Here is a 111819-nt window from a genome sequence, read left to right as displayed (position 1 = left end):
GACTGGCGTCGTCCGGAGGATCTTCGACGCCCATGGGTTCAGCGGCGATCTGGTCGCGTCCTAAGACTGTACAGCCGGCCGACCGCCAGCGCTGGGCCTGCCGAGACACGACGCACCACGGCGAAAAGTCTTGGGACATCAGCCGCCACGGGCAGCGGCCTCTGGCCACATCGCACAGGCCGTTGAACACCGCGCGAATCGCGTGCGCGGGTCGACCGGCCTCCTCACGCAGCACGCCAGGTTAGGGCGCGGCCAGCGCCCGCTCCGCGTCGGAGATGTCGCGCCGATATGGCTTGCAGGCAGAACTCAACCCCGCCCATCCGAGCATCAGCCCGACCCAGCTCCATAACAGCCTTCGGCAGCACGGGACGTTCGTGCCCGGTTCTTAATCCGCGCGATCCGGGCGTCGACGAAAATTCTGCGGCCTGTGGCTTTGTTGATAGAAGACCGTGAACAATCGGTATTGATCGTCTTGGACATATTGGACTTGCAGCTTGACGGTCCACCCTGAGTCGGCGAGATCCTCCTTCCAGAGTGCCACGACGAAGGGCACGCGGCGCACTTGGTCGCCTGGAGAGGAAACGATGGTCTTCGCTGGTCGCACGGCTGCCGCCGTGCTCTTGTTCACGCTCGCAACGGCGCCGGCGCGCGCCGCAGACCCAATCAAGATCGGGCTGAGCGGCCCCTATACCGGGGGGTCGTCTTCGATGGGCGTCTCGATGCGCGACGGCGCCAAGCTCGCCGCCGCCGAGATCAACAAGGCCGGCGGCGTGCTCGGGCGCCCGATCCAGCTGATCGAGCGCGACGACGAGGCCAAGAACGAGGTCGGCGCGCAGGTCGCGCAGGAACTCATCAACAAGGAGAAGGTGGTCGCCACCGTCGGGTTCATCAACACCGGCGTCGCGCTCGCCGCCCAGCGCTTCTATCAGGAAGCCGAGATCCCGGTGTTCAACAACGTCGCCACCGGGACGATCATCACCAACCAGTTCAAGGAGCCGGATTACGACGCCAACTACGTCTTCCGGAACTCCGCCTACGACGTGCTCCAGGCCGGCTTGATGGTCGACGAGGCGCTCGCCCAGGGTCACAAGAAGATCGCGGTCCTCGCCGACTCGACCAATTACGGCCAGCTCGGCCGCGAGGACATCGAGAAGTACCTCGCGACCAAGAATGTGAAGCCCGTCGCGGTCGAGAAGTTCAACATCAAGGACGTCGACATGACGGCCCAGCTGTTGAAGGCGCAGCAGGCCGGCGCCGAGGTGATCCTCGCCTACGGGATCGGGCCGGAACTCGCCCAGATCGCCAGCGGCATGGCCAAGCTCGGCTGGAAGGTCCCGATGATCACCAGCTGGCCCTCCTCGATGCAGAGCTTCATCGACATCGCCGGCCAAAACGGCAACGGCGTGATCATGCCCCAGACCTTCATCGAGGATCAGACCCTGCCGAAGCGCAAGGCGTTCCTGGAGAATTACTACAAGACCTACGGCGTGACGAAGATCCCGACCCCGGTGGCCGGCGCCCAGGCCTACGACTCGATCTATCTCCTCGCGGCGGCGATCAAGCAGGCCGGCAGCACCGACGGGCCGAAGATCCGCACCGCGCTGGAGAACCTGAACGAGAAGGTCGAGGGCGTCGTCACCACCTATGACAAGCCCTTCACCGCCAAGGACCACAACGCGATCTCGCGCAACATGGTCGTGTTCGGGAAGGTGCAGGACGGCAAGATCGTCTACGCCAAGGACGAGGACGCCAAGAACGCGGGCGTGGTCCGCGTCAAGGAGAAGTCCTCGAACTGAGGTCGTCATGGCCGCGTCCGTCCGGGCGCGGCCACCCTCCCCGACCCGGCGGTGCCTCGGCCTGTCGGCGCTCCGCAGAGCGGTCCCGCGGCGCCCGCCGCGCGACCGGACGTCCCTCCGGTGACAGCGATCCCATGGAAATCCTGCTCCAGCTCATCGCCTCCGGCGTCGCGGTCGGCATGATCTACGCCGCCATCGCGTTCGGCTATCAGCTCACCTTCGCGACCTCGAAGACGCTCAATTTCGGCCAGGGGGAGGCGCTGGCGCTCGGGGCCCTGTTCGGCCTGACCCTGGTGCCGTTCGTCGGCTACTGGCTGATGATCCCGCTGGTCCTGGTCTTCGGCTTCGCCCTCGGTGCGGTGGTCGAGCGCCTCGGCGTGCGCCCGGCCGTGAAGATCAAGTCCGAGTACGGGTGGATCATGGCGACCATCGCGCTCGGTATCATCTTCAAGAACGTCGCCGAGAACGTCTGGGGCCGCGACGACCTGAAATTCCCCTCCCCGCTGCCCGAGACCGCGATTCAGGTCGGCGGCGTGCGCATCCTGCCGATGGAACTGCTGATCGTCGCGGGCGCGCTGCTGATGATGCTCGCCGTCGAGATCTTCAATCGCAAGTCGATCTGGGGGAAGGCGGTCGTCGCCACCTCCAACGACATCGACGCCGCCGGGCTGATGGGCATCAACACCCAGAAGGTGATCACCCTCTCCTACTCGATCAGTGCCATGACGGCGGCCTTCGCGGGCGTGCTGGTGGCGCCCGTGACGCTCACCGGCGCCACGATGGGCTCCGTCCTGGCCCTCAAGGCCTTCGCGGTGGCGATCATCGGCGGCCTCGAATCCGGCCTCGGCGTCATCGTCGGCGGCCTGATCCTCGGCGTCGCGGAGACGCTGACCGGCTTCTACATCTCGACCGGCTACAAGGATGTGCCGGGCCTGATCCTGCTCCTCGTCGTCCTCTCCATCCGCCCGGTCGGCCTGTTCGGCAAGGCCGTCATCAAGAAGGTCTGACCGTGACCGCCCGCACAACCCTCACGGCAGCCTGAGCCATGGCGCAGACCCTCGCCCCCGCCGACGCAGCCGCCCCGGCCACCGCCCCCAGCCTGTCGCGCCATATCGGCATCCTCGGCGCCGTGCTGCTGGTCGTCGGCCTCGCCGTGTTCCCGCACGTGGTCACGAGCTCGTACTACATCCACCTGATGGTGGTGATCGCCATCTACGCGATCCTGATCCTCGGGCTCGACATTGTGGTCGGCTATACCGGTCAGGTGAGCCTCGGCCATGCCGGCCTGTTCGGCGTCGGCGCCTACGCGGCGGCGGTGCTGTTCCTGCACTTCAAGCTCGGGATCTGGTGGGGCATCCTGGCCGGGATCGGCGTGACCTCGGCCTTCGGCGTGCTGCTGGCCGTGCCGGCCCTGCGGGTCACCGGCCCGTACCTCGCCATGGTGACGCTGGCCTTCGGCACGATCATCCAGATCTTCATCAACGAGCTCACGCCGCTGACCAACGGCCCGCTGGGCATCACCCTGCCGCCGGCCCGGGTCCTCGACTTCTCGCTCCTCGGCCTGCAGGCCCCCTGGGGCGCCGCCGGGCGCAAGCTCGAATTCTACTACCTCGTCTGCCTCGCGCTGCTGGCCACGATCCTCGTGGTCAACCGGGTGGTGCGCTCGCCCTACGGCCGCGCCTTCGAGGCGCTGCGCGACTCGCCGATCGCCTGCGACTGCATGGGCGTCAGCGTCTACCGCTACAAGGTCTACGCCTTCGTGATCTCGGCCGCGCTGGCGGGCCTCGCGGGCGCGCTGTTCGCGTGGTCGGAGCGCTACGTGGCGCCGAACTCCTACGGGTTCGAGCTCACCGTGCTGTTCCTGCTCGCCGTCACGATGGGCGGGCGCAAGTCGCGGGCGGGGCCGATCATCGGCTCGGCGATCATCGTGATGATGCCGAACGTGCTCGCCGATATCGGGCTGGTGCGGATCATGGCGGGGATCATCGCCGGCGCGGCGCTGGTGGTGGGCGCGCTCGCCTTCCTGCGCCGCCGGGAGAACCGGTACGCCCTGCTGGTGCCGGTCGGGCTCTGCCTCGCCTTCTTCCCGGCGACGCTCGCGCTCGAATCCGTGACCGACTTCCGGCTGACCGTGTTCGGCCTGATGATCCTGTTCGTGGTCTACTACCTGCCGGACGGGATCGTCGGCTTCCTCCGCGAGACGATCCCCGCCCTGCGCCCGGCCCACACCGCCGAGGGCAAGAACCTCCACGCCGAAGGCGCGGCGCTGAGCGCCCAGAGCGGCGACCGGGGCGCCGACCCGCTCCTCTCCGTCGATCAGGCCCTGATGCAGTTCGGCGGCCTCAAGGCGCTGGCCGGCGTCGACCTCACGGTGCGGCCGGGCACGATCCACGGCCTGATCGGGCCGAACGGCTCCGGCAAGAGCACGATGATGAACGTGCTCACCGGCATCTACCGGCCGACCGGCGGCAGCGTGACCCTGGCGCGCGGCCAGGGCACGAAGCGCCTCGACGGGCGCACGCCCTCCGAGATCGCCGCGGCCGGTGTGGCCCGCACCTTCCAGAACGTGCAGCTCTTCCGCGAGATGACGGCGCTGGAGAACGTGCTGGTCGGGCTGCACCACAGTTTCCGCGGCACCCTGTTCGACGCGATCCTCGGCACGCCGCGCCGGCGCCGGGAGGAGCGCGAGCAGCGCGCCCGCGCCATGGCGATCCTCGACTTCGTCGGCCTCGGCGCCCTGGCGCAGGTGGAGGCCCGCAACCTGCCCTACGGCAAGCAGCGCCTCCTCGAGATCGGGCGGGCTCTGGCCCTCGACCCGGTCCTGCTCCTCCTCGACGAGCCGGCCGCGGGCCTGACCGCCCCCGACATCGCCGAGCTGACGACGATCATCCGCAAGATCCGCGACGCCGGCATCACCGTCATCCTGATCGAGCACCACATGGACGTGGTCATGGGCCTGTGCGACCGCGTCAGCGTCCTCGATTTCGGCCATAAGATCGCCGAAGGCAGCGCCCGCGAGGTCCAGGCCGATCCGAAGGTGGTCGAGGCCTATCTCGGCAGTCCGGTCGCCGACGAGGAGTTGACCCATGCTTGAGGTCACGGGTCTGTCGGCCGGTTACGGCCAGGTCGAGGTCCTGCACGGCCTCGACTTCCAGGTTCCGAAGGGTCAGGTCGTGGCGCTGATCGGCTCCAACGGGGCCGGCAAGACCACCACGATGCGCGCCCTGTCGGGCATGATCCGCCCGCGGGCCGGCTCGATCCGCCTGAACGGGCGCGAGATCGGCGGGCTCGACAGCCACGACGTCGCCCGGTTCGGCCTGGCGCACTCGCCGGAGGGCCGGCGCGTGTTCCCGACCCTCTCGGTCGAGGACAACCTGACGCTCGGCGCCTTCCCGCGGCTGACCGGTTCGCGCCCGAAGGGCGACGTCGCGGCCGACCGCGAGCGGGCCTTCGAGATGTTCCCGCGGCTGAAGGAGCGGCGCACCCAGCTCGCCGGCACGCTCTCGGGCGGCGAGCAGCAGATGCTCGCCATGGGCCGGGCCCTGATGCTGCGGCCCGAGATCCTCCTGCTCGACGAGCCCTCGATGGGGCTCGCCCCCAAGCTCGTGGAGGAGGTCTTCCGGATCATCCGGCTGCTCAAGGCCGAGCAGGTGACGATGCTGCTCGTCGAGCAGTTCGCCATGGCGGCGCTCGGCGTCGCCGACCACGCCTACGTGCTGGAGAACGGCCGGATCCGCTTCCAGGGCCCGGCCCAGCAGATGCGCAACGATCCGGCCGTGCGGGCGGCGTATCTCGGCGGCAGCCATTAGACGGCCGGTTCCCGGCCTTGCGTGAGGCGGGCCGACGCCGAGCCGGTCTCAGGTGCCGCCCCCAGGCCCGACAGGGCGTGACCCTGGACGCGTTCGACCGGTACGGCCGGTCCCGGGGGCACCCCATCCGCGCGCTATCGGCCGAGGATCATCGATGGCGCTTCCGGCATCAGGCGGCCAGGAACGCGATCAGATCCGCGTTCACCTGTTGCTTGTGCGTCGAGCACATCCCGTGGGGCGCGCCCTGGTAGACCTTGAACGTCGCGCCCTTGATCAGCTTCGCTTGCAGCTCGCCCGCGCCCGCGATCGGCACGATCTGGTCGTCATCGCCGTGAAGGATCAGGGTCGGGATCGTCACGCTTCTCAGGTCGTCGGTCTGGTCGGTCTCCGAGAAGGCCTTGACGCAGTCGTACTCGGCCTTCAGCCCGCCCATCATGCCCTGGAGCCAGAAGGAGTCGCGCAGGCCCTGGCTGACCGTCGCACCGTCCCGGTTCGCGCCGTAGAACGGACCGGAGAGGTCCTTGAAGAATTGCGAGCGGTCGCCGGCGACGCCTGCGCGGATGTCGTCGAACACCGTCATCGGCAATCCGCCGGGATTGGCGGGCGACTGCACCATGATCGGCGGCACGGCGCTGATCAGCACGAGCTTGGCGGCGCGGCCATGCGCGTGCTGAGTGACGTAGCGCAACGCTTCGCCACCGCCGGTCGAATGGCCGACATGGACCGCGTTCGTCACGCCGAGGGCCCCGACGACGGCCGCGAGGTCGGCCGCGTAGGTATCCATGTCGTGGCCGGACCACGTCTGGCTCGAGCGGCCATGCCCGCGCCGGTCATGGGCGATGCAGCGAAAGCCCTCGTCCGCAAGGGCCATCATCTGGTCTTCGAAGGCATCCGAGGACAGCGGCCAGCCGTGGCTGAACACCACCGGCCGGCCCATCCGCGGCCCCCAATCCTTGTAGAAGATCTGCGTTCCGTCGCCCGTGGTCACAAAGCTCATCGTTGTTCCTTCTCGCGTCCGTGCCGTCGTACTCTCAGCCACAGGCCGCTGTCATGGGGCCATCGGCCCGGGCATCCGGACCGCGCGTTCCGTCTGCGCGTCTGAACGCGCGTGATGCTGAAGGGGCCTGCCGTTGGCACCAGGCAGCGTTCATGCCGCCGTCCGGCGCCGCAGCCGCGCGGTGCCGGGAAGGTGCGGGTCTGGAAGACGCTGTCGAGTTTCCTTGGACAGCCCCGGGCCCCCGGCCTGCTGCACGGCGATCGTGCCGTCCGGGTCGTCGGTCCGGAACAAGAGGTCGCCCTTGATCCCTTGCCGAGACACGCCGTCCTCAGCCACCCTCGGTTCGGTTCAGGGCCGCAGTGTGAAGCCGAGGTCCACCGCACCGGTCTTGGCGAGACGGAGCTGGCCGGCACCCGGACCGGATCCCAAACAAGAAACACCCCAGGAGCGGGTGCTCCCAGGGTGTCGCCGACCTCGCGGCCAGTTTGATCGGGCTGGGGATGCGAAGGTCAACCGGATGGCTGCTCTTCGACGGCGGAGAGCCAAGAGGAGGACCAGCTACCCCTCGCCCGCCGCCGCAACTCCCGGGACAGATACCGGGAGCAGCGCGACAGGCTCTTAGTACGAGCCGAACTTGTAGTTCAGGCCGGCGCGGACGACGGCGAACTCGTCGTCGCGGCGACCGATCGGGCTGTAATAGGCCGGGACCAGGTTGGCGGCGTTGACGACCAGGGCGCCCTGGTTGCGGTTGCCGCGCTCCAGGTTCACGTACAGACCTTCGATCTTGAACGTCACGGCGGACGAGCGGAAGAAGTTCAGGAACGACTCGGTGGGCAGGGCGAACTCGACGCCGCCGCCGACCGCGTAGCCGGTGCGGAAGCTGTCGTTGCCGGCGTAGCCGCCGAACGAGCGGTCAGCGCTGCCCGAGCCGTAGGCGAAGCCGCCGGTGCCGTACACGAGGGTGCGGTCGAAGGCGTAGCCGAGGCGGCCGCGCACGGTGCCGAAGTAGTCGAGGCTCGACAGGCCGCGCGGGTCGGTCACGTAGTAGCCCGGGGCGACGGCGCCGGAGATGAAGGCGTTGTTCCGGTTGCGGCCGAAGTCGAGGTACTGAGCGTCGGCCTCGATGCCGACGACCACGCCCGAGCCCGGGGTGAACTGGTAGTTGTAGCCGACCTGCGCGCCGCCCGAGAAGCCGTCCTGGCTGCGGTCACGGAAGGTGGCGGTGGTGCCGAGGGCGGCGTAGGGGGCGGGGACGCCGAACACCGAGCTGTTGGAGCGGCTGCTGGCGTCGAAGGCGTAGCCGGCGTTGATACCGAAGTAGGCGCCGGTCCAGGTGAACACCGGGACGGGGGTGAACACCGGCGGCGGAGCAGCGCGGCGCGGCAGGTCGGCGGCCGAGGCGGCAGCGGTCAGCGCGGTGAAGGCGGCCAGGGAGGCGATGAGCTTGGTCATTGGGTCAGGTCCAGATTTCAGTCTGGATGTATGACTACCGATCCGTGGCCGAATTGGCTGTAGTTTTACGGACACACTCGTCGACGATGGGGCGGGCCGGCATAGTAAATCGAATATGAACATGCCTGAAGTCGGCAGAATACTTCACGATCGACACGGCCGAGCGCCATAACATCTCAGCTGCGCTTTGGTTGCGTCTGGCCGATGCGTTGCCGTGAGCATGTGGCAGATGCGCGACAGGCTGGATCAGCGGGCGTGCTGCAAAGGGGAGCATCCGACGGTGGGTGCGCCCTGCCCTGCCGATCCGGCCGGAGCAGCGCTTCGACGATCCGGACCCACGTCGTTCCGGCCGCGGCTCAATGAGATCGCGACACCTCTGACAAGGCGGACGTCAACCAACACGCCTTCCGCCAGCGATGCCCCCTGATCGACGGCAGGAGCATGCGTGGCGACGCCCGCGGAGGCTGTTGCGTCGGCTCTGCCGCTCTGCCGGGAACGACGCAGCCGCGCCGTGCGCAGGTCGCTCTGCCCGTCCAGGACGCGTGCTGCGGTCCGCACGAAGCCGAGAGGATCGGGCGCGCCTACGGTCCGGCAGGCGCTGATCGCGAGGTCGTACGCGCGCTGTCCGTCGATGCGGCCCTGCAGACATCGCCCAGCGCTCCCGTCTGGAAGCGCAGGACCTACGCAGAAAACCACATTGTTGCCGCACTGTTGCTCAAGCTTGGCCATATGCGTGACCGTGCGTGAACGCATGGCCGCCGCGATCGCCTAACCCAGGAGAGCAAATGCTGGTCAACCACGAGCGCCGTCTTCTGAATAAAGCCGCCGAGGCCCGCGACTACCGGATCTCGATTTATCGGAAACCCGACGACTCCTGGCCCAGCGATCACAGCCGCCTCACCGCACTGGAAAGTCGCGGGCATCTGGAACAGGTCGGTGGCCACGACGCCGGCGGTGAGCTTGCCACCTGGCAGATCACGGCCACCGGGCTGAGCCAGCTCCAGGCTCTCACGGTTGGAGGCGCGTGATGGCCTCGATCAAGATCCGCGCGACCGACGACGGCACTTTCGTGGTCTACCGCAACGGTACGGCCGTCGCGTCTGGCCTGACCCGCGACCAAGCTGAGCGTTGCGCAACCGTGCTCGGCTGGATCGCCTAGATGACCCGATAGCGTCCGCGCCGTAGCCAGAGCATCGAGGCCGTCATCGAGCGGCGGCAGAATGTGCCAGCGGACGGCGACGATCACCCTGCGTCAGGGGTCAAGCCATATCGATGCGTGAGATACGAGATGATGCGGTCACGGTCGCCGACTGCGTCATCGCCGTCGATGAAGTCGGGACGCTGCGCACGGGGCGCGGACGAAGCGTCCGAGATGTGCGTGTGCCTGAAGGGCAGCCCGGCAGATTTCAAACAGGCGAAAACCTTCAGGCCATAACCATTGTTGCCGGTCACGCCGAACAGAGCGGGATCGGAGTATGGGGTGAGCCCCGCGTCCTCCTGCACGATCGCCGTGATGCGCTGCACGCCGCCCCGAGCCAGCGAGCCCACTCGCGACGCCGGACGCTGGCTCTAACGGCCCGGATCGAGGCCACGTCCATGGTCGATCGTCCATGAGCCAGGATTGATAATACGCCGCCAGGGTACCTCAGGCCCTCCGAGACCGGCGCCATGTTTCGAAGCCGGCTTTGCTATGCCATGCTCCCTCGCCCGGGCGTGCGGATTCGAAGCTCGACCGGGCTGCCCAGCCCCGAGCTGGAGGCGGGTCGGAGCGAGGCCAGCATGTCGGACGATCGCTACCACAAGAAGGCGCTTGGCAACCGCCCGCTCCATCCCGAAACGCTCATGCTCGGCTATGGCTACGATCCAGCCCTGTCCGAAGGCGCGGTGAAGCCGCCGGTCTTCCTCACCTCGACCTTCGTCTTCACCTCGGCCGAGCACGGCAAAGCCTTCTTCGACTACGTCTCCGGGCGGCGCGAGCCGCCGGCTGGCGAGGCGGCGGGGCTTGTGTACTCGCGCTTCAATCATCCCAACAGCGAGATCGTCGAGGATCGCCTGGCGGTGTTCGAGGGAGCTGAGAGCGGGCTGGTCTTCTCCTCCGGCATGTCGGCGATCGCGACCACGATCCTGGCCTTCGCACGGCCCGGCGACACGATCCTGCACTCGCAGCCGCTCTACGGCGGCACCGAAACGCTGATTGCCAAGACCCTGGCAGCCTTCGGCATTGCGCCGTTCGGATTCGCCAACGGGGTGGATCCGGCGAGCGTGCGCTCCGCGGCCGACCAAGCGGCCACGGCTGGACGGATCAGCGTCATCATGGTCGAGACACCCTCGAACCCGCTCAATACCCTGGTCGATCTCAGTCTGATCCGCGCAATCGCCGACGAAATAGGTGCCCGACAGGGCGGTGATGCTCCGGTCGTAATCTGCGACAACACCCTGCTCGGTCCCCTCTTCCAGCAACCGCTGCGCCACGGCGCCGACATCTCGGTCTACTCGCTGACGAAGTACGTCGGCGGCCACTCCGACCTGATCGCCGGCGCCGCTCTCGGCTCGACCGCGCGGATGAAGCCGGTGCGGCAGCTGCGCTCGGCGATCGGGACCGGTCTCGATCCGCATTCCTGCTGGATGCTTGGGCGCTCGCTCGAAACCCTGTCGCTGCGGATGGGTGCGGCCAACCGCAACGGCGAGATTGTCGGCCGCATGCTCGCCGCGCATCCGACGGTGTCGCGCCTCCACCATCTCGCGCATCTGGACCCCGGATCGCAGCAGGCTCATGTCTATGCGCAGCAATGCGCAGCGCCCGGCTCGACATTCTCGTTCGACATCGTCGGCGGCGAGGCGGAGGCGTTCCAGGTCCTCAACGCTCTTCAATTGTTCAAGCTCGCCGTCAGCTTGGGCGGCACGGAATCGCTCGCCAGCCACCCGGCCTCCACGACACATTCGGGTGTGCCAAAGGCCGTGCGTGACCGCCTCGGCATCACGGACGCGACGATCAGGGTATCGATCGGCATCGAGCATCCGGACGACTTGGTCGCCGACCTGCACGCGGCTCTCGCGACGCTCGGCTAAGCGGCCATCGAGTCCAACCCGTCCTCGATGGCCACGGGCCTCCGGCGGTTGCGGTCGGTCGTCCGTACCTCAGGGGCTGCCAAGGAAGCGGCCAAGAAAGTCCCGAATCATCGGCGCCATGACGTCGAGCTTGTCTTCGAGGGCGAAGTGCCCGGTATCAAGCAGATGCAGCTCGGCATCGGGCAGGTCTCGCAGATACGGGTGCGCGCCGTCAGCCGGAAAGATGGTGTCGTTCCGGCCCCAGACGATCAGCGTCGGCGGCCTGTGCGCGCGGAAGAAGGCTTGGAATTGCGGGTAGAGCGGAACGTTGGTGCCGTAGTCGCGGAACAGGTCGAGCTGAATATCCTTGTTGCCCGGCCGATCGAGCAGCACTTGGTCGTGCAGCCAGGTGTCGGGATCGATCCGGGTCACGTCGGCCACGCCGTCGACGTACTGAAACTTCGTCGTTTCCGGCGCGACGAGGAAGGCGAGAGCCTCGCGCCGCTCCGGGGTATCCTCCCGCCAGTAGGCCTTGATGGGATCCCAGAACGCCTTCAGCCCCTCCTCGTACGCGTTGCCGTTCTGGACGACCAGCGCGCTGACGCGTTCGGGATGCTTGAGGGCCAGCCGATAGCCAACCGGAGCACCGTAATCCATCACGTACATCGCGTAACGGTCCGCCCCCAATTGGGAGAGCAGGCCGTCGACGAGATCGGCGTAGTGCGCGAACGTGTAGGCGAACGTCCGGTGGTCGGGCGCGTCGCTGCCGCCGAAACCCGGATAGTCGGGTGCGATGACGCGGTAGCGGTCCGCGAGGAGCGGGATCAGGTTGCGGAACATGTGCGATGAGGTCGGGAAGCCGTGCAACAGCAACACGACCGGTGCGCCCGCCGGGCCGGCTTCCCGGTAGAAGACGGTCACGTCCTCGACCTTGGCGGTGCGGTAATAGGTGACCGGAATGCTCGCGGGATCAGTCACGTCGCCCTCTTCACATCGAACAAGTTGATTGAAGCTAACGTATTGTGATCGAAGCCAGAATGCCTAAGCTGCGGAATCCTTGATTTCGCAGGGCGCAACAATGATCGACCGTCTCGATGCGATGCGGGTGTTCGTCACCGCCCTCGACGAAGGCAGCCTCGCATCCGCTGGCCGACGCCTCAATCGCTCACCCGCCGCCGTGACGCGGGCCATCGCCGCCCTTGAGAGCCATGTCGGCGTTCAGCTCCTGCACCGGACGACGCGACGGCTGCAGTTGACCGAGGCTGGCGAGCCGTACGCCGCCGTCTGCCGTCGGGTGCTGACGGATCTGGAAGAAGCCGACCTCGCCGTTGCCGGGACCCGGGCTGCACCGCGTGGCGTCCTGACCGTCACCGCCCCGGTGATGTTCGGGACTCGGGTCCTGCGCCCGATCGTGGGTGAATTCCTGAACGCCTATCCTGCGATGCAGGTCCGCTACCTGCTGCTCAATCGCATGACGAACCTCCTCGATGAGGGCATCGACGTCGCGCTCCGGATCGCCCCGCTGCAAGAGTCCAACCTTGTGGCCATGCGCATCGGCGCAGTGCGCCGCGTGCTGTGTGCGTCGCCCAAGTATCTGGCCGGCCGGCCGCCCATCGCGTCCCTGTCCGATCTGGCGCAGCACGATGCCATCGGGATCGAGCCCACGAGCCCGGACGATATCTGGAGCTTCCCGCCCGTCGCCGGAGGCAGAATCCCCCGCACGGTCCGGGTCAAGCCCCGCCTGATGGTCAACACCGACGAGGCCGCCGTCAGCGCGGCGGTCGACGGCGAAGGCATCGCCCGGATCTTCTCCTATAAGATCCAGCACGAAGTCTCGGCCGGCAGCTTGGTCGTTCTGCTTCCCGAGGACGAGCCGCCTCCGGTGCCCGTCCATCTGGTCACGTCACTGGATCGAATGTCCCTCGCTAAAGTGCGAACCTTCATGGACTTCGCTGCCGTCCGCCTCAGGGCCGACTTCGACCGCGTGTCGCAACACCTCGCGGACCAACGGTCCTGCCGGGAACCGGTCGACGCCAAGATCTTGCGCCGACGCGTGTTGCCGAACCAGGATGCCGCCGCCCCTTCGTCGGGATCGCCCTGACCGATCGCCGTGTGGAGCGCGCGGCGTTTCCGCCCGTCACCGCCCCAACCGGGGATCGCCCTGCGTGACGCCGCGTCCAGGCTGGACCGGGCAAGGCGGCGGCCGCTCTGCCAGTCGGACAGCCCGGGTTCGAGCCGGTTCAGGGCGTCATGCCCGTCGACCCGCCGTCCAGTCAGCCTCGGGGCAACAACTTGGCGCTGCCGTGCAAGCTGGGCCGCTCAGGTCTGCAGCGAACCGGCGCCTCACCGATCGGCGCCGGGTCTTGAGACGCCCTCTCACGCGCCGCCGGGGTGGGAACCGCGGTGCAGCCGCGCGATTGGCGTAGGCGCACGTGCCGAGCTCCGCGCCCGTCCGGGCACGGGCTGCGCGACCCTCCACGGCCCCGCCCACGATCCCCTTGGTTCGGCCGCCCTGGCGCGAGGCCGGATACCGGTCCAACGCGTCGCGCATGGAACAGAGTGTGACGACAGCGGTCCTTTGTATCGTCGGCGGCGGCATCGCCGCCCAGGTCCTCGCAGCCCGGCTGCGCATCCCCGCGATCGTCCTCCTGCTCGCGCTCGGCTTTCTGGTCGGGCCCTTGCTCGGTTGGCTGCACCCGTCCCGCGACTTCGGGCCGAACCTGCGTCCGCTGATTGGCCTGGCGGTGGCCATCGTGGTGTTCGAGGGTGGCCTCGCCCTCGACTTTCGTGAATTGCGGGCGGCGGGCGAGGGCGTGCTCCGGCTCACCGCCTTCGCCCTGCCGATCAACTTTCTCCTCGGCACGCTGGCCGCCCACCTGATCGGCGGGATGATGTGGGGACCGGCCTGCGTGTTCGGCGCCATCCTCGTCGTCACCGGGCCGACCGTGATCCTGCCGCTCTTGCGCAACGCCCGCCTGGAACGGCGTTCTGCCGCCTTCCTGAAGTGGGAGGCCATCATCAATGATCCCGTCGGGGCCATCCTCACGGCCGTCGTCATCGAGATCCTGGTGGGTGTGCCCCACCCAGTCGGCGAGGATCCGGCGGCCGCCCTGATGCTGCACCTCGCCGAGGGTGTGGTGGTGGCGGGCGTCCTCGGCGTCGGCTCAGCCCTGCTGGTGGCCTGGGCCTTCCGACGCGATCTCATCCCGGAGACGTTGAAGACCCCGGTGCTGCTCGCGCTTGCGCTCGTTGCCTACGTTGTGCCGAACCTTCTCATGCACGAGGCCGGGCTGATCGGCGCGACAGTGTTCGGCATCGCGCTCGCGAACCGGCACGTGCCGGGATTGACCGAACTGCGCCGCTTCAAAGAGGCGCTGGTCGTCCTGCTCGTGTCATGCCTGTTCGTCGTGCTGACCGCCGACCTCGACCTTGCGGTCCTCGGCAAGCTGTCCGTGCCGATTCTCGGGCTGACGGCGGCCATTCTGTTCGTGGTTCGCCCGGCGGCGATCTGGATGGCCACCCTGCGCAGCGACCTGTCGCTGCGGGAGCGCCTGTTCGTCGGATGGATCGGGCCGCGCGGCATCGTCGCGGCGGCGGTCGCGGGCTTGGCAGGTCCCCGCCTCAGTGAGGCGGGCTATGCCGGCGGCGACCTGATCCAGCCCACCGTGTTCGCCGTCATCGTCGCGACCGTGATCGCCCACGGCTTCTCCCTCGGACCGCTCGCCCGCCGGCTTCGCCTGTCGACCGCGGCCGACACGCAGCGTCTCGCCGTGATCGGAGCATCCCCGTGGGCGAGCGATCTGGTCATTGCCCTGTATCGGGCGGGCGTGCCGGTCGTGCTGGTCGACACCTATCCCGGTGCGCTGCTCACCGCGCGGAATGCGGGTGTGCCGACGCTGCAGGCCGAACTCCTGTCCCGACACGCCGAGGAAGGCTTGTCGGACCATCCGCCGGATTACCTGCTCGCCGCAACCCGGGACGATCTCTACAACGCCCTCGTGTGCACGCGGCTGGCCCCGGAGATCGGTCGCGAGCGCGTCTACCAGCTTGCCCCGTCCGAGACCCACCTGCTGCACGAGGACACCGGCGTCAGCCGGGATGCCCGCGGAAAGGTATTCGGGGACGCCGACGCCACCTTCGATGCCTTGGCCGGGCGGCACGAGGCCGGTTGGCGCTTCCAGGTCGCTGCGTCGGAAGCCGCCGAGCAGACGGACGCGATCCGTCTGCTGACCATCAGGGCCGACGGCAGTCTCGACTTTGTCTCCGTTGATCACCCGGCGAACGACGTGGCCGCGGGCGACCGTCTGCTCATCCTGACGTCCGTGCGTGCGGCGACAGCCAAGCCGGCAGCCCACAGGGCCACCGTCCCTGCCTGAGGTCGACGGTCGGGATTGCGCCCGTCCCGGCCTTGCGGCGGCCGTCGCCGCCTTCTCCGAAGCGGAGAGCGGCCCTCGGCGGCCGACCCGCGCATCCCCCTGACATCGTGAGCTGGGCGACGGCCTCAAGCGCGGATGGCGGTCAATCACTGAGGCGGGCGCACAACGGCGCCTGTACCTGTCTCGGACGCGAACGTAGCTCATCGCGAGCGGCCGCTCAGAGATCCAGCGTAACCGTTCCGCGGGCCCGGGAGACGCAGGGCATCATCCGGTCCTGCCGCTTGGCGACCGGTAGCACGATGTCGCGATGGATCACGGTGCCGCCGTGGTAGCCGCACTCGCAGGAGCCGCACACGCCGATCTCGCAGGAGGAGGGCATCGCGACGCCGTGTCGTCGCAGCATGTCGAGAAGCGAGACATCCGCAGGGACGTGAACGACCGCCCCCGTCGAGGCGATCAGCGCGTCGAAGGGTTCGGGTTTGTAGTTCTCGTCCGCCATCGGCACGAAGTGCTCGACATGCACGCGCCCCTCCGGCCATCCCGCAGCCGTCAGCCCGGCCTGCACGGCGTCCGTGAGCCCGTGCGGCCCGCAGGCATAGGCGTGGATCCCGTCGCCCGGCGCCCCCAGGGCCGCGGGATCGAAGCGCGCGCCTTCCGAAGAGAACCAGCAACGCAGCCGATCGCCGCAGACCGCCCGCAACTCGGGCAGCAGAGGCGCCTGTTCGGCCGAACGCGCGCACACGTGCAGCGCGAAGTCGGCGCCGGTCGCGGCGAGGCGCCGGGCCATGGCGGCGAGCGGCGTCACGCCGATCCCGCCGCCGATCAGCAGATGGCGCCGCGCGTCGGGGGCGAGACCGAAATTGTTGCGCGGATGCGAGACGTGCGCGATGGCGTCCACGGTCAGGTTGGCATGCGTCCACAGGGAGCCGCCGCGACCCGCATCCTCACGCTTGATCGCCAGGACGTACCGGCCCCGGTCGGCCGGATCGCCGCAGAGCGAATATTGGCGCGTGCGGCCATCCGGGAGGCGCAAGTCGACATGCGCGCCGGGCTCCCAGGACGGAAGCTCGGGGCGCTGCGGGTGAACGAGCGTCAGGCGCAGCACCTCCGGGGTGGTGGCGACGGCCTCCACCACCGTCAGCTTCATGACGATGCGGGCGGACACCGGCTCAATCCACCAGCGCGATCGCGTCACCCGGGCGGATGATCCCGCCGCGCTCGATCTCGCAATTCAGGCCCGAGCGGTTGTAGAGCGGCAGGTAGACCGGCGATCCGAGCAGCTCCTCCAGATACTTGCACGGGAAGTTGAGGCGCCCGCCGCGCAGGATCACCGCACCCACGCGGAAGCGGCGCCCGACAAGGTGGTTGAGCGGCACGCCGCGCACCGTGAGATTCCTGCGGTGATCGATGGGCGCGAGATGGATGGGGCCGCCCTGGAGCGGCGGATCGTTGCGCGCGAGGGCGTCGAGCGCCTCCTGCTCGATGAGCGTCACCTCGCGGGTATCCGGCTTGGGCGAGTAGGTCCCCGTCCCGAGGAAGTAGCGGTCACCTTGGATGCCGCGGCCGGCGACGCACTGGGCCTCGGCCAACTCCTCCATCTCGTAGCCGGCCGCCGGCGCGATATGGATGTTGAGCAACGTGCCCTGCCAGCCGGTCGCGCCGCCCGGCACGCCCGTCGCGACCGATCCGGCCGCGTGGGCGAAAGCCCCGACATGGCGGGGCACGGACGTCTCGCTCATCGTGCCGGCCCCGTCGCGAGCGCGATCGCCTCGACCTCGACCAGCGCATCGCGGGGCAGGCGTGCGACCTCGACGGTCGAGCGCGCCGGTGCGGCGCCGGGGAAGTGCTCGGCGTAGACGGCGTTCATGGCGGCGAAGTCGTTCATGTCCTTCAGGAACACGGTGGTCTTGGCCACGCTCGCGAGGCTGGCGCCTCCAGCCTCCAGGACTGCGGCGAGATTGGACAGCGAGCGGCGTGTCTGCGCTTCGATGCCCTCCGGGAACGCCCCCGTCGCCGGATCGATCGGCAATTGGCCCGAGGCGAACACGAGATCGCCGACGCGGGTCGCCTGGGCGTAGGGGCCGACGGCCGGGGCTGCGGCCTCCGTGGCGATGATGGTCCTGTCCAACTGCGTCTCCCGGTCTCGCGATGGCTTCCAGCTGTATTCCATTCCAGTGGACATACGTCCACTGTCTGAGGCGCGCTTCAAGCGCCGCGAAGCCCTTCAGTCGATCGGCCGTCGCGCCGTCTCGGGCGCCGCGAACGTCGCCACGAGCGTGATGCAGGCGAGCGCGATGAGGTAGGCCGAGATCGGCCACGTTGCGCCGCCGCTCCAGGCGAGCAGGGCCGCGGCGATCAGCGGCGTGAAGCCGCCGCTCAGCGCCGCGCCGACTTGGAAGCCGAGCGAGGCGCCGCTGTAGCGCAGGCGGGCGTCGAACAGTTCGGACATCCACGCCGCCCCGGTCCCGAACATGATGCCCTGCCCGAAGCTCAAGGCCACCGCGACGGTCAGCGTGATGATCGTCGGGTCGCGGGTGTCGAGGAGCGTGAACATCGGGAAGGCGAAGGCGATCGAGAACAGGCAGGCGGCGACGAACAGCGTCTTGCGCCCGTAGCGGTCGGACAGCCAGCCGAAGACGGGAATCGTGAAAAGCTCGATGATGGCAGCGATCAGGATGCCGTTCAGGATCACGCCGCGCGACAGGCCCAGCTGGCCGGTGACGTAGGAGATCGAGAACACGGTCACGACGCTGACGTAGGCGATCTCGGAGACCTTCAGGCCGACGGCCTTCAAGAACATGCCGGGATGCTCGGTGAGGATCTCCATGACCGGCAGCCGCGCCGTCACCGCCCGCTCCTTGATCCGCCGGAACGCCGGGGTCTCGTGAAGCCGCAGGCGGATGAACAGGCCGACGCCGACGAGGAGCGCGCTCGCCAGGAACGGGACGCGCCAGCCCCATGACAGGAACGCCGCCTCCGGCATCAGGCCGGTCAGCGCGAAGGCGCCGATCGAGAGGATCACGCCGATCGGGTATCCGAGCTGGACGATGCTCCCGAAGAAGCCGCGCCGTTCCGCCGGCACGCTCTCCACCACCATCAGCACGGCCCCGCCCCACTCGCCGCCGATGCCGATGCCCTGGACGAGGCGCAGGGCCACGAGGAGGATCGGCGCGAGGATGCCGATCTGCCCGTAGGTCGGCAGGCACCCGATCAGGAAGGTGCCGAGGCCCATGATCATCAGGGTCAGCGACAGCATCGCCTTGCGCCCGATCCTGTCGCCGAAATGGCCGAAGACCGCCCCGCCCAGCGGTCGGGCCAGGAACCCGACGGCGTAAGAGCCGAACGCCGCGATCGTGCCGACCACGGGGTCGATGCTGGGGAAGAACAGCTTGTTGAAGACGAGGGCGCTGGCCGTTCCGTAGATCAGGAAATCGTACCATTCGACGGTGGTGCCGATGACGCTCGACCAGACGATCTGGCGCCGTTCCGCGGTCGTGACCGCGCCGGACCCGGCGATCCGGATCGCCTCCGATGGCAGGACAGCGTCGAGCATGAGCGGGCATCCACTTTGAGAGATGAATTTCCACTCAGCCGGATACAAGCGGCGTGCCAACCGTCCTGGTCGGCCGTCCGGGCGCACCCCCATCGCCTGTGCTAAGCACCGACCGATCAGCCTCCAGCGCTCACCAACGAGGACATGGCCGGGGGATCGGGACGAGACGCGAATGACGATCACGGCAGAGGGGCGGCGGGTCCAGATCGAGGCTGAGACGCGCTCTCAGATCCAGGTGCTTGCCGAGGAGATCCGGCGCAGACGGAAGGAGCAGGATCTCTCCCTCGAAGCCTTGGCCTCCCTGTCCGGGGTGAGCCGCTCGATGATCTCGAAGATCGAGCGCGGCGAGGCCGTGCCGTCGACGGCGATCCTCTCACGCCTCGCCGAGGCGCTGGGCGTGACCTTCTCCAGGCTGATGGCGCCCACCACCGAAGTGGAGGTGCTTCTGATCCCGGCCTCCCGCCAGCCGGTGCTGCGCGATGAGGCTTCGGGCTTCCTGCGCCGGTGCCTCTCTCCGGTGCTGCCTGGCCGTGGGATCGATTGGGTGCTCAATACGCTCCCGCCGGGCGCAACCACGGGAGAGTTCGTCGCCCACCGCCGCGGCGTGTCGGAGTACATCTTCGTCCTGAAGGGACGCCTGCGCGCCACGATCGGCGATCGTGCGGTCGTGGTCGAAGAGGGCGACAGCTTGTATTTCGAGGCTGATGCCGGGCACGCCTTCACCAATCTCGGGGCGGAGGCGTGCCAGTATTTCCTGGTGATCGACGCCACGCGGCTGCGCTGAGGCTTCGCCGTCGAAAGTGCGCCGCGCTCGGCTGAAGCGTGCCGATGTGGCCGTCGACCGACGGACGGCGATCGTCGGGACCCGCACATCTTGAGGATGGCAGACCACCGGGTAGGCCAACGCGCTATCGCGAGCGAGGCGGAGGGGCGTGCGGGCCGCCCGTCCTCCAGATAGTTCTCGATCGGCGCCGTACGGCCCAGAGCCAAACCGTGACCCGCCAGAGCCACGCGATAGGCCACCGCGGAACCGTCCCTGGCCGCCCCAGAACCACGTGGGTCGCCGAGCCGCCGCCATGCACGGCAGCGATCAGGACCGCGAGACCGTGCTGTCGGAGGTGGCGGCGGGGCCGCAACGGGTGGCCGTCGTCTTGTCCTTGCCAGCCCGCGCCAACAGCATTGCGGGGGCCGGCGTGCTGCGCGTCGACGTGGTCGGGCGGCGTGAGCCTCTGCAGCCGACGATCCCGCACTTCACACGTTCAAGTCTGCACCGCTGCCGCGAGCACCCAGGCATCGCGCGGCGCCCCGAGGTCGGTGGCGACAAGCCGCGACGGGCCAAGTTCAAGCGCTAATCCGATCCGCTACGTCCACAGCGATCTTGCGGAGGTGCACACCGAGCCGGGATGGACGCGCCCTCCCGGTTCACGCAGAACCCGAACCACCAAATCCCGGGACCGAAGATCTAACTGCGGATATCCTTCTTCGTCACGAAGTTGAAGTTCTCAACCATAACGTCCTTGACGATCTCGGAGCCCAGCCGCTCATTGACCCGGTGCTTGATCTCGTCCAGGCGCTTGTTGATGTCGTATTTCTTGAGGTTGCGAAAGTCGAGGTCGCCATCGGCATAGATCTGACGGAACGCTTCATCCAGGACGAACGGCGCGGGGGTCACCCCCGCCCCTTTGATCAGATGCGCCTCGGCCGTGAAGATGATCGTGGCGAGGATGTAGCCCTGAACGCTTCCTTCGGCGATGATCGGAATGTTGAGCGGCCGCAGCTTCTGATAGCTCAGTCCCTCCAGGTACTCCTCGGCTTTCGGCTTCGGCAGGTCCGGCATCCAGGTGATCACCGCGTAGCTGGACAGCGCCGTGATCGTGCAGATCCAGAGACCGGTGAGGACGATTCGGGTCACGCGCGGTCACTCCTGATAGCGTAGGGCGGCCGAGTAGGTGCCGTCGGATTCCGCGCTCTGGATCATGGTCGAGACGATATCCGAGACCTCCTGCAAGGCGCGCAGGTGGATGCCCAGAAGCTCGTGATTGCGCCGGAGCTTGGCGCGGACCCGTTCCAGGCCGTCGATCTCCGCGGGATTGAGAGCTGTCGCGTCCATGGCCCGGCCGAGACGCGCGAGCTCCACCAGGCTCTGGCTCTTGCGGAGGTTGAACTCATCCTGATCCCGCAGGTCGTGCACCGTCAGCGCGGCGGTCTCGGCTTCGATTGTGGCCTCGAGGCGATTGAGGGTCGACAGCAGCATGATCCTTGTCCGTTGAACGCGGCAGGCGAGACCGGCCTAGACCGTCGGCGTCCGGGTGGCGTGAGGCGCATCTGCGGCCTCGGGATGCGCGGCATCGATCATCTTGGCGATGCCGATGCCGCCGGCCTTGGCGAGCTGAGCGCCGAGCTGCTCGGCCAGCATCGACTTCCAGATCGAGCCGGCATTGCCCTTGCCGAAGACGGCCGAGGCCCCTTGAGGAAGCATGGATTCGACAAAGGTCTGCAGGACGAAGGCCTCGAACTGCTGGGCCGGGCTCCCCTTCGCCCGCGGAGCCGGAAGCGTTGCGGCCGTCCGGAAACGGGTCAGCACGGCGTCGGCGCTCGGCTGCGGCGCGACCGGGACGCCGGTCCGAAGGCTCGAGGCTGTGCCCAGCGCGGCCGCGAAATCTCCGGAGGAGGCCTGCGTGAGCTTGGTCACGGCCGCCTGATAGCGGGTCGGATCGGCGGCACGCGCCACGTCGAGGACGATATCGGAAGGCGGTTGGACGCTCACAGCGCGCTCGTATCCAGAGGGGCGTGACCGCGACAGGTCTGGTCCACAGTATCGGCCGAATCCGTCGCGGTTGCGGACAAGCTCAGTCCACCCGCGAAGCTAACCGGCCTGGCTGACCGGAGGCTTGCCGCGCGGGATCGGTGAGGCGGTCGAGCCGCTCGGCCCAATCGCGCTTTTCCAGGTGGTGCCGGTGCTCGTCTTCGAGGCGGCCGGCCCATAACTCGGTGCGCTTGTGCCGGCTGGCCCGGTCGCGGAGCTGCTGCGCGGAGACGTCCCGCTCCGCGCGCAGATCCTGCGCCGCGACCGCGAGGGCCTTGAGCCGGCCGACCGACGTGGCGCGGATCGGCTCGTGGAAGGCCGAGGCCTCGTTGAGCACGCGAATCAGATCTTCCTGGGCCCTGTCGGCTGCCCGGACCTGCTGCTCCAAGGCGGCCAGTTCCCGTTCCGCGAGCCGGTGCAGGCGTTCCTGCAGGCGAAGGAGCCGCCGCGTGCGGTGCAGCCGTGTCTGCATGTCAGCCCCTTCTGAGCCAGTGCTCGTATTCGAGGATGAACTGACCGAGCATGTCGCTCGACAGGACCATCAGCAGGAGAAGGCCACCGAAGAGGATGAACGGCGTCGCGATGAAGAACACCGGGATCTGAGGCGTGAGCTTGTTGGCGAGACCCAGGGCGAGGTTCACGATCACCGAATAGACGATGAACGGGCTCGTCAGGCGCAGGGCCACGATGAAGGCCGCGGTGGTTCGATCGACGAGACCACTCAACATCGGCCGGGCGCCGAACGGATTGCCGGCCGGGATGCGGTCGTAGGAGGCGACGAGGCCGCGGAACAGCTCCCAATGCAGGTCCAGGGTGAAGATCAGGACCGTCGCCGTCATCATGATCAGCGAGCCGGTCAGCGAGGCCGCCTCGTTGTCGGCGACCGGGTTCCCGGGGATACCCCCGAGGCCGATCATCGTCGCCAGGCCGTTCACCATCGTCTCGAGTGCAAAATAGAAGGACCGGCCGAAGAAGCCGATGGCGAGGCCGGTGAGCGTCTCGCATCCGATCCACCAGAAGGTGTCGGCCGGCGCGGCGTTCCGCAGGCCCGCGCTGAATTTCGGAAGCAGCAGGGGCGCGACCGCCAGGGTCACCGTCAGGGCGATGAGCAGGCGGATGTGCGACGCCACCCGTGTGCTGGACAAGCCCGGGGTGACCAGAAGGCAGCCGCCGATGCGGCAGAAGATCACGAAGACCCCCAGGATCGTCTCAGGAATCATCGGCGGTCAGGAGATCGTGCCGAGCGACTTGATCTCGACCCCGCGGGCGATCTCAACATGCGACAGCACCGCGACCGTCGGGAACAGCCGCTCGATGATCATCCGCACGTAGCTTCGGACCTCCGGTGCGGTGACCAGGGCGAATTTGTGGGCGGTCTTCATGTGAGCCCGGATCGCTTCCGAGGCCTCGACGCCGAACTGCTCGATCAGCCGCGGGTCGATGTCGACCTCGACCACGTCGCCCTTGCTGTCGCGCTTGAGACCCTGATGGAAGGTCAGGTCCCAGCGGCTGCCGAGCCGCAGCACACTGAGGACCCCGTTCTCCGCGAGATCGCCGCAGATCTGCTGCGCGATCCGAAGCCGGACATGCTCCGCGATCTGCTCCGCCCGGCGCGCGTGCGGGACGATCTCGGCGATGGCCTCGATGACCAAGTGCAGGTTCCGGATCGAGACCCGCTCGGCCAGCAGCAGCTTGAGGACGGCCTGAAGACCTGAATACGAGATCTGCGACGGGCAGATCTCGTCGACCAGGCGCTTGTACTCACCATCCAGGCGATCGATGAGCATCCGCAGATCCTTGTAGGAGAGGAGCTGCGGCAGGTTGTTGCGGATGACCTCGCTGACATGCGTCAGCATGACCGAGTGCCAGTCGATCGGGCTAAAGCCCTCGCGCCGCGCCTCCTGGGCGTAGGTGTCCGGCACCCACACGGCGCGCATGCCGAAGGCCGGCTCGCGCACCTCCTCGCCCGTGAGGGCGGGCATCGGGCCGTCGCCCACGACGATCATCATCTCGCCGGGGCGGACCTGCTGCGCCGCGATGACGGTCCCGTGGATTGCGATCTCGTAGCTCTTGCTCGGCACGGAGGCCGATTCGATCAGCTTGATGTCCGGGACCACGAACCCGTATTGCTGCGCGAATTTCCGGCGCATCCGACCGACCCGATGGGCCAGCTCCTGCTGTGCGGGCTGCATCTGCACGGCGAGGTGCTTGCCAAGCCGCAGCTCGATCTCTGCCGTCTTCAGCGATTCTTTCACGGCCTCGCTGTCCTGGCGTTCGAGAAGCAGCTGCCGCTCCCTGGCCTGCGTTGCGGCCTCGACCTTCGATTGCGCCTCTGCGAGCCGCCGCGGGATCAGGTAGGCCACGGTGCCCATCAGGACACTCAGGATTGCGAAGGGCACGAACGGCATCCCGGGCATGATCGCGAAGACCGCCATCAATCCGGCTGCGACGAACAATGCCCGTGGATAGGCGCCGAGCTGGCCGAGGATCGCCTGCTCCGCAGTCCCGCGGGTCCCGCCTTTGGAGACCAGGAGGCCTGCGGCCAGCGACACGATCAGCGCCGGGATCTGCGAGACCAGGCCGTCGCCCACCGAGAGCTTGGTGAAGACGTCGGCGGCCTTCGCCAGCGGCAGGCTGTGGCGGGTGACGCCGATGATGATCCCGCCAAAGATGTTGACCACGATGACGATCAGGCTGGCGACCGCCTCGCCGCGCACGAATTTCGAGGCGCCGTCCATGGACCCGAAGAACGCGCTCTCCTCCTCGAGTTCGCGCCGCCGCCGCTGCGCCTCCTTATCGTCGATGAGGCCCGCCGAGAGATCGGCGTCGATCGCCATCTGCTTGCCCGGGATCGCGTCGAGGGTGAAGCGGGCCCCGACCTCGGCAATGCGGGTCGCGCCCTTGGTGATCACTAGGAAGTTCACCGTGATCAGGATGGCGAACACGACCAGGCCGATCACGAAGTCGCCGCTCATGACGAACTGCGAGAAGCCCTGGATGACGTGGCCCGCCGCATCGACGCCCGCGTCTCCGTTGGAGAGGATTAACCGCGTCGTCGCGATCCCGAGGGCGAGGCGCAGGAGCGTGGCGATCAGCAGAATCGTCGGGAAGGACGAGAATTCGAGCGGCTTCTGGATCCAGAGCGCCACCATCAGGATCAGTACGGACAGCGCGATGGACAGCGCCAGCCCGATGTCGATCAGCACCGCCGGAACGGGCAGAAACAGCACCGCAAGGATCGCGATGATCCCGACGGCGAACCAGACATCCCGCCGAACGCGACCGTCCGGCGCGAGGGCTTCTAGGGCCGCTGCCACGCTCTCAACCCTCTCAATCTCGCTCGTGCATCTGCATCATCAAGCTTGCGCCTGGATTGCTCCGGCCGCCCTCACGCTCCGACAAGACGACCCGGAGGCCGCGCTCGCAGTCCCGGGACGGCTCAGAAGCCGGAGATGATCCGGCCGTAGACCATCTCGGTGAAGGCGTAGATCTGGCCACCCATGAAGGAGCCTGTGACGATCATCACGATCAGGACCACCACGATCTTCGGGACGAAGGTCAGGGTGACTTCCTGAATTTGGGTGAGCGCCTGGAATAGAGCGATCAGGACGCCCACGACCATCGCTGCACCGACCGCGGGCCCGGACGCGAGGATGATGGTCCAGATGGCGGACCGGACGAGCTCGAGAGCGTCAACCTCGTTCATGAGATCAGCCGAGGACGGTCGGAGGAGCCGACGTTACAATCTTGGCTCGGCGGAACTGAATGTTCCGGAACCAGCGTACGCGCGAACAGGGGCACGTCAGGCTCTCATGTCCACGAAAAATAGCCTGTCTCGCACCGCCACTGCACCGCACGTCGTTCTTCCTCACGACGTGGTCTCGGAAGCACGGGGTTGCAGGACGGCTCGAGGCTCGGGCTCCGCCATTCCGAAACGGACCAGCCTTTGCCGTCGGCGTTCCTCAGCTCGCGGAGGATCCCGTTCTACGAGACGGTCATGCCGGGTTCGTACGGAACGTCCTTGCCGTTATCGAGATGAGCGAGCAACCCGTTATTGGCCACCTGGACAGAGACGACCGTGCCGGTGACCGACTTGTCGGCAGAGGTCACCGTGTGACCAACCAGATTTCCAGCTTGCGACAACGTCGAGGATGTCAGGAGCGCGTCGAGCTTGCTGTTGATGTTCACGCTCTGCTCGACCTGCGAGAATGTCGCGAGCTGCCCCATATATTCTGTCGATTTCATCGGATCGGTCGGGTTCTGGTTCTTCATCTGAGCCAGAAGGAGCTTGAGGAAATTGTCGTAGTTCAGCGTCGTCTGCTTCGCGGCAGCAGCGGTGCGGTCCGGCGTCTTGGTCGACAGGGACTGAGGGGCGATATTCGTAGCGGATACAGGCATGGTTCGATCTCCATCCGATTTGGATGCTTGTGCCTCGCGACGCCTCAGGCAACCTGATGGGTCAGCGCGTTCATGGGCTGAGGCGATGGCGGGCTTTCCGGCTCGAAGAGTCCCCGCAGGATTCGCAGCGCTTCGAACGGCCGGCCGGAATCAAGGAAGGATCGGGCCGTACCGAGGGAAGACACGGCATTGGAGCCAGGATTCTGGGCGATGATCGCGCTGTCGACCTCGTCGTAGGCCTGCCGGACCTGATCCGCATTGCTCGGGTCGATCAGCATGGCCTGCGCGATGAAGTAAAGCTGACGTATCGGCGTGGTCGCTTGTTCGGCCTGCAGAACGTGTGCCTCCAAGAGGAAGGTCGCGTCGTTGAGCAGCTCGATCGTCACCTTGCGGTCGACACGGAGAACAGCCCCGTTGATGAAGATCCGCTCGTGGCCGCGCAGGCTGAGATTGATGGAGCGGCTCATTGGAGGCCGTCGCGAATCAGCGTGTTGACGTAGATCAGCGGCTCAAACCCGGTCGCGTCGCCGCGGAGGATCTGGTCGGTCCGGCTCATGTTCCACAAGCCGATCGAGATCAGGTCAGCCCGCAGCTCCTTGGGCAGGCCGTTCTCGGGATTCGCGAGATCGTCGATCAGAAGGCTCCAGAGACGCTGCAGGAAGCTGGTCGCTTCCCGGCGCAGCTCCTCGGGCGCATCGGCCGCCTCTGCCCGCTTCATCAGGCTGATGGCGCGGTCGAAAGCCGCGCGTTCGCGCTCCCGGGCAAGGGCGGGCGAGTCGTCCATCATCTCCGCGTAGGACGCGCCATACATTGCAAGTATGCCTCTTTGACGGTGATCAGATTGGTTTTCGAGTAATATTATTTGGCAAATGTCGGATAAATTTGCCTGTTTTTAGATTCTTCCGATCAGATGTAATCCAGCAGGCTCAGCTTGCTGACTTGACCGGTCAGAGAATAGGCAACTTTGAGCTGCGCCTCCAGATTCTGGGTTCGGGTGGCCACCTCTTCCCAGTCGACGGCTTCGAGTTTCCCGAACCCCTCTGTCATGATGTTCTTCTGCGCGTCGATCTGTTTGCCGACGGTGCCGATCCGCGCTTGGACGACGCCGATATCCGCCTGGATGTCTTTGACCCCCAAGGTCCCAGCGTTCGCCAAGCTGCGCAATTTGTCATAGACGACATTCTGCGTAGCGGGACCCAGGCTGGCCAACCCGATATCGGACGCCAAGGTGTACATCATCGCGAGTTGCCGCAGCGGCTGAGCATTGGCGTTGACGGAACTCTCAACCGTCTCATTGCGGGTGATATCGCTCTTGATATTGACGTCTGATGCCGAAGACCAGTTTTGTTTCCATTGATTGTCTTCAAAAAGCTGCGCAAAGCGGCCGCCATCCTGAAGGAAATGCTCCATCTGGGCGGGGGTGATGTTGCTTGTGTCCGGCTGCGTGCCGGGCGGGAAGTGGAACTCATTCGTGAAGGCTTGCTGAAAGGCTGTTTTGGCGGCCGATTGCGGCGACGCTTCGTAATCGGCAATCGGACGCTGTCCCGTGTTGATGCCACCGAACAGGTACTGGCCGCCGGTCGACGTGTTCAGGTCGCCAATCAAGGCCGTGAGCTTGGTGGCCGCCATCTGCGCGACGACGGTCCCGCTGGTATCGGTCAGCTTGCCGGGCGTCGTCAGCGCGAGAAACGCTTCACCGTCCGTGCGGACGCGGTCGAGCGCGTGGTAGGAACTGTCAAGCCGCACACCCGTCAGCCCGTTGCGCCTGCTCTGGGCATCGAGATTGTCGACCTCCTGCCGCAGGTTGAGGCTGAGCCCCGTCCTGTAGCCCAGCTCGAGGCCGACATCGGCGTAGCGGCCCTTCGAACTCTCGGCGACAGCCTTGTCGAGGTCGGCCTGAATCCGGGACACATTGGATCGCGGCGTCTTGAGGAACGTCGCTGTGGAGATGAAGCTCGCTTTCATGAGGCTACCTCACCGCGTCGAGGAGTGTTTGGAGCATCGCGTTGACCGTCGCGATGAGCTTCGCCGAGGCGGCGTAGGACTTCTCGAGCTGGAGCATCGTGGCGACCTCGTCGTCGCGGTTCACGTCCGTGGCGTTCGAGAGCGCGGTCGATGCGCTGTCCAGGAAGGCGGATTCGTTGTCGACCTGGACCGAGGCGGCTTTGCGGGCTGCCTCCAGCCAGCTCGCCGAGGCCCCAGCCGCCGTCTGCAGGGACGTCGACAGCGGCAGCTCCGAGTCGGACGGGAAGGCGCGATCCGCGCCCAGCGCCGACCGAAGGGCGACCAAGTGAGCCGTGAACGAGGCCGCGTTCGTGCTGTTGTACAGGTACTGCGCGCCCGCGTTCATCCCGCCGTCGCGCAGCGTGAACGGATTGCCGCTCTGCTCGGGATCGGCGGCCGGGTTCACGCGGATCGTGCTCGCCAGGCCGACGGCTCCCGCCGCCGGCAAGGCCGGATGCCCGCCATCGGTGAGCAGACCCGCCAGGGCGGTCCCGCTCGCGACGTTGTTGTCCGTCTCGGCAAAGGCGTTGATCAGCCCGCCGGCGATCGCGTCGAGCTGCTTCTGATACGTGATCGCGATCTCGTCGCGCACGGCGACCTCCCCGACGATCCGCCCGGCCTGGAGCGGCATGACGGCGCCGTTACCGGTGACCTGGACTCCGTCGATGAGCACGGCCTTGCCGATCGTTCCTGCCGCGAAGACTGCGGTCGGGTCGAACGTCACGCGTCGCGGCCCGTGTTCGTAGAGCGGCGATCCATTGTCGGCGTAGATCGCCATGTCGTTGTCGGCGCGGACAGCCGTGCTGATGCCGATCTCCTTGGACAACTGCGCGAGGATCTTGTCCCGCCTGTCGAGGGCATCGCTGATATCGACCTTGCGCGCCGTGCCGAGCACCACCTCCTTGTTGGCCTTGTCGAACTGCGCGAGCAGGTCGTTGATCGTCTTGACCGAGTTGTCGATCTCCTCATCGGCACGCGCCCGCGTGGACTGGACCGTGCTGCTGGCCTGGTTCAGGGATCGGGCGAGATCCTTCGCGGCGGCAACGGCCGCCTTCGCCAGGTTGATGTCGTCGGGCTTGTTGGCGGCGTCGCCGAGAGCCACGTTCAACGCGCTGATCTTGGCGGAGATCGAGCGGCCGGCCTCGGTATCGCCCACCGTGTCTTCCAGGCTCGTAAGCCCGTCCAGGACCGCTTGACGGCTGGCCAGTTCCGACGTGCTGCCGACCATCCGATCGAACAGGAACGTGTTGCTGGCGCGCGTGATCACGACCCGGACCGGGCCGTCGGTCGTGACAAGCGACGTGATCTTCCGCGAGTACGACGGATCGTTCACGCCCGCGATATTGCGGGACACGACGTCCGTCTGGACCGCATTGGCCTGGAGAGACCCACGGGCGGCATTCAGTGCGACGGAGAGGCCCATCTCGAAAGTCCCCTAGCCCGCCGTCAGCGCTTGAGATTCACGAGGAGCTCGAGCATTTCCGAGCCAGTTTGGAAGACCTTCGAATTCGCCCCATAGCTGGTCTGCGCCTCGATCATCGTCGCGAGCTCGTTGCCGAGATCGACGTTCGAGTTCTCGAGCATGTTCGACTCGATCGCCCCGCGACCGCCGATGCTGGCGAAGCCGAGCTGCGGCTCGCCGGAGGTCGGACTGGTCTCGAACACGTTCCCCGACCGCGGAGTCAGCTGATCCGGGCTGGCCACCGTCGCCAGGGGAATGCGGTAGGCCGCGGCCTTCGTCTTGTCGGCGTAGATGGCGTAGACCGTCCCGTCGGACCCGATCTCCGAGTCGACCACGTCCTTCGCCGCGCTGCCATTGGCGCTGCCCTGGAACTGGAAGTCGGAGGCGAGCTGCGTCAGGTTCTTGAAATCGAAGGTGAAATTCTTGCCGTTGGGGATGGTGAAATTCAGATTGGGAGACCCCTGCAATTGGCCATTCACAAATGTAAGGGGGCTGGTGGCCAGCGGTGTTCCCGGGAAGTTGCCGGGCACGCTGTGGTCGTAAGCTGAAACCTGCCACGTATTGGCCGCCGTCTTCCAGAAATACAGGTCGACCTGGACGGGATTTCCGAGATTGTCGAAGGTGGTGAAGTTCGTCGCCTTCGAGTAATTGGGCCCGACCGTGGTGATCGGCGCGTTGCTGTCCAGATTGGCCTTGCTGATGCCGCCCAGGGTGGACGGACGCGCCTGCATCGACATGGTGCCCAGATTAACGGGCACCAGGCCGTTGTAGCTGTTCATGGACGGGCTCGGATCGCCCGCGGCCAAGCTGTAGCCCATCAGGTGCATGCCGGCCGTGTTGACCAGGTCACCGCTCGGTTGCACGACTTGGAAATTCCCGGCGCGCGTCAGGGCGTATCGGCCGCCCTCGTCCTTCACGACGAAGAACCCGTTCCCCTTGATCGCGAGATCGGTCGCCGACGTCGTCGCCGTGCTCGTGCCCTCGCTGGTGATCATGTGGCGGACCACGGTGTCGACGGAGCCGGAATTGTACGATCCGGGGCTCGAGTCGATCAGGAGCGACGAGAACTCTGTCGCGGATCTCTTGTAGCCGGTCGTATTCTGATTCTGGATGTTGTCCGCAACCGTTCCCAGGCGGTTTGTCTGGGCGTTCATCCCGGACACACCGCTGTTCAGCACCCCATACAGACCCATGACGAGATTCCCCGTTGTCTGATACCGTTGCGTTACTCAGATCAGCACTCGCTTGCGCGAAGCTTTCGGCGCTGCGTTCCTGGGCCGGGCGGCTGGGCCGGCGCGCCGACCCAGCTCAGCCGCGGAGCGCGTTCGCGAGTTCGAGGAAGGCGTCCAGACTCTGCGGCTCCGTCGGATCCTGCCGCAGGGCGCCGTAGATCTTCGGCACCAGGGCGACCGCCTGATCGAGTTCGGGGTCGGCGCCCATCGTGTAGCTGCCCATCAGGCGCAGGTCCCGCGAATCCTCAAAGCGTGCGATCAGGCTCTTGAGGGTGCGCACGAGCTCGCGCTGCTGCGGCGTCCAGACCAGGTCGGCCAAGCGGGAGATCGAGCCCAGCAGGTCGATCGCCGGATAGCGGCCCTGGTCGGCGATGGCCCGGTCGAGCACGATGTGTCCGTCGAGGGTGCCGCGGATGCTGTCGGCCACGGGATCGTTGTGGTCGTCCCCGTCGATCAGGACCGAGAAGATGCCGGTGATCGTGCCCTCGCCTTCGCGTCCCGGCCCGGCCCGCTCCAGCAGGCGCGGCAGATCGCCGAAGACGCTCGGCGGGTAACCACGCGCCACGGGCGGCTCGCCGGCCGCGAGCGCCACCTCCCGAGCCGCGTGGGCGAAGCGCGTCACCGAATCGAGCACGAGCAGGACGGATTGGCCCTGGTCCCGGAAATATTCAGCGACCGCGAAGGCGAGCTTCGGCGCCTGTCGGCGCATCATCGGACTCTCGTCGCCTGTGGCGACCACGACGACCGAGCGCGATCGGCTGTCCTGGATCGGACCCTCCAGGAACTCCCGGACCTCGCGCCCACGCTCACCCACCAGCGCGACCACGACGGCGTCGAAACCGGAGCAGCGGGCGAGCATCGACAGCAGCGTCGTCTTGCCGACCCCCGAGCCCGCGAAGATACCGATGCGTTGGGCCGCGCAGAGCGGCGTGAACAGATCCAGGGCCCGGACGCCGGTCCGGAGCGGGCTCTCCACCCGGGAGCGGAGCATCGCGGGCGGCGGATCGGCGTCCAGCGGCATGGCTCGGCTGCCTCTGGGAAGCTCACCCTTCCCGTCGATCGGTTGCCCGAAGGCATTGACGACGCGGTCCTTCCAGCCCTCGCAGGGCCGGGGGCTGGCAGCCGGCACCCGGTACGCCGGCGCGCCCAGACCGACCTCGATCCGGCCCTCGAACGGCTTGAGGATCACGCCCGCTTCGTCGATCCGCACCACCTCGCTCTCGATCGGCCGGTCCCGGCCCTCGATGCGCATGCGGTCGCCGAGCCGCAGCAGCGGCAGGTCGATGCGGACGCGGCAATGGCCGAAGCCGATTTCCCGCACGGATCCGCCGATCCGCACGAGAGGATGGGCGTCGCGGTCTTCCAGCGCGTCCGCGAGGCGGTCGAGCGCGTTCATGCTGAAATCCGCATTGCCGGGTCCCGAGGCATCCGGCGGCCTACGCGGATGGGCCGAGGCCGCGGATCGCGTCCTGCAGCGACGATTCCGACTCCGCCACGGCCGCCGCTGCACTCTGGAAGGTGCGCGTGATCTCGATGAGCCGTGACATCTCCATGATCGGGTTGACGTTGGCCCCTTCCTGGAAGCCCTGCTGAACCCGAACGGTGGTCTCGTCGCGCTGGTTGAAGTCGAGGATCGGCCGACCCGGGATGTCCGACGTCACCGCGCCGCCGGCGACGCGCGTGAGCTTGGCGGCCGGATCGAGGCGGAACACGCCGAGCGCGCCGACCTGGTTGGTGCCCTGGGATATGATCCCGTCCTGACCGATCGTGAGCGGCGCCCCTTCCGGATCGACCGTCAGGGGCGACCCGCCGGGATCCAGGATCGCGCGCCCGTTGAGATCTTGGAGGTCGCCCGCCGCCGTGACCTGCATGCGGCCGTCCCGGGTATAGACGGGACCCCGCGGTCCCCGCACGGCCAGCCAGCCGTCGCCCTGAAGGCCGACATCGAGGGGCGAGTCCGTCTTGGTCAGCGGACCGGCCTTGCGCGACAGAAACGTCTCGCCCGGCGTCGAGAAGGCCACCTCGCGGTGCCCGGCCTGGGACAGGATCGTCTCGAACTTCACTTCCTCCGCGCGGTAGCCGGCCGTCCCCAGATTGGCGACGTTGGTCGCCACCGTGTTCAGGCGCTGTTCCAGTGCGACCTGGGCGGACAGGGTGACGTAGAGTGACGATTGCATGTCAGCGGCCTCCCTGCCGGATGCCCTGCAGCTTGAGAATGACGTCCGGGTCGAGGCCAGAACCGGAGCCGTTCAGCAGCGACAGCGCCGGTGTCGACGCCGTGTCGTTCTTCGCGTCCCACAGGATGGTGAAGCGCTTGATGAACTGATCGAGCTTGGCCGGATCCTTGAGGCTCGCGATATTGAACTTGCGGTTGATCAGGCTCGCCTGCCCGTCGATGCTGCTCTTTGCCGCTTCAGGCGGAAGGCCGAGCGTGGTCCGAACGACTTCGGCCAAGGCCGGGTCGGCCAGGAAGCCGTACGCGGATGTCACGGTCGGTGCCTTGCGCCGGAAATACAGGGCGAGCCTCACGCCCTCGTTCTCGTTGCCGGCCTCCGTCTCGAGCGTCTTCTGGACATAGGCATCGACCGTAGCCGTGCGGCTTGCATGCCGCGCATCCTTGAACCGATCGAGCAGCTGGCTGAGCTTCTTGGGATCCTGCAGGCTCGCGACATCGAGTTTCTTGTCGATCAGCTTGGCCTGCTCATCGGGCCGCCTCGCGCTGGTGTCAGCGGGGAGGCCGAGCGCGGCCACGACCACGTCCGTCAGCGCCGGATCTGCGACGATGTCCTTAGCTGCGTGGACAGCGCTGGCCTTGTCTCGGAAATACTGCGACTGTTTCTCGAGCTCGGCATCCGAGTCGGCGTAGGTTCCGGTCGGCCGGAAGTACGGATCGACAACGGAGTTTCTGCCCTCATAGCGAATTTCTATGAATTTGCTGATGAATGTGCTCAGCTTGTACGGGTCCTTGAATGTGTCAGGGTCCAATTTGCTCTGGATCTGCTCCTTTTTTGTCCACGCGTCGTCGTATTCGGACGCCGGCGGTAGGCCGACCGTCGTTCGGACAATCTCTGAGAGCTTGGAATCCTTCACAACGTCGTTCAGATCGACGCCGGCTTCCGACATGTCCTGAATGTATTTAACAGAACTTTGAGTCTGTGTGTCGTAGGCGGCTCTTTTTTCCGCCAGGCTCTGCTTCGGAGCCATCTTGTCGAGAATGTCTTGAATTTCGGGGTCGTCGGAATGCTCTATTCTGCTCGGATCGTCACCGAGAGTCCTGAAGTTGAAGGCGGCGGCGAAATCCCTGTAGCGCTCGTCCTGCAACCGGGTGACCAGGACACGGCCGTTCGCATCCGCCTCACCCAGGAGGACCTTCCTCATGAAGCCCTTGGCGTAGATCATGTCGTCGAGGCCGAACGCCTTCATGGCGAAGGTGTAGAGCCGGTTGTTTCCGAGAAAATCGTCAACCGTCTTGATCTGACCGATATGATCCTGAAAATACTTGATCTCGTTCTTCGATGCCGGCTCCGAGGCGGTCCGGCTCAGAGATTTCTGCAGATTTGCTGTGATCGATCGATAATCAGTGAAGGTCGAAAGCATGAGGCGGGTCCTTCATCTGCGGTTTCTCCCGATTCTAGGTTCGTGAGCTTGCCTGGACCTTGCTCGCCTCGGTTCTGTACACGCGGTGCTTGGGTGCGAGGTCGCCGCTCCAGCCCTGCGCAAGCATAGCGCTCTAGCCCGGGACCGATCGGAACGGGTTTGGGGGCGCGGCGCGTGGGTGTTGTCATCGGCTTGCTGATTGCGGTCGCCTGCGTCGGGGGCGGCTTCTCGGCGATGGGCGGCCACCTGATGGTGATCTGGCAGCCCTTCGAGTTCATCATTATCGGGGGGGCGGCCGCCGGTGCATACGCGGTGGCCAATTCCTCCAAGGTCGTCGTGGATACCGGCCGGGCCCTTCTGGAGGCGGCCCTCGGGCGGGTGCCGAAACGAGACGATTACCTGGCGCTGCTGGGCCTGCTGTTCGCGCTGACGCGGGAGCTGCGCTCCAAACCGCGCAACGAGGTGGAAAGCCACCTGGAGAAACCCGATCAGTCCGAGATTTTCCGGGCCTATCCCCGGGTGACGCGGGACGAGGAGCTGACCCAGTTCATCTGCGATTACATCCGCCTCGTCCTGATCGGCAACGCGCGACCTTACGAGATCGAGGCGCTGATGGAGGAGGAGATCGCCACCCATCGCGGCGACAAGCTGAAGGTCTACAACGCGCTGATGAGCATGGCCGACGGGCTGCCGGCCCTGGGCATCGTGGCGGCGATCCTCGGCATCGTGAAGGCGATGGGCGCCCTCGACCAGTCGCCCGCTCTCCTGGGAAGCCTGATCGGCTCCGCGCTGGTGGGCACCTTCACGGGCATCTTCGCCTCCTACACGGTGGTGGCGCCGCTGGCCAACAAGGTGAAGGCCACCCGCGATGCGCAGGCGCGGGTCTACGTGATCGTGAAGCAGACCCTGCTGGCCTACATGAACGGCGCCCTCCCGCAAATTGCCGTCGAGCACGGCCGCAAGGCGATCACGGCGGCCTACCGGCCGACCATCGACGAGGTCGAGAACGCGACGATCACGGGCTTGCCGCGCGGCGAAACCGTCCTGCGTGAGGCGGCCTGATCATGGACCGTCAGCAAGTCGTCAACGACATCCGGGATCGGCTGCTGGACGCGGCCGGCCTCTCCCTCGAACGCCTGCCGATGCTGCACGTGATCCTCGACAGGGTCGCGACCTTCTGTGCGGATCAGCTTCGGCATTTCGCGGCCTCTCCGGTCTATTTCTCGCTGAGCAACGTGGAGAGCCAGCGCTTCGGGGACATCCTCGAGCCCTACGAGTCGAACGCGATCGCCGGCATCTTCCAGGCGCCGGAATGGGACAGCCATATCCTGGTCGGCTTCGACCGCGACTTCATCTTCACGATGGTCGAGGTCCTGTTCGGCTCCGACGGCTCCGAGCCGCCCCTCGACGAGGAGCGGTCGTTCTCGAATATCGAGATGCGGATCGCCCAGCGCCTGTTCGAGCAGATCGGCAAGGCGATGCAATCTGCCTTCGCACTCGTGGCGGACACGCCGTTCAAGCTCGAGCGGACCGAGCTGCGGATGGATTTCGCGGTGATCGGCCGCCGGAACAACCAGGCGGTCGCGGCGAAATTCCTCCTGCAGGCGCTCAACCGCGGCGGCGAGATGTTCATCGTCATCCCGCAATCGGTCCTCAACCCGATGCGCCAGAGCCTGGCGCGCATCCTGGTCGGCGAGAGTTCGGCCCGGGATTCCCGGTGGACCCGGCAGATCGCCGGCGAGGTGCAGAAGACCCCGGTGACGCTGAAGGCGATCCTGGAGGAGAAGCACCTGACACTGGGCGCCATCGCCGCTCTGGAGGTCGGTCAGGTTCTGGAACTCCGGGCGACCCCCCGCAGCCGGGTCAAGCTCGTCGGCAACGACCGGGAGCTGTTCTGGTGCGATGTCGGGCAGGAGGATGGTGCGATCGTCCTGCGTGTGGACCGCTTCATCGATCAGGACCAGGAGTTTATCGATGATGTTCTCGCTCGCTGAGGCCCTGCTCTTCGCCGCGTTGGTCGCGACGACCGCCTGCCTCGTGCCGATGTACATGCGGCTGAAGCGGCTGGACCGCTATCATGCGCAGTATCGGGATATGGTGGATTGGAGCGCCTCCGCCCTGGTCGGCGCGAGCAATGCCGTCCAGTCCTTCGCTCAGGACGGGCGAGTCGTCCTCGAGGATCTCAGCCGGGAGATCGAATCCGCCAAGGCGGCGCTGGCCGAATTGCGGGCCGAGCGGGCTCGGCTGATGAGCTCCGCGCAATCCGCCGCCAGCCACGAGACCACGGTCGGAGGCAGCCTGACCAGCGCCTGACGCCGGTTGCCGGCACCAGAACCTCGCCGCTCGATGGGTGCCGGTTTCGGCGACCCGCAGTGCGGACCTTCCCTTCGTTGAGGAGCACGTGATGTCCCCCCCTCGGACCAGCCGAACGCCGAATCTGGGCATGAGAGCAGTCACAGCGAGAGCTTGTTCGCGAAGATCGAGGCGCAGGCCGAAGATCAGCGCGCGCAGGATGAGCGCCTGGGCAGCGGCCGAAACCTCGATTCCATCCTGCGGATCCCGGTCCTGATGCAGGTGGTCCTCGGCTCGGCCACGATGCCGGTCTCCAACCTGATGAAGCTGGGGCGGGGCGCGATCGTGCCCCTGGACCATCGCGTCGGCGAGCCTGTCGACGTGGTCGTGAACGGCCGGGTCATTGCCCGGGGCGAGGTGGTCGTGGTCGAGGACGACAACTCGCGTTTCGGCGTCTCGCTCACTGAGATCGTCGGCCCCGCCTCGGCCGATTCCAACGGCTGACAGGAAGCATCGCCATGGCCGCAGGCACCGTGACCACGGTTGGTCGAAGAGTCCTGACGCCCGCCGAGGAGGTTGCGGCCGTCCTCATCGCGATGAGCAAGGACACGGCCAGCCGCCTCGTCAAGTATTTCGACAGTGCCGAGCTGAAGCAGATCACCCGCGCGGTCTCGCAGCTCGGGCCGGTTCCGCGGACGCAGCTCGAAGCCATCGTCGAGCAGCTCGCCGCCTTCTTCGCCGACGGCGCCAACCTGATCGGGACGGCCCGCCAGATGGAGAAGCTGCTGGAGGGTGTCCTGCCGCCCGATCAGATCGCCGACATCATGTCGGACGTGCTCGGCGCCGGCGAACGCTCGATCTGGGACCGGATCTCCAACGGCTCCGAGGCCGCCTTGGCGGGCTACCTGATCAAGGAGCACCCGCAGACGGCGGCCCTCATCCTGTCGAAGGTCAAGCCGGCCTGCGCCGCCAAGGTGATGGCGCAGCTGCCGGCCCCGATCCGCAACGGCATCATGCGGCGGATGCTGACGTTCAAGCCGATCGTCGATGCGACCATGAAGATGATCGAGCAGACGATCCATGAGGACTTCATGATCAATCTGGCGCGCAACGCCGCGGCGGATACCCATTCGCGGATGGCGGACATCATCAACAAGATGGAGCGCCAGAGCATGGAGGAGGTTCTGGATAACCTCACCCAGTCGCGTCCGAAATCGGCCGAGATCCTGAAGAGCCTGCTCTTCACCTTCGACGACATCATCCATATGACGCCGCGGGCGCGCACGACGCTGTTCGACCAGATCCCGCACGAGAAGGTCATTCTCGCGCTGAAGGGCACCAGCGGCCAGCTGCGGAACGTCGTGCTGAGCGCCCTGACCGCCCGCGCCCGGCGCCTCGTCGAGCACGAGCTGGAGGGCGGCGAGCCCGCCTCGCAGCGGGACGTGCTGGAGGCCCGTCGCGCCATCACCGATCAGGCCCTCGAAATGGCGGCGCGCGGCGAGATCGAGCTCAGTCCGAGCGATTCGGACGAGACGTACTTCCGCTAGCGCCGTTCCGGCTCGGGGATGGCCCTGAGCTTCCCTTCTGACGCGTCCTCTCCGCCGAAGCGGTCGCCGGCCCGGCGGGGAGCACTGGAAACCGGTCCGCCGCAATGTCCGACGACAAGGAGAGCAAAACCGAGCCCGCGAGCGACAAGAAGGTGGGCGAAGCGATCACACAGGGGAACATTCCGTTCTCGCGGGAGGCGCCGGTCTTCGCCTCCATCCTGGGCTTGATGATCTTTCTGGTCTTCGTGGCGCGGGACCAGGGCGTTCCTTTCGTGTGCCGGCTCGCGCTGATCATGGAGCAGCCGCGGAGTTTCAGCGTGGAGACCAGCCGCGACGCGACGCGCCTCGTCCACGCCCTGGCTCTGGAGATGGGCCGGTTCCTGCTGCCGATCCTGGTGATCCTCCTCGTCTCCGGAATTGTCGCCTCGATCTTTCAGAATGCGCCCCGCATCGTGTTCGATCGGATCCGGCCGCAATGGTCCCGGCTTTCGCCCGTCAGCGGCTGGAACAGGCTCTTCAGCTTACAAGGATCCATCGAGTTCGGGAAAAGTCTCTTCAAGTTCCTCGCGATTGGCAGCATGTCCTACATGGTCCTGCGGGCTGACCGGCACGAGATCATCAATATCATGTTCGTGGATCCGATCGGATTGCCCGAGTTCCTGCTGACCCTGTCGGTCCGGCTCGTCTCCGCCGTCAGCGTGGCGACGATCGCGCTGGTCGCCGGTGACTTGGTCTGGACCCGGCTACGCTGGCAGCGTGACTTGCGGATGTCGCGGCAGGAGCTCAAGGACGAGTTCAAGCAGACGGAGGGCGATCCGCTCGTCAAGGCGAAGATGCGGTCGCTTGCGCAGGATCGCCTGCGCAAGCAGATGATGGCGGCGGTCCCCCGCGCCACGATGATCCTGGCCAATCCCACGCATTATGCCATCGCGCTGCGCTACGACCAGGGCGAGAACGATGCCCCGATGGTGCTGGCCAAGGGCAAGGATCTCATCGCCCTGCGCATCCGGGAGATCGCCGAGAAGCACCGGATCGAGGTCGTGATCGACAAGGCTCTCACCCGGGCGATGTACGACCATGTTGAGGTCGACCGCGCGATCCCGGCGGAGTTCTACCGGGCGGTGGCGAACCTCCTCGTCTACGTCATGACGCGCAAGGGACGCTGAGACGAGGGCGGGCGCTCCCGCCCCCGTCTGGCCGGCGCCGGAGCGACCGTGTCCGATCGACTGGCGCCGAGGCGGCGCGCCTCACGCGGCCCGGCGCTTCGCCTCGCGGCGGAACCGGTGCAGCACGAACTCGGTGTAGCCGTTCGGCTGCTGTGCTCCCTCGAACACCAGGGCTTCCGCCGCCCGGAAGGCCGGCCCGTCGAAGCCCGGGGCCATCGGCCGATAAGCCGGATCGCCGGCGTTCTGGCGGTCGACCACGCCCGCCATCCGCCGCAGGGCCGCCTCGACCTGCGCGCGGTCGACGATCCCGTGGCGCAGCCAGTTGGCGATGTGCTGGCTGGAGATCCGCAGGGTGGCGCGATCCTCCATCAGGCCGACCTCGTGGATGTCGGGCACCTTCGAGCAGCCGACGCCCTGGTCGATCCAGCGGACCACGTAGCCCAGGATCCCTTGGCAATTGTTGTCGAGCTCCTCCCGCACTGCCTCCGGCGCGAAGGGGCCCTCGGCGAGCGGCAGGGTCAGCATGGCGGCCCGGGTCGCGGGCGCCCGGCCGGCGAGGTCCGCCTGGCGTGCGCGCACGTCGGTCTGATGATAGTGAAGCGCGTGCAGCGTCGCGGCGGTCGGGGACGGGACCCAGGCGGTGTTGGCCCCGGCCTCGGGATGGCCGCCCTTGGCCTCCAGCATCGCCGCCATCCGGTCTGGAGCGGCCCACATGCCCTTGCCGATCTGCGCGTGGCCCGGCAGCCCGCAGGCGAGGCCGGCATCGACGTTGCCGTCCTCGTAGGCCTTGATCCAGGCGGTCGCCTTCATGGAATCCTTGCGGACCACGGGGCCGGCCTCCAGCGAGGTGTGGATCTCGTCGCCGGTCCGGTCGAGGAAGCCGGTGTTGATGAAGAACAACCGGTCGGAGGCGGCCGCGATCGCAGCCTTGAGGTTGAGCGTCGTGCGCCGCTCCTCGTCCATCACGCCGATCTTGAGCGTCCGCGGCGCGAGGCCGACCAGCGCCTCGACCCGGCCGAACAGCTCGACCGCGAAGGCGACCTCCTCGGGGCCGTGCAGCTTGGGCTTGACCATGTAGACCGAGCCGGTCCGGCTGTTGCGGAGCGGACCGGTGCCCTTCAGGTCGTGCAGGGCGATCAGCGCGGTGACGGCCGCGTCGAGGATCGTCTCGGGGATCTCGGCGCCGTCGAGGGTCACGGCATCCGTGTACATGTGATGGCCGACATGCCGGACCAGCATCAGCGACCGCCCCGGCAGGGTCAGGCTGCCGCCGCCGGGGGCCGTGTAGGTCCGGTCCGCGGCGAGCCGCCGCTCGACGGTGCGGCCGCCCTTGGACAGGCTGGCGGTGAGGTCGCCGCGCATCAGGCCGAGCCAGCTGCGATAGACCGCGACCTTGTCGGCCGAGTCCACGGCGGCGACCGAATCCTCCATGTCCATGATGGTCGAGAGGGCCGCCTCCAGCACCACGTCGGCGATGCCGGCCGGGTCGGTGCGGCCGATCGGGCTCGTCCGGTCGATCACGATCTCGACGTGCAGGCCGTTGTGGCGCAGCAGGAGTGCGGTCGGCGCCTCGGGGGTGCCGGTGAAGCCCGCGAAGTCCGCCGGGCCGGTCAGGCCGGCATTACGGCCGGCGCCGAGGTCGATCGCGAGGCGGCCGCCCGTCACGGCAAAACCCACGGCATCGGCCCAGGAGCCGACGCTGAGCGGCGCGGCCGCGTCGAGGAACGCCTTGGTCCTGGCCACCACCGCGGCGCCCCGGGCCGGGTTGAAGCCGGTGCCAGGCGCGAGGTCGCCGTCCTGCGGGATCGCGTCGGTGCCGTAGAGGGCATCGTAGAGGCTGCCCCAGCGGGCATTGGCGGCGTTCAGCGCGTAGCGGGCATTGGAGATCGGCACGACGAGCTGCGGCCCGGCGACGGCGGCGATCTCCGCGTCCACGTTCTCGGTGGTCACCTGCACGGCCTCGGGCTCCGGCTGCAGGTAGCCGATCCGCGTCAGGTAGACCGCGTAGGCCGCCGGGTCGTGCGGCTGGCCGCGGTGGTCGCGGTGCCAGGAATCGATGTCGGCCTGCAGGCCGTCGCGCCGGTCGAGCAGCGCCCGATTGCGCGGTGCGAGATCGCGGACGAGCGCCGCGAAGCCCGACCAGAACTGGTCGGCCGAGAGGCCTGTTCCGGGCAGCGCCTCCTCGGACAGGAAGGTGCGGAGGTCCTCGGCGACGACGAGGCTCGACATGGCGATCTCCTGGGATGCGGCGGGCGCCGAACGTCAGAAAAAGTCGAACGGCCCATGAAAATTTTTTGAGTTCACCCTCGATAGACCCCTTGGCATCCGCGAAAAAGGCGGCAAAAGGGATTTGATTCTTTCCGCAGCGTTGAGAATGCACGATCAGAGCGACCTGGAGATCTTCGCCCGGGTTGTCCGGACCGGCAGCCTGACCCAGGCCGGGTCGGAACTCGGCCTGTCGGTGGCGGTAGTCTCGAAGCGGCTGAAGCGGCTGGAGGAACGGCTCGCCGTGCGCCTGCTGCACCGCACCACCCGGCGCGTGGCCCCGACCGATATCGGGGCGGCCTTCTTCGAGCGGATCGCCCCGATCGTCGACGCCATCGCGGAGGCCGAGAGCCTCGTGTCGCAGAATGCGACGCGGGCCCGCGGCACGCTGCGGGTGACGGCGCCGAGCTCTTTCGGGCGGCTGCACATCGTCCCGCACCTGCGGGCCTTCTTCGCCCTCCACCCCGACCTCGTGCTCAATCTGGAGCTGAGCGACGATTTCGAGTCGATCGTCGAGCGCGGCTACGATCTCGCGATCCGGGTCGGCGCGCTGGAGAGTTCCGGGCTGACCGCGGTGCGTCTCGCGCCGGTGCGGCGGGTTCTCTGCGCGCGGCCGGGCTACCTCGACGCGGCGGGGGCGGCCGCAGAGCCTCGACGACCTGCGCGGCCATGTCTGCCTCGCCACCGAGAACCAGAATCCCTGGCGGCTCGTCGGGCCGGAGGGGCCGTGCACGGTGAGCGCGTCCGGTCCCCTGCGCACCCATTCCAACGAGGTGGTGCGCGAGGCGGTGATCGGCGGCCTCGGGATCGCGCTCCGCTCCACCTGGGACGTGCATGCGGAGCTGCGCGACGGGCTTCTGGAGGTGGTGTTGCCCGCCTACACGGCCGCGGCCTCGGCGGGCATCTTCGCGGTCTATCCAAGCCGGGCCTTCGTGCCGGCCAAGACCCGGGCGTTCATCGCGTTCCTGAAGCAGACCTACCGGTCGAGCAGCGCCTGGACTGAGGGGTGAGGCGCGTGCCGCGGTCTCCCTCCCCCGCAGGGAAGGAGACGCCCGATTGACGCTTCATACTGTCTCCGGTCGGTGATTGCGGCACCGCCGTCCTTGCGAGCGGAGCGAAGCAACCCAGGGACGCGCACCGTCCTGGGACGTCCCGCTGCTCTGGGGCGCTTCGCTGCGCTCGCGGTGACGGAGAGGCGCGCCTCGACCGAGCTGGTCAGCCGGCGCCCGTCCCGCCCTCACCCATGTGCGAAGAAATCCGGATCCGTCCGCGCCAGCATCCGCTTGAACGCCTCCCACTCATTGTCGGGCGCCCCCTGGACCACGACGCGGTCGTAGCCGGCGGCGTATTGCCCGGCGGTCTTGGTGGCGATGGCGGAGGAGGGCCGGATCACCGGCGCGCCGGCCGCCTGGATCGCCAGCTGCGCCCGGCACGAGCGCTCCATGTTGTGCATCAGCCGGAACGCCTCGCCGACTGTGCGGCCGCAGGTCAGCAGGCCGTGGTTGCGCAGCACCATCACGGGCTTGTCGCCGAGATCGGCCACGAGGCGCTGGCGCTCGTCGAGGTCGAGGGCGATGCCCTCATAGGCGTGGTAGGCGACGCGCCCCGTGAACTGCATCGACCACTGGTTCAGGGGCAGGAGCCCCTCCTCCTGGCAGGAGACCGCCACGCCCGCCACCGTGTGGGTGTGCAGCACGCAGATCGCGTCGTGGCGGGCGGCGTGGATGGCGCTGTGGATCGTGAACCCCGCCGGGTTGATGCCGAGTCCCATCGGATCCTCGAGCACCCGCCCGTCGATGTCGACGGTGACGAGGTTCTCCGGCGTCACCTCCTCGAAGCGCATCCCGTAGGGGTTGATTAGGAACCGGTGCCCGCCCCCCGGAAGCCGCGCCGAGATGTGGGTGTAGATGCTGTCGTCGAGGCCCAGCCGATGGATCAGCCGGTAGGCGGCCGCGAGGTCGACGCGCATCGCCTGGATTTCGGCCTGGTCGGCGGGACCCGCGTCCCGGTCCGCAACGATCGACTGCGTGGCTGCGCTCATGCGACGGTTCCCTGCCGGTCGGCCCAATCGGCTCTCCGGGATCGCCGCCCGGCGCAGGCGGTCCCGCGATCCGGGCGCTACGGGGCGAGGCCCGGGCCCGGAATCGCCCGCAGGGTGCACCACGGGGGAAGGCCGGGCAATGCGCCGCGCGCAGGTCGGTGCGCGCCGGCCGACGATGCGGCGGGGCGATGACGGCCTCAGCCCGCCAGCGCGGCCTCGATCCCGGCCCCGATCGCCAGCAGCCGGCGGTCCTGGCCGTGCCGGGCGAGCAGCATCAGCCCCGCCGGCCGGGACAGGCCCAGCATCGGCAGGGACAGGCCGGTGAGGTCGAAGAAATTGCCGAAGGCCGTGTTGCGCAGCATCAGGCGATTGGCCGCCAGGAAGACGGCATCGTCCGCCTCCAGCGGCGCGATCAGCGGCGCCGTGGTGGCCGTCGCCGGGAGCACCAGCACGTCGAGCGGGGCGAGCCGCCGGTCGAAGGCGGCGATCAGCTCGGCCCGCCGGCGCATCGTCCGGATGTAGCCCGCGGCCGTGGCGATCCGGCCGGCCACGATCCGGCGGTGGACCCGCCTGTCGTAGCGGGAGGCTTCGCTGTCCAGCCAGTCGGCGTGGATCGCCGCGGCCTCGATCGCCGCGATGGAGCCGTCCGGCAGCGCCGCGTCCATGGCGGCGAGAAGGTCGTCGACCGGGTGGTCGACGATCCGGGCGCCGCTCCGGGACAAGAGGGCCAGCACCCGCTCGAACGCCTCGGCGACGAGCGGCTCCGTCTCGGTGAACAGCAGGCCCCGCGGCACGCCGATGCGCAGGCCGGCCACGGCGAACGCCTCCACCGGCACGGGCTCCTCGCCCGCCATCACGGCATCCGCGGCCGCGCAATCCGCCACCGTCCGGGCGAGGGGACCGAGGGAATCGAGGGAGAACGACAGCGGGAAGGCGCCGTCCAGCGGCACGCGGCGGGCGGTCGGCTTGAAGCCCACGACGCCGTTCAGCGAGGCCGGGATCCGCACGGAGCCGCCGGTGTCCGACCCGATCGCGATGTCGCTCGTGCCCTGCCCCACCGAGACGCCGGCGCCCGAGGACGATCCGCCCGGGATGCGCGCCGGATCGGCCGCGTTGCCGGGGGTGCCGAAATGCGGGTTGAGGCCGAGCCCCGAGAAGGCGAACTCGGACATGTTGGTCTTGGCCAGGATCACCGCCCCGGCCCGGCGCAGGCGCGCCACCACCGGAGCATCGGCCCGTGCCGGGGCGGCGTCCGCCAGCAGGATCGAGCCGGCGCGCGTGGTCTCGCCCGCCACGTCGAACAGGTCCTTGATCGAGACCATCGCGCCGTCGAGGGGCCCGAGGGAGATCCCGTCCCGGCACCGCGCATCCGCGGCATCCGCCGCCGCGCGGGCCTCGGCCGGGTAGAGCCGGGTGAAGACCGCCGGGTCCCCCTCCCCGATCCGGGCCAGACGCTCCTCGACGGTCTCGCGTACGCTCATGATCTTCACCGAATGACAGACCTGCAGGGCCATGCAAGCGGGAGGCCCGCCTCAGAACGTGCCGGGATAGGCGCCGCCATCCATCAGCAGGTTCTGCCCGGTGATGAAGCCGGCCTGCTGGCTGCACAGGAACGCGCAGGCGGCGCCGAACTCGTCCGGGTGGCCGAAGCGGCCGGCGGGGTTGTCGCGCGCCCGGGCCTCCAGGAACGCCTCCACGGTGGTCCCCGCCTTGGCGGCGCCCGCCTCGGCGTTGCTGCGGATCCGGTCGGTGTCGAAGGGGCCGGGCAGCAGGTTGTTGATCGTCACGTTGTGCCGCACGGTCTTCCGGGCGAGGCCGGCCACGAAGCCGGTCAGCCCCGAGCGGGCGCCGTTCGACAGCCCGAGATGCTCGATCGGCGCCTTCACGGCGCCGGAGGTGATGTTGACGATCCGGCCGAACTTCCGCTCGATCATCCCGTCGACCGTCGCCTTGATGAGCGCGATCGGCGCCAGCATGTTGGCGTCGAGCGCCCGGATCCAGGCATCCCGGTCCCAGTCGCGGAAGTCGCCCGGCGGCGGGCCGCCGGCATTGTTGATCAGGATGTCGGGCTCGGGGCAGGCGGCCAGCGCCGCGGCCCGGCCGGCCTCGGTGGCGATGTCACCCGGCACGATGGTGACGGCGGCACCCGTCGCGCTGCGGATCTCCGCGGCGGTGCGCTCCAGAATTTCCGCGTTGCGGGCCGTGATCGTCACCGCGACGCCCTCGCGGGCCAGCGCCAGGGCACAGCCCTTGCCCAGCCCCTTGCTCGCCGCGCAGACGAGCGCCCGGCGCCCGCTCAAGCCGAGATCCATGGGAAGCCTCCGTGAACCGGCCCTCGCCGCGAGGGCACCGACCGCGTCATAGCGCGCCCGCGCCGGCCGTCGAAGACCGTGCGGCGCCGTTCAGGCGCACTCGCTGTAGCCGGACCGCTCGGCCTCCTGGCGCGCCAGGCTCAGGACGCGCCGGCGCGCCTGGCTGTCGCCGATCGCCAGCCAGTGCCGCACCAGGGCGAAGAGCTCGCCGGCATCCCCGTCCGGCGGCTCGTCCAGGAACGCCTCGGCCGGGACGTTCAACTCGCGCGCGAGCTGTTCCAGCAAGGCTCCCTGGCGGCCGACGGGGCGGTCCCGCACGGGCCTGCCGGGCTGCGGCGGAGCCGAAGGCACGATCGTGAACACGGTCATCCCCTAGCAATGACGGCGGCGCCGAAGGGTTCTCGCCCCCTCGGCGCACGGTGAAAACATCCTTGCAGCGCCCCGCGAAACGCCCGGTCACCCGGGACCTTCTCCGACCCCGCAGGTGCGGCGGGCAGCTCGGCGCGGCGCTCGGCGCCTACCACGTACGCAAGTCGCGGATGCTGGGCGCGTCGACGAACTCATCCATCTCCGGAGCGACGAAGCCGGCCCACAGCAGGGCCGCTGCCCCGGTGACGAGCGCGAGCGCGGTGCTGAGGACGAGGCTGAGTGTCACGGCCATCCTGCCGGGCAGACGGCGTCGAACTGACGCGAGGCAACCTCAGTGTGTCAGGTGATGCGTTGTCGCGAGCTTAAATAGGTTGGTCGCATTGCGGTTGCCGCCGGGTCGTCGTCGACGATCGCTCCGGCCGGGCGGCTCCCTTCATCGGGCTGTTACAGGGCGGGCCTACGCGCAGCCGGCGCGGACGCTTCCGCGGGGGATCGCCCGATGCCGGCCCAGTATTGCAGTAACCCGCTCGATCCGGGCACGGAGGAGGCGGTGCTCGTGACCTACGAGGACGACCGCCCGCTCGCCGCGATCCGATCCGTCATCGACGCTGCCGGGCACGACCTGCTGCCGACGCTGTCCGACGCCTGCATCCGGATCCTGCAGCTCGAGATCGCGGTGTATCACGGCCGCATCGAGCCCTATGCCTGGACGCAGCACGCGGTCGACGTCGCGGCACCGCCGGTGGCCGCGTAGCCGAGCCGCGTCACGCCGCCGGGGGCGTCCGCTGCCTGAGCCCGCGCCGAGATCCGCTCACGGTTCGGGGACGTCCTGGGTCAACGCGCCGAACTCGCTGACCATGCATTCGTGCATGCGGCGCAGCCAGGCGCGGGCCTCCGTGGTCTGCGCCTCCGCCCGGTCGGCCCGTTCGCCCGCCGTGCGGGCCTGCTCCTCGGCGCGCTCCGCCCGTCCGACCGCCTCGCGCAGCAATCCCTCGGCGTGCCGGGCCCGGTCCTCGGCCGCGCGTGCCGCCGTCTCGGACTCGCGCATCGCGCGCTGGGCCTCGCGGACCGAATCCTGAGCGCTCTTCTGCAGAGCGCGCACCCGGGTCGCGACACCCCGCACGGCGGCCAGGGAGGCCGACCAGTCCTCGCCTTCGGCGGGCGCGGCGGGCGCGGGACCGGAGAACAGCGCCACGACCCGATCGATCGGGTCGGGTGTGCCGCCGCGCAGCCCGAGAGGGCCGGCCGGTGACTCGATCGCAGCTCTCGCCAGGCTGCTCATGCGGCGGCCTGATTGGCCAGGTCCGAGAACTCGGCCACGATCGCGTCCTGAACCCGCCCGAGCCACGCCTCCGCGTTCCGGGCCCGCTCCTCGGCGACGAGGGCGCGCGCCTCGGCCGCCTTGGCGCGCTCCTCGGCTGCAATGACCTGCGCCTCGGCGCGCACCTGAGCGTCACGGGCCTGCATCTCGGCGATGCGGGCGCGCTCGTTGGAGGCGTTGATGTCCTCCCGAACCCGCTCCAGCACGTGCTCGATGCGCTCCTCCCGCTCCCGGGCCTGCGCCTCAATCTCGCGCGCCTGGCGGGCTGCGGCCTGCACGCGGTGGATCAGCGCGTCCCAATCCTGCGGCGGCGATTGCGGCGTCGGGATCCCGGTCTGCGCATGCATCGAGGTGACGACGCGCAGGACGTTGCCGAGATTGGCTTCGGACGCGGCGCTCGGTTCACGCACGGTCTTGTCGACGGGCCGGAACCGAGGATCGCTCAGAAGCTTCTGCAGCTCACTCACGGAACCCGTACTCCATTCCCCCAAAAATCTAAGCTGACTAAACCGTTTAAAATGGTTAACAAATCATTAATAGAAGGATCGTGTGGTCCCGGACGCTTAACGAAGGCAATTTTCGGTTCGTCCGAGGCCCGCTTCGTTGGTCGCGCGGCGCGGCCCATGGCCGGCACAGGCCCCGGGGGCGTCGACCCGGTGGCGGACGTGCTTCTCGGAGCGGCCCGCACGTCGCGGCCTCACGCGGCGTCATGATGTCGGAACGCGCTGCCCCCTCCCCGCCCCTCCGGTCCTGCGGCTGCGATGCGGGGCGTGTTCGCCCGCACGCGGTTGCGGCCTCGGCAGCCATACGTGTTTGGCCTGGCCCAAAAACGCCCGGCGAGGTCCGCTATGACCGCTCCACAAGTCGTCGCAACGATCTTCTTCATCATCTCGATCGGATCGGTCTCTGCGCTGGTCCTGATGGCGGCTGCCGCGGCGATGCTGGACGCGTTGGACGCGGCCTGCGGCCCCCGTCAATCGGGCGGCCGAAGCGTCGGTCTCGGGTCGCCTTCGCATTGGGCCTGTCGGATGCGCCAAAGGGCGCTCGCTCGTATCGACCTGCGGTAGCGGAGCGCCCCGCGGCCGTGCGCGCCTCCGGGCCGCTGTCTCTGCTGATCCTGCTCCAGAGCCGGTCGATCCGGAACGCTTGGGCAGACCTTAGGGGCAGCCGTGAGCAGCGATCGGCGCGACAGCGGCGATGATTGGCCGCCGCGTCCCCGTTCCGCGCCTCCGACCCTCGTCGCAGCACGGTCCGAACCGTTTGCCGTCCAGCACGGTTCGCCCCCTAGGAGGCATGACCATGGCCGATGACCCGAAGGGAACGAAACCCGAAGACCTCACGCCTGACCGCCCGCGTCTGACCCCGCAGGGTCATGGCAGCGGCTCGGTGTCAGGCGAGGACAGCACGGACCCGAATGGCGGGGCCAAACAGGGCCAGGGCGACAAGGCGGAGGGTTGAGAGCCTGCCGAGGCCGATCCGGGCGGATTCGTCGAATTGGCGGGATCCACCGAACGCTCTGGTCAGGGATCGCATGCTCAGGATCTGGTCGGGGAGGTTCGAGTCATGACGATATCCACCTCGATCAACACGGTCGGCGTCGTCCGTGCGACGGAGATGATCCAGTCCGCGCGCCGCGACGCGGCGCTCGCGCGTGATCCGCGTCCGCATACCGTTTCGGTCGAGATCCCACGCCTCTCCGACACCCTTGCGCTGGAGCGGGATGCCGGGCGACCACAGCCAGGTTCGCAGCGGCGCGTGGTGGATATCACGGTTTAGATGAGCAGGTTGATCGTCGGTATTTGTTTTCAATTAAGCGTAGTGTGAGAGATTCAATCGATCGATATCTGATCCTAACGGGTTCCGAGGAGAGGATCTATTTTGATACCCTCGGCCACGTCAGGAGTCAGGATGTCGAGCGAAAAACGCCTTTCGGGCAGAACAGAGTGCTTCAGCGCCGGACACATCGTCGCCGAAGGTCACGGCAGGCGGCTGCGGTGCCTTGTCTGGAACATGTCCGATACCGGCGCGCTGGTCGAGGCCGGCGAGGATGATGCCGTGCCGGAGACATTCACCCTGGTGACGGCGATCGACCAGGGATCGCGGCGCTGTGCCGTCGTCAGGCGTACCGGCGCACGGTTCGGCGTGGTGTTCACGGATGCCGAGGCTGCATCGTGATCCACCCCCGGTTCGGGTGAGGCCGCCCCGTCCCGTGAGGCGCTCGCGGTGACGCGCCTGGCACAGGCTGAAGCATGAGCGGGCTGCCCTCATCCGTGCCGGGCGGGTTCGCCCCATCTCCCGCCACGCGCCGCGGCGCGGGCAGGCGGGATCCACATGCACGACACTCTTCGTGCCCCGGTTTGGACAGGTCAGCGACGGCCTCGTGCGGCGCGCGGACGGCGTCGCCGGCGCGGCGGCGGGAGTGGCTGCGGAGCGCCTTTCGTCCTGTTCCCCGCAGCGTCGGAGTGCGGCCGGGGCGGATGGTTGCCGGGACAGGTCGGGATGTTTGAGGCGGTCTCGAACGTCTACTTCCTGCAGCTTCGTGCCGCCCGCGTCGGCGAGGCGACACGCAAAGGAGCGGCTTCGATACGCATGGCGGTGTTCCCGATGTCGCGCGACACGCTCGTATCCCTCGTCCTGGCGGCAGCCTTCACGCTGGGCTGCGTCGGCATCCATGGTGCGCGCAAACATCCGGACGCCGTGACCTTGGCCTTGGTCCTGCTGCTGGGCTTCCTCGCGACCGTGTATGTCGGCCAGCACGTGACGCTGGATGCGCGTCATCCCACCTGGCAGCACGAGGCCTCGCACCCGTGGATACCACCGGCCTCGCATCCGACGATGTGAACGACCCCGCATGGTCCAGCCGGTCCGGTCGGTCGCCCCAGGACCCGCCACGGGGACAGCGTGTCGCGAGGCGCGACCGTTCGGGATGCACGACCGAGTAACCCGGTGGCCGCTACGATGACCGTCAGAGTGCGGGCGGCCCCGTGGCGTGACGGCGAGCGTTCCATGAGCGAGCGGGCCCTGCTCCGGTCCGATGGGCCCCCGTCGCGGCGCCGCATCCTGCTGGCCGGCCTTCTCGGGCACTGCGCCGCCGCCTGCAGCTTCTGTGCGACGACGATCTTGGCCGGGTTCGTAGACGACTTTCGCACGCAGGGCTTGTCGTTGTTCGCGGGAGCGAGTTGGGACCGTGCGGTCGAGATCGCTTGGACAGCGCCCGTGGTGACCGGCCTGCTCGGGCTCTGGGGCGCGGTCCTGATCAGCCCGACGCTCCTGCTCACCCTGCCCGTCACGGCCTGGGCCGCCCGGAAGCTGGACACGGCAGCGCTGCCGGCGGCGGCGATCGGGACCGTGCCGGGGCTTCTGGCGGGGCTGGTCCTATGCGGCGCCGCGCCACGGATCGAACCCGTCGTCCTCGTATCCTCCGCGATCGGCGGCGCCGCCTTCGCGTGGATCGTCTGGATCCTCTGCATCCGCCCCCGCAGGGCCTAGGGAGCCGGCAGGGCTTGGACGGATGGTGCCCGGCTTGGACCCCGCCGGGCTGAATGCCGGGCCCGGCGGGCTGCTCCGCAATGGGGTGGGCGGCCCTGGGTGTTCCGCAGATCAAGGCGGTTCATTCGGCAGATCGCAACGGCGAACACGTCGAGCGGCGCAGATTTCAGCTGCAACAGACAGGACATTGCCCTGTAAGTCGGAGCCCTTACGCCTCCGTCCGAGCCCGCAATACAGCGGCAGGACGGAGGGCATCATGCTCAGGGATCAAACCACGACGACCCGGACCGCAGCACGCCCTGTGCTGGCTCATGAACGCGCGGTCCGACGTCCCTCCCGACGCACAAAAGCCTTCGATTGTGCGTGCCTCGGGCTCGCGTTCTTCGGAACAGCAAGCACGGTGGCGGCGTGGCAGGCCCCTCCCCCGCCCGTAGGGATCGCCGTCGGCGGGCCCGTCGAAGACAGAGCTGATATCGGACCACCGTCGTCCGACACTCTCGATCTCGGTGCGTTTCTCCAGATCGCTGGCCGCTGAGGGAGCCGGCCGATGAACGCGATGCTGACGGGTCTTTTCCCGCTCCTCATTGTCGCGACGTGGGGCGCCGGTTCTGTCTTGGTCGAGCGCGCTTGGCATCAGCGCGCGCCGGCCGGCCAGATCGTGGCAGCGCTGCTCTGCGTCGGCTTTTGCTTCACCGCCATCGCGGCGCTGGCTTGGGCGATGCCGCAGCCGGATCAGAACTGGTCCGATGCTCCGATGGGCCGCATCGTGCGGCAGGGCCCGTCTGCCCTGGAAGCGCCGATCCCGGGCCATTGAAGCGCGTTCACGCCGTCCCGCCCTCGCCACTGGCAGCGCGAGGTCGGTATGACGCGCAATCGTCGACGCAATCACCGAGACATCGAGCTTGAGCATACCTTCCCCCAGTGCAGCCGAGCAGCGGCCGCTGAACCGAGGGGACACCGGATGGCCAGGAGCGCGATGACCAAGGGCATGACCGCGACCGATCTTGAAGTCGGTTGGACAATGGTGGGCAGCTTGGCGTTCGCCTTGGTTCAGTATGCGCAGTTCATGGCGCTGCCCGCACACTTCGTCTGAGGCCGGCCCGGCATGCCGCCGCCGCGCATCGGAACCGTCCGCGCGCCGCGCCCGGCATGCGCGCGGGCCGCTCGGTGCCGGCCATGCGCAGCGTCCTCCTCCTGTGGGCCAGCGCCGGGCGGGCGCGTCAGCTCAACACGACGTTGCCGACCTGGCCCGTGATCTCCGCGCGCACCGAGGCGGACATCTCCGCCATGTCCTGCGCCGCCCGGGGCAGGTCCTGCGCCAGCCGCATGGCCCGCCGGTCGAGCGCGTCGCAGACTTCGGCGATGTCCGAGGACGCAAGAGCCTGCCGCTCCACGAGGGCGCGAATCAGTTCCGTCGCGAAGAAGATCGTCGCCATCTTGAGGTGCAGCGCGGCCCGCCCTCCGGCGACGTCGGCCAAATCCTGGATCGTGTTGCTGAGCGTCTTGGCCTCGTCCGGCGTCATCGCACACTCCATCGGTGCTGCTCGCCAACCGATGGTCGCGGAAACGGCCGGGCTTCACAAGAGCCCGTCCGATTTCGGTCAGTTGTCGAACGCGCCGGCGGGTGAATGCCAAGGTATGCTGATCGCGACTATTACATTCGGCGCTTCATCCTGCCATGGCTGCCGGCTCTCTCGCCGCACCTCCTTTCCGATCTGCCCCTTCTCCGGCGCGCGCGGCACTCAGGACTTCGATGGCGGTGTCGGAGCGCTCGTCTCCGCAGGCGGCGGGAGCGACAATGTCCCACTCGCAGTTCGTGCTGGCGGCGCGCTTTCGACCGGCGCCGGAGGCGGGCTTGCGAGCGGCTCGCCGTGGCCTGGAACGCGCATGACATCGTCAGGCCGGCGTAACGCCCGTGTCGGAACCTGTGACAGTCCGTAACTTACCACGCCTCGAATTTCGGCAAGATTGACTTTAATCAAGATGCGGCCGGCACAAACGGGATCGAAACGCTATGACTGGATAGCGATGGCGGCAACGATGAGACCCGATCAGGTTCAACTTGCTCAAGACGCGTATGTCACGGCCGCAGATTTCATCGACAATTACATAGACAAGCTCTCGGTGGCCCCGCGGCATCTGTTGCGGAATCATGTGGCTTTCGAGATCGCATATCGTATCAAGCAAGGTGTCGATCGAAAGCAGGAACTGATTGCGCTCGCAGTCCAAGCAGCTCTCACAGAGGCGGCTCTAAAATCCCTGTGCTCTGCCGAGCCAGAGGCCGTGAGCTGCTATCGCTGATTTAGCTGTCTTTATGATTGTCCATGCCACCGGGATGTCTTGCATTCCCGCGCGGCCGGACTCCGTCACGACCTGCACCGTGACGTGATCTTGGGGTGAGGGCTGTCGGCCGCGGATCACGCACGTCAGTGTCCGAGGACGGGCGGGTGATCCTCTCCGCCTCTGGGGTGTCCGGCGGCCACCGCCGGTCCGGTGCCTGTCGCGCAGACACCGCGTCGCGTGCGGGAGACAGGACGCGGTTTTTCGTGGTCCGAAGGCGCAGGCGCAGCCGGCACGCCCGGCGGCGACCGTTCCAGAGACGATCGCGGGAACGACCTTTTCACCATCTCAGCCGGATGAAATGGGCCGAACGTGGCCTGTGTCCGTTCAGAGCGCATGGCTATACCCGCGCAGACGCTACCGGGCTGCTCGACGTCCAGCGCGGGTGCGGTGGCCGATCTGCCGACGGCCGTCTTCGTCGAACGCTGGCGCCTGATCACGGGCGAGCCGCCAGCCATCCTGCTCAACTCACGCACCGCGATGCTGGCGCTGCTCGTCGAAAGCACGCCTATCGCGCCCCTCGAACCGCCGGTCCCCACCTGGGACGGGTGCGGGCGGGGCGGTGACACGCCGCGCTGACCCGCCAACCTGTCACCGAGCCGCCCATCGGGCGCGACGGGTTCGGCAAACCCGCTCTCGGTTCAGTCAACCTGCAATGATGTCTCTTGGGACGCCGCTCTGGAAAAACCTAATGCCATCAGAGCGTTGAGTGGTGGAGACGACAGGGATCGAACCTGTGACCTTTCCCATGTCAAGGGAATGCACTACCGCTGTGCTACGTCTCCTCATCGACCGCACTCAGGTTCGTCGAACCTGGAAGCCATCGAAATAGTCCATGTTTCTCAGCGACTGATGAGGAGTATCGACTACCCTGTCAAGGTAGCGCCCTCCCGCTGAGCTACGCGCCCGGGCCGGAGCCGTTCGTGCTCCGGTGGGCGGGGCCTATAGCGGCTGCCCGGCGCGCGCGCAAGCGGTTCCTGGGCGCGGGGAGCCGCAATCGCCGATCCCGCCGGCCGGCGCCGTCATGGTGCACGCCGACGGAAAAATGCGCTATGGGCCTGCCGCTCGGCATCCGGCCGCGCCACCACACAGGGCGTCGGCGCGCCGCCGCCTCACGCTACGGGACATGCGCTACTTCATCGACCATGATCAGGGTGACTCGATCCGCGGCTGGATCGTGCCGGACAATCCCCTCGCCATCAGCCGGGTCGTGGTCTCGGTCGACGGGCGACGCGTGGCCGAGATCCCGGCCCGCTTCACGGACGAGGTCTTCAAGCGCAATGGCTGGCACGCGACCGGCCAATGCACCTTCATGGTCTCCCCCGACGAGGTGCCGGGGCTGCCCGAGATTCCGCGGCTGGAACTCTACGACGCCGATACCAACGTCCTGGTCTACCGGCGCGTGCCGCCCGAGGGGCGGGTGCGGCTGCGCACGATGCTGATCAACACCGGCATCGAGCCGGAGGCCGTCCTCCAGGCCGCGCTCTTCCCGCATTTCCAGCACTGCTACTTCGGCGTCCACAAGCTGCCGGACGAGATCCTGACCTGCGTGCTGACCGGCCCGGCCGCCCCGTCGGCCTTCCTGTCCGGAGCCGTGACGATCCCGCGCTACGAGAACTTCCTGACGCCGGACCTGATGATCACCGCGATCCTGCTGCAGGAGCCGCAGATCGAGATGGCGACCCGCATGCTCTGGCTGAAGGCGCGGGCCGGCGACGCCGCCGATCCCGCGCGCAGCTGGCGCCTGGGCCCCCTCGCCGAGGCCGCGGCCTTCGCGGACGAGTACGACTTCACCGACGTGAAAAGCCTCAAACGGTTCTTCCGCATGCTGCCGGAATCCGCCTACCGGCTGCTCTACAACCCCCTGACGCGCCAGCTCGGAACCCGCATGCCGGAGGACCGGCTGCATCCGGGCAATTCCATCGCGGCGATCGAGATCCTCGCCCGGGTCGGCATCGTCGGGCACAAGACCCGGTTTCCCGCCTTCGCGTCGACCCTGTTTGACCGACTCGGCATCGCCGCGCCGATCCCGGTCCTGCCCGCAATACCCGCCGAGACCCAGGCGCTGGCCGAGCGCCTCAGGTCCGTCAAGGCGGTCGAGGAGATGATCGTGTTCGATGTGGCCATGTCGGACGCCGTGAAGGCCTCGGTCGACAAGAGCTGGAGTTGAGGGTGCGCTCCACCGGGCCGGAGGCGCCCGATCTTCGCCTCCCGCCGGCGCACCTGACCGGGCTCTGGCGCGCCCGCCGCACCCTGCCGGCCCGGGCCGCGCCGGACGGGCTGCGCGTCGCGCTGCCGGACCTCGCGGATCGCTGGGTCGAGATCACGCTGTCCAACGACCCGGCCGAGGGCCGCGATACGGTCCCGGATATCAGCTTCGTCGGGCCGGACGGGCGTCCGGGATCGCTGCTGCCGCAGGAGGCGCGGGGCGGTGGCGCTTTCGCATGGATCGGCCGCCTGCCCGGCAACATCGTCGAGCTGCGCGTGGCCGATCCGGCCGGACGGGTTCCGGCCCGGCTGCGCCGGATCTCGGTGCGCCGCCTCGCCCGACCGGTCCTGGCCCTGCGCGGCCTGATGCGCGAGCCCGGCCTGACCGCACAGGCGCTCACGTGGCGCGTCCTCGGCAAGAAGGTGCGCGCGCGGGGCTTCCTCGGGCGGGCCCTGCGCCACCGGCGGGTGACCGGCTACGAGGCCTGGCTCGGGACCCATGCGCTGCGCCGTGCGGAGCGGGACGGGATCACCGCCGAGATCGCCGACTGGGCCGACCCGCCGCTGATCTCCGTGCTGATGCCGGTGCACAACCCCGACCCGAAGGTGCTGCGGGCCGCCCTGGCGTCGCTGCGCGCGCAGCTCTACCCGCATTGGGAGCTCTGCGTCGTCGACGATGCCTCCACGCGCCCGGCGGTCCCGCGGATCCTCGCCAAGGCGGCTGAGGCCGACCCGCGCATCCGCATCCTCACCCGCCCCGAGAACGGCCACATCGCCCGCGCGACCAACGACGCGCTGAGCCTGGCCCGCGGCGTGGTCTGCGCCTTCATGGACCATGACGACGCCCTGACCGAGGACGCCCTCTACGAGGTCGCCCGGGCGCTCCGCCGCGATCCGGATCTCGTGCTGATCTACAGCGACGAGGACAAGATCGACGGGCGCGGCCGCCGGTTCGACCCGCATTTCAAATCGGGCTTCGACCGCGAGCTGCTCTACGCGCAGAATTACATCAACCACCTCACGGTGGTGCGGACCGACGCCCTGCGGGCGGTCGGCGGTCTGCGTCCGGGCTTCGAGGGCAGCCAGGATCACGACCTGCTGCTGCGGCTGACCGACGGGCTCGACCCCGGCCGCATCCGCCACATCCCACGGGTGCTCTATCACTGGCGCGCCGCACAGGGCTCCGGCACCTTCTCGGACCGGTCGCTCGCCCGAGCCGAGGCGGCGCGCCTGCAAGCCCTGGAGGAGGTCGTGGCCCCCTGGGGCGGCCGGGCGGAACGCGGCCCCGGCGGCTTCAACCGCCTGATCCGGCCGCTGCCGACACCGCCGCCGCGGGTCTCCGCGATCATCCCGACCCGGGACCGGGCCGAGATCCTGTCGGTGACCCTCGACGGGCTCCTCGGCGCGACCGACTATCCCGACATCGAGGTGGTGATCGTCGACAACGACAGCCGCGAGCCCGAGACCGCCGCCCTGTTCGCCCGCTACCGGGACGATCCGCGGGTGCGCATCGTCCCGGTGCCGGGCGCGTTCAACTTCTCGGATCTGTCGAACCGGGGCGCCGCCGCGGCGACCGGCGCGGTGCTCCTGTTCCTCAACAACGACATCGAGGTGCTCGAGCCCGGCTGGCTCGCCGAGCTGGTCCGCCACGCGGTCCGCCCGGAGATCGGTGCCGTCGGGGCGAAGCTGCTCTATCCGGACCACACGATCCAGCACGGCGGCATCGTCCTCGGGATCGGGGGCGTCGCCGGCCACAGCCATCTCGGCGTCGCGGACGCGGATCCGGGCTATTTCTGCCGGATGGTCATCGCCCACGAGGTCTCGGCGGTCACCGGCGCGTGCCTGGCCATGCGGGCCGAGGTCTTCACCGAGGTCGGCGGTTTCGACGCGGTCGACCTGAAGGTCGCCTTCAACGACGTCGATCTCTGCCTGAAGGTCCGCCGGGCCGGCTACCGGATCGTCTGGACGCCCTTCGCCAAGCTGATCCACCACGAGTCGAAGAGCCGCGGCGCCGAGGACACGCCCGAGAAGCAGAAGCGCTTCGAGGGCGAGGTGCTGACCATGCTGGATCGCTGGGGCCCCGAGTTGCGCGCGGACCCCTACTACAACATCAACCTGTCACGGAACTCGGCGCATTACCGGGTCTGAGCCGCGCCGGTCCCGCGGATGCTGTCGGCGGCCCGCGACGACATGGTGCTATGCGTGCGTCAGTGGGTGAACTTGCGTCCGGAGCCGGTTGCGATACCTCTGGACATGCCGCATGAGGCGGTTCCGGCCAAGGCGTCCCGGCGGACGCGCGGCGAGGGCAGCAACCAGAGATGAGTGCGAACACCCCTACGGTCACAGGCCTTGAGCGCGACGCCCAGCAGGCGATGGGAGACCACAAGGTCCATCCCAACGAGATCGCCATCGGCGTGGTGATCGGACGCGCGTCCGAATACTTCGACTTCTTCGTGTTCGGCATCGCCTGTGTGCTGGTCTTCCCGAAGGTGTTCTTCCCCTTCGTCGATCCGCTGAAGGGCACGCTTTACGCCTTCTCGATCTTCGCCCTCGCCTTCATCGCCCGGCCGCTCGGCACCGTGCTGTTCATGGCGATCGACCGGCGCCACGGCCGCAGCGTCAAGCTGACCACGGCCCTGTTCCTGCTCGGCGGCTCGACGGCGGCGGTGAGCTTCCTGCCGCGCTACGACAGCATCGGCATCTCGGCGGTCTACATCCTGGCCGGCCTGCGGGTGCTGCAGGGCCTTGCGCTGGGCGGCGCCTGGGACGGCCTCGCCTCGCTGCTCGCCATGAACGCCCCACGCGAGCGCCGCGGCTGGTACGCGATGATCCCGCAGCTCGGCGCGCCCCTGGGCTTCATGGTGGCGAGCGCGCTGTTCGCGTTCTTCCTGGTCAACATCGACGAGGCCGACTTCATCGACTGGGGCTGGCGCTTCCCGTTCTACTGCGCCTTCACCATCAACGTGGTCGCCCTGTTCGCCCGGCTGCGCCTCGTCGCCACCGACGAGTTCGCCCGGATGATGGACCTCGACCGGCTGCGCCCGGTCCCGGCCCTGGAGCTGTTCCGCCACCACGCCGGCGACGTAGCCCGCGGCGCCTTCGTGCCGCTCGCCGCCTTCGCGCTGTTCCATCTCGTGACGATCTTCCCGATCGCGTGGCTGGCGCTGAACAACACCAGCCGCTCGCCGGGCGAGTTCCTGATCGTGCAGTTCTCGGGCGCTATCGTCTGCGCCGGCGCGGTCGCGGCCTCCGGCCTGATCGCCGACCAGATCGGCCGCCGCAACTGCCTGATCATGAGCTCTTCGCTGATCGCCTTCTTCGCCCTCGGCAGCATCATCGCGCCGCTCCTGTTCGGCGAGAGCGCCATCGGCCAGACGATCTACGTCACGATCGGCTTCATGCTGCTCGGCCTCGCCTACGGCCAGACGGCCGGTGCGGTGAGCGCCCGCCTCGGCAACCACTACCGCTACACCGGCGCCGCGCTCACCTCCGACTTCGCGTGGCTGCTCGGGGCCGGTTTCGCGCCGCTCGTCGCGCTGTTCCTCTCGCAGCGCTACGGGCTCGCGATGATCGGGGTGTACCTCCTGTCCGGCGCGGTCTGCAGCTTGGTGGCCCTGTTCACCGACCGCTCGGAACTGCGTCAGATGTAGCCGGTCGGGCCCGCGGCGCAGGCCGCCGGCCACCCGTTGACTGACAGGAACGCCGCCTCGCGCGGCACGGCAGAAGCGCCGCGGCAGCGGCATGGGATAACGAGACGCGTGCTGTGACCTCTTTGACCCATCGACCGGACAGGACCGACACCGCGACGCGCCGAGGCGGCCGCGGGCGGCGCCTCCTGCCGTTCCTCGCCCTGCCGCTCCTGACCCTGCTGGGCGGCTGCAACTTCGTGGTCCTGCACCCGGCCGGCTACGTGGCCGAGCAGCAGCGCAATCTCGTGCTGGCGGCGACCGGGCTGATGCTCCTGATCATCGTCCCGGTGATCGCCTTCACGCTGATCTTCGCGTGGCGCTATCGCGCCACCAACGAGGACGCGGTCTACGATCCGGAATGGCATCACTCGACGCAGCTCGAGGTGCTGATCTGGACGGCGCCGTTGATGATCATCATCGCTCTCGGCGCCCTGACCTGGATCGGGACCCACACCCTCGATCCGTTCCGGCCGCTCAGCAAGATCGACCCGAAGCGCGACGTCCCGGCCGGCACGCAGCCGCTCGAGGTCGAGGCGATCGCGATGGATTGGAAGTGGCTGTTCCTCTACCCGCAATACGGGATCGCCACGGTCAACGAGGTGGCCGCGCCCGTGGACCGGCCGATCCGTTTCAAGATCACCGCCACCGACGTGATGAACACGTTCTACGTGCCCACGCTCGCCGGCATGGTCTACGCGATGCCGGGCATGCAGACCCAGCTCCATGCGGTGATCAACCGCGAGGGCGCCTACGAGGGCCGCTCGGCGCATTACAGCGGCGCCGGCTTCTCCAACATGTTCTTCAAGTTCCACGGGCTGACCAACGAGAGCTTCGACCAGTGGATCGCCAAGGCCAAGGCCCAGGGCGGCGAGCTGAGCCAGGAGGCCTATCTCGAGCTGGAGAAGCCGAGCGAGGCCGAGCCGGCCCGGTTCTACAAGTCCTACATGAAGGGCCTGTACGACCGCATCATCGGCATGTGTCCGCGGCCGGAGCAGATGTGCGTCGGCGAGATGGTGAAGATCGACGCTCAGGGCGGCGCGTCCGGGGCGGAGGCGGAGGCCAACTACGCCCGGCTTCAGTACGACAACCGCATGGCCGATCGCGGCAACGAGGCCCCCGGCGCGACCGGGCCGGCCTCCGGCACCGGCCCGCACGGGCAGACGCAGCCGCAGGGCATGAAGCCCCGGCCCGACATGGGCAACCCGGACTCACGGGGCCAGGGCGAGACCGCGCTGCCGGGGCAGAACAAGGGCCCGGAGGTCAAGGATTCCGACAGCAAGGGCCAGAGCGAGGGCGGGCAGATCGCGCCCAAGCAGCTCAACGAATGAGACCGCTCGCCGCCAGCGCGAGCCCCACACCGTAAGACCGGCGGTCGCCGTCGAACCCATTGAACGGGCCGATCCCAATGTTCGCAAACATGGACCTACAGCAGTTGCTCTTCGGTCGATTTACGATTGAGCAGATCCCCTACCACGAGCCGATCCTGCAGGCGACGTTCGCCGGCGTGGCGGTGGTCGGCCTCACCGTGCTCGGTGTCATCACCTACTACCGCTTCTGGGGGCCGATGTGGCGTGACTGGATCACGTCGATCGACCACAAGAAGATCGGCATCATGTACTGCATCTTCGCGGCCATCATGCTGCTGCGCGGCTTCGCCGACGCGATCCTGATGCGCTCGCAGCAGGCCGTGGCGTTCGGCCAGGAGCAGGGCTTCCTGCCGCCGCACCACTACGACCAGATCTTCACCGCCCACGGCATGATCATGATCTTCTTCGTGGCGATGCCGTTCGTCACGGGGCTTATGAACTTCGCGGTGCCGCTGCAGATCGGCGCCCGCGACGTAGCCTTCCCGTTCCTGAACAATTTCAGCTTCTGGATGACGGTGGCCGGCGGCATGCTGGTGATGGTCTCGCTGTTCGTCGGCGAGTTCTCCCGCGCCACCTGGCTCGCCTACCCGCCGCTCTCCGGGGCGGCGATGAGCCCCGGCGTCGGCGTCGACTACTACATCTGGGCGCTGCAGATCGCCGGCATCGGGACGCTGCTCTCGGGCATCAACCTGATCGCCACCATCGTGAAGATGCGGGCGCCCGGCATGACCATGATGAAGCTGCCGATCTTCGTCTGGTCGTCGCTGTGCACCAACATCCTGATCGTGGCCGCCTTCCCGATCCTCACGGCCGTTCTCGCGATGCTGTCGCTCGACCGCTACGTCGGCACGCACTTCTTCACGAACGACCTCGGCGGCAACGCCATGCTGTACTTCAACCTGATCTGGATCTGGGGTCACCCGGAGGTCTACATCCTGATCCTGCCGGCCTTCGGGGTGTTCTCGGAGATCACCTCGACCTTCTGCGGCAAGCGCCTGTTCGGCTACACCTCGATGGTCTACGCGCTGGTGGTCATCACCATCCTCGCCTACCTCGTGTGGCTGCACCACTTCTTCACGATGGGCTCGGGCGCGGACGTGAACTCGTTCTTCGGGATCACGACCATGATCATCTCGATCCCGACGGGCGCGAAGATCTTCAACTGGATGTTCACCATGTACCGCGGCCGGATCCGGTTCGAGGTGCCGATGATGTGGGTGGTGGCGTTCATCGTCACCTTCGTGATCGGCGGCATGACCGGCGTCCTCTTGGCAGTGCCCCCGGCCGACTTCGTGCTGCACAACTCGCTGTTCCTGATTGCGCACTTCCACAACGTGATCATCGGCGGCGTGCTGTTCGGCATGTTCGCCGGCGTGACCTTCTGGTTTCCCAAGGCCTTCGGGTTCAAGCTCGACGAGTTCTGGGGGAAGGTGGCCCTCGGGTTCTGGGTGACCGGGTTCTACGTCGCCTTCATGCCGCTCTACGTGCTCGGCCTGATGGGCGTGACCCGGCGCATGCAGCACTTCGATGACCCGTCGCTGCAGATCTGGTTCGTGATCGCGGCCATCGGCGCGGCGTTGATCGCCTGCGGCATCGCCTCGCAGATCGTGATGTTCGTGGTCTCGATCCGCAACCGCGACAAGCTGCGTGACCTCACCGGCGACCCGTGGGGTGGTCGGACGCTGGAGTGGTCCACCTCCTCGCCGCCGCCGGACTACAACTTCGCGTTCACGCCGGTCGTCCACGATTCCGACGCGTGGTGGGACATGAAGAACCGCGGCTTCGCCCGCCCGATGACGGGCTACAAGCCGATCCACATGCCCAAGAACACCGCGGCCGGCGCGATCCTGGCGGGGCTGAACTTCACCTTCGGCCTGGCCATGGTCTGGTACGTCTGGTGGCTGGCGGCGCTCACCTTCGTGGCGATCTTCGTCGTCGCGATCGCTCACACCTTTAATTACAATCGCGACTACTACATTCCCGCCGACGTCGTCAGTCGGACGGAAGGTCAGCGGACGCGCGAACTGGAGATGGCGTGATCCGATGATGCACGCGGAGACTGCACCCCCCGGCGCCGCGGCGCCGGTCTTCTACCAGACCGACGAGGAGGGCCATCATTCCGAGGGCTCGACCATGCTCGGGTTCTGGCTCTACCTGATGAGCGACTGCCTCATCTTCGCGACCCTGTTCGCGACCTACGGGGTGCTCGGGCGCAGCTACGCGGCAGGCCCCACCCCGAAGGAGCTATTCGACCTGCCGGGCATCGCGGTGAACACCGCCATGCTGCTGTTCTCGTCCATCACCTACGGCTTCGCCATGCTGGAGATGGACCGGGACCGGGTGAAGCAGACGCAGATCTGGCTGGCGGTGACCGGCCTGTTCGGCGCGGCCTTCGTGACGCTGGAGATCCGGGAGTTCGTCCACCTGTTCCACGAGGGCGCGCCGCCCTGGCGCAGCGCGTTCCTGTCCTCGTTCTACACGCTGGTGTCGACCCACGGCCTGCACGTCTCCATGGGCATCCTGTGGCTGATCGTGCTGATGGTGCAGGTGCGCAAGCACGGGCTCATCGTCGAGAACAAGCGCCGCCTGATGTGCCTGTCCCTGTTCTGGCACTTCCTCGACCTGATCTGGATCGGGGTCTTCACCGTCGTCTACCTGATGGGAGTGCTCGAATGAGCGCCGACGCGCACCACGTGGCCGCCGCGGGGCACGACCACCACGACGCTCACAGCGAGGGCGGCCACGGCACGTTCCAGAGCTACATGACGGGCTTCGTCCTGTCGGTGATCCTGACGGTGATCCCGTTCTGGCTGGTGATGGGCAACGTGCTCGACAACAGCCTGGTCACCACCCTGGTCATCCTGGCGCTCGGCGGCGTCCAGATGGTCGTGCACGTCATCTACTTCCTGCACATGAGCACGAAGTCGGAGGGCGGCTGGACCTTCATGGCGCTGATCTTCACCATCACGGTGGTGGTGATCATGCTCGCCGGCTCGGTGTGGGTGATGTACCACCTCAACCACAACATGATGCCGATGGATGCCCACGACGTCATGAACAACGCCCGCTGAGCGCGCGTCCGGAGATGAGGCCCGCGGGGTCGGGAGGGGGGGCTGATCCGCGCTCGGCCCCCTCCCCGGCCCCGCTCTCGTTCCTGCGGCGCGTCGTGTTCGGCGTCGGCGCGGGCGTCGTCTTCCTGGTCCTGCTCGGGCTCGGGACGTGGCAGGTGGAGCGGCGGGCCTGGAAGCTCGACCTGATCGCCCGGGTCGATGCCCGGGTTCACGCGCCGGCCGTGTCGGCCCCGGGCCCTGCCGAATGGCCGCGCGTCGGACCCGACGACGCCTACCGGCACGTGACCCTCTCCGGCACCCTCCTCAACGATCGCGAGACCCTGGTTCAGGCCGTCACGGAGCGCGGCGGCGGATTCTGGGTGCTGACGCCGCTGCGCCGGCCCGACGGCAGCCTCGTGCTGGTCAATCGCGGCTTCGTGCCCGGCGACCGGCGCGATCCGGCGACCCGGGAGCCCGGCCAGGTCGCGGGCGAGACCACGGTGACCGGCCTCCTGCGGCTGACCGAGCCCAAAGGCGCCTTCCTGCGCTCGAACGATCCCACGAACGACCGCTGGTATTCCCGCGACGTGGCGGCGATCGCGGCGGCCCGGGGCCTGACCGAGGTCGCCCCCTACTTCGTGGATGCGGACGCGACCCCCAATCCCGGCGGCCTGCCGGTGGGTGGTCTCACGGTGATCGCCTTCCCCAACAGCCACCTCGTCTACGCGATCACGTGGTACGGGATGGCGCTGATGCTGGCTGGGGCGATGATCTACGTCCTGCGGGGCCGCGGCAGAGACCGGCTGCCCGGAGCGCCGGACTCCTGAGGGCGGGTGGTTCCGGCGGTGCTCCGATGCGGCTGCGCGCGCGTCCACATCGTCCTTCCGGGGCCGCGAAGCGGAGCCCGGAATCCAGGCACGCTGGTGGCTCTCGATCTGCACCGACGGCGGTTCTGGGTTGCCCGCCTGCGGCGTGCCCCTTCGGGTCCGGGCCCCCCTGCGGCGCCCCGGAGCGACGGGGCTGATTCCCGAGGCCGAAGTCTGCGGGGTCAGCGAGCGCGGACGCTCAGCCAGGGCTGTTCGAGGTCAGGATCCCGTGCGGCCGACTCGACCGATAGGGGAGTAGCCCGCTCCGAGCCGGTCCCTATAATGGCATGACAAACGCCACAACGAGTCAACGCCATGACCTCCCGCATCCCGAACTTCGCCGAAATCCCGCTCGCCGGCGAATCACTCGCGATCGCGGCTCCGGCGCTCGGCGAGCCCTGGATGACGCCGGAGGGGATCCCGGTGAAGGGCCGATACGGGCCGGAGGACCGGGAGGGCATCGAGTTCCTCGACACCTATCCGGGCATCGCGCCGTTCCTGCGCGGCCCCTACCCGACCATGTACGTCACCCAGCCCTGGACGATCCGGCAGTACGCCGGCTTCTCCACGGCCGAGGATTCGAACGCCTTCTACCGCCGCAACCTCGCGGCCGGGCAGAAGGGCCTGTCGGTAGCGTTCGACCTCGCCACCCACCGCGGCTACGATTCCGACCATCCCCGCGTCTCGGGCGATGTCGGCATGGCGGGCGTGGCGATCGACTCGATCTACGACATGCGCACGCTGTTCTCCGGCATCCCGCTGGACGAGATGACCGTGTCGATGACGATGAACGGCGCGGTGCTGCCGATCCTCGCCCTCTACATCGTCGCCGCCGAGGAGCAGGGCGTGCCGCCGCAGAAGCTCGCGGGCACCATTCAGAATGATATTCTAAAAGAATTTATGGTCCGAAACACCTACATCTATCCCCCAAAGGGATCGATGCGGATCATTTCCGATATCTTCGCATATACTTCCAAAAACATGCCGAAGTTCAACTCGATCTCGATCTCCGGCTACCACATGCAGGAGGCTGGGGCGACGAACGACCTGGAGCTCGCCTACACGCTTGCCGACGGCGTCGAGTACATCAAGGCGGGGCTGGCCGCCGGTCTGACCATCGACCAGTTCGCCCCGCGCCTGTCGTTCTTCTGGGCGATCTCGACCAACTTCTTCATGGAGGTCGCCAAGATGCGGGCCGCGCGCCTGATCTGGGCGAAGCTCGTGAAGGGGTTCGATCCGAAGTCGGAGAAGTCGCTGGCCCTGCGCACCCACTCGCAGACGAGCGGCTGGTCGCTCACTGCCCAGGACGTGTTCAACAACGTCACCCGCACCAACATCGAGGCGATGGCGGCGACGCAGGGCGGCACGCAGTCGCTCCACACCAACGCGCTCGACGAGGCGCTGGCCCTGCCCACCGACTTCTCGGCCCGGATCGCCCGCAACACCCAGCTGTTCCTGCAGCAGGAGAGCGGCACCACCCGGATCGTCGACCCGTGGGGCGGCTCCTACTACGTGGAGAAGCTCACCGCCGACATGGTCGCCCGGGCCTGGGAGCACATCCGCGAGGTCGACGGGCTCGGCGGCATGGCCAAGGCGATCGAGGCCGGCATCCCGAAGCTGCGCATCGAGGAGGCCGCCGCCCGGGCCCAGGCGCGGATCGATTCCGGCCGCCAGACCATCGTGGGCATCAACAAGTTCCGGGCCGACGACGACATGGCCATCGACCTGCTGCGGGTCGACAACGGCAACGTCCGCCGGCTCCAGATCGACAAGCTCAAGCGCCTGCGCGCCGAGCGCGACGAGGCCGCGGTCACGGCCCGGCTCGAGGCGCTCACCCGGGCCGCCGACGGCGCGGGCAACCTGCTGGAACTCGCCGTCGAGGCGGCCCGCGCCAAGGCGACCGTGGGCGAGATTTCCGAGGCCCTGGAGAAGGCCTGGGGCCGGCACCGCGCCGAGATCCGCTCGATCTCCGGCGTCTACAAGCGCGAGGTGGGGGGCATGTCGCCTGTGGTCGAGGAAGTCCGGGCGCTGGTCGAGGCGTTCGAGGAGAATGACGGCCGCCGGCCGCGCATCCTGGTCGCCAAGATGGGCCAGGACGGGCACGACCGCGGCCAGAAGGTGATCGCCTCGGCCTTCGCCGATCTCGGCTTCGACGTCGATATCGGGCCGCTCTTCGCCACGCCGGCGGAGGCCGCCCGGCAGGCGGTGGAGAACGACGTGCACATCGTCGGAGTCTCCTCGCTGGCGGCCGGCCACCTGACCCTGGTGCCGGAGCTGAAGGCGGCGCTGACCGAACAGGGCCGGGACGACGTGATGATCGCCATCGGCGGCGTCATCCCGCCGGGCGATTACGACGCGCTGACGGCGGCGGGCGCGGCGGCGATCTTCCCGCCCGGCACGGTGATCGCCGAGGCGGCCGTCAAGCTGATCCGCGCTCTGAACGAGCGGCTGGGCTACGCGGCGCGGCAGGCGGCGGAGTAGGGCGACCTTCCCGAGGCGGCTGGACGGGCCGCCTCGATCCCTCCCACCCCCGCGTCCCATCCTGAGGTGCCGGAGCGCAGCGGAGGCCTCGAAGGAGCTCTCCAGCCCGCCGCGCGATCCCTGGAGCCCTCCTTCGAGGCCCGCTGGCGCGGGCACCTCAGGATGAGGGGTTTGGGTTGAATTCCGCCGGTGCGACCGGGATCGGCCCGCTCAGTTCAGCGCCTGTGGATCCGCCTCCGTGAGGAAGGCCCCGACCTCGTGGAGGAACTGCATGCGGTTCTTCTCCATCATCACCGTGTGGGTGCCCTCCCCCAGCTCGATGAAGCGCTTGTAGGGGGCGTGCGTGAGCTTGGTGAAGTACTCCTGCGCCTGGTAGCTCGGCAGGTCCGCGTCCCACTCGGCGTGGATGATCAGCACGGGCACGCGGATCTCGCCCGGGTCGTAGAGCGGCTTGCCCGCCTGCCAGAACTCCTTCGAGTCGGCCACTACGCCGTTCGGGGCACGCAGGACCGGCGGCGTCTGCTTGGCGCCGGCCTGGTCCGTTGCGAAGGTCGCGTCGGCCCATTGGTCGAACCAGCCCGGCGGGATCAGCTCGGCCTTCTTGTCCTCGGGCACGCCGGTCAGCCAGCGCGTCTTGGCATTGTCCCGGCTGACGCTGCGATAGGCGCCGAGCGGCCCGTTGCCGCCGATCAGGGCCGGCGTGCGCGCCAGCCATTGCGGCGCGTAGAGGATGAGCCGGTTGACCGCGTCGTTGTGGGTGCTGGTGTAGAGCCCCATCGTCGAGGTTCCCCAGGACCAGCCCATCAGGTTGATCTTCTCGACCCCGCGGCGCCGGGTGATGAGGTCCACCACCTGCCCCACGACCTTGGCGGCGTCGGGCGTGCGCATGAAGGGCGGGTTGTCGGCCGCCGGCGCGTTCATGACCGCCGGACGTCCGGACAGGCCGTAGCCCGGCAGATCCACGAGGTAGACGTCGAAGCCCAGGCCCGCGAGGTGATCCATCGCCGACATCCCGCCGAGGGGCAGGTCGAGGGCGGTGGAGGCCGGGTAGGTCGCCCCGTGCACGTAGAGCAGGATCCGGTCGCCCGGGAACCGCTCCGTTCCGGCGGGACGCTTGTTGCGGACGTAGATCTCGACGCCCGGCTCGGTCCAGGGCAGGCGGAACTCCTCCGTCGCCAGCCGGGCCGCCGGGGCGGCCGCCGCAGCCGGCGCGGCCGCCAGTGTCACGCCCGCCGCGAGCGCCCCGACCAGCTCGCGCCGGGCCAAGCCCCGGCCCGGCCGCGCCGCGTTCGGATCTGTGCGCATCGGTCTGTCCGCCATGGTTTCCTCCGGCCCGCCTTGCGTGGCGGCTCGGGCGATTCAACCGACGGGTGTCGGCCGGCGCAACGCTTCGCGGCACGGCCTGTTGGACAGGCGGCGGATTCCGTCGCCCGATCCGGCAAGACCGCGTGAAAAAAAGCCCGCCCCCGGCGCCGGGGCTGGTGACGCCAAGCTCCCGGACGGGCATTGAGGCGGGAGATCCCGGGAGACGCCCGCTTATGACGACTCCGACAACCGTCGCCACGACGCCCTTCCCCGACCAGAAGCCCGGCACCTCCGGCCTGCGCAAGAAGGTGCCGGTGTTCCGGCAGCCGAACTACGTCGAGAACTTCGTCCAGGCGATCTTCGACACCCTGCCCGACAAGGCGGGCGCGACCCTGGTGCTGGGCGGCGACGGCCGGTTCCTCAACCGCGAGGTGGTGCAGAAGACGCTGCGTCTCGCCGCCGGCAACGGGTTCGGCCGGGTCCTGGTCGGGCGCGGCGGCCTGCTCTCGACGCCCGCGGCCTCCTGCGTGATCCGGAAAGCCAAGGCGCTCGGCGGGATCATCCTCTCGGCGAGCCACAACCCGGGCGGGCCGGACGGCGATTTCGGCATCAAGTTCAACGCCGCCAATGGCGGCCCGGCGCCGGAATCCGTCACCGACGCGATCTTCGCGCGGGCGAAGGGGCTGACGGCGTACCGCCTCGTCGAGGCGCCGGACCTCGACCTCGACACGCTCGGCGACACCCGCCTCGGGGCCATGACGGTCACGGTGATCGACCCGGTGGCCGACTACGCCGAGCTGATGCGCACGCTCATCGACTTCGACGCGGTGTCGCGCCTGTTCGCCTCCGGGTTCCGCATGCGCTTCGACGCCATGAGCGCTGTGACCGGCCCCTACGCGACGGCGATCCTCGAAGGGAGGCTCGGCGCCCCCGCCGGCACGGTGGTCAACGCCGTCCCGAAGGAGGATTTCGGCGGCCATCATCCGGATCCCAACCCGGTCCACTGCCACGACCTGTTCGACCTGATGCAGGGCCCGGACGCGCCGGATTTCGGCGCCGCCTCCGACGGCGACGGCGACCGCAACATGATCGTGGCCCCGGGCCTGTTCGTGACGCCGAGCGACAGCCTCGCGCTGCTCGCCGCCCATGCCCACCGGGCGCCGGGCTACGCCGGTGGGCTGTCGGGCGTCGCCCGGTCGATGCCCACGAGCCGCGCCGCCGACCGGGTCGCGGCCGCTCTCGGCATCAAGGCCTACGAGACGCCCACCGGCTGGAAGTTCTTCGGGAATCTCCTCGATGCGGGGCTGATCACCCTGTGCGGCGAGGAGAGCGCCGGCACCGGCTCGAACCACGTGCGCGAGAAGGACGGGCTCTGGGCGGTGCTGCTCTGGCTCAACATCCTGGCGGCCACCGGCGAGCGCGCCGACGCGCTGGTGCGGGCGCATTGGCGGACCTACGGGCGCGACTACTACGCCCGCCACGATTACGAGGAGGTCGATTCCGACGCCGCCAACGGCTTGATGGACGCGTTGCGCGGGAAGCTCGCCGGGCTGCCGGGCTCGCGGATCGGCGACCTCACAGTGTCGACGGCCGACGAATTCGCCTACCGCGATCCCGTGGACGGCTCGCTCACCGAGCGCCAGGGCATCCGGATCGGCTTCGCCGAGGATGCGCGGGCGGTGCTCCGGCTCTCGGGCACCGGCACCGCCGGGGCGACGCTGCGGGTCTACCTGGAGCGCTACGAGAACGCGCCGGACCGGCTGGACCTTCCAGTGGCCGAGGTGCTGGCCCCGGTCGCGGCCGCGGCCCGCGCGATCGCCGAGATCGAGCCGCGCACCGGAAGGCCTGAGCCGAGCGTGGTGACCTGAGGGGAGCCGGGAGACGCCCCGTCTTTGCGAGCGCAGCGAAGCAATCCAGAGGCGCCACGCTCTACGGCGGCGCGCCACCCTGGGTCGCTTCGCTGCGCTCGCGATGACGGTAGGGCCGGCGCCGATGCCTCAAACCAAGTCCTTCACCATGTACACGGTGACGTCGTCGTCGCGGGTCCGGCCCGGTCCGTCATAGAGTTCTTCCCGCTCCACCCGGTAGCCGAGGGACCCGTAAAGGCGCAGGTTCGCGACGTACTTCTTGTTGGTGTAGAGGCGCAGCCGCGCGGACCCCGCCCCGGCCGCGACGGCATCCGCGAGCCCCATCAGCCGGCTGCCGAAGCCCCGGCCCTGGAAGGCCGGGTCCACCGCCACGTTGACGACCAGCAGGTGGTCGGCCTCCGCCTTCGTCTCGATCAGCCCGGCGAGATCCGGGCCGGCCAGCAGCAGGTCGAAGCGGTGGTCCCGCAAAGCCTGCGCGTAATCCGCCCGCATGGGGATCGGCAGGCGGCCGATCACCGGGATCCACTTGGTATAGGCCGCCGCGACCAGCGCCCGGATCGCCTCCACGTCCGCGGATTCCCCGCGGCGGACCGCGACTGACTCGTCCATCTGACCTCTCACGGTTGACCGCGCCGGCTCCGTCCCCTAAAGACCCGCCCGTCGATGGGGCTCCGCACGGAGCCCCGTCGCGTTTTCACGCGCACCCGTGGGCGGGATCCTCCCGCCCTGTCGTCCCGGACCTGACGTCCGGGAAAAGGAGGGCGCGTTCCTCATTCTCGTCACGAGAGGACGCGAAACATGTCGAAGCGGATTCAGGCCAAGCACAAGCTCGACCGCCGCATGGGCCAGAACATCTGGGGCCGCCCGAAGAGCCCCGTCAACCGCCGCGAGTACGGCCCCGGCCAGCACGGCCAGCGCCGCAAGGGCAAGATGAGCGACTTCGGCACGCAGCTGCGCGCCAAGCAGAAGCTCAAGGGCTATTACGGCAACATCACCGAGAAGCAGTTCCGCCGCTACTACGCCGAGGCGATCCGCCTGCGCGGCGATTCCGGCGAGAACCTCGTCGGCCTGCTCGAGCGCCGCCTCGACGCCGTGGTCTACCGGGCGAAGTTCGTCGCGACCCCGTTCGCCGCCCGCCAGTTCGTCAACCACGGCCACGTCAAGGTCAACGGCGTCCGCGTCAACATCCCGAGCTACCAGGTGAAGGCCGGCGACCTGATCGAGGTCAAGGAGTCGTCCCGCCAGCTCGAGATCGTCATCGTGGCGACGCAGCTCTCCGAGCGCGACGTGCCGGACTACATCGAGGCCGACCACGCCAAGATGACTGCCCGCGTCACCCGTATCCCCAGCCTGTCCGAGGTGCCCTACCCGGTGCAGATGGAGCCGAACCTCGTCATCGAGTTCTACTCCCGCTAAGGCTGTCGCGACAGCGATGTCGGTGGAGGGGCCGCCCGCCTGGGCGGCCCCTTCGCGTTTCCGGGGTCAGCACCCGTGGCAGATCGAGCCCATAGTGTGGCGCATCTTGGCGTCCCAGGCCTTCGAGCGCGCTTCCGCGGCCTTCTGCGCCTTGATCATCTCGGCCTCGTTGATCGGCCGCGGCAGACCGGCGGCGGCCGCACCGGGCGGCTTCGTCTGGCCCGTGGCGGCAATCCGGCGTCCGCCCGGCGCGGTGAGTGCCGGATCCCGAGCCGGCACCGTGCTTGGTGCACCACCCGGAGCCCGGTCCGGGAGCGGGCTCTGGGCCAGCGCCGGCGTTATCCCGAGCAGGACGCCCAGGATCACCGCGTGACGGATCGTTGCCATGAACCTGATCTCCCCGGCGCAGGATCGAATGCCTGCCCCGCCCTATTCGGCGCCGATCGTAGCCGATCCGAGCCGTAAAATCATGCGTTCGGGATGGCTCCGATGAGCGGCGTGGCGCCACCCCGGAATCGCCGCGAGGCGGTGGCCGCGGCGCTGGCCCGCCTCGCGCCCCGCCTGCCGGGCTTCGAGGCCGAGGCCGTCCTCGATCGCGCGCTGGCGAGCGCGGGTCTGCGCCGGGCCGCGCCCGAGACGGCCGCCCGCCTCGCCCTCGTCACCTATGCCCGCCACGTCTTCACCGACTACGACGCGCTCCTGGCCGACGGCTATGACCGGGACAGCGCTCGGCACTTCGTCCTCGACGACCTCAACGCGGCGCTCGTCGCCTGGGGCGCGGCCGCCATCCCGGAGACCGAGGCCGGAGAGGCCGGCGTGCCGGAGGACGAACCCCGCTGAGGTTATCGCGCGCGGCCCCGCCATGCTGTAGGAGACGCGCCGGAGCCGCCCCGGGCGGCGAGCGGAGTCTGCACACATGAAGATCAGCGCACGCAACGTCCTCAAGGGCACCGTCGTCTCGGTCGACAAGGGCGCGACTACGTCCCACGTCAAGATCGAGATCAGCCCCGGCCAGGTGGTCATGGCCTCGATCACCAACGAGGCGGTCGAGTCCCTCAAGCTTGTCGCCGGCGGTCCCGCCTACGCGGTGGTCAAGGCCTCCGACGTCATGGTTGCCGTCGACTGAGGGCGGCCCGGGTCGCGCACCCGCCGGGTTGCGGCGGGTCGGCGATCCATCTCCCGCCCGCGTCCGCATCCGTGGTTGCCGAAGCGCAGCGGAGGCCTCGAAGGACGAGGTTGCGGATGAGATCGACGGCGGAGACCAGGCTCTGCCTTCGCGCCGCGGCCGCCGGCGGATAGAGTGTGATCCGGACAAGGAGTTCCGCGCGTGCAGAAGACCGTCCTCGGCATCGAGACCACCTGCGACGAGACCGCGGCCGCAATCGTGTCCGTCGACGAGGACGGCCTCGGCCAGATCCGCGCCAACGAGGTGCTGAGCCAGATCGCCGAGCACGCGGCCTATGGCGGCGTCGTGCCCGAGATCGCCGCCCGCGCGCACGTGGAGGTGCTCGACCGGCTGATCGCCCGCGCCCTCGACCGGGCCGGGATCGGCTTTCCCGATCTCGACGGGATCGCGGTGGCGGCCGGGCCCGGGCTGATCGGCGGCGTGCTGGTCGGCCTCGTCACGGCCAAGACCCTGGCCCTCGTGACCCGCAAGCCGCTTCTGGCCGTCAACCACCTGGAGGCGCACGCGCTCACGGCGCGGCTGACCGATGGCATCGCCTTCCCGTACCTGCTGCTGCTGGTCTCGGGCGGCCACACCCAGCTCGTCGCCGTGCGGGGCGTCGGCGACTACGTGCGGCTCGGCTCCACCGTCGACGACGCCATCGGCGAGGCCTTCGACAAGGTCGCCAAGCTCCTCGGCCTCGGCTATCCGGGCGGCCCCGAGGTCGAGCGCATGGCCGAGACCGGGGATCCCGAGCGCTTTGCCCTGCCCCGGCCCATGCTCGGCCGGCGCGAGGCCGACTTCTCCCTGTCGGGCCTCAAGACCGCCCTGCGGATCGAGGCCGAGCGGATCGCGCCGCTGGCCGAGCGCGACGTCGCCGACCTGTGCGCGAGCTTCCAGGCCGCCGTGGTCGACGTCGTGGTGGACCGCGCCCGGGTCGCCCTGCGCGCCTTCTCGGACGTGGCCGGCCGGCCCACCGCCCTCGTGGCGGCGGGCGGCGTGGCGGCCAACGGTGCCGTCCGGCGGGCGCTGGCCGCCCTGGCCGGCGAGGCGGGTCTCGGTTTCGTGGCCCCGCCCCTGCCGCTCTGCGGCGACAACGGCGCGATGATCGCCTGGGCCGGCCTGGAACGCCTGCGCCTCGGGCTCGTGGACGACCTCACCGCCCCGGCCCGGCCCCGCTGGCCGCTGGCGGCCGCTCCGGCGCGCGCGGCGGTCCCGGCCGGATGAGCGAGGCGGCGCGGCGCGCCTATTGGCGCGATCTGGTCGAACGCCGCCTGCCCGAGGCCGCGCGGCCGGGCTGGCCGGTCCGCCTCGACCATTGCTTCGCCCGCATCCTCCTGGACCACGCCTGCGGCGGCCCCTGGCGCGACCATGTGCGCCCGCCCGCCTATGCCACCCTGCCCCTTGATCAGCTCGAGGCGGCGATCGCGCTCGGCGAGGCCGTGCTCGCCGGCCACGCGGACCTCGCCCTCCTGAACCGCCGCTCGCTCGCGTGGCGCGGCAAGGTCGCCGCCGCTGCGGTGCCCGAATTCCTCGAGGACGGGGACCTGATCCTGCGCCGCTGGCATCCGGAGGACACGGCGCCCTTCGCTGCGCTCAACGCCGACGCGGCGGTGATGGCCCATTTCCCCCGGCCCCGGACGGAGGCCGAGAGCGTCGCCGAGGCCGGCCGCTTCGACCGGCGCTTCGTGGCGGACGGGTTCGGCCCCTGGGCGCTGGCGCAGGGCGGCCGGTTCATCGGCTGCGCCGGCGCGATGCGGATCCTGCAGCCCCTGCCCTTCCCGGGCGGCGACCGGCCCGGGACGACGGTCGAGCTGACTTGGCGCCTGGCGCGGGAGGCCTGGGGCCGGGGCTTCGCCACGCGGGCCGCGCGGCTGGCCCTGGCCGATCTCGCCGGACGCTGCGAAATCCGCGCCGTGGTGGCCTACACGGCGGCCGGCAACGCCCGCTCCCGGGCCGTGATGGAGCGTCTCGGCATGGCGCCGGCCGGGACGTTCCCGCATCCGGCGGTCCCGGAGGGGCCGCTGCGCGATCACGTCCTCTACCGGCTGGACTGCGCGGACAGGGAGGATGCGGCATGAGCGCGGGACGCGCGATCAACGTCGTCGGCGGCGGCGCCTGGGGCACGGCGCTCGCCAACGCCGCCGCGGCGGCCGGGCATCCCGTGACCCTCTGGCTGCGCGACGCGGAGGCGGCCGCCGCCCTTGAGGCGCGGCGGGAGAACCCGCGCTACCTGCCGGGCGTGCCGCTCCACGCCGGCATCCGGGCGACCGCGCAGCCGGAGGACCTCGCCGGCGCCCGCGCGACCCTGCTGGTCGTGCCGGCCCAGACCGTCCGCGGCGTTCTGAAGACCCTACGCGCACCCCTGGCCTCGGCCGGTCCTGTGATCCTCTGCGCCAAGGGCATCGAGCGCGGCAGCGACAGCTTCATGAGCGCGGTGGCCGAGCAGATCCTGCCGCCGGGAACGCCCGTGGCGGTGCTGTCGGGGCCGAGCTTCGCAGCCGACGTCGCCCGCGGCCTGCCCACCGCCGTCACCCTGGCGGCGTCCGATCCCGGCCTCGCCGCGTCTCTGAGCGCGCTGCTGTCGGGGCCGAGCTTCCGGCTCTACCACACCGACGACGTGCGTGGCGTCGAGATCGGCGGGGCCGGCAAGAACGTGCTGGCCATCGCGTGCGGGATCGTGGCCGGCCGGGGTCTCGGCGAGAGCGCCCGGGCGGCGCTGATCGCCCGCGCCTTCGCCGAGCTGATGCGCTTCGCCCGCACCTTCGGGGGCCGGGCCGAGACGCTGATGGGACTTTCGGGGCTCGGCGACCTCGTGCTCACCGCCTCCTCGCCGCAATCGCGCAACTTCGCCTTCGGCCAGCGGCTCGGCGCCGGGGCGAGCCCGGCCGAGGCCGCGGGCGGCAAGCTCGCCGAGGGGGCGTTCACGGCCGCGGCGCTCGCCGGGCTCGCCACCGCGAAGGGCATCGAGATGCCGGTGGCGGTGGCCGTCGCCGCCATCGTGGCGGGTACGGCCGGGGTCGACGACGTGATCGCGGGGCTGCTGGCCCGTCCCCTGCGCGGCGAGACGGATTAGCGCGCCTGCGTCGGGTCCGCCCGGTCGATGGTTCGGCGGTCGCCTTTGTGGCCGCCTTCGCCCGCCTTCGCGCCCGGTTCTGCGGCCGCCCTGGCGCGCAGCGAAGCGATCCAGGCGCCGAGTCTACGCCACGGAGGCCGCCGCCTCCGGCGCGGTGCCGTGGGTGTGGGTGGAGAAGCGCTCGATCGGCGCGGGCCGGCCCAGCAGGTAGCCCTGGGCCAGGGTGCAGTGCTCCGCGGCCAGGAACGACAGCTCCTCGTCCGTCTCCACGCCCTCGGCCACCACCGCCAGCCCGAGGCCGCGCCCGAGCCCGAGGACGGAGCGCACGATCGCGGCCCCCTGCGGGTTGCTGTGGACCGCCTTGATGAACGAGCCGTCGATCTTGATCCGGTCGAACGGGAAAGTGCGCAGGTTCGAGAGTGAGGAATAGCCGGTCCCGAAATCGTCCATGGCGATCCGGATGCCCAGGGCCTTGAGCTGGCGCAGGGTGAGCAGCGCCCGGGCCGGATCGCGGATCAGCGCCGTCTCGGTGATCTCGATCTCCAGGCGCTCGGCCTTCAGGCCGGTCTCGAACAGGGTCCCGTGGACGAACTGCACGAAGTGCGGGTTGTGGAGCTGCACCGCCGAGACGTTCACGGCGATCCCGAGCGGCCGCGGCCAGCCGGCCGCCGTCCGGCAGGCCGCGCGCAGCACCCAGGCGCCGATCTCCAGGATGGCCCCGGTCTCCTCGGCGATCGGCACGAACAGGGCCGGCGAGACGGTCCCGCGCTTCGGGTGGCGCCAGCGCAGCAGCGCCTCGAAGCCCGTGACCCCGCCGGACTCGATCTGCGTCTGCGGCTGGTAGACGAGTTCGAGCTCGTTGCGGGACACCGCGTGGCGCAGGTCGTGTTCCAGCTGCCGCCGGTCGCGGATCTGCGCGCCCATGCTGGCGTCGTAGCGGCGGCAGGTGCCGCGGCCCTCGTTCTTGGCCCTGTAGAGCGCGGCATCGGCGTGGCTCAGGAGCGCCCTCTGGTCCAGCGCGTCGTCGGGATAGACCGCGATGCCGATGCTCGTGGCGATCACCGGGCCGGAGGCGGCCGGCACCGCCGCCAGGGCATCCAGGATCCGCTCGGCCAGCCGCTCGGCGGCGCCGTCGGTCTGCGGCGTCAGGATCGCGAACTCGTCGCCGCCGAGGCGGGCCATCAGCTGCGTGGCGTCCAGCAGGCCGCCGACCCGGAGCGCGAGGTCGCGCAGCATCGCGTCGCCGGCCGCGTGGCCGAACAGGTCGTTGACCTCCTTGAAGCGGTCGAGGTCGAGGCACAGGACGGCGAGCCGGGTGCCCTGGACATCCGCGGCGCGCATCTCCCGCTCGAGCCGCGCGTGGAAGCTCGTGCGGTTGGCGAGCCCGGTGAGCGCGTCGTGGTGGGCGAGGTAGTGGATCTCGCTCTCGGCCCGGCGCCGCGCGCGCAGGTCGCGCACCGCCACGGCATGGTGCGGCTGGTTCCCGTACTCGGTGACCGGGCGCATGATCACCTCGACGGGAATCGTGCCGCCGCCAGCCTGGACGAGGTCGGCCTCGAGGGGCTGGTCCGGCGATCCGAGCCCGGGCGTGAGGCCCGGCAGATAGGCGGCGAGGCGCGTCCCTATCAGGGCGTCCGCCCCGGCGCCGGCGAGCCGGATGAAGGCGTCGTTGGCGCTGACGATCACGCCCTCGCGGCAGACCGCAAGCCCTTCCACGGCCGCGTTGGCGAGGCTGAGCAGGCGTTCGCGCTCGAACTCGGCGCGCTTGCGCTCCCGCAGATCGAGCACGAGGGCGGCGCCGGCCAGAAGCAGGATCAGGCAGGTCGCCAGCGCCACGGCGGCGGCGAGCCACTCGGTCCGGACCGCGTTCTCCGGAATCGCCACCAGGGGATCGGGCAGGATGGTGACCGCGCCCATGCCGGTGAAATGGTGGCCGCAGATCGCCAGGATCAGCAGCAAGGCGCCCACGCACCGGCCCCGGATCGTCGGCGCCGACAGGCCGACGACGAGGGCCGCCGCCCCGAGGACGGAGCCGATCACGACCGAGACCGCCACCAGGACGGGGTTCCAGATCAGGTGACCGGTCACTTGGTAGGCGGCCATGCCCGTGTAGTGCATCGCCGCGATGCCGCCGCCCGCCACGGCGCCGCCGATCGCCCCGCGCACCCGCCCGCCCGTCGCGGCCAGCGCGAAGCCCAGGCCGGCGATCGCGACGGCGTCGACGTACGAGAGCAGGGTCAGGCCGACCCCGTAGCCCGAGGGCAGCCCCGGCGCGTAGGCGAGCATCGCCAGGAAATGCGTCGCCCAGATCCCCGAGCCGCCCGCGATCGCGGCGATCGCGAGCCACGTGTAGCGGCTGCGGCGCCCGGCCCGGCCGGCATGGGTCAGCAACTCGATCGCCGTCGCGCTCGCCAGCGTGCAGACAAGCGCCGCGAGGGCCACCAGCCACGGATTGTGTTCACCAACGAAGCAGCCGATCACGGTCAACATGTAGACAACCAGCAGAGGCTTGTGGCGAATTTGCCCAAACTCTTGGCAGATAGTATTTAATATTCAGCCAACGTGGTCACTCAATACAAGTGCATCCGAACCTATGTTCGCGTCCGCCTGGCCGGGCTCCGGGGCAAATGGCGGTGCGGCAGGCCTGTCCGCCGGGGGGGAAGCTGGGCTATGGCGGGGCGAGCCGCCGGGCCCGGCGGCCGGTGGGGAATGCGGCGATGGCATACTGGCTGTTCAAGTCCGAGCCCGCGACCTGGTCGTGGGATCAGCAGGTCGCGGCCGGCGCGGCTGGGACGTTCTGGAACGGCGTGCGCAATCACCTCGCCAAGAAGCAGCTGATGGCCATGCAGGTCGGCGAGCAGGGCTTCTTCTATCACTCGAACGAAGGCAAGGCGGTGGTCGGCCTCGTGGAGGTGATCCGGCCCTACTACCCGGACCATACCGACGAGACCGGCCGCTTCGGCATGGTCGACGTGCGGGCCGTCAAGGCGCTGCCCCGCCCCGTGACGCTGGACGCCATCAAGGCCGACCCGGTGCTGGCCGGGATGGTGCTGGTGAACAATTCCCGGCTGTCGGTGCAGCCGGTGACCGAGGCCGAATGGGCCCGGGTGTGCGCGCTGGGCGGCCTCGGCTGAGGGCGGTCGAGCCGCGGCTCGGTCAGGCGGCGCGGTTGAGGACGCCGTGCGCCGGGGCCGCGTCGACGTCGACCGCCGGCAGCGTGTCCATGACCCGGGCGGCCGGCAGCGTCACCACCACCTCGGTGCCCTCGCGGGGCCTGGAGGAGAGCTGGAACTGCCCGCCGTGCAGCTCCACCAGGCCCTTCACGATCGGCAGGCCGAGGCCGGAGCCCTGCTCGGCGGTCTTGATCGCCAGGGAGCCGCGCCCGAACGAGGACAGCACTGTGCCCAGCTCGTCCTCGGGGATGCCCGGGCCGCTGTCCTTGACCGACACGTACTGACCGCCCGAGGCGGTCCAGCCGACCTTGAGCCAGATCTCGCCGCCCGGCGGCGTGAACTTCACGGCGTTCGACAGGAGGTTCAGCACGATCTGGCGGAGCGCCCGCTCGTCGGCCCAGAGGCGCGGCAGGGATTCGTCGACGAGGCCGTGGACGATCTGGTTCTTGGCCTTGGCGCGGAGCGCCATCATGTGGCGGCACTCCTCCACGACGTGGGCGAGCTGCACCGCCTCCTCGTTCAGCTCGTAGCGCCCCGCCTCGATCCGCGACAGGTCGAGGATCTCGTTGATCAGGTTGAGGAGGTGCATCCCGCTGTCGTGGATGTCGTTCGAGTACTCCCGGTAGGACGGCGCCGTGTGGGAGCCGAACACCTCGTTCTTCATCACCTCCGAGAAGCCCAGGATGGCGTTCAGCGGCGTGCGCAGCTCGTGGCTCATGGTAGCGAGGAACCGCGACTTGGCGAGGTTCGCCTCCTCGGCCCGGCGGCGGGCCTCGTCGGAATTGGCCTTGGCCTGCTCCAGCTCGCCGAACACCGCATCCTTCTCGGCACGGGAGCGCAGGGCCCCGACCGTCGAGGTGTACAGGCGGCGGGCGAGGCCGAGGAAGAACAGCTGCGCGCCGCCGGCCATCACCACCAGCATCAGCGCGTCCATCCCGCGGGAGAAGGCGGTAAGCGACGTGGTGGCGAGCGCCAGCGGGATCAGGGCGGCGATGGCCGCGAGCGGGACGGTCGCGGCCAGCATCGTCGTGACGGCCGCCGCGATGACGAGGCCGATCAGCGCGAAGGTCCAGCCCCCGGTGGTGCCGAGCCCGATCATCGCCGACCACGAGAGGCTCTGCAGCACCTCGCCGATCAGGAAGCGGCGGCGCCAGCGGGCAAGCGGGATCGTCGCCGGGTCGGCGCGGAGGAAGCGTCGGCTCAGGCTCGTGTTCAGCGTGATCATCAGGAACACGCAGACCGCCCAGGCCGCGGCCACCGGCGGCGCGATCCAGAACGTTGCCGCCGCGGCGAGCACCCCCGCGAACAACGCCAGCGGGATCCCCGCCCCGGCCCGGTACTGGGCGTAATGGCGCAGCAACTCGTAGTCGAAGGCCCGTTCCAGGCCAGTCTGCGAGGTCAGCTTCTCGCGGGCCGAGCGGATCTCGCGGGCGACGCCGCGGCGGCGCGCCGCCTCCTCCGTCGAGGGACCGCGACCGCGCTGGACCATCTCGACGGTGAGATCGGGCATGCGCGTCTTGACACTCGGCTCGGAACCAGGGGCGGGGGGCGGCGCGGAGGCACTCCGTGAAGATGAGGCGGATGTGTTAAGAAGCGGCTGTCGGTATCGCTCGGATCTTAGGCATTTCGGGTGGTATCGAGACGGCCCGGCGTTCGGATCGGCCTGCGGATCGACGTGCGGTGCCGCACATCGTGCGGGCGGGTGCGCCCGGTAGCGTAAGCCGCGCGCTCGCGATGCCCGAGCGGGGCCGCACGCTGCGATCCGGGACGCCCCGGGCGCACGCGTCGAGGAGGGGTCGCCGACCATGCCGAATCTCACCGTGAACGGGGTCACGCACGCGATCGACGCCGACCCGGACATGCCCCTGCTCTGGGTGTTGCGCGACCGGCTCGACGCGACCGGAACCAAGTACGGCTGCGGCATCGCGCAGTGCGGCGCCTGTACGGTCCATCTCGACGGGCAGCCGGTCCGCGCCTGTCAGACTCGGATCGGTGACGTCGGCACCGCGCAGGTCACGACCATCGAGGGCGTCAACGGCCGGGTGGCCGAGGCCGTCCAGGCGGCGTGGCGCAAGCTCGACGTGGTCCAGTGCGGCTATTGTCAGTCCGGCCAGATCATGTCGGCGATCGGCCTGCTCTCGGGCAACGCCAAGCCGACCGACGCCGACATCGACGGCGCCATGGACGGCAACATCTGCCGCTGTGGCACCTACCAGCGCATCCGTGCGGCGATTCACGAAGCCGCGCGCAGCCTCGCCTGATCCGTCCCGGCGCCCACCTACTCGCCCTTCCCCGCGGTCCCGACCGGAGCCTCGCCGCCATGCTGAACGCCCGTCGACCGAATCCCCTGCCCGTCCGCCCCAGCCGCCGCGGCCTGCTCGCGGGCGCCGGCGCCCTCGTGGTCGCGTTCCGTCTCGACCCGAAATCCGCTCGCGCCGCCGCCGGCCCGAACCTCGCCGACGTGAAGGCGCAGCCCAACGCCTTCGTGCGCATCGGCGCCGACGACACCGTCACGGTGGTGATCAAGCACCTCGACATGGGCCAGGGGAACACCACCGGGCTCGCCACGATCCTGGCCGACGAGCTCGGCGCCGACTGGGCGAAGGTCCGCACCGAGTTCGCGCCCGCCGACGCGACGCTCTACAACAACAGCCTGATGGGCCCGATCCAGGGGACCGGCGGCTCGACCGCGGTGGCCAATTCCTGGTTCCAGCTGCGCAAGGCGGGTGCGGCCGCCCGCGAGATGCTGATGGCCGAGGCCGCCTTCCGCTGGAAGGTGCCGGTCTCGGAGATTACCGTCTCCGACAATCTCGTGCGCCACGCGCCATCCGGCCGGCAGGCCCGCTTCGGGGAACTCGCGGCCTCGGCGGCCTCGCTGCCGGTGCCTTCCGAGCCGCGGCTCAAGGATCCGAGCGAGTGGCGGCTGATCGGCCAGACGATTCCGCGCCTCGATTCCGTGGCCAAGACCAACGGCACGGCCGTCTATTCCCTCGACATCCGCCGCCCGAACCAAGTCACCGCCGTGGTCGCCCGCGCGCCGCGCTTCGGCGCCACCGTGAAGAGCTTTGACGCCGCCGCCGCCCGCAAGGTCGCGGGCGTGCTCGACGTGGTGCAGGTGCCGACCGGCGTGGCGGTGATCGCCCGCGACACGTGGTCGGCCATGAAGGGCCGCGAGGCGCTCACGGTCGCCTGGGACGACAGCACCGCCGAGACCCGCTCGTCGGAAACGATCCTCGCCGAGTACCGGGAGCGGGCCAAGGGCCCCGGCCTGACGGCGTCCGAGCGCGGCGACCCGCAGGCGGCTCTGAAGGGCGCCGCCAAGGTCATCGAGGCCGAGTTCACCTTCCCCTACCTCGCCCACGCGGCGATGGAGCCGCTCAACGCCACGATCGAGCGGGCTTCCGACGGCGGCTACGACGTCTACGCCGGCTTCCAGTTCCAGACCGTCGAGCAGGCGACCATGGCGGCGGTCCTCGGCGTGACGCCCGACCGGGTCCGGCTGCACAGCAACTGGGCCGGCGGCTCCTTCGGCCGCCGGGCGACCCCCACCGCCGACTACCTCGCGGAAGCGGCCGCCGTCTTCAAGGCGTCCGGCGAGAAGGCGCCGATCCACCTCGTCTGGACTCGCGAGGACGACATGGCCGGCGGCTATTACCGTCCGACCGTGCTGCACAAGGTCCGGGCCGGCATCGACGGCAAGGGCGCGGTGGTCGGCTGGGACCACGTCATGGTCGGCAAGTCGATCATGATCGGCTCGCCCTTCGAGGCCATGATCGTCAAGAACGGCATCGACTCGACCACCGTGGAGGGCGCCTCCGACACGCCCTATGCGCTGCCTTCCTATCGGTTCGGCGTCCATAACGGCCGCGAGGGTGTGCCGGTCCTGTGGTGGCGCTCGGTCGGCCACACCCACACGGCCCACGTGATGGAGGTGATGATCGACGAATTGGCCCATGCCGCCAATGTCGATCCGGTGGCCTACCGGCTCTCCCTCTTGACCCAGGCGCCGCGGCTCTCCGGCGTGCTCAAGCTCGCCGCCGAGAAGGCCGGCTGGAGCGCCAAGCCGCAGGATCCGGGCCGCGGCCTCGGGGTGGCTGTCCACGAATCCTTCGGCTCCTACGTCGCGATGGTGGCCGACGTGACCGCGCAGGATGCGGCGATCCGCGTGAACCGGATCGTGGCGGCAGTGGATGTCGGCGTTCCGGTCAACCCAGACGTGATCCGGGCGCAGGTCGAGGGTGCGGTCGGCTTCGCCCTGTCGGCGGTGCTGCGCAACCGCATCACCCTCAAGGACGGCCAAGTGCAGGAGCACAATTTCGACGCCTATGAGCCGACCCGGATGAGCGAGATGCCGAAGGTGGAGGTGCACATCGTGCCGAGCCAGGTGGCGCCCACCGGGATCGGCGAGCCGGGCGTGCCGGTGCTGGGTCCGTCAATCGCCAACGCGGTCTTCGCCGCCACCGGCCGGCGCCTGCGCTCCCTGCCCCTCGACCTCTCGGGTGTGAAGGGCGCGTGAGGAATCGCACCTTCCGATCGCGCGCATCGGCGTAGGACGGAGGGGCCTTCCCCCAAGGCAAGAGACCCGACTGACGACGGCGCGGCGCGACACCGCGCCGTTTCTTTTTTGCGCCCCAAGACGCCATCTCCGGGCCATGCCCGCCTTCGCCGACACCGCCGCGCGCCTGCGCGCCTGCCGCCTCTGCCGGGACACCCCGCTCTACGGCCCGCCCCTGCCCCAGGAGCCCCGGCCGATCGTGCAGGGCTCGGCTACGGCCCGCCTGTGCATCGCCAGCCAGGCCCCCGGCACCCGCGCGCACCGCACCGGTCAGCCCTTCACCGACCCGTCGGGCGTGCGGCTGCGGTCGTGGCTCGGCCTCGACGCGGCGCAGTTCTACGACGCCGCCCGGGTGGCCATCGTGCCGATGGGGTCGTGCTTCCCCGGCCTCGACGCCAAGGGCGGCGACCGGCCGCCGCGCCGGGAATGCGCCGAGCGCTGGCGGGCGGAGCTGTTCGCCGGCCTGCCCGATCTCGCGCTGATCCTGGTGATCGGCCAATACGCGCAAGCCTGGCATCTGGGAAAGATGGAGGGCGGCCTCACCGGCACGGTGCGGCGCTGGCGCGAGATCCTGGCCGAGCCGCGCCGCCCCCGGGTCCTGCCCCTGCCGCACCCGTCCTGGCGCAACAACGGCTGGCTGAAGCGCGAGCCCTGGTTTGAGGCGGAGCTGCTGCCGGTGCTGCGCGCCGAGGTGGCGCGGGTGTTGGCGGGGTGAGTGGCCGTGCCGGCATTGACCTCGCAGGCGTTCCGCGGAATCGCTGCCGCGACCCCGAAGGACGCGCCGATGACCAAGATTGCCGACCCCCGCGACCGCCTGATCGTGGCCCTCGACCTGCCGAGCGTGCAGGCGGCCGAGGCGCTGATCGACCGGATCGGCGACGCCGCGACCTTCTACAAGATCGGCTACCAGCTGGGTTACGCGGGCGGCCTCGCCCTGGCCGAGCGGCTGGCGGCCCGCGGCCTCAAGGTCTTCCTCGACCTGAAGCTCCACGACATCGGCAACACCGTCGAGGAGGGCGTGCGCTCGGCCTCGGGCTCCGGCGCCACCTTCCTCACCGTCCACGCCTACCCGCAGACCATGCGGGCGGCGGTCCGCGGCCGAGGCGCGGGGCTGAAGATCCTCGCCGTGACGGTGCTCACCTCCTACGACGATGCCGACGCCGCGGAGGCCGGCTACGGCCTGCCGGTGGCGGAGCTCGTCGCCAAGCGCGCCGCCCAGGCCGCCGAGATCGGCATCGACGGCCTCGTCTGCTCGGCGGCCGAGGCGAGCTCGGTCCGGCGCGTCGTCGGTCCGGACCGGCTGATCGTCACCCCGGGGATTCGCCCGGCGGGCGCCGAGGCCGGCGACCAGAAGCGGGTTATGACGCCGGGCGATGCCCGCCGGGCCGGGATCGACCACGTGGTGGTCGGCCGCCCGATCACCGGCGCCGCCGACCCCCGCGCGGTGGCGCAGGCGATCGTCTCCGAGATGGCCTGACCGGAACTGGGATTGCCTTCGCGGCGCCCGGATCCACTTCGCTCGTCAAAGCAGGAGACGCAGCATGACGAAGGGCTACTGGATCGCGCGGGTCGATGTCCGCGACGCGGAGGCCTACAAGGAGTACGTCGCGGCCAACGGCGCGGCCTTCGCCAAGTTCGGCGGGCGCTTCCTCGTGCGCGGCGGCGCTCACGAGGCGGTGATGGGCCCGGCCCGCTCCCGCAACGTGGTGATCGAGTTCCCGAGCTACGCCGACGCCCTCGCCTGCTGGAACTCCGACCTCTACCAGGCCGCCAAGGCGAAGCAGCGCGGCGGCGTCGAGGCCGAGATCCTGGTGATCGAGGGCTATGACGGCCCGCAGCCCAGCGCCTCGGAGCCGGCGCCGGACGCGGGCCCGGCCTCCGAGTAGGCCGCTCCGTCATAACGTGCGGAGCGACATGACTCAGGAGGGCCACTTCACCTCCGTCGTTCCGGGGCGCCGAAGGCGAGCCCGGAACCCAGAACCGCCGACTATGCCGAGCCGGGCACCCGGCTCGGCTCTGGACTCCGGGCCCTGCTGCGCAGTCCCGGAATGACGGCCCTGCCTGTCTCGGCCGCCAGCCTCCTCGATCGCCCTATGCCCGCGTCCGGTCTGGCGCCAGGCTCCGCAGCAGGAACGCCGTCATGGCCTCGACCGGCGGTACCGGCTGTAGGGTGGAACTGCCCACCAGCAGCGGGTGGGTGTAGCGGGCGATGGCGGCGTGGATGCAGGCCGCCGCCTCGGCCGGATCCGCGGCCTCGAACTCACCCCGCGCCACACCGTCGCGGATGATCCGCTCGAACCCGGCGGTGATCCGGGCCACGTGGTGGCGGCAGACCTCCCAGCTCTCCGCCATCGCCGCCTCGATCATCTCGTGCAGGCGGGGGCACGCCTCGCAGCGCCGGGTGCAATCGTCGTGCAGGGCCTTGATCGCCGCCACGAGGCGCGCGGTCGCGTCGAGGCCCGGCCGGTCCGCGATCCCCGAGACCACCGCCTCGCTCTCGCCGATCAGGCGCTCCAGCACCGCCTCGTTGATCGCCTTCTTCGAGTCGAAGAAGCGGTAGACGTTGGCCGGGCTCATCTTCAGCGTCCGGGCGATGTCGGCCACGGTCGTCTTCTGGTAGCCGATCTCCCGAAAATACGCGTCCGCCGTCGCTAGGATGCGGCTCCGCGTGTCGGGCGCGCACTCCTCCGCGATCAGGTGGGTCGTATCATCCAGGGACATGCATACTCACTAGGCCATGCCGACCCGGAGCGTCAAAGACGCCAGCGCGGATCGCGTTCCGCGCTGACGGTTCAACCTGCGGCCGGTGCGCGCGCTCGGAACCGGCCCGGACGGCACCGATTGCCCCGGCATCCGGCCGCGAATGCGGTGCGCCTGCAAGGGATGAGCGATGACCTTCACCGACACCCGCGTTCTGATCACCGGGGCCGATTCCGGCATCGGACAGGCTACGGCGGAGCTGTTCGCCCGGGCGGGTGCCGACGTGGCGATCACCTACCACACCGATGAGGCGGGCATCCGCGAGACCGCCGCGCGGGTCGAGGCCGCAGGCCGCCGGGCGCTGGTGCTCCAGCTCGATGTCGGCGATCCGGCCGCCGTCACGGCGGCCTTCGACCGGATCGGCAGCGAGTTCGGCACCCTCGACATCCTCGTGGCCAATGCCGGGCAGGCGATGAGCGGCGTGCCGGTCGCCGAGATGGACGACGCCCTGCTGGAGCGGATCCTGCGGGTGAACCTCATGGGGCCGCTGTTCACCGCCCGGCCCTTCATCAAGATGCGCAAGGCGCAGGGCGGCACCGGCAAGATCGTGTTCGTCTCGTCGGTGGCCCAGCACCTGCCGACCCCGGAGAGCGCGCCCTACGGCATGTCGAAGGCGGGCCTCGGCTCGCTGTGCCGCTCCCTGTCGCGGGAGCTCGCCCCGGACCGGATCAACGTCAACGCCGTCGCCCCGGGGCTGATCGAGACGCCGATGACCGCCGACCGCTTCGAGAAGCCCGAGGTGCTCGAGCAGTCGCTGGAGCGGATCCCGTGGCACCGGGCCGGCCAGCCCGAGGAGATCGCCCGGGCGATCCTGTACCTGGCCTCGGACGCGGCCGATTACGTGACTGGCCACACCCTGGTGGTCGATGGCGGCCTGACGATGCAGTGGGGCGGCGCCTGAGCGGCGAACGGCGCCGGACTCGCGTCCGGCGCCGTTCGGGATCGTCTCGGTTCGGATGCGGGCGGCGGCGGTGCCGCTCGTCCTCAGGACCCGAACTGCGAACCCAGCCGCTCGAGGTATTCGGCGAGGTCGACGCCGCCGATCCGCTTGCCGTAATCGAAGCGCATGCCCTGGCGGATGTCGATGCTGGCATCCCGCGTCGTCAGGGTGAAGGGCCGGACGCAGATCCAGGCCCCGTCGCGGCGGTGCTCGAAGTAGCCGAGGATCTCGTGCTTGGCCATAACCTGTCCTCCGGATCCGTGTTTGGAGACATAACGGTTCCGGTGCTCCCCGGTTCGCACGGCGCGACTGTTTTTCGCGCGCCGACCGATCGGGATGGAGTGTCGGTGATCCGCGCGGCGGCGGGAACGGCCAAGCCTGATCTGGCCTGAGCTTGGCCATTGCGGCGCGAATGCTCGTCTGGGCGCCGCTCGATCACCGCCAGCGGTCGAGGATCTCGGCGGTCGTCATCGTCTCGACCTGATGGCCGTAGCGCATCCGGTACATCAGCAGCAGCGCGTCGTGCGCCTCGTCGCAGGAACTGCACAGGCCGTCGGTGGCCAGTACGATCCGGTAGCCGAGATCGACGCCGCCGAGCACCGCGGCGAGCACGCAGACATCGGTCTCGGCGCCGGTGACGATCAGCGTGTCGACGCCCCGGGCCTGCAGGTGGGCGTCGAGGCCGGTCTCGAGCCAGGGCGAGTAGACGGTCTTGTCGACGACCTCCGCGGGCGGGACCAGCCGGGCGAGTTCCGGGACGAGGTCGATCATCTCCGGGGCAAGCCGCTCCCGGGTCATGTCGGCCCAGCGCTCCGAATAGGTTGCCCAGGTCCCACGGCCCTCCCCCGGCCGGGCCGCCGGGATGAAGCGGGTGAAGATGGTCCGCTCCGGGTGCGCCTCGGCGATGCGGCGGACATGCGGCAGGACGCGGGGCATCCACGTGGTCTGCCAATCGGTGGGTTCGGCGAACATCCGCTGCATGTCCACGCAGAGATGGACGCACCCGTCCCCCAGAGGCTTGCTGGGGGAGCCGTCCCCCTGTTCGTGTCGGTCCGTCGATCGAGCGCTTCCAGGTTCCATGACCGCGCAATCAGGCAGGGCGGGGGTTGTTCCTGCGGCAGAATGGAGGACCACGCGGCGCGGGCGGTTCCGCCATACCGCGCCAGCAGGGCCCGCCAAACGAAGACGGCGCGCCAGGGCGCGCCGCTCGCAGGGCATCGATCGGGGCCGCTCCCGACCTGCCGGATCGGGAGCGGTCGGGGTGCGCCTAGCGGTCGGCCTTCGCGCCGGCGGTGGTCAGCGACAGGTAGCGCTCCGTGGTCGGGCGGATCAGGTTGCGCACCGCCTCCGCCATGGTCTGCTCTTCCTTCAGCGACTGCTGGAAGGCCGTCCGGTGGCCCTGCTGGCCGGCGGCATCGCCGATGGTGAGCAGCGACTCGTAGGCCGCGATCTCGAAGTTCTCGAAGGCGTGGTTGGCGTAGGTATTCTTCAGGATCTCGTCCTGGGCCGGGGTGTGGCCCAGCGCCATCATGTTGCCGACGAAGCCCAGGAAACCCTCCTTGAGGGCCGAGGGGCTGTCGCCCAGGCTCTGAAGCGCCTCCTCCAGCCGCTGGCGCTGGCCGTGCGTCTCCTCGATGTGGCGGCGCAGGGCCTGCTCCATCTCCGGATAGCGCTCCAGGCGCTCGACCTGCCGCTCCATGATCTGCAGCGCCTGCATCTCGAGGGCATGGGTATTCTTCAGGGCCGTGACGTAGATCTCGCGCGCGTCCATGGCCATGGGGATCACCTCTTTCGGGTTGCGGGCTCGATGGCCCATTCAACCGGGGAACGCAGAGGCCGTACGGCCAAGTTCCGGCCGGAACGTCGCAGGCGCGGCCCGCGTGCGGTCTGCCGCAGGTTGCGCGGTGACCGGAACTGCGGGGGAACGCCGGACCAGATCGGCTCCGGGCGAACCCAGAACTTAATCCATGTGCTGACAAGGACCGCGCGAGCGTGGCGGCGCGGCCACAGCCGGACGGCACCCGCATGTCCGCGCGCGTTTCCCCGTGTGGCCGGGGTACCGCGCGCAGCATCGTCATGCGAGCGTCGTATGCCACATCCCACAACCCTGGGAGTGCATCCGCCCAAGTCTGAGCATCGCCAACCGTCCGGGGTGACGAGCATGTCGCGCCTGAATCCGCCCCGCACCCTCGTCACCGCCGTCGGTGTCGCAGCCAGCCTCGCCGCTGCCGGTCCAGCGCGGGCGCAGAGCGTCGCCGAGATGGCGGCCCGGATGGATGCGATGCAGCGCCAGATGCAGGCCATGCAGCAGGAACTCGCCGCCCTGCGCCGGCAGGCCGGGACGCAGAAGGTGGCGCTTGCCGGGGAGGCAAGGGAGCGCCGGGTGCTGTCGCGCGAGCAGGCCCGCCTCGCCGCCAAGACCGAGCACCAGCAGCGCGTGGCGCAGGTCGGCGGTCCCGGAGGGGCCCGGCCGGGGCCGAGCGCGCACACGCCGGTGATCCTCGCCAACGACCTCATCTGCAACGCCGGCAGCTACGCGCTCGGGCCGGCGGTCTGCTTCACGCCCGGCGGCTTCGTCGAGCTGGCGGGCATCGCCCGCAATCCCAACGTCGTCTCGGACGTCGGCACGGATTTCAACGGCATCCCGTTCCGCAACGACCCCCGCTCGCGCGAGAACGAGTTCCGCTTCTCCGCCCGGCAGAGCCGCTTGAGCGGGCTGTTCACCGCGAAGGTCGAGCCGACGCTCCAGATCTCGGGCTATTACGAGATCGACTTCCTCGGGGCGGCCACCAACGCCAACTCGCGCGAGAGCAACAGCTACAACCCGCGCATCCGGCAGATCTTCGCCACGGTCGATTCCCTCGATACCGGCTGGCACGTGCTCGCCGGCCAGGCCTGGAGCCTGATCACCACCGACCTGTCCGGCATCACGCCGCTCAAGGAGCAGATCCCGCTCACCATCGACGTGCAGTACGTCCCGGGCTTCAACTGGACCCGGAACCCGCAGCTGCGCGTGGTCAAGGACGTTGCGCCGGGCCTGTGGGTCGGCCTATCGGCGGAATCGCCCCAGAGCGTGCTGCCGCCGAGCCCGTTCGCGGCCCCGGGCAACATCAACCTCAGCAATGCCGGCGACCCGGTCGGCCAGCTCAACACCACGACCACCTACTCGAACAACAGCGTCCCCGACATCATCGGCAAGGTCGCCCTCGAGCCGGGCTTCGGGCATTTCGAGCTGAAGGGCCTCGTGCGCTTCTTCGACGACCGGCTGAGCGCCACGAATCTCAACGCCGTGACCCGCCTCCCCGGCCGGACCGACACCGCGCTGGGCTACGGGATCGGCGGCGCCGCGACCCTGCCGGTGATCGACAAGCGCCTCGACCTCCAGGTCAGCGGCCTCGTCGGCCAGGGCATCGGCCGCTACGGCTCGGCGCAGCTGCCGGACTTCGCCCTGAAGGCCGACGGATCGATCGCGCCGATCCCGGCCTTCCAGCTGCTCGCCGGAGCGGTCGCCCATGTCCAGCCCGGCACCGACGTGTTCGTCTATGCCGGCTGGGAGCATGCCTCCCGGGCCGGCGCCCTCAACGCCACGGGCTACGGCTCGCCGACCCTGGTGGTGACAGGCTGCGACGTCGAGGGCGCGGCGAGCGGGACCTGCCAGGCGGAGACCCGCGACATCCGCCAGATCACCGGCGGCTTCTGGCACGACCTCTACAAGGGCAGCTTCGGGCGCCTCGTGGCGGGCGCGCAGGTCTCCTACACCGAGCGCGACGCCTTCCGGGGCACCTACGGAATCGCCCCTTCCAACCACCTCGTCACCGGCCTGACCTCGCTGCGCTACTACCCGTTCTGAGCCCCGCCGCATCCCGGAGCGCCCCTGCCGTGTTGTCCCGGCGGGACACAGCAGCAGGAGACGCCGATGGACAAGGACCGCGAGTTGTCGAAGGAGCCGCCGATCTCCGACGGGCAGAGCTACCGTCCGCGGGACGAGACCATCGCGCAGACGGGCGGCGGCCTGCCGAACGACACGGGCGAGCCGGTGGAGATCGACGAGGCCGAGGCCGAGCGCATCGAGAAGAAGATCCGCGACCTCTAGGGCTGCGACCGTCCGTGGTGCGCCACGCTCCGGGCGTGGTGCGCGCTCTGGCGAGCCGCGACACGGAGCCTCTGTCCCATCCCTGCCCTCATCCTGAGGTGCCCGCGGCAGCGGGCCTCGCAGGGGGCTCCAGGGATCGTGCGGCCGGCTGGAGGGCTCCTTCGAGGCGGCCGCGGTGCGGCCGCACCTCAGGATGAGGGCCAGGGTGGGATGACCCACCTTGACGCGACGGCCCGTAGGCTATGGTCGACCGCCGCGACGTCATTGGGAACGGCTCTCGCCGGCGCCCCTGCCGGCGGGGTCGGCCGCCCGGCTTGGTCCGGGGCTGGCCCTTGTCGGCGTGGATCCGGTAGAAGGCGCGCGAGAGCCCGCGCGGCGCTCCGGGCGCGAGAGCGAGAGACACATCCATGTGCGGCATCGTCGGCATCGTCGGGCGCGACGCGGTGGCGGGGCAGGTGATCGAGGCCCTGCGCCGGCTCGAATACCGCGGCTACGACTCCGCCGGGCTGGCCACCCTCGAGCACGGCCGGCTGGCGCGCCGCCGCGCCGCCGGCAAGCTCGCCAACCTCGAGGCCAGGCTCGCGCAGGAGCCGCTCACCGGCACGATCGGCATCGGCCACACCCGCTGGGCCACCCACGGCCGGCCCAACGAGACCAACGCCCACCCCCACGCCACCCACAACCTCGCGGTCGTGCACAACGGCATCATCGAGAACTTCCGCGCGCTGAAGCAGGAGCTCGAGGCCGACGGCGTCGTGTTCGAGACCGAGACCGACACCGAGGTCGTCGCCCAGCTGGTCAGCCGCGCCATCGACCAGGGCCTCGGGCCGGTGGCGGCGGTCGAAGCCGCCCTGCCGCGGCTGCGCGGCGCCTTCGCGCTCGCCTTCCTGTTCGCCGGTGAGGACAACCTGCTGATCGGCGCCCGCCACGGCGCGCCGCTGGCGATCGGCTTCGGCGCGGGCGCGATGTATCTCGGCTCCGACGCCCTGGCGCTGGCCCCCTTCACCGACGCGATCACCTATCTCGACGAGGGCGACTGGGCGATCCTCGCCCGCGACGGCGCCGAGATCCGCGATGCGTCCGGGGCGGTCGTCCAGCGCCCGCGCCAGACGATCGCCACCCAGGCCTACCGGATCGACAAGGGCGCCTATCGCCACTTCATGGCCAAGGAGATCCATGAGCAGCCCGAGGTGGTCGGCCGGACGCTCGCCCACTACGTCGACCTGGCCAGCAGCCGGGTGGTGCTGCCCGAGGCGCTGCCGTTCGACTTCGCCCGGCTCAGCCGGGTGTACATCACCGCCTGCGGCACGGCGTACTATGCCGGCCTGGTGGCGCGCTACTGGTTCGAGCAGCTGGCGCGGCTGCCGGTGGAGATCGACGTCGCCTCCGAGGCGCGCTACCGCGAGGCGCCGCTGGAGCGGGACGGGCTGACGCTGGTGATCTCGCAATCGGGCGAGACCGCCGACACGCTGGCCTCGCTGCGCTACGCCAAGAGCCAGGGCCAGCACACCTTGAGCGTGGTCAACGTGCCGAGCTCGACGATCGCGCGGGAATCGTCGGTGGTGATGCCGACGCTGGCGGGTCCGGAGATCGGGGTGGCCTCGACGAAGGCGTTCTCGTGCCAGCTGACGGTTCTGTTGTGCCTGGCGATCGCGGCGGGGCGGGCGCGGGGCACGCTGGACGCGTCGGGCGAGGCGCGGCTGGTGGAGGCGCTGATCCGGGTGCCGGGTCTGATGGCGGAGGCGCTGACCCGGGAGGGGGCGATCGAGGCTGTGGCGCGCGAGGTCGCGCAGGCGCGGGACGTTCTGTATCTGGGCCGGGGCACGAGCTACCCGATGGCGCTGGAGGGTGCGCTGAAGCTGAAGGAGATCAGCTACATCCACGCGGAGGGCTACGCGGCGGGCGAGCTGAAGCACGGTCCGATCGCGCTGATCGACGCGAGCGTGCCGGTGATCGTGATCGCGCCGCATGACGGGGTGTTCGAGAAGACGGTGTCGAACATGCAGGAGGTGGCCGCGCGCGGCGGGCGGATCGTGCTGATCGGGGACGCGCAGGGGGCGGCGGCGCACGGTCTGGAGACGCTGGCGACGGTGACGATGCCGGCGCTCGAGCCGAGCGTGGCGCCGATCGTGTACGCGGTGCCGATCCAGCTGCTGGCCTACCACACCGCCGTGATCATGGGCAAAGACGTCGACCAGCCCAGAAACCTCGCCAAATCGGTGACGGTGGAGTGACACCGCGGATCATCGGCGGCCCGGTCGCAATCCAGATCGGCCTGAACGTGGCGACCGCACGCGTGTTCCATGCCGTTTACGCGGGCGGTGGATGTCGGGCCGATGCCGAAGACGTGTGGGGCGATTCGGATGTCGCCAGCCCGGCGGTTGTATACTGAAGAAGAACGGTGCTCGACGGGAACGGGCAGGCTGGCGGCGCGGCCGTACCGGTATGGGCGATGACGCAGGGCTGCGCGCGGATGGCAGGCATGGATCGTGCGATCATCGAGGCATCCGGCCTCTTCAATCGGTCCTGGTACGGAACGGCCTACCGGGCGATGCTCGGGCCGGATGCGGATCCGCTCGAGCACTTTCTCGAAACGGGAGCCGCGCGCGATTGCCGGCCGAATCCGTTGTTCGATGTCGCCTATTACCGGCGCCAGGCCGCGGCCCTGCGCGCAGGCGACAATCCGCTGGTGCATTACATCGTGACCGGTTCAGGCTTGAACCTGAATCCGAGCAGCGTGTTCGACAGTGTCTGGTACAGGAAGCACGGGTCGTTTGGCGCTCAGAAAAGCCCGCAGACGTTGCTGGGCCATTTCCTTCATGTCGGCCGATACTGTGGCCTGAGACCCAACGCGTTCTACGACGATGGGTATTACAGGTCCGCCTATCCCGATGTCGTGGCGGCGGGTTGTGACCCGCTCTACCATTTCGAGATGTGGGGAGAGGCGGAGGGGCGGCATCCGGCGGAAGGAATCGCGCCGGCATCCCTGCAGGCGCTCGCCGACGCCGAGGGGATCACCGGCGATGCCGGCAGACGGATCGCCCAGCTCGTCGCCCGGAGGCCCGGAACGTCGTTCGCGGACTTGGCGGCGGCCGCAACCGAGACGCAGACGCAGAGGCTCGATCGGATGCGGACCTCGGAGGGGACGGACAGGTCCGCAATTCTGGTCATCGGGCATGCCCTCGGCGGTGGCGTGCGCCGCTTCATCGACGAGCGGATCGCGGTCTTGGTGGAGGATCGCGACGTGCTGGCCTTGGCCGCTGCCCCAGGCGGTTTCGTCCTGCAATACCGGACGGTCGCTCAGACGCTCGATCTGTTCATCCCGGCTGTTGAGACAGGCCGGCTGCATGACATCATCAAAGATATCAATCTGTGTGCGGCGGAAATCCATCATACCCACGGCTTCAAGGATCTCGAATCCTTGATCGAGGGACTGGATATCCCGATCGACCTCTATCTGCACGATTACTACCTCGTCTCGCCGCAGCCGCATCTGTTAGGCCCGGATAGCCGTTTCGTCGGGGACGATCTGGAACTTCACCATGCGGAGCTGGAGCGCGCCGCGATCGTTCCGGGCCCGCTTACGGTCCGGTCGTGGCAGAGATCGCAGCGTTGGCTGTTCGAAAGGGCCCGACAGGTGATCGCGCCCGCACACGATGTCCGCCGGCGCATCAGGACGATCTATCCCGAGCTTGAGATCTCGGTGATCCCCCATGAACGTGACACCCTCCTGAAGGACAGCCGGGCCCGCACGCCGCGGGTGCGGGCCCGGCCCGGACGACCGATGACGGTCGCGCTGCTCGGCTATCTCCAGACGCACAAGGGGATCGACGTCGCGCGGGCCGTCTTCGATCTGGCGCGCCGGAGAGGTCTTGACCTGACGTTCGTGATCATCGGGTATTGTGATGACGTTCGCGAACTCGGACCCAATGTACGGGTGACCGGCCGCTACGCGGATCGGGACCTCGAGAGCATCCTCGTCGACGAGGCGCCCGATCTCGTGTGGTACCCCGCCCAGTGCCCGGAAACCTGGTCCTACACATTGACCGCCGCCTTGCGGCTGAACCTGCCGGTTCTCTGTTCCGACATCGGTGCCTTCGCCGAGCGGATCGCGGGGGTCGAGCACGGCAGGACGTTCCCGTGGGACGCCGCGCCGGTCGCGTGGCTGACCTGCATGGTCGACCAGTTGAGCGGCCTCGCGCGTGATCCGGGAGGCCGTGCGGCCGACTGGGACCATGCGCGGTGCTGATCCAGTCCGACTGCACCCGGAGGGCTACCGCACACCGGCCTGGCGCCTATGTCACCCCCGGCAAGGAGCCGTTCCAACCATGATCATGATCCTCATCTGCTTCCTGGCGCCATGGCTTGCCATGTTCCTGCGCGGGAAGGTGTTCCAGGGCATCCTCTGCATTCTTCTTCACCTGACGATCATCGGATGGATCCCGGCGACGATCTGGGCACTTATCGTCACCCGCAGGGAAGCCGCCTGACGCGCTTCCGGCGCCGCACGAGGACGGAGAGATGCCGCCCAAGCTCACCAAGGCGATCATCGGGGCGGTCATCGCCGTCGCCCTCGCGGCGGCCGTCTCTTACGGCCTGATCAGCCAGCAGACCTCCGACTCGATCCAGACGCAGGCGAACCAGACCCTGCAGAACGATCAGGCCGCGCCCGCTCCGGGGCAGAAGCCGCCGCCGCCACCCGAGAACACGATTCCGCAGGCCCCCGGCCAGCCCGGGTCTTCGCCCCAGCCTCCGGCGCCGACGCCGCAGCGGTAGCGGCACCGTCCGGACGAGCGCGGTTCTCTTCTGACTGCCACCCGGTCTGCCCCGCTCCCTGTGTCGGACCGGCGATCCTGGGGACGGCGTCGCCGATCAACAACCTTGCGCGCGGCGCAGTCACGTCACCGATTGTTGGCGTGCGAAGGACCGGGCCGCGCTTCGGGTCGAGATCACCGGGAACGGCGACACGACGAAGGAGCCCATAGGAGGCCGCGCACCGACGGCGGCCCGCCGCCGGCCAGAAATCGGCGCGCGCCTCCTGCATTCGTGGGGCGCGGTCACCCGCAACCGGATCTAGCTTTCCCCTCGGCGCAGCGCCTGCGCCCCGTGGGAGGACGAAGATGGACTCTGCCTTGATCCCTGCGCTCCGGCGCAACCTTGCCCTGTTCGCGCTCGCGTTCGCCGCCGCCGCCCTGGCTTTCGGCACCGTCATGCTGACCGTGCCGCCGACCAGCGAGGCCGCGGTCCCGAGTGTCTCGGATGACGGACTCATCCCGCCGGTCACCAATTGCGAGTTCCTGCCGACCGGCGACGTCGACAGCTGCACGGTCTACCGGTGAGTGCGTGAAGCCCGGCCGCGTGCGGCCGGGCCGGTGGCGCAGGGCCGTACGGTCGCAGCCCCAGGCAGGTTTGAACCCTGGAGGTGCGAAAGGATCCTCTTCGCCTCAGCCAGCAGCACGCCGTGGCGGGCACCCGAGAGTGCGCGACGAGCCCGCCCGCCCAACCGGAGGTCCCGCACCGGCCTCGACCGCGCGGCGCGTTGCGTGAGAGGCTCTCACCTCTTGGGTCAGACCTCTTGGGTCGGACTTCTTGGCGGGTCAGACCTTTTGGCGGACTCGGAGAAGCCGGAGCTTTCCCGGTGCGGACCAGCCTGCCGGGTCAGGGCACGTCCGACGAACGACGACGTCCAGTCGGCGGGGTGTCGTGCGTCGACGGAGTGCCGAGGCCTCACTCGGGTCTAGGATTGTCCCTTCCAGGGCACCAGCACGCGCTCGAGCCAGCGCAGGCCGAGTTCGAACAGGGTCGCGAACAGGCCGATCACCAGGATGCCCATCACCACCACATCGGTGCGCAAAAAGTTGGAGGCGTTGAGGACGAGCTGACCGAGGCCGGCCTGGGCCGCCACCATCTCGGCGGCGACCAGGGTGGTCCAGCCCACGCCCATGCCGATCCGCAGGCCGATCAGGATCTCCGGCATCGCCGCGGGGATCACCACGTGGCGCAAGACCTGCGCGCGGCTCGCCCCGAGGGCGCGCGCCGCATGGATCTGGTCGCGGGAGGCGGAGAGCACGCCGGCCCGGGTGGACAGGGCGACCGGCGCGAAGCAGGCGAGGAAGATCAGCAGGACCTTGGACAGCTCGCCGATCCCGAACCAGATGATCATGAGCGGCAGGTAGGCCAGCGGCGGCAGCGGCCGGTAGAACTCGATCAGCGGGTCGAGAAGGCCGCGCGCGATCCGGCTCGTGCCCATGGCGAGCCCGGCGGGGATCCCCAGCAGGGCGGCGAGCCCGAAGGCGCCGACGACGCGCAGGAGGCTGTCCCGGACGTGGAGGCCGAGCGGCGCACCGTCGATCGCGCCGGTCCAGGCCTGGCCGAAGGCCGACAGGATCGCCTCCGGCGCCGGCAGGAACAGCGGCTTGACCCAGCCGGCTCGCGTGGCGATCACCCAGAGGCCGAGGACCGCCAGCGTTGTGACGAGGCTGACCACCGGAACCAGCGCCGTGCCCCGGAGCCACGCTCCGCCGCGGAGCCACGCACTATCGCGGCGTCGCGCCGGATCCGCCGGGGCCGTCGCGTCCGGGGGCCGCCCGGTCATCGGCCCTCTCCGGGCGGCGCGTCGGCGCGGCGGTGGATGCGCCCGAGCACGCGCTCGCGCATGGCGATGAAGGCGGGATCCGACTTCACGGCCCGGGTGTCGCGGCCGCCCACCACCGCGCGCGAGAAGGGCAGCTCCAGCGTCTCGACGATGCGGGCCGGGACGCGGGCTCATGATCACCAGCCGGGTCGCGAGGAACACCGCCTCCTCGACGTCGTGCGTGATGAAGAAGGCCATCTTGCCGGTCCGGTGCCAGATCTGGAGGATCAGCTCCTGGACCTGCTCGCGGGTGAAGGCGTCGAGCGCCCCGAGGGGCTCGTCCATCAGCAGGACGCGCGGGTCGCTGGCGAGCGCCCGGGCGAGGCCGACCCGCTGCTGCATGCCCCCGGAGAGTTCGTAGACCTTCCGGTCGGCGCAGTCGGGCAGGCCCACGAGGTCGAGCATCGCCCGGGCGATACGGCGCCGCTCCGCCCGGGGAGCGCCCCGCATCCTAGGTCCGAACGCCACGTTCTCGGCGACGTCCAGCCAGGGCATCAGGGCGTGGCACTGGAACACCACGCCCCGGTCGGCCCCCGGCCCCCGGATCGGCACGCCGTCGAGGAGGATCCGGCCCTGCGTGGGTTCGAGGAATCCCGCGATGGCCGAGAGCAGCGTGGTCTTGCCGCAGCCCGACGCGCCGAGCGCAACCACGAATTCCCCCGGCCGGATCGTCAGGTCGATCTGCGCGAGGGCGTCGACCGCGGAAGGCCCTGCCCCGTAGCGGACGCTGAGGTTGCGGATCTCGATCATGAGCCACTCCGGTCCGGAGGCGGGCTATTTCCGGGCCGCGTCCACGTACTCCCCGGTGACGTGCCGACCGTAATCCGGCGCGAGCGCCTGGACGCGGCCTTGAGCCTTCAGGAATTCCGCGGTCTCTGTCAGGGCCTTGGTGGCGCCGCCGCTGAGCCACGCCGGGGAGGCCTGGGCCTCCAGGGTCGGGAAACGGTAGGCCGCGAGGCTCGCCGGCACCTCCGCTGGCGCCGAGCCGGTGATCCGGGCGATGGCCGCCACCTCCGGCGCGTCGGCGGCCCAGGGTTTGGCGGCGTAGGCGGCGTCCTGGGCGGCAATCAGCTTCACCAGGGTGACCAGGAAATCCCGGTTCTGGGCCGCCCAGGCCCGGTCGACGACCAAGCCGTCGAAGGTGGCCTTGCCCCTGCGGGCGAGGTCGCCCGCCGAGACCACCACGGTGCCGGATTTCTTTACCCGGGCCAGCACGGGATCCCAGATGAAGGTGGCGTCGATGTCGCCCCGCTCCCAGGCGGCGGCGATCTCGGGCGGGCGCATGTTCAGGATCCGGACGTCGGCCTGGGTAAGCCCGGCCTCCGCCAGCGCGGCGATCAGCTGGTAGTGCGACGTCGACACGAAGGGCACCGCGATCGTCTTGCCGCGCAGGTCGGCCACGCTGGCCACGCCGCTGCGCGCCACGAGCTGCTCGGCATCGGCGATCTCGTCGAGGATCCAGAACAGCTGGATGTCGAGCCCCTGGGAGGCGGCCGCGGCGATCGGGCTCGATCCCGCCTCCCCGATCTGGACATTGCCCGAGGCCATGGCGCGGATCACGTCGCCGCCGCCGCCGAACTTGCGCCAGTTCACCGTGTAGCCGGTGGCCTTCTCGAGAACTCCCGAGGCCATCAAGGCCCGGAACGGGATGACCATGTCCTGGTGAGCGAAGGTGACCGACCGGTCGGCGGCCCGAACGCCGCCCGCCGTGAGCGGGCCGAGGATCAGGAATGCCAGGGCCGCGCGCGCGACGCGGCGGCAGGAACGCAGTGCTGTAGCCATGAACGGAGCCCCTCGGCGAGACGACTCAAGAATCGCGTCGGCTCGCCGTCGGGAAAGTCGGACACGCTTGGCTTTCGACGCAAGAGCCTGAGCGGCCGGCAAGATCAGGTTAGAAGTTCAATCTCCTGACGGATCGATATCCGCAAGCATTGATCCATGCCTTCGTCTCTGGCCGCAGCAGACAAACTCCGAGTCCGTGCCCTGCCTCTGCGGAAGTGCTTGCTCTGTGCGAGGTCTCGACGCATCGGCATGTCTGGATCCGAGCATCCGGGATGACGGCCGGTCGTTTCGGGGCCGACCGGCCGTCAAACGCTTCGGATCGAAGGCTGCCTCAGGCGGCGCGGACGGTGCCGAGGAAACGCCCGACCTCGGCGGCGAGGTGCTCGGACTGGCGCGACAGCTCGGAGGCCGCGCCGAGCACCTGGCTCGCCGCCGCCCCGGTCTCCTCCGCCGCGCCCGCCACGCCCGCGATGGTCCCGGTCACCGCGCCGGTGCCGGCCGCCGCCTGCGTGACGTTGCGCACGATCTCCTGCGTGGCCGCGCCCTGCTCCTCCACCGCCGCCGCGATGCCCGCCGCCACCCCGTTGATCTCCCGGATCCGGCTCGTGATCGCCCCGATCGCCCCCACCGCCTGACCCGTCACCCCCTGGATGCGCGCGATCTGCCCCGAGATCTCGCCGGTCGCCCGCGCGGTCTGCTCGGCCAGCGCCTTCACCTCGGAGGCCACCACCGCAAAGCCCCGGCCCGCCGCACCCGCGCGCGCCGCCTCGATCGTGGCGTTGAGCGCCAGCAGGTTGGTCTGGCCGGCGATCGAGGCGATCAGCCCGACCACGTCGCCGATCTTGGCCACGGCGGTGTTCAGCTCCTGCACCAGCGCGCCGGTCTGGTCGGCTTCCGCCGCCGCGACCCGGGCAAGTTCCGACGAGCCCTGCACCTGCCGGCCAATCTCCTGCACGGAGGAGCCGAGTTCCTCGGTCGCCGCCGCGACCGTGTTGACGTTGCTGGCGGCCTCTTCCGCGGCGGCCGCGACCGTGCCGGACTGGGCCGAGGTCTGGCCGGCGAGCGCCGACATCGCACCCGCCGTGGCCTGCAGCTCGGTGGCCGAGGCCGAGACCTGGCCGACGATGCCGCCGACCGCAGCCTCGAACCGGTCGGCCATCTCGCGCATCCCGGCCTTGCGCTGCTCCTCCGCGGCCAGCCGCGCCTGCGCGGTCTCCGCCTCCAGCTGCCGCGTCCGGATCAGGTTCTCCTTGAACACCTGGACGGCGGCGGCCATCCGGCCGACCTCTTCGGCGGTTCCGGAGCGGGGCACGTCGCGGCCGAGATCGCCCGCGGCGAGGCCGTCCATCGTGTCGGTCAGCGCCCGGATCGGCCGGGTGACGCCGCGTCCGATCAGCGTCGCCAGCCCGGCGATCAGGAGCGCGGCGAGAGCGGCTCCGGCGAGCAGGCGCTGGAGCGCCGGCTGCACCTGGGCGGCGGTATCGTCCGCGTAGATGCCGGTGCCGATGATCCAGCCCCAGGGCACGAAGCCCTTCACGTAGGAGATCTTGGCCACGGGCTGATCCAGGCCGGGCTTCGGCCACATGTAAGGGACGAAGCCCGCACCGTCGCGGCGGACCTGATCGACCATGTCGACGAACAGGTGCTTGCCGGTCGGGTCCGCGAGGCCGCCGATATCCTGGCCGATCAGCTCGGCCTTCGGATGCATGACCATGCGCGGATGCATGTCCTGGATCCAGAAATACTCGTTCCCGGCGTAGTGCAGGCCGCGGATCTCCGCGACGGCCCCGGCCTGGGCGGCGGCGCGGCTCATCCGCCCCGCCCGCTCCTCCCCCTCGAAATAGGCCAGCACCCCGTGTGCCGCCTCGACCAGCGTGCGGGTCTGCGCCGCGCGCGCGTCGCCGATCACCCGGGACAGGTCCCAGGCCGCGAGCCCGATCAGCAGCGCCATGCCGAGCAGGGCCGTCGCGGTGATCATCTGGAGACGCGTGCCGATGCGCAGGGTCATGATGGGCCGATGAAATCCGATGGGAGGCGCGGCAGCGCATGGCGGTCCCGGAGCTGGGCGGCCATGCGGGCGTGCACGGAAAGGGTCGTGGAGGCTATAAGGGACCGCGCACCGGGAAGTTCGGCGGTAGAAAGCGGATTACATCGGCAAAGGTAATAAGTAGTTATAGGGAAGTTCGATCGTTATAAGTTGCATTATGCTGCGTATTTAGGCCGCACTGACATAGGTTGTGATAACGCCGGGCCTCCGGGATGCGGTGGCGTCGCGCCGATAGCATGCGGACCCGCCGGCAAGCGTCGCGACGGCGGCCGCAGCCCGCCGCGTCATCCCGGGGCCGCGCAGCGGAACCCGGGATCCGGACCCGCCGGCGCGTCAGGTGCTGGCCGCGCGGTAGTTCCGGATTGTCCGCCTCCGGCGTGCCCTTCGGGACCGAGCACGCCTGCGGCGCCCCGGATTGACGGCGCGGGGCGCCGGTGGGGTGAGGACCGCACGTGGCGTTTCCCGTCGACGGCTTCGCCGACGGGCTCACGCGCCCCGGGCCACCGCGCTGCGCGGGTGAGCACGGACAGGGCTGCTGCGTCCGAAGACCGCGACCGGAAGCCGGCTCAGGTGATCGGCGCGGGATTGAACAGCGTCAGATCGTTGAACAGCCCCCACTGATCCGACCAGGGGCGCTTGCGCCCGCTCGCCACGTCCAGGATCAGGTGGAACAGCTCCCAGCCGACCTCCTCGATCGTGGCCTCGCCGGTGGCGATGCGGCCGGCATCGAGGTCGATCAGGTCGGACCAGCGCTCGGCGAGCTCGGTCCGGGTGGCGACCTTAATCACCGGCGCCTGGGCGAGTCCGTAGGGCGTGCCGCGGCCGGTGGAGAAGACCTGCAAGGTGATTCCCGAGGCGAGCTGCAGCGTGCCGCAGACAAAGTCGCTCGCCGGGGTCGCGGCGAAGATCAGGCCTTTTTCGCGCACGCGCTCGCCAGGGGCCAGCACGCCGGAAATGGCGCCGGTGCCGGACTTTGCCACTGAGCCCAGGGCCTTCTCGACGATGTTGTTGAGGCCGCCCTTCTTGTTGCCCGGCGAGGGGTTCGCCCGGCGGTCGGCCTCGCCCTTGGCCAGATAGGCGTCGTACCACGCCATCTCGCGGATCAGCGCCTCGGCGACCTCCGGGCTCTTCGCCCGGGGGGTCAGGAGATGGATCGCGTCGCGCACCTCGGTCACTTCCGAGAACATCACCGTAGCGCCGCAGCGGACCAGCAGATCGGCCGCGAAGCCGAGCGCCGGGTTGGCGGTGACGCCCGAGAAGGCGTCGCTGCCGCCGCATTGCAGGCCGACCACCAGCTCGGAGGCCGGGCAGGTCTCGCGCGTCCGGCGGTTCAGCACCTCCAGGCGGGCCTCCGCCATCGACAGGATGCTGTCGATCATGGCCGAGAAGCCGTGGTGGCGCTCGTCCTGCAGCCGCACCACCCCGTCGCCCGCCGCGCCGTTGTCGGGCAGGAGCCGCTCCGAGACCAGCTTCTCGCAGCCGAGGCCGACGACCATGACCTCGCCGCCGAAATTCGGGTTCTGCGCGAGGCTCTGGAGCGTCCGGATCGGCACCACCGCCTCGGGGGCGTTGATGGCGACGCCGCAGCCATAGGCGTGGGTCAGGCCGACCACGTCGTCAACGTTGGGATAGCGCGGCAGCAGCTCCTGCTTGATCCGCCGGATCGCCACGTCGAGGGTGCCGGCGACGCATTGCACGCTGATCGAGATCGCCAGGATGTTCTTGGTGCCCACCGACCCGTCCGGGTTGCGGTAGCCCTCGAAGGAGTAGCCTTCGAGCGGCGGCAGAGGGGCCGGCACGCGGGTGGCCATCTCCAGGGCGTCGAGGGCGGGGGCGAGCGGCGTCGCGACGCGGGATTCCTCCACCCAGGCGCCCCGCGGGATCGGTTGCGTCGCGATGCCCACCACCTCGCCATAGCGGCGGACCTCGCCGCCCTCCGGGATGTCGGTGAGCGCGACCTTGTGGCCCTGCGGCACGAACTCGACGAGTTCCAGCCCGTCCGGGAACACCGTGCCGGCCGGCAGCCCGAAGGCGTTGACCACGATCGCGACGTTGTCGCGCGCGCTCAGGCGGATCGTGCGCGGGACGTCTCCGGCCTTCGCGCCGTTCTGGCGCGGGCGGGTCGGGGCTTCGATCTCGGCCTGCATCGGATGCTCCTTCGTGACGCTCCCGTTCGGGGTCCGTGTCGTGGTCCGGCGCGCGCTCAGGAGGCGTCGCCGACCGCGTGGTTCGCCAGGGCCTCCAGGGCCTTCACCATGGCCGAATGATCCCAGGCTGCGCCGCCCTGGGCCACGCAGGCCGAGAACAGCTGCTGGGCCAGCGCCGTCGCGGGCAGGCTGAGGCCGAGCGTCCGAGCATTGTCCAGGGCGAGGTTGAGGTCCTTCTGGTGCAGGCCGATGCGGAAGCCCGGGTCGAAGGTCCGCTTGATCATCCGCTCGCCGTGCAGCTCCAGGATCCGCGACGTGGCGAGGCCGCCGGTGATCGCCTGCCGCACCTTGGCGGGATCCGCGCCGGCCTTCGAGGCGAACAGCAGCCCCTCGGCCACCGCCTCGATGGTCAGGGCGACGATGATCTGGTTGGCGACCTTGGCCACCTGTCCGGACCCGACCGGGCCGACATGGGTCACGGTCTTGCCCATCGCCTCGAAGAGCGGCCGGGCGCGCTCGAAATCCTCCGGCTCGCCGCCGACCATGATCGACAGCGCGGCGTTCTTCGCCCCGACCTCGCCGCCCGAGACCGGCGCGTCGAGATAGGCACCGCCCCGCGCGGCGACCCGGACGGCGAAATCCTTGGTGGCGAGCGGCGCGATCGAGCTCATGTCGATGACGGTTTTGCCCGGGCTGAGGCCCTCGGCGACGCCCCCGGCGCCGAACAGCACCTGCTCGACGTCCGGGGTGTCGGGCAGCATCAGGATGATCGTGTCGGATCGCTTCGCGACCTCGGCGGCGGTGGCGCAGGCCGTGCCGCCCGCGGCCAGCAGCGCGTCCGGGACGCTGCGCCGGCTCTTGAGGAACAGGCTGTGGCCCGCCGCAATCAGGTGACCCGCCATGGGCGTGCCCATGATGCCGAGGCCGATGAATCCGATGTTCATGGGGAGCGATCCCGGTTGTGGCGTTCAGGCGCGGAAGCGGGCGGCGAGCGCCTCGGAGCCGCGGGCGAGCAGCCCCATATCGGAGCCCACCGCGGTGAAGCGGGTGCCGGCGGCGATGTAGCGGCGGGCCAGCTCCTCGCTCGGCGTGAGGATGCCGGCCTGCTTGCCGGCCTTGACGATCCGGGCGACCGCCGCCTCGATGGTGCGGACCACCTCCGGATGACCCTGCTGGCCGAGATAGCCGAGGCTGGTCGACAGGTCGCCGGGCCCGATGAACACGCCGTCCACGCCCTCGACGGCGGCGATCGCGTCCAGATTGTCGAGGGCGCGGCGGGACTCGACCTGCACCGCCACGAAGATCTCGGCCTCGCAGCGGGTGTGGTAGTCCTTGATCCGGCCGAACCGGGCGGCGCGGGGCGCCTGCGAGAAGCCGCGGATGCCGCGGGGCGCGTAGCGCGTCGCCGCGACCACCCGGGCAGCCTGCTCGGCATCGTCGATGTTGGGGATCATCAGCGACTGCGCGCCGGCGTCGAGGATGCGCTTGATCGTGATCGGGTCGTCGCTCGGCACCCGCACCATCGGGTGGGTGCCGCCTTCCATCATCGCCTGGAGCTGGGCGTAGATGTCCCGGAGGTCGTTGGCCGAGTGCTCCATGTCGAGGAGCAGCCAGTCGAACCCGGCCCCGGCGACCACCTCGGTGGAGATGGGGCTCGCGAGGCTGCACCACAGGCCGATCTGCTGGTGCCCCTCGGCGAGGGCCGCCTTGAAGCGGTTGGTGAGGCTGTCCATCGCGAATCCTCCTGAGCGCCGGCGCGTCGCGGCGTCTGCGCGCCGTCCACCGCAACAGGCGCACCCTTCGGCAGCGCAGTCAAAGCCAAAGTCTGGATCGATCGATGCCGCACATGCATCGATCGGCCCGCAATTCACGGCGACGGCATGTCCGCCAGGACCGAGACCAGCTGGGCGATCAGGGGCTCGTCCGCCGCGCGCCGCCAGGCCAGCACCAGCTCGACCGGCCGCGGCGCGGGCAGCGCGAGGGGTCGGAACACGACATCCTCGAAGCGCAGGCGCTCGGCCGCCGCCGGCACGAGGGCGATCCCCAGGGCCGAGCGGACGAGGGCCAGGATCGAGTGGATCTGGGTGAGCTGCTGCACGATCCGCGGCGGGATGCCGGCCTCGGTGAACAGGCCGAGGACGAGGTCGTGGAAGTAGCGCGCCTCGTTCGGCGCGTAGGCGATGAGCGGTTCCAGACCGAGGTCGCCGGGGGTGAGCCGGTCGCGCAGCGCCAGGGGATTGCCCGCGGGCAGCGCCACCACGAGCGGCTCGGCCAGCGCCCGGACGGCGATCAGGTCGGGATGCGTCACCGGTGGCCGCACCAGGGCGGCGTCGATGCGGCCGGCGAGGAGTTCCTCGACCTGATCCTTGCTGACCATCTCGCGCAGGGAGAGCGTCACGTCCGGCAGCGTCTGCCGGAGCGCGGTGACGAGGCGCGGCAGGAAATCGTAGGCCGAGGCCGCGGTGAAGCCGAGCTTGAGCACGCCGGCGCGGCCCGCCGCCACCTGCCGGGTGACGTGGGTCGCGGTCTCGGCGAGCCGCAGGATGCGCTGCGCCTCGGGCAGGAAGCTGCGCCCGGCCGCCGTCAGCCGGACGGAGCGGCTGTTGCGTTCCAGCAGCTGCACGTCGAGGACGCGCTCCAGAACCTGGATCTGCCGCGACAGGGGCGGCTGCGTCATGTTCAGCCGGGCGGCGGCACGGCCGAAATGCAGCTCCTCCGCCACGGCGGCGAAACACCGGAGCTGGCTGAAATCGAACATGGAGGCTCCCTGACGCGAAGCGGCGGCGGAGCATAGAGCCTCGGCGGCCGCCGCGTCCCGGCGGGCCGGACGGACCTCACCGCGTGAGTTCGTTGCCGGCGTAGTCGATCTTGCCGTCGGGACCCTTCCTCCAGGCGTACATGACGTAGTCGGGCCGGGTGATATCGCCCTTCCTGTCGTAGGCGATCGGGCCGATCACGGTGTCGATCGGCTGACCCCGGTGCAGCCAGTCCGCGAGCGTCCGGCCGTCGCTCGAGCCGGTCTCGGCCATCGCCTTCGCCAGCACCTGCACGGCCGCGTAGCCGTAGAGCGTGTAGGCGTCGGGATCGATGGACCTGGCCTTGAAGGCCGCCACCACGGCCTGGGCATGGGGGTTCCGGCGTGCGTCCGGCCCGAAGGTCATCAGCGTGCCCTCGGCCGCCGGCCCGGCGATCTGCGCGAACTCCTTGGGGGCGAGCCCATCCCCGCCCGCCAGGATCGCCCTGAGGCCCTGGTCGCGCATCTGGCGCAGGATCAGCCCGGCCTCCGTGTGGTAGCCGCCGTAATAGACCACGTCGGCGTTCGCCGACTTCAGCTTGGACACGAGGGCCGAGTAGTCCTTCTCGCCCGGATTGATGCCCTCGAACAGCACCTCCCGGCCGCCCTTGGCCTTGAGGGCCTTCAGGGTCTCCTCGGCCAAGCCCTTGCCGTAAGGCGACTTGTCGTGGATCACGGCGATCTTCTTGTCCTTGAAGTGATCGGCGAGATAGGCGCCCGCCACCGCGCCCTGCTGGTCGTCGCGGCCGCAGGTGCGGAACGTGTTCCACAGGCCGCGCTCGGTGAACTTCACGTTCGTGGAGGCGGGGGTGACCTGGATGATGCCGGCGTCGAGATAGACGTCGGAGGCCGGGATCGACACGCCCGAGTTGAAGGCGCCCACGACCATCTTCACGCCGTCGCCGGCGAGCTTGTTGGCCACCGAGACGCCCTGCTTCGGGTCCGAGGCGTCGTCGCCGACGACCGTCTCGAAGATCCGGCCCCCGACCCCGCCGGCCGTGTTGATGTCGGCGATCGCCTGCCCGGCGCCGGTCCGGATCTGCGCCCCGAAGGCCGCGTACGGTCCGGTGATGCCGACGGCGATCCCGATCTTCACCGGGCCGTTCTTCTCCTCGGCCTGCGCGGCGCAGAGCATCAGAAGGCCGGTGACGGCGGCAAGGCGCAGGCTTCGCATCGGTCTCCCCTGGTGCTCGGCGCGACGGGCTGGACGTGTCGCGCAAGATCTGACCCGGCCCAACCTGCGACTCGGCAGCAATGAAGCCGGTATCCTGATTGTTCGGGGGGGTATTCCAATTCGTCAAGTCATGAAAATCGGGAGCAATCCCATGTAATTTGAAAAGGTGCGCGCATCTTGATGACGATACAAATAATTTATGGCCGAAAGATATTTATGAGTTCGCCATCTTGGTCGCGGAATAGAACTCCAAAACCCTGATCTCCGGTTCGTGTCCCGTGCGGCCACCGGCCTCGCGCGGCGTGGCGTCGATGATGCATCCGGCCGGCGTCGCCGTCGCAGCCTGCGAGACCGATGACCGCTTTGCACATGCCCTGCCCGCGCCCCGCCCGATCCCCGCGCCGGGGACGCGGCTGATGGAGCCGCCCGAGGACGGTTCCGTCGCCTGGGCGGAGCGCCGCCGGATCGCCGAGCAGGGCCGGGGCGACCGGGCGTGGTCCCTCTGGGGCCCGTATCTCAGCGAGCGGCAATGGGGGACGGTCCGGGAGGATTACAGTTCCGACGGCGATGCCTGGCGCGCGCTGACGCACGAGGAGGCCCGGTCCCGCGCCTACCGCTGGGGCGAGGACGGGCTGGCCGGGATCTGCGACGAGCGCGGCGGCCTCAACCTGGCGCTGGCCCTGTGGAACGGCCGCGACCGCATCCTCAAGGAGCGCCTGTTCGGCCTGACCAACCAGGAGGGCAACCACGGCGAGGACGTGAAGGAGGTCTACCACTACCTCGATGCCGTCCCGAGCCACGCCTATCTCCGGATGCTCTACCGCTATCCGCAGGGCGCCTTCCCGTACGAGGATCTGGTCCGCGAGAACCTGGCGCGCGGCCGCGACCAGCCCGAATACGAGATCGACGAGACGGGGATCTTCGCGGGCGACCGGTTCTTCGACGTCACGGTGGAATACGCCAAGGCCGATGCCGACGACATCTACGCGGTGATCACCGCGCTCAACCGCGGCCCCGAGACCGCTGACCTCCACGTCGTCCCGCTTCTCTGGTTCCGCAACACGTGGTCCTGGCAGGCCGGGCAGGCGCGTCCGCGGATCGCCCGCGCGCCCGACGGGGGCGTGGTCTGCACCCACGAGCGGCTGGGGCCGTACCGCCTAGCCTTCGACGGCGCGCCGGACCTGCTGTTCTGCGAGAACGACACCAACCTGCGGCGCCATGGCGGACAGCCCGACGCCCCCGGTCCGTTCAAGGACGGGCTCCACGCGGCGATCGTCGAGGGCGACGCCGCGGCGGTGCGGCGGGATGCCGGGACCAAGCTCGGCCTCCACTACGCGCTGCGGCTGGAGCCCGGGGCGAGCGCCCGGATCCGGCTGCGGCTCTCGGCGGGCGCGCGCATCCGCGCCGTCGACGGCGACGGGTCCACGATCCGGCAGCGGCGGGCCGAGGCGGACGCGTTCTACGAGGAATTGCAGGACGGCATCGCGGACCCGGATGCCCGCGCCATCTTCCGGCAGGCCGCCGCCGGGCTGATCTGGTCGAAGCAGCTCTACTGCTACGACGTGCGGCGCTGGCTGGTGGGCGACCCGCTCCAGCCCGCGCCGCCGCGCGGGCGGGACGGCGGCCGCAACAGCCAGTGGCAGCACTTCGCGGCGGCCGACGTCCTGTCGATGCCCGACACCTGGGAATACCCGTGGTTCGCCGCCTGGGACCTGGCGTTCCACTGCCTGCCGCTGGCGCTGCTCGACCCCGGCTTCGCCAAGAAGCAGCTCCTGCTGCTGACCCGCGAATGGTACATGCACCCGAACGGGCAGCTCCCGGCCTACGAGTGGGAGTTCGGCGACGCCAACCCGCCGGTCCATGCCTGGGCCGCCTACCGGGTGTTCGAGATCGACCGGGACCGGCGCGGCGGGCGCGGCGACATCGCCTTCCTGGAGGGCGTGTTCCACAAGCTCCTGATCAACTTCACCTGGTGGGTGAACCGGAAGGACGCGCAGGGACGCAACGTCTTCCAGGGCGGCTTCCTGGGGCTCGACAATGTCGGGGTGTTCGACCGCTCGCGCCCGCCCCCGGGCTTCGGGGTGGTCCATCAGGCCGACGGCACCGCCTGGATGGCGATGTACGCGCTCAACATGATGCGCATCGCCCTGGAGCTCGCCCTGCACAACGACGTCTACGAGAGCACCGCCTCGAAGTTCTTCGAGCACTTCCTGCTCATCGCCGAGGCAATGACCGACATGGGCGGCGAGGGCTTCGGCCTGTGGGACGAGGCCGACGAGTTCTACTACGACGAGGTCGACATCCCGGGCGGCGGGATGCTGCCCCTGCGGGTCCGCTCCATGGTCGGGCTGGTGCCGCTCTTCGCCGTGGAGGTGATCGAGCCCTCCGTGCTGCAGCGCCTGCCGGACTTTGCCCGGCGCCTGAACTGGGTGCTGGAGAACCGGCCCCACCTCGCCCGGCTGGTCTCGCGCTGGACAGAGGGCGGCGTGAAGGACCGCAAGCTCCTGTCGCTGCTGCGCGGCCACCGCATGAAGGCGCTGCTCCGGCGCATGCTCGACGAGGCGGAGTTCCTCTCGCCCTACGGCGTGCGCTCGCTCTCGAAGGTCCACCGCGACGCGCCCTACGTGCTCAACGAGCTGGGCGCGTCGTTCACGGTCCGGTACGACCCGGCCGACTCGACCTCCAACATGTTCGGCGGCAACTCGAACTGGCGCGGTCCGGTCTGGATGCCGATGAACTACCTCATCGTCGAGGCTCTTCGGCGCTTCCATACCTATTACGGCGACGACTTCCTGGTGGAGTACCCGACGGGCTCAGGGTCCCAGTGCACGCTGAGCGCGATCGCCGACGCCCTGGAGGACCGCCTGATTGCCCTGTTCGCCCGGGATCCGGAGGGCCGCCGGCCCGCCCTGGGCGACAGGGCGCCGAGCCTCACGGCGCCGGGCGCCGAAGAGGCCCTGCTGTTCCACGAGTTCTTCGACGGGGATACCGGCCGGGGACTCGGTGCCTCGCACCAGACCGGCTGGACGGCGCTGATCCTCACCTTGCTGCGCGACCGCGCGCGGTCACGGGAGGCGCCCCGCTAGGGCCATTCCCGAACGTGTTGCCGCGGTTCGGAAGGACGGCGGCTCCGGTCGAGACAAACACGCCATGCCACCCCTCCCATGCGGGAGAGGGTTGGGGTGAGGGACAACCGGCGATGGCCCCCGTCCCCACCCGGTCGGGAACGCCTCTGACGAGCCGTGAGCCTCAGTGCGGTCGCGGCTGCGGCAAGCCCTCGAAACGCGCCGTTAACCTTAATCGGTGAATTGCCTGATCGTGAGTGGCTTCGCGCGGGGGGGACCTGCCGCCGCGCAAGGATGGCAAATCATGCGGCTGATCGTCGGCACATTGATCGTCTTCGCCTGCGTCTTCGGCAGCTACAAGATGATGGGTGGCCACCTGGAAGTCCTGTGGCAGCCGTTCGAGTTCGTCATCATCCTCGGTGCGGCGATCGGCGCCTTCGTCATCGGCAATACCGGGCCGGTGCTCAAGGCCGTGCCCGCCATGCTGGGCAC

At 69.2% G+C, this 111819-nt stretch carries 107 protein-coding genes, 1 tRNA gene and 5 pseudogenes (2 of these 113 running past the window's edge); 60 read left to right on the top strand and 53 right to left on the bottom strand.

What is annotated here, in order from left to right; translation table 11 throughout:
- Positions 1–64 carry the 3' end of a transporter substrate-binding domain-containing protein gene (locus ABIE45_RS18325; protein ID WP_192709332.1) on the top strand. The gene continues 683 nt to the left of window position 1, outside the view, so the window shows 64 of its 747 coding nt (coding positions 684–747); its start codon lies beyond the left edge, outside the window; its stop codon occupies positions 62–64.
- 18 nt (positions 65–82) lie between these two features.
- On the opposite strand, the pseudogene ABIE45_RS18320 reads toward ABIE45_RS18325, so the two are convergent.
- Positions 83–235 (bottom strand): annotated as a pseudogene (locus ABIE45_RS18320) (transposase); the annotation flags it as partial.
- A gap of 349 nt (positions 236–584) precedes the next feature.
- Here ABIE45_RS18320 and ABIE45_RS18315 point away from each other — a divergent pair.
- From ABIE45_RS18315 to ABIE45_RS18300, 4 genes are all read left to right on the top strand, one after another.
- Positions 585–1796 (top strand): ABC transporter substrate-binding protein, encoded by a 1212-nt coding sequence (locus ABIE45_RS18315; protein ID WP_192709331.1) that lies wholly within the window; start codon positions 585–587, stop codon positions 1794–1796.
- A gap of 134 nt (positions 1797–1930) precedes the next feature.
- A complete protein-coding gene (locus ABIE45_RS18310; protein WP_192709330.1) occupies positions 1931–2803 on the top strand; it encodes a branched-chain amino acid ABC transporter permease in 873 nt (290 codons plus the stop codon).
- A 38-nt stretch (positions 2804–2841) separates the two neighbouring features.
- Complete coding sequence (locus ABIE45_RS18305) at positions 2842–4890, top strand: branched-chain amino acid ABC transporter ATP-binding protein/permease (protein ID WP_192709329.1); 2049 nt, start codon at positions 2842–2844, stop codon at positions 4888–4890.
- On the top strand, positions 4883–5605 hold the full coding sequence (locus ABIE45_RS18300; RefSeq protein WP_024827743.1) for an ABC transporter ATP-binding protein: 723 nt from the start codon (positions 4883–4885) through the stop codon (positions 5603–5605). The genes ABIE45_RS18305 and ABIE45_RS18300 overlap by 8 nt, the downstream gene beginning before the upstream one ends.
- A gap of 169 nt (positions 5606–5774) precedes the next feature.
- Here the strand turns inward: ABIE45_RS18300 and ABIE45_RS18295 are convergent, their stop codons facing one another.
- Complete coding sequence (locus tag ABIE45_RS18295; protein WP_192709328.1) at positions 5775–6602, bottom strand: alpha/beta fold hydrolase; 828 nt, start codon at positions 6600–6602, stop codon at positions 5775–5777.
- A gap of 618 nt (positions 6603–7220) precedes the next feature.
- Positions 7221–8054, bottom strand: coding sequence for an outer membrane protein (locus ABIE45_RS18290; RefSeq protein ID WP_373622437.1), 834 nt, complete (start codon positions 8052–8054; stop codon positions 7221–7223).
- 785 nt (positions 8055–8839) lie between these two features.
- Here ABIE45_RS18290 and ABIE45_RS18285 point away from each other — a divergent pair.
- Positions 8840–9082, top strand: a complete 243-nt coding sequence (locus ABIE45_RS18285) for a hypothetical protein (protein ID WP_192711202.1) — start codon at positions 8840–8842, stop codon at positions 9080–9082.
- Positions 9082–9213 carry a hypothetical protein gene (locus ABIE45_RS18280; protein WP_283214881.1) on the top strand — a complete coding sequence of 44 codons (132 nt, stop codon included), beginning with the start codon at positions 9082–9084 and terminating at the stop codon, positions 9211–9213. Before ABIE45_RS18285 ends, ABIE45_RS18280 begins: the two co-directional genes overlap by 1 nt.
- 83 nt (positions 9214–9296) lie before the next feature.
- On the opposite strand, the gene ABIE45_RS18275 is transcribed toward ABIE45_RS18280, so the two are convergent.
- The gene (locus ABIE45_RS18275; protein ID WP_192711201.1) at positions 9297–9578 is read right to left on the bottom strand and encodes a hypothetical protein; all 282 of its coding nucleotides are present in this window, start codon (positions 9576–9578) and stop codon (positions 9297–9299) included.
- A gap of 255 nt (positions 9579–9833) precedes the next feature.
- Between ABIE45_RS18275 and ABIE45_RS18270 the strand changes: the two genes are divergently transcribed.
- Entirely contained in the window at positions 9834–11123 is a 1290-nt protein-coding gene (locus ABIE45_RS18270; RefSeq protein WP_192711200.1) for a cystathionine gamma-synthase family protein, read from the top strand.
- 69 nt (positions 11124–11192) lie between these two features.
- Here ABIE45_RS18270 and ABIE45_RS18265 read toward each other — a convergent pair whose 3' ends face one another.
- Positions 11193–12080, bottom strand: a complete 888-nt coding sequence (locus ABIE45_RS18265) for an alpha/beta hydrolase (protein ID WP_192711199.1) — start codon at positions 12078–12080, stop codon at positions 11193–11195.
- 103 nt (positions 12081–12183) lie between these two features.
- Between ABIE45_RS18265 and ABIE45_RS18260 the strand changes: the two genes are divergently transcribed.
- Entirely contained in the window at positions 12184–13203 is a 1020-nt protein-coding gene (locus ABIE45_RS18260) for a LysR substrate-binding domain-containing protein (RefSeq protein ID WP_209578432.1), read from the top strand.
- Between the two features lie 460 nt (positions 13204–13663).
- Positions 13664–15478 (top strand): cation:proton antiporter, encoded by a 1815-nt coding sequence (locus ABIE45_RS18255; protein ID WP_373622436.1) that lies wholly within the window; start codon positions 13664–13666, stop codon positions 15476–15478.
- A gap of 217 nt (positions 15479–15695) precedes the next feature.
- On the opposite strand, the gene ABIE45_RS18250 is transcribed toward ABIE45_RS18255, so the two are convergent.
- From ABIE45_RS18250 to ABIE45_RS18235, 4 genes are all read right to left on the bottom strand, one after another.
- Positions 15696–16643 (bottom strand): PDR/VanB family oxidoreductase, encoded by a 948-nt coding sequence (locus ABIE45_RS18250; RefSeq protein WP_192711196.1) that lies wholly within the window; start codon positions 16641–16643, stop codon positions 15696–15698.
- Positions 16644–16647: 4 nt separating this feature from the next.
- Positions 16648–17217: an MOSC domain-containing protein gene (locus ABIE45_RS18245; protein WP_192711195.1), complete on the bottom strand. Its 570-nt coding sequence runs from the start codon at positions 17215–17217 to the stop codon at positions 16648–16650.
- On the bottom strand, positions 17214–17606 hold the full coding sequence (locus ABIE45_RS18240; RefSeq protein ID WP_192711194.1) for a Rid family detoxifying hydrolase: 393 nt from the start codon (positions 17604–17606) through the stop codon (positions 17214–17216). The genes ABIE45_RS18245 and ABIE45_RS18240 overlap by 4 nt, the downstream gene beginning before the upstream one ends.
- Before the next feature lie 96 nt (positions 17607–17702).
- Positions 17703–19031 (bottom strand): MFS transporter, encoded by a 1329-nt coding sequence (locus ABIE45_RS18235; protein ID WP_192711193.1) that lies wholly within the window; start codon positions 19029–19031, stop codon positions 17703–17705.
- 172 nt (positions 19032–19203) lie between these two features.
- Here ABIE45_RS18235 and ABIE45_RS18230 point away from each other — a divergent pair, with 172 nt between their 5' ends.
- Together ABIE45_RS18230 and ABIE45_RS18225 are read left to right on the top strand one after the other, a co-directional pair.
- On the top strand, positions 19204–19815 hold the full coding sequence (locus tag ABIE45_RS18230; protein ID WP_192711192.1) for an XRE family transcriptional regulator: 612 nt from the start codon (positions 19204–19206) through the stop codon (positions 19813–19815).
- 445 nt (positions 19816–20260) lie between these two features.
- Positions 20261–20435, top strand: a pseudogene (locus tag ABIE45_RS18225) (IS481 family transposase); the annotation flags it as partial.
- Positions 20436–20493: 58 nt separating this feature from the next.
- Here ABIE45_RS18225 and ABIE45_RS18220 read toward each other — a convergent pair.
- From ABIE45_RS18220 to ABIE45_RS18145, 16 genes are all read right to left on the bottom strand, one after another.
- Complete coding sequence (locus ABIE45_RS18220) at positions 20494–20943, bottom strand: hypothetical protein (protein WP_192711190.1); 450 nt, start codon at positions 20941–20943, stop codon at positions 20494–20496.
- A gap of 6 nt (positions 20944–20949) precedes the next feature.
- Complete coding sequence (locus ABIE45_RS18215; protein WP_192711189.1) at positions 20950–21285, bottom strand: flagellar protein FlgN; 336 nt, start codon at positions 21283–21285, stop codon at positions 20950–20952.
- A gap of 36 nt (positions 21286–21321) precedes the next feature.
- Entirely contained in the window at positions 21322–21798 is a 477-nt protein-coding gene (locus ABIE45_RS18210) for a rod-binding protein (protein WP_192711188.1), read from the bottom strand.
- Positions 21799–21880: 82 nt separating this feature from the next.
- Positions 21881–22309 (bottom strand): hypothetical protein, encoded by a 429-nt coding sequence (locus ABIE45_RS18205; protein WP_192711187.1) that lies wholly within the window; start codon positions 22307–22309, stop codon positions 21881–21883.
- A gap of 1 nt (position 22310) precedes the next feature.
- A complete protein-coding gene (gene fliR / locus ABIE45_RS18200) occupies positions 22311–23057 on the bottom strand; it encodes a flagellar biosynthesis protein FliR (protein WP_192711186.1) in 747 nt (248 codons plus the stop codon).
- Between the two features lie 6 nt (positions 23058–23063).
- Positions 23064–25154: a flagellar biosynthesis protein FlhA gene (gene flhA / locus ABIE45_RS18195; protein ID WP_192711185.1), complete on the bottom strand. Its 2091-nt coding sequence runs from the start codon at positions 25152–25154 to the stop codon at positions 23064–23066.
- Between the two features lie 122 nt (positions 25155–25276).
- Positions 25277–25543 (bottom strand): flagellar biosynthesis protein FliQ, encoded by a 267-nt coding sequence (fliQ, locus tag ABIE45_RS18190; RefSeq protein ID WP_192711184.1) that lies wholly within the window; start codon positions 25541–25543, stop codon positions 25277–25279.
- 278 nt (positions 25544–25821) lie between these two features.
- Positions 25822–26235 (bottom strand): flagellar hook assembly protein FlgD, encoded by a 414-nt coding sequence (gene flgD / locus ABIE45_RS18185; RefSeq protein WP_192711183.1) that lies wholly within the window; start codon positions 26233–26235, stop codon positions 25822–25824.
- A 44-nt stretch (positions 26236–26279) separates the two neighbouring features.
- Complete coding sequence (gene flbT / locus ABIE45_RS18180; protein WP_192711182.1) at positions 26280–26702, bottom strand: flagellar biosynthesis repressor FlbT; 423 nt, start codon at positions 26700–26702, stop codon at positions 26280–26282.
- Positions 26699–27046 (bottom strand): flagellar biosynthesis regulator FlaF, encoded by a 348-nt coding sequence (gene flaF, locus ABIE45_RS18175; protein ID WP_192711181.1) that lies wholly within the window; start codon positions 27044–27046, stop codon positions 26699–26701. Before flaF ends, flbT begins: the two co-directional genes overlap by 4 nt.
- A gap of 95 nt (positions 27047–27141) precedes the next feature.
- Positions 27142–28200: a flagellar hook-associated family protein gene (locus ABIE45_RS18170; RefSeq protein ID WP_192711180.1), complete on the bottom strand. Its 1059-nt coding sequence runs from the start codon at positions 28198–28200 to the stop codon at positions 27142–27144.
- A 4-nt stretch (positions 28201–28204) separates the two neighbouring features.
- Positions 28205–29662, bottom strand: a complete 1458-nt coding sequence (gene flgK, locus ABIE45_RS18165; RefSeq protein ID WP_192711179.1) for a flagellar hook-associated protein FlgK — start codon at positions 29660–29662, stop codon at positions 28205–28207.
- A 23-nt stretch (positions 29663–29685) separates the two neighbouring features.
- A complete protein-coding gene (locus ABIE45_RS18160) occupies positions 29686–30894 on the bottom strand; it encodes a flagellar hook protein FlgE (protein ID WP_192711178.1) in 1209 nt (402 codons plus the stop codon).
- Positions 30895–31009: 115 nt separating this feature from the next.
- Positions 31010–32329, bottom strand: a complete 1320-nt coding sequence (fliI, locus tag ABIE45_RS18155; RefSeq protein WP_192711177.1) for a flagellar protein export ATPase FliI — start codon at positions 32327–32329, stop codon at positions 31010–31012.
- Between the two features lie 40 nt (positions 32330–32369).
- A complete protein-coding gene (flgF, locus tag ABIE45_RS18150) occupies positions 32370–33110 on the bottom strand; it encodes a flagellar basal-body rod protein FlgF (protein WP_192711176.1) in 741 nt (246 codons plus the stop codon).
- A 1-nt stretch (position 33111) separates the two neighbouring features.
- The gene (locus ABIE45_RS18145; protein WP_192711175.1) at positions 33112–34530 is read right to left on the bottom strand and encodes a DUF1217 domain-containing protein; all 1419 of its coding nucleotides are present in this window, start codon (positions 34528–34530) and stop codon (positions 33112–33114) included.
- 174 nt (positions 34531–34704) lie between these two features.
- On the opposite strand from ABIE45_RS18145, the gene motA (ABIE45_RS18140) reads away from it, so the two are divergent.
- The 6 genes from motA (ABIE45_RS18140) (at position 34705) to flhB (ending at position 39535) form a co-directional block, all read left to right on the top strand.
- Complete coding sequence (motA, locus tag ABIE45_RS18140; protein WP_192711174.1) at positions 34705–35592, top strand: flagellar motor stator protein MotA; 888 nt, start codon at positions 34705–34707, stop codon at positions 35590–35592.
- 2 nt (positions 35593–35594) lie between these two features.
- Positions 35595–36524 (top strand): FliM/FliN family flagellar motor switch protein, encoded by a 930-nt coding sequence (locus ABIE45_RS18135; protein ID WP_192711173.1) that lies wholly within the window; start codon positions 35595–35597, stop codon positions 36522–36524.
- Positions 36505–36843, top strand: a complete 339-nt coding sequence (locus tag ABIE45_RS18130) for a hypothetical protein (RefSeq protein ID WP_373622434.1) — start codon at positions 36505–36507, stop codon at positions 36841–36843. The genes ABIE45_RS18135 and ABIE45_RS18130 overlap by 20 nt, the downstream gene beginning before the upstream one ends.
- A 165-nt stretch (positions 36844–37008) precedes the next feature.
- A complete protein-coding gene (gene fliN, locus ABIE45_RS18125) occupies positions 37009–37326 on the top strand; it encodes a flagellar motor switch protein FliN (RefSeq protein WP_373622891.1) in 318 nt (105 codons plus the stop codon).
- Between the two features lie 14 nt (positions 37327–37340).
- Positions 37341–38369 (top strand): flagellar motor switch protein FliG, encoded by a 1029-nt coding sequence (locus ABIE45_RS18120; RefSeq protein ID WP_192711171.1) that lies wholly within the window; start codon positions 37341–37343, stop codon positions 38367–38369.
- A 104-nt stretch (positions 38370–38473) separates the two neighbouring features.
- Entirely contained in the window at positions 38474–39535 is a 1062-nt protein-coding gene (gene flhB, locus ABIE45_RS18115) for a flagellar biosynthesis protein FlhB (RefSeq protein ID WP_192711170.1), read from the top strand.
- An 81-nt stretch (positions 39536–39616) separates the two neighbouring features.
- Here flhB and ABIE45_RS18110 read toward each other — a convergent pair whose 3' ends face one another.
- Entirely contained in the window at positions 39617–41764 is a 2148-nt protein-coding gene (locus tag ABIE45_RS18110; protein WP_192711169.1) for a malate synthase G, read from the bottom strand.
- A gap of 145 nt (positions 41765–41909) precedes the next feature.
- Here ABIE45_RS18110 and ABIE45_RS18105 point away from each other — a divergent pair.
- Positions 41910–42810 (top strand): annotated as a pseudogene (locus ABIE45_RS18105) (LysR family transcriptional regulator).
- Between the two features lie 227 nt (positions 42811–43037).
- Here ABIE45_RS18105 and ABIE45_RS18100 read toward each other — a convergent pair.
- The 5 genes from ABIE45_RS18100 to ABIE45_RS18080 all read right to left on the bottom strand — a co-directional run bounded on the left by ABIE45_RS18100 (position 43038) and on the right by ABIE45_RS18080 (position 46808).
- Positions 43038–43841, bottom strand: coding sequence for a class II aldolase/adducin family protein (locus ABIE45_RS18100; protein WP_192711167.1), 804 nt, complete (start codon positions 43839–43841; stop codon positions 43038–43040).
- Between the two features lie 197 nt (positions 43842–44038).
- Positions 44039–45322, bottom strand: coding sequence for an amidase (locus tag ABIE45_RS18095; protein ID WP_192711166.1), 1284 nt, complete (start codon positions 45320–45322; stop codon positions 44039–44041).
- Between the two features lie 51 nt (positions 45323–45373).
- A complete protein-coding gene (locus ABIE45_RS18090; protein ID WP_192711165.1) occupies positions 45374–46153 on the bottom strand; it encodes an SDR family oxidoreductase in 780 nt (259 codons plus the stop codon).
- Positions 46154–46243: 90 nt separating this feature from the next.
- Positions 46244–46438 carry a hypothetical protein gene (locus tag ABIE45_RS18085; protein ID WP_192711164.1) on the bottom strand — a complete coding sequence of 65 codons (195 nt, stop codon included), beginning with the start codon at positions 46436–46438 and terminating at the stop codon, positions 46244–46246.
- Between the two features lie 232 nt (positions 46439–46670).
- On the bottom strand, positions 46671–46808 hold the full coding sequence (locus ABIE45_RS18080) for a hypothetical protein (protein ID WP_192711163.1): 138 nt from the start codon (positions 46806–46808) through the stop codon (positions 46671–46673).
- Positions 46809–47021: 213 nt separating this feature from the next.
- Here ABIE45_RS18080 and ABIE45_RS18075 point away from each other — a divergent pair, with 213 nt between their 5' ends.
- On the top strand, positions 47022–47276 hold the full coding sequence (locus ABIE45_RS18075) for a hypothetical protein (RefSeq protein ID WP_192711162.1): 255 nt from the start codon (positions 47022–47024) through the stop codon (positions 47274–47276).
- 57 nt (positions 47277–47333) lie between these two features.
- On the opposite strand, the gene ABIE45_RS18070 is transcribed toward ABIE45_RS18075, so the two are convergent.
- Both ABIE45_RS18070 and ABIE45_RS18065 read right to left on the bottom strand, forming a co-directional pair.
- Complete coding sequence (locus tag ABIE45_RS18070; protein WP_192711161.1) at positions 47334–47804, bottom strand: hypothetical protein; 471 nt, start codon at positions 47802–47804, stop codon at positions 47334–47336.
- Positions 47801–48310: a hypothetical protein gene (locus ABIE45_RS18065; RefSeq protein ID WP_192711160.1), complete on the bottom strand. Its 510-nt coding sequence runs from the start codon at positions 48308–48310 to the stop codon at positions 47801–47803. The genes ABIE45_RS18070 and ABIE45_RS18065 overlap by 4 nt, the downstream gene beginning before the upstream one ends.
- Positions 48311–49142: 832 nt before the next feature.
- Here ABIE45_RS18065 and ABIE45_RS18060 point away from each other — a divergent pair.
- The 6 genes from ABIE45_RS18060 to ABIE45_RS18035 all read left to right on the top strand — a co-directional run bounded on the left by ABIE45_RS18060 (position 49143) and on the right by ABIE45_RS18035 (position 52146).
- Positions 49143–49301: a hypothetical protein gene (locus ABIE45_RS18060; protein ID WP_192711159.1), complete on the top strand. Its 159-nt coding sequence runs from the start codon at positions 49143–49145 to the stop codon at positions 49299–49301.
- 105 nt (positions 49302–49406) lie between these two features.
- On the top strand, positions 49407–49619 hold the full coding sequence (locus tag ABIE45_RS18055) for a hypothetical protein (protein WP_192711158.1): 213 nt from the start codon (positions 49407–49409) through the stop codon (positions 49617–49619).
- Between the two features lie 132 nt (positions 49620–49751).
- Positions 49752–50018: a PilZ domain-containing protein gene (locus ABIE45_RS18050; RefSeq protein ID WP_192711157.1), complete on the top strand. Its 267-nt coding sequence runs from the start codon at positions 49752–49754 to the stop codon at positions 50016–50018.
- Between the two features lie 324 nt (positions 50019–50342).
- Complete coding sequence (locus ABIE45_RS18045) at positions 50343–50684, top strand: hypothetical protein (RefSeq protein WP_373622433.1); 342 nt, start codon at positions 50343–50345, stop codon at positions 50682–50684.
- 165 nt (positions 50685–50849) lie between these two features.
- A complete protein-coding gene (locus ABIE45_RS18040) occupies positions 50850–51332 on the top strand; it encodes a hypothetical protein (protein ID WP_192711156.1) in 483 nt (160 codons plus the stop codon).
- A gap of 547 nt (positions 51333–51879) precedes the next feature.
- On the top strand, positions 51880–52146 hold the full coding sequence (locus ABIE45_RS18035) for a hypothetical protein (RefSeq protein ID WP_192711155.1): 267 nt from the start codon (positions 51880–51882) through the stop codon (positions 52144–52146).
- 406 nt (positions 52147–52552) lie between these two features.
- On the opposite strand, the gene ABIE45_RS18030 is transcribed toward ABIE45_RS18035, so the two are convergent.
- A complete protein-coding gene (locus tag ABIE45_RS18030) occupies positions 52553–52855 on the bottom strand; it encodes a hypothetical protein (RefSeq protein ID WP_192711154.1) in 303 nt (100 codons plus the stop codon).
- A 505-nt stretch (positions 52856–53360) separates the two neighbouring features.
- Between ABIE45_RS18030 and ABIE45_RS18025 the strand changes: the two genes are divergently transcribed.
- Both ABIE45_RS18025 and ABIE45_RS18020 read left to right on the top strand, forming a co-directional pair.
- The gene (locus ABIE45_RS18025) at positions 53361–53633 is read left to right on the top strand and encodes a hypothetical protein (protein WP_192711153.1); all 273 of its coding nucleotides are present in this window, start codon (positions 53361–53363) and stop codon (positions 53631–53633) included.
- Positions 53634–54008: 375 nt separating this feature from the next.
- Positions 54009–54251: a hypothetical protein gene (locus tag ABIE45_RS18020; RefSeq protein ID WP_192711152.1), complete on the top strand. Its 243-nt coding sequence runs from the start codon at positions 54009–54011 to the stop codon at positions 54249–54251.
- Positions 54252–54382: 131 nt separating this feature from the next.
- Here ABIE45_RS18020 and ABIE45_RS18015 read toward each other — a convergent pair.
- Positions 54383–54457, bottom strand: a tRNA-Val gene (locus ABIE45_RS18015).
- 341 nt (positions 54458–54798) lie between these two features.
- On the opposite strand from ABIE45_RS18015, the gene ABIE45_RS18010 reads away from it, so the two are divergent.
- The 9 genes from ABIE45_RS18010 to scpA all read left to right on the top strand — a co-directional run bounded on the left by ABIE45_RS18010 (position 54799) and on the right by scpA (position 67333).
- On the top strand, positions 54799–55842 hold the full coding sequence (locus ABIE45_RS18010) for a hypothetical protein (RefSeq protein WP_192711151.1): 1044 nt from the start codon (positions 54799–54801) through the stop codon (positions 55840–55842).
- Complete coding sequence (locus ABIE45_RS18005) at positions 55839–58028, top strand: glycosyltransferase family 2 protein (protein ID WP_373622432.1); 2190 nt, start codon at positions 55839–55841, stop codon at positions 58026–58028. The genes ABIE45_RS18010 and ABIE45_RS18005 overlap by 4 nt, the downstream gene beginning before the upstream one ends.
- A 170-nt stretch (positions 58029–58198) precedes the next feature.
- Positions 58199–59530 (top strand): MFS transporter, encoded by a 1332-nt coding sequence (locus ABIE45_RS18000; protein ID WP_192711150.1) that lies wholly within the window; start codon positions 58199–58201, stop codon positions 59528–59530.
- 113 nt (positions 59531–59643) lie between these two features.
- Positions 59644–60897, top strand: a complete 1254-nt coding sequence (cyoA, locus tag ABIE45_RS17995; protein WP_192711149.1) for a ubiquinol oxidase subunit II — start codon at positions 59644–59646, stop codon at positions 60895–60897.
- A gap of 77 nt (positions 60898–60974) precedes the next feature.
- Positions 60975–62975 carry a cytochrome o ubiquinol oxidase subunit I gene (gene cyoB, locus ABIE45_RS17990; protein WP_192711148.1) on the top strand — a complete coding sequence of 667 codons (2001 nt, stop codon included), beginning with the start codon at positions 60975–60977 and terminating at the stop codon, positions 62973–62975.
- A 4-nt stretch (positions 62976–62979) separates the two neighbouring features.
- Positions 62980–63612 (top strand): cytochrome o ubiquinol oxidase subunit III, encoded by a 633-nt coding sequence (cyoC, locus tag ABIE45_RS17985; protein ID WP_192711147.1) that lies wholly within the window; start codon positions 62980–62982, stop codon positions 63610–63612.
- Positions 63609–64007 carry a cytochrome o ubiquinol oxidase subunit IV gene (cyoD, locus tag ABIE45_RS17980; RefSeq protein ID WP_192711146.1) on the top strand — a complete coding sequence of 133 codons (399 nt, stop codon included), beginning with the start codon at positions 63609–63611 and terminating at the stop codon, positions 64005–64007. The genes cyoC and cyoD overlap by 4 nt, the downstream gene beginning before the upstream one ends.
- 14 nt (positions 64008–64021) lie before the next feature.
- Positions 64022–64813 carry an SURF1 family protein gene (locus ABIE45_RS17975; protein ID WP_192711145.1) on the top strand — a complete coding sequence of 264 codons (792 nt, stop codon included), beginning with the start codon at positions 64022–64024 and terminating at the stop codon, positions 64811–64813.
- Positions 64814–65167: 354 nt separating this feature from the next.
- A complete protein-coding gene (gene scpA, locus ABIE45_RS17970; protein ID WP_192711144.1) occupies positions 65168–67333 on the top strand; it encodes a methylmalonyl-CoA mutase in 2166 nt (721 codons plus the stop codon).
- A gap of 210 nt (positions 67334–67543) precedes the next feature.
- Here the strand turns inward: scpA and ABIE45_RS17965 are convergent, their stop codons facing one another.
- Complete coding sequence (locus ABIE45_RS17965) at positions 67544–68653, bottom strand: alpha/beta fold hydrolase (protein WP_192711143.1); 1110 nt, start codon at positions 68651–68653, stop codon at positions 67544–67546.
- 218 nt (positions 68654–68871) lie between these two features.
- On the opposite strand from ABIE45_RS17965, the gene ABIE45_RS17960 reads away from it, so the two are divergent.
- Entirely contained in the window at positions 68872–70506 is a 1635-nt protein-coding gene (locus ABIE45_RS17960; RefSeq protein WP_192711142.1) for an alpha-D-glucose phosphate-specific phosphoglucomutase, read from the top strand.
- A gap of 129 nt (positions 70507–70635) precedes the next feature.
- Here ABIE45_RS17960 and ABIE45_RS17955 read toward each other — a convergent pair whose 3' ends face one another.
- Positions 70636–71115, bottom strand: coding sequence for a GNAT family N-acetyltransferase (locus ABIE45_RS17955; protein ID WP_192711141.1), 480 nt, complete (start codon positions 71113–71115; stop codon positions 70636–70638).
- A gap of 189 nt (positions 71116–71304) precedes the next feature.
- On the opposite strand from ABIE45_RS17955, the gene rpsD reads away from it, so the two are divergent.
- Positions 71305–71922, top strand: coding sequence for a 30S ribosomal protein S4 (gene rpsD, locus ABIE45_RS17950; protein ID WP_010686187.1), 618 nt, complete (start codon positions 71305–71307; stop codon positions 71920–71922).
- 66 nt (positions 71923–71988) lie between these two features.
- Here rpsD and ABIE45_RS17945 read toward each other — a convergent pair whose 3' ends face one another.
- Positions 71989–72309: a hypothetical protein gene (locus ABIE45_RS17945; RefSeq protein WP_192711140.1), complete on the bottom strand. Its 321-nt coding sequence runs from the start codon at positions 72307–72309 to the stop codon at positions 71989–71991.
- A gap of 102 nt (positions 72310–72411) precedes the next feature.
- Between ABIE45_RS17945 and ABIE45_RS17940 the strand changes: the two genes are divergently transcribed.
- The 5 genes from ABIE45_RS17940 (at position 72412) to ABIE45_RS17920 (ending at position 76163) form a co-directional block, all read left to right on the top strand.
- Entirely contained in the window at positions 72412–72762 is a 351-nt protein-coding gene (locus ABIE45_RS17940) for a DUF2293 domain-containing protein (RefSeq protein WP_192711139.1), read from the top strand.
- Positions 72763–72838: 76 nt separating this feature from the next.
- Positions 72839–73048, top strand: coding sequence for a TOBE domain-containing protein (locus ABIE45_RS17935; RefSeq protein ID WP_192711138.1), 210 nt, complete (start codon positions 72839–72841; stop codon positions 73046–73048).
- Positions 73049–73249: 201 nt separating this feature from the next.
- A complete protein-coding gene (gene tsaD, locus ABIE45_RS17930) occupies positions 73250–74314 on the top strand; it encodes a tRNA (adenosine(37)-N6)-threonylcarbamoyltransferase complex transferase subunit TsaD (protein ID WP_192711137.1) in 1065 nt (354 codons plus the stop codon).
- Entirely contained in the window at positions 74311–75168 is an 858-nt protein-coding gene (locus ABIE45_RS17925) for a GNAT family N-acetyltransferase (RefSeq protein ID WP_192711136.1), read from the top strand. Before tsaD ends, ABIE45_RS17925 begins: the two co-directional genes overlap by 4 nt.
- Entirely contained in the window at positions 75165–76163 is a 999-nt protein-coding gene (locus ABIE45_RS17920) for an NAD(P)H-dependent glycerol-3-phosphate dehydrogenase (RefSeq protein WP_192711135.1), read from the top strand. Before ABIE45_RS17925 ends, ABIE45_RS17920 begins: the two co-directional genes overlap by 4 nt.
- A 123-nt stretch (positions 76164–76286) precedes the next feature.
- Here the strand turns inward: ABIE45_RS17920 and ABIE45_RS17915 are convergent, their stop codons facing one another.
- Positions 76287–78653 carry an EAL domain-containing protein gene (locus tag ABIE45_RS17915; protein WP_192711134.1) on the bottom strand — a complete coding sequence of 789 codons (2367 nt, stop codon included), beginning with the start codon at positions 78651–78653 and terminating at the stop codon, positions 76287–76289.
- 227 nt (positions 78654–78880) lie between these two features.
- On the opposite strand from ABIE45_RS17915, the gene ABIE45_RS17910 reads away from it, so the two are divergent.
- Entirely contained in the window at positions 78881–79297 is a 417-nt protein-coding gene (locus ABIE45_RS17910) for an EVE domain-containing protein (protein WP_192711133.1), read from the top strand.
- Positions 79298–79319: 22 nt separating this feature from the next.
- On the opposite strand, the gene ABIE45_RS17905 is transcribed toward ABIE45_RS17910, so the two are convergent.
- Positions 79320–80846 (bottom strand): HAMP domain-containing sensor histidine kinase, encoded by a 1527-nt coding sequence (locus ABIE45_RS17905; protein WP_192711132.1) that lies wholly within the window; start codon positions 80844–80846, stop codon positions 79320–79322.
- A gap of 295 nt (positions 80847–81141) precedes the next feature.
- On the opposite strand from ABIE45_RS17905, the gene ABIE45_RS17900 reads away from it, so the two are divergent.
- From ABIE45_RS17900 to ABIE45_RS17880, 5 genes are all read left to right on the top strand, one after another.
- Entirely contained in the window at positions 81142–81597 is a 456-nt protein-coding gene (locus ABIE45_RS17900) for a (2Fe-2S)-binding protein (RefSeq protein WP_192711131.1), read from the top strand.
- A gap of 59 nt (positions 81598–81656) precedes the next feature.
- Complete coding sequence (locus ABIE45_RS17895) at positions 81657–83852, top strand: xanthine dehydrogenase family protein molybdopterin-binding subunit (RefSeq protein WP_192711130.1); 2196 nt, start codon at positions 81657–81659, stop codon at positions 83850–83852.
- Positions 83853–83988: 136 nt separating this feature from the next.
- Positions 83989–84606: a uracil-DNA glycosylase family protein gene (locus tag ABIE45_RS17890; protein ID WP_192711129.1), complete on the top strand. Its 618-nt coding sequence runs from the start codon at positions 83989–83991 to the stop codon at positions 84604–84606.
- Between the two features lie 69 nt (positions 84607–84675).
- A complete protein-coding gene (gene pyrF, locus ABIE45_RS17885) occupies positions 84676–85368 on the top strand; it encodes an orotidine-5'-phosphate decarboxylase (protein ID WP_192711128.1) in 693 nt (230 codons plus the stop codon).
- Between the two features lie 64 nt (positions 85369–85432).
- On the top strand, positions 85433–85777 hold the full coding sequence (locus ABIE45_RS17880; protein WP_192711127.1) for a DUF1330 domain-containing protein: 345 nt from the start codon (positions 85433–85435) through the stop codon (positions 85775–85777).
- A 205-nt stretch (positions 85778–85982) separates the two neighbouring features.
- Here ABIE45_RS17880 and ABIE45_RS17875 read toward each other — a convergent pair whose 3' ends face one another.
- A complete protein-coding gene (locus ABIE45_RS17875; RefSeq protein ID WP_192711126.1) occupies positions 85983–86612 on the bottom strand; it encodes a TetR/AcrR family transcriptional regulator in 630 nt (209 codons plus the stop codon).
- Between the two features lie 169 nt (positions 86613–86781).
- Here ABIE45_RS17875 and ABIE45_RS17870 point away from each other — a divergent pair, with 169 nt between their 5' ends.
- On the top strand, positions 86782–87552 hold the full coding sequence (locus ABIE45_RS17870; RefSeq protein ID WP_192711125.1) for an SDR family NAD(P)-dependent oxidoreductase: 771 nt from the start codon (positions 86782–86784) through the stop codon (positions 87550–87552).
- 83 nt (positions 87553–87635) lie between these two features.
- Here ABIE45_RS17870 and ABIE45_RS17865 read toward each other — a convergent pair whose 3' ends face one another.
- From ABIE45_RS17865 to ABIE45_RS17855, 3 genes are all read right to left on the bottom strand, one after another.
- Entirely contained in the window at positions 87636–87833 is a 198-nt protein-coding gene (locus ABIE45_RS17865; protein ID WP_091716776.1) for a hypothetical protein, read from the bottom strand.
- A 193-nt stretch (positions 87834–88026) separates the two neighbouring features.
- Positions 88027–88671: a cysteine hydrolase family protein gene (locus ABIE45_RS17860; protein WP_373622426.1), complete on the bottom strand. Its 645-nt coding sequence runs from the start codon at positions 88669–88671 to the stop codon at positions 88027–88029.
- A 187-nt stretch (positions 88672–88858) separates the two neighbouring features.
- Complete coding sequence (locus ABIE45_RS17855) at positions 88859–89368, bottom strand: ferritin-like domain-containing protein (RefSeq protein ID WP_192711124.1); 510 nt, start codon at positions 89366–89368, stop codon at positions 88859–88861.
- Between the two features lie 384 nt (positions 89369–89752).
- Between ABIE45_RS17855 and ABIE45_RS17850 the strand changes: the two genes are divergently transcribed.
- The 7 genes from ABIE45_RS17850 (at position 89753) to ABIE45_RS17820 (ending at position 97023) form a co-directional block, all read left to right on the top strand.
- Positions 89753–91441 carry a hypothetical protein gene (locus tag ABIE45_RS17850; RefSeq protein WP_192711123.1) on the top strand — a complete coding sequence of 563 codons (1689 nt, stop codon included), beginning with the start codon at positions 89753–89755 and terminating at the stop codon, positions 91439–91441.
- Positions 91442–91507: 66 nt separating this feature from the next.
- The gene (locus ABIE45_RS17845) at positions 91508–91684 is read left to right on the top strand and encodes a hypothetical protein (RefSeq protein ID WP_192711122.1); all 177 of its coding nucleotides are present in this window, start codon (positions 91508–91510) and stop codon (positions 91682–91684) included.
- A 407-nt stretch (positions 91685–92091) separates the two neighbouring features.
- On the top strand, positions 92092–93918 hold the full coding sequence (gene glmS / locus ABIE45_RS17840) for a glutamine--fructose-6-phosphate transaminase (isomerizing) (RefSeq protein WP_373622425.1): 1827 nt from the start codon (positions 92092–92094) through the stop codon (positions 93916–93918).
- A gap of 167 nt (positions 93919–94085) precedes the next feature.
- A complete protein-coding gene (locus ABIE45_RS17835) occupies positions 94086–95933 on the top strand; it encodes a glycosyltransferase (protein ID WP_192710097.1) in 1848 nt (615 codons plus the stop codon).
- A gap of 79 nt (positions 95934–96012) precedes the next feature.
- On the top strand, positions 96013–96174 hold the full coding sequence (locus tag ABIE45_RS17830; RefSeq protein ID WP_192710096.1) for a YqaE/Pmp3 family membrane protein: 162 nt from the start codon (positions 96013–96015) through the stop codon (positions 96172–96174).
- 31 nt (positions 96175–96205) lie between these two features.
- On the top strand, positions 96206–96460 hold the full coding sequence (locus ABIE45_RS17825; RefSeq protein ID WP_192710095.1) for a hypothetical protein: 255 nt from the start codon (positions 96206–96208) through the stop codon (positions 96458–96460).
- Between the two features lie 344 nt (positions 96461–96804).
- Complete coding sequence (locus ABIE45_RS17820) at positions 96805–97023, top strand: hypothetical protein (RefSeq protein WP_192710094.1); 219 nt, start codon at positions 96805–96807, stop codon at positions 97021–97023.
- A gap of 398 nt (positions 97024–97421) precedes the next feature.
- On the opposite strand, the pseudogene ABIE45_RS17815 reads toward ABIE45_RS17820, so the two are convergent.
- The 9 genes and pseudogenes from ABIE45_RS17815 to ABIE45_RS17775 all read right to left on the bottom strand — a co-directional run.
- Positions 97422–97895 (bottom strand): annotated as a pseudogene (locus ABIE45_RS17815) (ABC transporter permease subunit); the annotation flags it as partial.
- A gap of 380 nt (positions 97896–98275) precedes the next feature.
- Positions 98276–99068: pseudogene (locus ABIE45_RS17810) on the bottom strand (taurine ABC transporter ATP-binding protein).
- Between the two features lie 24 nt (positions 99069–99092).
- On the bottom strand, positions 99093–100100 hold the full coding sequence (tauA, locus tag ABIE45_RS17805; protein ID WP_192710091.1) for a taurine ABC transporter substrate-binding protein: 1008 nt from the start codon (positions 100098–100100) through the stop codon (positions 99093–99095).
- Between the two features lie 331 nt (positions 100101–100431).
- Complete coding sequence (locus ABIE45_RS17800) at positions 100432–102108, bottom strand: methyl-accepting chemotaxis protein (protein WP_192710090.1); 1677 nt, start codon at positions 102106–102108, stop codon at positions 100432–100434.
- Positions 102109–102713: 605 nt separating this feature from the next.
- Entirely contained in the window at positions 102714–104294 is a 1581-nt protein-coding gene (gene garD / locus ABIE45_RS17795) for a galactarate dehydratase (protein WP_192710089.1), read from the bottom strand.
- 56 nt (positions 104295–104350) lie between these two features.
- Positions 104351–105238 carry a 2-hydroxy-3-oxopropionate reductase gene (locus ABIE45_RS17790; protein ID WP_192710088.1) on the bottom strand — a complete coding sequence of 296 codons (888 nt, stop codon included), beginning with the start codon at positions 105236–105238 and terminating at the stop codon, positions 104351–104353.
- A 24-nt stretch (positions 105239–105262) separates the two neighbouring features.
- Complete coding sequence (locus ABIE45_RS17785) at positions 105263–106027, bottom strand: HpcH/HpaI aldolase/citrate lyase family protein (protein ID WP_192710087.1); 765 nt, start codon at positions 106025–106027, stop codon at positions 105263–105265.
- A gap of 134 nt (positions 106028–106161) precedes the next feature.
- Positions 106162–107052 carry a LysR substrate-binding domain-containing protein gene (locus ABIE45_RS17780; protein ID WP_192710086.1) on the bottom strand — a complete coding sequence of 297 codons (891 nt, stop codon included), beginning with the start codon at positions 107050–107052 and terminating at the stop codon, positions 106162–106164.
- 76 nt (positions 107053–107128) lie between these two features.
- Positions 107129–108262, bottom strand: coding sequence for a branched-chain amino acid ABC transporter substrate-binding protein (locus tag ABIE45_RS17775; RefSeq protein ID WP_192710085.1), 1134 nt, complete (start codon positions 108260–108262; stop codon positions 107129–107131).
- A 416-nt stretch (positions 108263–108678) separates the two neighbouring features.
- Between ABIE45_RS17775 and ABIE45_RS17770 the strand changes: the two genes are divergently transcribed.
- Together ABIE45_RS17770 and motA (ABIE45_RS17765) are read left to right on the top strand one after the other, a co-directional pair.
- Positions 108679–111348 (top strand): glucosidase, encoded by a 2670-nt coding sequence (locus tag ABIE45_RS17770; RefSeq protein WP_192710107.1) that lies wholly within the window; start codon positions 108679–108681, stop codon positions 111346–111348.
- Between the two features lie 283 nt (positions 111349–111631).
- A protein-coding gene (motA, locus tag ABIE45_RS17765; protein WP_192710084.1) for a flagellar motor stator protein MotA crosses the window boundary here: on the top strand, positions 111632–111819 show its 5' portion. The gene runs 676 nt beyond the window's last position; 188 of the gene's 864 nt are visible here — the first part of the coding sequence; its start codon is at positions 111632–111634; its stop codon lies off the right edge, out of view.

The organism is Methylobacterium sp. OAE515 (genome assembly GCF_041806315.1).
GTDB classification, from domain to species: Bacteria; Pseudomonadota; Alphaproteobacteria; order Rhizobiales; family Beijerinckiaceae; genus Methylobacterium; species Methylobacterium tardum.
This window is presented reverse-complemented; position numbering and strand designations above follow the sequence as displayed.

Coding starts and splice junctions, on each gene's coding strand:
- ABIE45_RS18315 (WP_192709331.1), top strand. CDS start 585: ATGGTCTTCGCTGGTCGCACGGCTGCCGCCGTGCTCTTGTTCACGCTC.
- ABIE45_RS18310 (WP_192709330.1), top strand. CDS start 1,931: ATGGAAATCCTGCTCCAGCTCATCGCCTCCGGCGTCGCGGTCGGCATG.
- ABIE45_RS18305 (WP_192709329.1), top strand. CDS start 2,842: ATGGCGCAGACCCTCGCCCCCGCCGACGCAGCCGCCCCGGCCACCGCC.
- ABIE45_RS18300 (WP_024827743.1), top strand. CDS start 4,883: ATGCTTGAGGTCACGGGTCTGTCGGCCGGTTACGGCCAGGTCGAGGTC.
- ABIE45_RS18295 (WP_192709328.1), bottom strand. CDS start 6,602: ATGAGCTTTGTGACCACGGGCGACGGAACGCAGATCTTCTACAAGGAT.
- ABIE45_RS18290 (WP_373622437.1), bottom strand. CDS start 8,054: ATGACCAAGCTCATCGCCTCCCTGGCCGCCTTCACCGCGCTGACCGCT.
- ABIE45_RS18285 (WP_192711202.1), top strand. CDS start 8,840: ATGCTGGTCAACCACGAGCGCCGTCTTCTGAATAAAGCCGCCGAGGCC.
- ABIE45_RS18280 (WP_283214881.1), top strand. CDS start 9,082: ATGGCCTCGATCAAGATCCGCGCGACCGACGACGGCACTTTCGTGGTC.
- ABIE45_RS18270 (WP_192711200.1), top strand. CDS start 9,834: ATGTCGGACGATCGCTACCACAAGAAGGCGCTTGGCAACCGCCCGCTC.
- ABIE45_RS18245 (WP_192711195.1), bottom strand. CDS start 17,217: ATGAGCGAGACGTCCGTGCCCCGCCATGTCGGGGCTTTCGCCCACGCG.
- ABIE45_RS18235 (WP_192711193.1), bottom strand. CDS start 19,031: ATGCTCGACGCTGTCCTGCCATCGGAGGCGATCCGGATCGCCGGGTCC.
- ABIE45_RS18230 (WP_192711192.1), top strand. CDS start 19,204: ATGACGATCACGGCAGAGGGGCGGCGGGTCCAGATCGAGGCTGAGACG.
- ABIE45_RS18215 (WP_192711189.1), bottom strand. CDS start 21,285: ATGCTGCTGTCGACCCTCAATCGCCTCGAGGCCACAATCGAAGCCGAG.
- ABIE45_RS18205 (WP_192711187.1), bottom strand. CDS start 22,309: ATGCAGACACGGCTGCACCGCACGCGGCGGCTCCTTCGCCTGCAGGAA.
- fliR (WP_192711186.1), bottom strand. CDS start 23,057: ATGATTCCTGAGACGATCCTGGGGGTCTTCGTGATCTTCTGCCGCATC.
- fliQ (WP_192711184.1), bottom strand. CDS start 25,543: ATGAACGAGGTTGACGCTCTCGAGCTCGTCCGGTCCGCCATCTGGACC.
- flgD (WP_192711183.1), bottom strand. CDS start 26,235: ATGCCTGTATCCGCTACGAATATCGCCCCTCAGTCCCTGTCGACCAAG.
- flbT (WP_192711182.1), bottom strand. CDS start 26,702: ATGAGCCGCTCCATCAATCTCAGCCTGCGCGGCCACGAGCGGATCTTC.
- flaF (WP_192711181.1), bottom strand. CDS start 27,046: ATGTATGGCGCGTCCTACGCGGAGATGATGGACGACTCGCCCGCCCTT.
- ABIE45_RS18170 (WP_192711180.1), bottom strand. CDS start 28,200: ATGAAAGCGAGCTTCATCTCCACAGCGACGTTCCTCAAGACGCCGCGA.
- flgK (WP_192711179.1), bottom strand. CDS start 29,662: ATGGGCCTCTCCGTCGCACTGAATGCCGCCCGTGGGTCTCTCCAGGCC.
- ABIE45_RS18160 (WP_192711178.1), bottom strand. CDS start 30,894: ATGGGTCTGTATGGGGTGCTGAACAGCGGTGTGTCCGGGATGAACGCC.
- fliI (WP_192711177.1), bottom strand. CDS start 32,329: ATGAACGCGCTCGACCGCCTCGCGGACGCGCTGGAAGACCGCGACGCC.
- flgF (WP_192711176.1), bottom strand. CDS start 33,110: ATGCAATCGTCACTCTACGTCACCCTGTCCGCCCAGGTCGCACTGGAA.
- ABIE45_RS18145 (WP_192711175.1), bottom strand. CDS start 34,530: ATGCTTTCGACCTTCACTGATTATCGATCGATCACAGCAAATCTGCAG.
- ABIE45_RS18135 (WP_192711173.1), top strand. CDS start 35,595: ATGGACCGTCAGCAAGTCGTCAACGACATCCGGGATCGGCTGCTGGAC.
- ABIE45_RS18130 (WP_373622434.1), top strand. CDS start 36,505: ATGATGTTCTCGCTCGCTGAGGCCCTGCTCTTCGCCGCGTTGGTCGCG.
- ABIE45_RS18120 (WP_192711171.1), top strand. CDS start 37,341: ATGGCCGCAGGCACCGTGACCACGGTTGGTCGAAGAGTCCTGACGCCC.
- flhB (WP_192711170.1), top strand. CDS start 38,474: ATGTCCGACGACAAGGAGAGCAAAACCGAGCCCGCGAGCGACAAGAAG.
- ABIE45_RS18110 (WP_192711169.1), bottom strand. CDS start 41,764: ATGTCGAGCCTCGTCGTCGCCGAGGACCTCCGCACCTTCCTGTCCGAG.
- ABIE45_RS18100 (WP_192711167.1), bottom strand. CDS start 43,841: ATGAGCGCAGCCACGCAGTCGATCGTTGCGGACCGGGACGCGGGTCCC.
- ABIE45_RS18095 (WP_192711166.1), bottom strand. CDS start 45,322: ATGAGCGTACGCGAGACCGTCGAGGAGCGTCTGGCCCGGATCGGGGAG.
- ABIE45_RS18090 (WP_192711165.1), bottom strand. CDS start 46,153: ATGGATCTCGGCTTGAGCGGGCGCCGGGCGCTCGTCTGCGCGGCGAGC.
- ABIE45_RS18075 (WP_192711162.1), top strand. CDS start 47,022: ATGCCGGCCCAGTATTGCAGTAACCCGCTCGATCCGGGCACGGAGGAG.
- ABIE45_RS18070 (WP_192711161.1), bottom strand. CDS start 47,804: ATGAGCAGCCTGGCGAGAGCTGCGATCGAGTCACCGGCCGGCCCTCTC.
- ABIE45_RS18060 (WP_192711159.1), top strand. CDS start 49,143: ATGGCCGATGACCCGAAGGGAACGAAACCCGAAGACCTCACGCCTGAC.
- ABIE45_RS18055 (WP_192711158.1), top strand. CDS start 49,407: ATGACGATATCCACCTCGATCAACACGGTCGGCGTCGTCCGTGCGACG.
- ABIE45_RS18050 (WP_192711157.1), top strand. CDS start 49,752: ATGTCGAGCGAAAAACGCCTTTCGGGCAGAACAGAGTGCTTCAGCGCC.
- ABIE45_RS18045 (WP_373622433.1), top strand. CDS start 50,343: ATGTTTGAGGCGGTCTCGAACGTCTACTTCCTGCAGCTTCGTGCCGCC.
- ABIE45_RS18040 (WP_192711156.1), top strand. CDS start 50,850: ATGAGCGAGCGGGCCCTGCTCCGGTCCGATGGGCCCCCGTCGCGGCGC.
- ABIE45_RS18035 (WP_192711155.1), top strand. CDS start 51,880: ATGAACGCGATGCTGACGGGTCTTTTCCCGCTCCTCATTGTCGCGACG.
- ABIE45_RS18030 (WP_192711154.1), bottom strand. CDS start 52,855: ATGACGCCGGACGAGGCCAAGACGCTCAGCAACACGATCCAGGATTTG.
- ABIE45_RS18025 (WP_192711153.1), top strand. CDS start 53,361: ATGGCGGCAACGATGAGACCCGATCAGGTTCAACTTGCTCAAGACGCG.
- ABIE45_RS18020 (WP_192711152.1), top strand. CDS start 54,009: ATGGCTATACCCGCGCAGACGCTACCGGGCTGCTCGACGTCCAGCGCG.
- ABIE45_RS18010 (WP_192711151.1), top strand. CDS start 54,799: ATGCGCTACTTCATCGACCATGATCAGGGTGACTCGATCCGCGGCTGG.
- ABIE45_RS18000 (WP_192711150.1), top strand. CDS start 58,199: ATGAGTGCGAACACCCCTACGGTCACAGGCCTTGAGCGCGACGCCCAG.
- cyoB (WP_192711148.1), top strand. CDS start 60,975: ATGTTCGCAAACATGGACCTACAGCAGTTGCTCTTCGGTCGATTTACG.
- cyoC (WP_192711147.1), top strand. CDS start 62,980: ATGATGCACGCGGAGACTGCACCCCCCGGCGCCGCGGCGCCGGTCTTC.
- cyoD (WP_192711146.1), top strand. CDS start 63,609: ATGAGCGCCGACGCGCACCACGTGGCCGCCGCGGGGCACGACCACCAC.
- ABIE45_RS17975 (WP_192711145.1), top strand. CDS start 64,022: ATGAGGCCCGCGGGGTCGGGAGGGGGGGCTGATCCGCGCTCGGCCCCC.
- scpA (WP_192711144.1), top strand. CDS start 65,168: ATGACCTCCCGCATCCCGAACTTCGCCGAAATCCCGCTCGCCGGCGAA.
- ABIE45_RS17965 (WP_192711143.1), bottom strand. CDS start 68,653: ATGGCGGACAGACCGATGCGCACAGATCCGAACGCGGCGCGGCCGGGC.
- ABIE45_RS17960 (WP_192711142.1), top strand. CDS start 68,872: ATGACGACTCCGACAACCGTCGCCACGACGCCCTTCCCCGACCAGAAG.
- ABIE45_RS17955 (WP_192711141.1), bottom strand. CDS start 71,115: ATGGACGAGTCAGTCGCGGTCCGCCGCGGGGAATCCGCGGACGTGGAG.
- rpsD (WP_010686187.1), top strand. CDS start 71,305: ATGTCGAAGCGGATTCAGGCCAAGCACAAGCTCGACCGCCGCATGGGC.
- ABIE45_RS17945 (WP_192711140.1), bottom strand. CDS start 72,309: ATGGCAACGATCCGTCACGCGGTGATCCTGGGCGTCCTGCTCGGGATA.
- ABIE45_RS17940 (WP_192711139.1), top strand. CDS start 72,412: ATGAGCGGCGTGGCGCCACCCCGGAATCGCCGCGAGGCGGTGGCCGCG.
- ABIE45_RS17935 (WP_192711138.1), top strand. CDS start 72,839: ATGAAGATCAGCGCACGCAACGTCCTCAAGGGCACCGTCGTCTCGGTC.
- ABIE45_RS17925 (WP_192711136.1), top strand. CDS start 74,311: ATGAGCGAGGCGGCGCGGCGCGCCTATTGGCGCGATCTGGTCGAACGC.
- ABIE45_RS17920 (WP_192711135.1), top strand. CDS start 75,165: ATGAGCGCGGGACGCGCGATCAACGTCGTCGGCGGCGGCGCCTGGGGC.
- ABIE45_RS17915 (WP_192711134.1), bottom strand. CDS start 78,653: ATGTTGACCGTGATCGGCTGCTTCGTTGGTGAACACAATCCGTGGCTG.
- ABIE45_RS17910 (WP_192711133.1), top strand. CDS start 78,881: ATGGCATACTGGCTGTTCAAGTCCGAGCCCGCGACCTGGTCGTGGGAT.
- ABIE45_RS17905 (WP_192711132.1), bottom strand. CDS start 80,846: ATGCCCGATCTCACCGTCGAGATGGTCCAGCGCGGTCGCGGTCCCTCG.
- ABIE45_RS17900 (WP_192711131.1), top strand. CDS start 81,142: ATGCCGAATCTCACCGTGAACGGGGTCACGCACGCGATCGACGCCGAC.
- ABIE45_RS17895 (WP_192711130.1), top strand. CDS start 81,657: ATGCTGAACGCCCGTCGACCGAATCCCCTGCCCGTCCGCCCCAGCCGC.
- ABIE45_RS17890 (WP_192711129.1), top strand. CDS start 83,989: ATGCCCGCCTTCGCCGACACCGCCGCGCGCCTGCGCGCCTGCCGCCTC.
- pyrF (WP_192711128.1), top strand. CDS start 84,676: ATGACCAAGATTGCCGACCCCCGCGACCGCCTGATCGTGGCCCTCGAC.
- ABIE45_RS17880 (WP_192711127.1), top strand. CDS start 85,433: ATGACGAAGGGCTACTGGATCGCGCGGGTCGATGTCCGCGACGCGGAG.
- ABIE45_RS17875 (WP_192711126.1), bottom strand. CDS start 86,612: ATGTCCCTGGATGATACGACCCACCTGATCGCGGAGGAGTGCGCGCCC.
- ABIE45_RS17870 (WP_192711125.1), top strand. CDS start 86,782: ATGACCTTCACCGACACCCGCGTTCTGATCACCGGGGCCGATTCCGGC.
- ABIE45_RS17865 (WP_091716776.1), bottom strand. CDS start 87,833: ATGGCCAAGCACGAGATCCTCGGCTACTTCGAGCACCGCCGCGACGGG.
- ABIE45_RS17860 (WP_373622426.1), bottom strand. CDS start 88,671: ATGGAACCTGGAAGCGCTCGATCGACGGACCGACACGAACAGGGGGAC.
- ABIE45_RS17855 (WP_192711124.1), bottom strand. CDS start 89,368: ATGGCCATGGACGCGCGCGAGATCTACGTCACGGCCCTGAAGAATACC.
- ABIE45_RS17850 (WP_192711123.1), top strand. CDS start 89,753: ATGTCGCGCCTGAATCCGCCCCGCACCCTCGTCACCGCCGTCGGTGTC.
- ABIE45_RS17845 (WP_192711122.1), top strand. CDS start 91,508: ATGGACAAGGACCGCGAGTTGTCGAAGGAGCCGCCGATCTCCGACGGG.
- glmS (WP_373622425.1), top strand. CDS start 92,092: ATGTGCGGCATCGTCGGCATCGTCGGGCGCGACGCGGTGGCGGGGCAG.
- ABIE45_RS17830 (WP_192710096.1), top strand. CDS start 96,013: ATGATCATGATCCTCATCTGCTTCCTGGCGCCATGGCTTGCCATGTTC.
- ABIE45_RS17825 (WP_192710095.1), top strand. CDS start 96,206: ATGCCGCCCAAGCTCACCAAGGCGATCATCGGGGCGGTCATCGCCGTC.
- ABIE45_RS17820 (WP_192710094.1), top strand. CDS start 96,805: ATGGACTCTGCCTTGATCCCTGCGCTCCGGCGCAACCTTGCCCTGTTC.
- tauA (WP_192710091.1), bottom strand. CDS start 100,100: ATGGCTACAGCACTGCGTTCCTGCCGCCGCGTCGCGCGCGCGGCCCTG.
- ABIE45_RS17800 (WP_192710090.1), bottom strand. CDS start 102,108: ATGACCCTGCGCATCGGCACGCGTCTCCAGATGATCACCGCGACGGCC.
- garD (WP_192710089.1), bottom strand. CDS start 104,294: ATGCAGGCCGAGATCGAAGCCCCGACCCGCCCGCGCCAGAACGGCGCG.
- ABIE45_RS17790 (WP_192710088.1), bottom strand. CDS start 105,238: ATGAACATCGGATTCATCGGCCTCGGCATCATGGGCACGCCCATGGCG.
- ABIE45_RS17785 (WP_192710087.1), bottom strand. CDS start 106,027: ATGGACAGCCTCACCAACCGCTTCAAGGCGGCCCTCGCCGAGGGGCAC.
- ABIE45_RS17780 (WP_192710086.1), bottom strand. CDS start 107,052: ATGTTCGATTTCAGCCAGCTCCGGTGTTTCGCCGCCGTGGCGGAGGAG.
- ABIE45_RS17775 (WP_192710085.1), bottom strand. CDS start 108,262: ATGCGAAGCCTGCGCCTTGCCGCCGTCACCGGCCTTCTGATGCTCTGC.
- ABIE45_RS17770 (WP_192710107.1), top strand. CDS start 108,679: ATGGAGCCGCCCGAGGACGGTTCCGTCGCCTGGGCGGAGCGCCGCCGG.